The organism is Streptomyces sp. NPDC093065 (genome assembly GCF_044754585.1).
GTDB lineage: Bacteria > Actinomycetota > Actinomycetes > Streptomycetales > Streptomycetaceae > Streptomyces.
This window is the reverse complement of the sequence record NZ_JBIVPJ010000014.1, coordinates 57,672-155,776: the sequence shown is the minus strand read 5'-3', so window position 1 is coordinate 155,776 and position 98,105 is coordinate 57,672. Positions and strand designations below refer to the sequence as shown.

Annotated in this window: 82 protein-coding genes, 1 tRNA gene, 1 pseudogene and 1 riboswitch; of the genes and pseudogenes, 57 read left to right on the top strand and 27 right to left on the bottom strand. The window is 72.2% G+C overall.

Features of this window, described 5'->3' with window-relative positions; genetic code table 11:
* The first annotated feature begins 568 nt into the window (after positions 1–568).
* The 6 genes from rsmA to ACIQFU_RS24100 all read left to right on the top strand — a co-directional run bounded on the left by rsmA (position 569) and on the right by ACIQFU_RS24100 (position 9,121).
* A complete protein-coding gene (rsmA, locus tag ACIQFU_RS24125; RefSeq protein ID WP_402554234.1) occupies positions 569–1,429 on the top strand; it encodes a 16S rRNA (adenine(1518)-N(6)/adenine(1519)-N(6))-dimethyltransferase RsmA in 861 nt (286 codons plus the stop codon).
* A gap of 14 nt (positions 1,430–1,443) precedes the next feature.
* Positions 1,444–2,343, top strand: a complete 900-nt coding sequence (locus ACIQFU_RS24120) for a 4-(cytidine 5'-diphospho)-2-C-methyl-D-erythritol kinase (RefSeq protein ID WP_402554233.1) — start codon at positions 1,444–1,446, stop codon at positions 2,341–2,343.
* Positions 2,344–2,400: 57 nt separating this feature from the next.
* On the top strand, positions 2,401–4,215 hold the full coding sequence (locus ACIQFU_RS24115; protein WP_402554232.1) for an ABC-F family ATP-binding cassette domain-containing protein: 1,815 nt from the start codon (positions 2,401–2,403) through the stop codon (positions 4,213–4,215).
* A 261-nt stretch (positions 4,216–4,476) separates the two neighbouring features.
* Positions 4,477–6,246: a PQQ-binding-like beta-propeller repeat protein gene (locus ACIQFU_RS24110; RefSeq protein ID WP_402554231.1), complete on the top strand. Its 1,770-nt coding sequence runs from the start codon at positions 4,477–4,479 to the stop codon at positions 6,244–6,246.
* Positions 6,247–6,328: 82 nt separating this feature from the next.
* Positions 6,329–8,248, top strand: coding sequence for a PQQ-binding-like beta-propeller repeat protein (locus tag ACIQFU_RS24105; protein WP_402554230.1), 1,920 nt, complete (start codon positions 6,329–6,331; stop codon positions 8,246–8,248).
* A 198-nt stretch (positions 8,249–8,446) separates the two neighbouring features.
* Positions 8,447–9,121 (top strand): LuxR C-terminal-related transcriptional regulator, encoded by a 675-nt coding sequence (locus tag ACIQFU_RS24100; protein WP_402554229.1) that lies wholly within the window; start codon positions 8,447–8,449, stop codon positions 9,119–9,121.
* Positions 9,122–9,370: 249 nt separating this feature from the next.
* Here ACIQFU_RS24100 and ACIQFU_RS24095 read toward each other — a convergent pair whose 3' ends face one another.
* Together ACIQFU_RS24095 and ACIQFU_RS24090 are read right to left on the bottom strand one after the other, a co-directional pair.
* The gene (locus ACIQFU_RS24095; RefSeq protein ID WP_402554228.1) at positions 9,371–9,682 is read right to left on the bottom strand and encodes a hypothetical protein; all 312 of its coding nucleotides are present in this window, start codon (positions 9,680–9,682) and stop codon (positions 9,371–9,373) included.
* A gap of 21 nt (positions 9,683–9,703) precedes the next feature.
* Positions 9,704–11,392: a sodium:solute symporter family protein gene (locus tag ACIQFU_RS24090; protein WP_402554227.1), complete on the bottom strand. Its 1,689-nt coding sequence runs from the start codon at positions 11,390–11,392 to the stop codon at positions 9,704–9,706.
* A 214-nt stretch (positions 11,393–11,606) separates the two neighbouring features.
* Between ACIQFU_RS24090 and galT the strand changes: the two genes are divergently transcribed.
* The 4 genes from galT (at position 11,607) to ACIQFU_RS24070 (ending at position 15,932) form a co-directional block, all read left to right on the top strand.
* The gene (gene galT / locus ACIQFU_RS24085; RefSeq protein WP_402554226.1) at positions 11,607–12,668 is read left to right on the top strand and encodes a galactose-1-phosphate uridylyltransferase; all 1,062 of its coding nucleotides are present in this window, start codon (positions 11,607–11,609) and stop codon (positions 12,666–12,668) included.
* Positions 12,665–13,627 carry a UDP-glucose 4-epimerase GalE gene (gene galE, locus ACIQFU_RS24080; protein ID WP_402554225.1) on the top strand — a complete coding sequence of 321 codons (963 nt, stop codon included), beginning with the start codon at positions 12,665–12,667 and terminating at the stop codon, positions 13,625–13,627. The genes galT and galE overlap by 4 nt, the downstream gene beginning before the upstream one ends.
* 38 nt (positions 13,628–13,665) lie before the next feature.
* Positions 13,666–14,829, top strand: a complete 1,164-nt coding sequence (gene galK, locus ACIQFU_RS24075; protein WP_402554224.1) for a galactokinase — start codon at positions 13,666–13,668, stop codon at positions 14,827–14,829.
* A gap of 194 nt (positions 14,830–15,023) precedes the next feature.
* On the top strand, positions 15,024–15,932 hold the full coding sequence (locus ACIQFU_RS24070; RefSeq protein WP_402554223.1) for an alpha/beta fold hydrolase: 909 nt from the start codon (positions 15,024–15,026) through the stop codon (positions 15,930–15,932).
* A gap of 72 nt (positions 15,933–16,004) precedes the next feature.
* On the opposite strand, the gene ACIQFU_RS24065 is transcribed toward ACIQFU_RS24070, so the two are convergent.
* Complete coding sequence (locus ACIQFU_RS24065) at positions 16,005–16,460, bottom strand: GNAT family N-acetyltransferase (protein WP_402554222.1); 456 nt, start codon at positions 16,458–16,460, stop codon at positions 16,005–16,007.
* Positions 16,461–16,734: 274 nt separating this feature from the next.
* On the opposite strand from ACIQFU_RS24065, the gene ACIQFU_RS24060 reads away from it, so the two are divergent.
* The gene (locus ACIQFU_RS24060) at positions 16,735–17,514 is read left to right on the top strand and encodes a LuxR C-terminal-related transcriptional regulator (RefSeq protein ID WP_402554221.1); all 780 of its coding nucleotides are present in this window, start codon (positions 16,735–16,737) and stop codon (positions 17,512–17,514) included.
* Here ACIQFU_RS24060 and tamR read toward each other — a convergent pair.
* A complete protein-coding gene (gene tamR, locus ACIQFU_RS24055) occupies positions 17,473–17,970 on the bottom strand; it encodes a MarR family transcriptional regulator TamR (RefSeq protein ID WP_007450665.1) in 498 nt (165 codons plus the stop codon). The two genes, ACIQFU_RS24060 and tamR, sit on opposite strands and share 42 nt — an antisense overlap.
* 118 nt (positions 17,971–18,088) lie before the next feature.
* Here tamR and ACIQFU_RS24050 point away from each other — a divergent pair, with 118 nt between their 5' ends.
* Both ACIQFU_RS24050 and ACIQFU_RS24045 read left to right on the top strand, forming a co-directional pair.
* Positions 18,089–18,910, top strand: a complete 822-nt coding sequence (locus ACIQFU_RS24050) for a trans-aconitate 2-methyltransferase (protein ID WP_402554220.1) — start codon at positions 18,089–18,091, stop codon at positions 18,908–18,910.
* Positions 18,907–19,284 (top strand): VOC family protein, encoded by a 378-nt coding sequence (locus tag ACIQFU_RS24045; RefSeq protein WP_402554219.1) that lies wholly within the window; start codon positions 18,907–18,909, stop codon positions 19,282–19,284. The genes ACIQFU_RS24050 and ACIQFU_RS24045 overlap by 4 nt, the downstream gene beginning before the upstream one ends.
* A gap of 13 nt (positions 19,285–19,297) precedes the next feature.
* Here the strand turns inward: ACIQFU_RS24045 and ACIQFU_RS24040 are convergent, their stop codons facing one another.
* Genes ACIQFU_RS24040 through ACIQFU_RS24030 form a run of 3 tightly spaced genes read right to left on the bottom strand, consistent with a single transcriptional unit; the run spans position 19,298 to position 22,168 of the window.
* The gene (locus ACIQFU_RS24040; RefSeq protein ID WP_402554218.1) at positions 19,298–20,473 is read right to left on the bottom strand and encodes a CaiB/BaiF CoA transferase family protein; all 1,176 of its coding nucleotides are present in this window, start codon (positions 20,471–20,473) and stop codon (positions 19,298–19,300) included.
* Between the two features lie 10 nt (positions 20,474–20,483).
* Positions 20,484–21,161: a TetR/AcrR family transcriptional regulator gene (locus tag ACIQFU_RS24035; RefSeq protein ID WP_061444296.1), complete on the bottom strand. Its 678-nt coding sequence runs from the start codon at positions 21,159–21,161 to the stop codon at positions 20,484–20,486.
* Positions 21,158–22,168 carry an acyl-CoA desaturase gene (locus tag ACIQFU_RS24030; RefSeq protein WP_402554217.1) on the bottom strand — a complete coding sequence of 337 codons (1,011 nt, stop codon included), beginning with the start codon at positions 22,166–22,168 and terminating at the stop codon, positions 21,158–21,160. Before ACIQFU_RS24030 ends, ACIQFU_RS24035 begins: the two co-directional genes overlap by 4 nt.
* Positions 22,169–22,523: 355 nt before the next feature.
* On the opposite strand from ACIQFU_RS24030, the gene ppc reads away from it, so the two are divergent.
* Positions 22,524–25,259 carry a phosphoenolpyruvate carboxylase gene (ppc, locus tag ACIQFU_RS24025; RefSeq protein WP_402554216.1) on the top strand — a complete coding sequence of 912 codons (2,736 nt, stop codon included), beginning with the start codon at positions 22,524–22,526 and terminating at the stop codon, positions 25,257–25,259.
* Between the two features lie 243 nt (positions 25,260–25,502).
* Here the strand turns inward: ppc and ACIQFU_RS24020 are convergent, their stop codons facing one another.
* The 5 genes from ACIQFU_RS24020 to glmU form a co-directional block, all read right to left on the bottom strand.
* A complete protein-coding gene (locus ACIQFU_RS24020) occupies positions 25,503–26,021 on the bottom strand; it encodes a hypothetical protein (RefSeq protein WP_402554215.1) in 519 nt (172 codons plus the stop codon).
* A 52-nt stretch (positions 26,022–26,073) separates the two neighbouring features.
* Positions 26,074–26,676, bottom strand: coding sequence for an aminoacyl-tRNA hydrolase (gene pth, locus ACIQFU_RS24015; RefSeq protein ID WP_402554214.1), 603 nt, complete (start codon positions 26,674–26,676; stop codon positions 26,074–26,076).
* Positions 26,677–26,782: 106 nt separating this feature from the next.
* A complete protein-coding gene (locus tag ACIQFU_RS24010) occupies positions 26,783–27,370 on the bottom strand; it encodes a 50S ribosomal protein L25/general stress protein Ctc (RefSeq protein ID WP_402554213.1) in 588 nt (195 codons plus the stop codon).
* A gap of 224 nt (positions 27,371–27,594) precedes the next feature.
* A complete protein-coding gene (locus ACIQFU_RS24005; protein WP_402554212.1) occupies positions 27,595–28,569 on the bottom strand; it encodes a ribose-phosphate diphosphokinase in 975 nt (324 codons plus the stop codon).
* 131 nt (positions 28,570–28,700) lie between these two features.
* Positions 28,701–30,149: a bifunctional UDP-N-acetylglucosamine diphosphorylase/glucosamine-1-phosphate N-acetyltransferase GlmU gene (glmU, locus tag ACIQFU_RS24000; protein WP_402554211.1), complete on the bottom strand. Its 1,449-nt coding sequence runs from the start codon at positions 30,147–30,149 to the stop codon at positions 28,701–28,703.
* 435 nt (positions 30,150–30,584) lie between these two features.
* Here glmU and ACIQFU_RS23995 point away from each other — a divergent pair, with 435 nt between their 5' ends.
* Positions 30,585–31,907: a sensor histidine kinase gene (locus tag ACIQFU_RS23995; protein WP_402554210.1), complete on the top strand. Its 1,323-nt coding sequence runs from the start codon at positions 30,585–30,587 to the stop codon at positions 31,905–31,907.
* Positions 31,908–31,929: 22 nt separating this feature from the next.
* Here the strand turns inward: ACIQFU_RS23995 and ACIQFU_RS23990 are convergent, their stop codons facing one another.
* A complete protein-coding gene (locus tag ACIQFU_RS23990) occupies positions 31,930–32,427 on the bottom strand; it encodes an SUKH-3 domain-containing protein (RefSeq protein ID WP_402554209.1) in 498 nt (165 codons plus the stop codon).
* 47 nt (positions 32,428–32,474) lie between these two features.
* The gene (locus ACIQFU_RS23985) at positions 32,475–33,005 is read right to left on the bottom strand and encodes a YwqJ-related putative deaminase (RefSeq protein WP_402554208.1); all 531 of its coding nucleotides are present in this window, start codon (positions 33,003–33,005) and stop codon (positions 32,475–32,477) included.
* Between the two features lie 291 nt (positions 33,006–33,296).
* Here ACIQFU_RS23985 and ACIQFU_RS23980 point away from each other — a divergent pair, with 291 nt between their 5' ends.
* The 6 genes from ACIQFU_RS23980 (at position 33,297) to mfd (ending at position 46,025) form a co-directional block, all read left to right on the top strand.
* Positions 33,297–34,289, top strand: coding sequence for an SMI1/KNR4 family protein (locus tag ACIQFU_RS23980; RefSeq protein WP_402554207.1), 993 nt, complete (start codon positions 33,297–33,299; stop codon positions 34,287–34,289).
* A gap of 7 nt (positions 34,290–34,296) precedes the next feature.
* Positions 34,297–37,032 carry an SUKH-4 family immunity protein gene (locus ACIQFU_RS23975; RefSeq protein WP_402554206.1) on the top strand — a complete coding sequence of 912 codons (2,736 nt, stop codon included), beginning with the start codon at positions 34,297–34,299 and terminating at the stop codon, positions 37,030–37,032.
* A gap of 188 nt (positions 37,033–37,220) precedes the next feature.
* Complete coding sequence (locus ACIQFU_RS23970; protein WP_402554205.1) at positions 37,221–38,111, top strand: cellulose-binding protein; 891 nt, start codon at positions 37,221–37,223, stop codon at positions 38,109–38,111.
* Positions 38,112–38,494: 383 nt separating this feature from the next.
* Positions 38,495–39,283, top strand: a complete 789-nt coding sequence (locus ACIQFU_RS23965) for an ABC transporter ATP-binding protein (RefSeq protein WP_402554204.1) — start codon at positions 38,495–38,497, stop codon at positions 39,281–39,283.
* Entirely contained in the window at positions 39,280–41,847 is a 2,568-nt protein-coding gene (locus ACIQFU_RS23960; protein WP_402554203.1) for an ABC transporter permease, read from the top strand. The genes ACIQFU_RS23965 and ACIQFU_RS23960 overlap by 4 nt, the downstream gene beginning before the upstream one ends.
* A 623-nt stretch (positions 41,848–42,470) precedes the next feature.
* A complete protein-coding gene (gene mfd / locus ACIQFU_RS23955) occupies positions 42,471–46,025 on the top strand; it encodes a transcription-repair coupling factor (RefSeq protein ID WP_402554202.1) in 3,555 nt (1,184 codons plus the stop codon).
* Positions 46,026–46,120: 95 nt separating this feature from the next.
* On the opposite strand, the gene ACIQFU_RS23950 is transcribed toward mfd, so the two are convergent.
* A complete protein-coding gene (locus ACIQFU_RS23950) occupies positions 46,121–46,318 on the bottom strand; it encodes an antitoxin (protein ID WP_402554201.1) in 198 nt (65 codons plus the stop codon).
* 146 nt (positions 46,319–46,464) lie between these two features.
* Between ACIQFU_RS23950 and ACIQFU_RS23945 the strand changes: the two genes are divergently transcribed.
* Positions 46,465–47,238, top strand: a complete 774-nt coding sequence (locus tag ACIQFU_RS23945; protein ID WP_402554200.1) for an HNH endonuclease family protein — start codon at positions 46,465–46,467, stop codon at positions 47,236–47,238.
* 61 nt (positions 47,239–47,299) lie between these two features.
* Here the strand turns inward: ACIQFU_RS23945 and ACIQFU_RS23940 are convergent, their stop codons facing one another.
* Entirely contained in the window at positions 47,300–47,818 is a 519-nt protein-coding gene (locus tag ACIQFU_RS23940; RefSeq protein ID WP_402554199.1) for a hypothetical protein, read from the bottom strand.
* A gap of 220 nt (positions 47,819–48,038) precedes the next feature.
* On the opposite strand from ACIQFU_RS23940, the gene ACIQFU_RS23935 reads away from it, so the two are divergent.
* The 14 genes from ACIQFU_RS23935 (at position 48,039) to ACIQFU_RS23870 (ending at position 64,978) form a co-directional block, all read left to right on the top strand.
* Positions 48,039–50,105 carry an N-6 DNA methylase gene (locus ACIQFU_RS23935; RefSeq protein ID WP_402554198.1) on the top strand — a complete coding sequence of 689 codons (2,067 nt, stop codon included), beginning with the start codon at positions 48,039–48,041 and terminating at the stop codon, positions 50,103–50,105.
* A 114-nt stretch (positions 50,106–50,219) separates the two neighbouring features.
* Positions 50,220–50,843: a hypothetical protein gene (locus tag ACIQFU_RS23930; RefSeq protein ID WP_402554197.1), complete on the top strand. Its 624-nt coding sequence runs from the start codon at positions 50,220–50,222 to the stop codon at positions 50,841–50,843.
* 38 nt (positions 50,844–50,881) lie between these two features.
* Positions 50,882–52,372 carry a serine/threonine protein kinase PkaE gene (gene pkaE, locus ACIQFU_RS23925; protein ID WP_402554289.1) on the top strand — a complete coding sequence of 497 codons (1,491 nt, stop codon included), beginning with the start codon at positions 50,882–50,884 and terminating at the stop codon, positions 52,370–52,372.
* Between the two features lie 200 nt (positions 52,373–52,572).
* Complete coding sequence (locus tag ACIQFU_RS23920) at positions 52,573–53,223, top strand: SurA N-terminal domain-containing protein (protein WP_402554196.1); 651 nt, start codon at positions 52,573–52,575, stop codon at positions 53,221–53,223.
* Between the two features lie 95 nt (positions 53,224–53,318).
* A complete protein-coding gene (locus tag ACIQFU_RS23915; RefSeq protein WP_402554195.1) occupies positions 53,319–54,296 on the top strand; it encodes a nucleoside triphosphate pyrophosphohydrolase in 978 nt (325 codons plus the stop codon).
* Positions 54,293–55,630 (top strand): cytochrome P450, encoded by a 1,338-nt coding sequence (locus ACIQFU_RS23910; RefSeq protein WP_402554194.1) that lies wholly within the window; start codon positions 54,293–54,295, stop codon positions 55,628–55,630. The genes ACIQFU_RS23915 and ACIQFU_RS23910 overlap by 4 nt, the downstream gene beginning before the upstream one ends.
* Before the next feature lie 143 nt (positions 55,631–55,773).
* The gene (locus tag ACIQFU_RS23905; protein ID WP_402554193.1) at positions 55,774–56,787 is read left to right on the top strand and encodes a transglycosylase family protein; all 1,014 of its coding nucleotides are present in this window, start codon (positions 55,774–55,776) and stop codon (positions 56,785–56,787) included.
* A gap of 183 nt (positions 56,788–56,970) precedes the next feature.
* Positions 56,971–57,137: riboswitch (cyclic di-AMP (ydaO/yuaA leader) on the top strand.
* Positions 57,138–57,140: 3 nt separating this feature from the next.
* Positions 57,141–57,872 carry a resuscitation-promoting factor protein RpfA gene (rpfA, locus tag ACIQFU_RS23900; RefSeq protein WP_402554192.1) on the top strand — a complete coding sequence of 244 codons (732 nt, stop codon included), beginning with the start codon at positions 57,141–57,143 and terminating at the stop codon, positions 57,870–57,872.
* Between the two features lie 230 nt (positions 57,873–58,102).
* Positions 58,103–59,383 (top strand): phosphopyruvate hydratase, encoded by a 1,281-nt coding sequence (gene eno, locus ACIQFU_RS23895; RefSeq protein WP_402554191.1) that lies wholly within the window; start codon positions 58,103–58,105, stop codon positions 59,381–59,383.
* 126 nt (positions 59,384–59,509) lie between these two features.
* The gene (divIC, locus tag ACIQFU_RS23890) at positions 59,510–59,992 is read left to right on the top strand and encodes a cell division protein DivIC (protein ID WP_402554190.1); all 483 of its coding nucleotides are present in this window, start codon (positions 59,510–59,512) and stop codon (positions 59,990–59,992) included.
* A gap of 49 nt (positions 59,993–60,041) precedes the next feature.
* Positions 60,042–60,581 carry a DUF501 domain-containing protein gene (locus ACIQFU_RS23885; RefSeq protein WP_402554189.1) on the top strand — a complete coding sequence of 180 codons (540 nt, stop codon included), beginning with the start codon at positions 60,042–60,044 and terminating at the stop codon, positions 60,579–60,581.
* A complete protein-coding gene (locus ACIQFU_RS23880) occupies positions 60,578–61,519 on the top strand; it encodes an exopolyphosphatase (RefSeq protein ID WP_402554188.1) in 942 nt (313 codons plus the stop codon). The genes ACIQFU_RS23885 and ACIQFU_RS23880 overlap by 4 nt, the downstream gene beginning before the upstream one ends.
* Before the next feature lie 443 nt (positions 61,520–61,962).
* A complete protein-coding gene (locus ACIQFU_RS23875; RefSeq protein ID WP_402554187.1) occupies positions 61,963–63,378 on the top strand; it encodes an NAD(P)/FAD-dependent oxidoreductase in 1,416 nt (471 codons plus the stop codon).
* A 283-nt stretch (positions 63,379–63,661) separates the two neighbouring features.
* The gene (locus ACIQFU_RS23870) at positions 63,662–64,978 is read left to right on the top strand and encodes a class I SAM-dependent methyltransferase (RefSeq protein ID WP_402554186.1); all 1,317 of its coding nucleotides are present in this window, start codon (positions 63,662–63,664) and stop codon (positions 64,976–64,978) included.
* Between the two features lie 71 nt (positions 64,979–65,049).
* Here ACIQFU_RS23870 and ACIQFU_RS23865 read toward each other — a convergent pair whose 3' ends face one another.
* Together ACIQFU_RS23865 and ACIQFU_RS23860 are read right to left on the bottom strand one after the other, a co-directional pair.
* Positions 65,050–67,581 carry an ABC transporter permease gene (locus ACIQFU_RS23865; RefSeq protein WP_402554185.1) on the bottom strand — a complete coding sequence of 844 codons (2,532 nt, stop codon included), beginning with the start codon at positions 67,579–67,581 and terminating at the stop codon, positions 65,050–65,052.
* A gap of 56 nt (positions 67,582–67,637) precedes the next feature.
* Positions 67,638–68,408, bottom strand: a complete 771-nt coding sequence (locus ACIQFU_RS23860) for an ABC transporter ATP-binding protein (protein ID WP_402554184.1) — start codon at positions 68,406–68,408, stop codon at positions 67,638–67,640.
* A 409-nt stretch (positions 68,409–68,817) separates the two neighbouring features.
* Between ACIQFU_RS23860 and ACIQFU_RS23855 the strand changes: the two genes are divergently transcribed.
* Positions 68,818–68,901 (top strand) — tRNA-Leu (locus ACIQFU_RS23855).
* A gap of 517 nt (positions 68,902–69,418) precedes the next feature.
* Here ACIQFU_RS23855 and ACIQFU_RS23850 read toward each other — a convergent pair.
* Both ACIQFU_RS23850 and ACIQFU_RS23845 read right to left on the bottom strand, forming a co-directional pair.
* Positions 69,419–69,793, bottom strand: a complete 375-nt coding sequence (locus ACIQFU_RS23850) for a fluoride efflux transporter FluC (RefSeq protein WP_402554183.1) — start codon at positions 69,791–69,793, stop codon at positions 69,419–69,421.
* Positions 69,793–70,302: a fluoride efflux transporter FluC gene (locus tag ACIQFU_RS23845; protein WP_402554182.1), complete on the bottom strand. Its 510-nt coding sequence runs from the start codon at positions 70,300–70,302 to the stop codon at positions 69,793–69,795. The genes ACIQFU_RS23850 and ACIQFU_RS23845 overlap by 1 nt, the downstream gene beginning before the upstream one ends.
* A 111-nt stretch (positions 70,303–70,413) precedes the next feature.
* Between ACIQFU_RS23845 and ACIQFU_RS23840 the strand changes: the two genes are divergently transcribed.
* The 11 genes from ACIQFU_RS23840 to ACIQFU_RS23790 all read left to right on the top strand — a co-directional run bounded on the left by ACIQFU_RS23840 (position 70,414) and on the right by ACIQFU_RS23790 (position 81,064).
* Complete coding sequence (locus ACIQFU_RS23840) at positions 70,414–71,406, top strand: urea transporter (protein ID WP_402554181.1); 993 nt, start codon at positions 70,414–70,416, stop codon at positions 71,404–71,406.
* A 58-nt stretch (positions 71,407–71,464) separates the two neighbouring features.
* Positions 71,465–71,770 carry an urease subunit gamma gene (locus tag ACIQFU_RS23835; RefSeq protein WP_402554180.1) on the top strand — a complete coding sequence of 102 codons (306 nt, stop codon included), beginning with the start codon at positions 71,465–71,467 and terminating at the stop codon, positions 71,768–71,770.
* A gap of 3 nt (positions 71,771–71,773) precedes the next feature.
* Positions 71,774–72,661 carry a sirohydrochlorin chelatase gene (locus ACIQFU_RS23830; protein WP_402554179.1) on the top strand — a complete coding sequence of 296 codons (888 nt, stop codon included), beginning with the start codon at positions 71,774–71,776 and terminating at the stop codon, positions 72,659–72,661.
* A complete protein-coding gene (locus tag ACIQFU_RS23825; protein ID WP_402554178.1) occupies positions 72,658–73,104 on the top strand; it encodes an urease subunit beta in 447 nt (148 codons plus the stop codon). The genes ACIQFU_RS23830 and ACIQFU_RS23825 overlap by 4 nt, the downstream gene beginning before the upstream one ends.
* 1 nt (position 73,105) lies before the next feature.
* Positions 73,106–74,830, top strand: a complete 1,725-nt coding sequence (gene ureC / locus ACIQFU_RS23820; protein ID WP_402554177.1) for an urease subunit alpha — start codon at positions 73,106–73,108, stop codon at positions 74,828–74,830.
* A 5-nt stretch (positions 74,831–74,835) separates the two neighbouring features.
* The gene (locus ACIQFU_RS23815; RefSeq protein ID WP_402554176.1) at positions 74,836–75,606 is read left to right on the top strand and encodes an urease accessory protein UreF; all 771 of its coding nucleotides are present in this window, start codon (positions 74,836–74,838) and stop codon (positions 75,604–75,606) included.
* A gap of 62 nt (positions 75,607–75,668) precedes the next feature.
* Positions 75,669–76,289 (top strand): urease accessory protein UreG, encoded by a 621-nt coding sequence (gene ureG / locus ACIQFU_RS23810; RefSeq protein WP_402554175.1) that lies wholly within the window; start codon positions 75,669–75,671, stop codon positions 76,287–76,289.
* Between the two features lies 1 nt (position 76,290).
* Complete coding sequence (locus ACIQFU_RS23805; RefSeq protein WP_402554174.1) at positions 76,291–77,232, top strand: urease accessory protein UreD; 942 nt, start codon at positions 76,291–76,293, stop codon at positions 77,230–77,232.
* 50 nt (positions 77,233–77,282) lie between these two features.
* The gene (locus tag ACIQFU_RS23800; protein WP_402554288.1) at positions 77,283–78,608 is read left to right on the top strand and encodes an ammonium transporter; all 1,326 of its coding nucleotides are present in this window, start codon (positions 77,283–77,285) and stop codon (positions 78,606–78,608) included.
* Positions 78,609–78,787: 179 nt separating this feature from the next.
* The gene (locus ACIQFU_RS23795) at positions 78,788–79,972 is read left to right on the top strand and encodes a 4-hydroxybenzoate 3-monooxygenase (RefSeq protein ID WP_402554173.1); all 1,185 of its coding nucleotides are present in this window, start codon (positions 78,788–78,790) and stop codon (positions 79,970–79,972) included.
* A gap of 168 nt (positions 79,973–80,140) precedes the next feature.
* The gene (locus ACIQFU_RS23790) at positions 80,141–81,064 is read left to right on the top strand and encodes a Bax inhibitor-1/YccA family protein (RefSeq protein ID WP_402554172.1); all 924 of its coding nucleotides are present in this window, start codon (positions 80,141–80,143) and stop codon (positions 81,062–81,064) included.
* A gap of 70 nt (positions 81,065–81,134) precedes the next feature.
* Here ACIQFU_RS23790 and ACIQFU_RS23785 read toward each other — a convergent pair.
* Positions 81,135–81,236: pseudogene (locus tag ACIQFU_RS23785) on the bottom strand (DUF4287 domain-containing protein); the annotation flags it as partial.
* Positions 81,237–81,358: 122 nt separating this feature from the next.
* On the opposite strand from ACIQFU_RS23785, the gene ACIQFU_RS23780 reads away from it, so the two are divergent.
* Complete coding sequence (locus tag ACIQFU_RS23780) at positions 81,359–81,670, top strand: hypothetical protein (protein WP_402554171.1); 312 nt, start codon at positions 81,359–81,361, stop codon at positions 81,668–81,670.
* 24 nt (positions 81,671–81,694) lie between these two features.
* On the opposite strand, the gene ACIQFU_RS23775 is transcribed toward ACIQFU_RS23780, so the two are convergent.
* The 3 genes from ACIQFU_RS23775 to ACIQFU_RS23765 form a co-directional block, all read right to left on the bottom strand.
* Positions 81,695–82,504, bottom strand: a complete 810-nt coding sequence (locus tag ACIQFU_RS23775) for a hypothetical protein (protein ID WP_402554170.1) — start codon at positions 82,502–82,504, stop codon at positions 81,695–81,697.
* A 306-nt stretch (positions 82,505–82,810) separates the two neighbouring features.
* Entirely contained in the window at positions 82,811–84,031 is a 1,221-nt protein-coding gene (locus tag ACIQFU_RS23770) for an acetyl-CoA C-acetyltransferase (protein WP_402554169.1), read from the bottom strand.
* Between the two features lie 219 nt (positions 84,032–84,250).
* Positions 84,251–85,273: an SGNH/GDSL hydrolase family protein gene (locus ACIQFU_RS23765; protein ID WP_402554168.1), complete on the bottom strand. Its 1,023-nt coding sequence runs from the start codon at positions 85,271–85,273 to the stop codon at positions 84,251–84,253.
* Positions 85,274–85,440: 167 nt separating this feature from the next.
* On the opposite strand from ACIQFU_RS23765, the gene ACIQFU_RS23760 reads away from it, so the two are divergent.
* Entirely contained in the window at positions 85,441–86,826 is a 1,386-nt protein-coding gene (locus tag ACIQFU_RS23760; protein ID WP_402554167.1) for a cystathionine beta-synthase, read from the top strand.
* Positions 86,827–87,152: 326 nt separating this feature from the next.
* Here the strand turns inward: ACIQFU_RS23760 and ACIQFU_RS23755 are convergent, their stop codons facing one another.
* Positions 87,153–87,578, bottom strand: coding sequence for a hypothetical protein (locus ACIQFU_RS23755; RefSeq protein WP_402554287.1), 426 nt, complete (start codon positions 87,576–87,578; stop codon positions 87,153–87,155).
* Positions 87,579–87,741: 163 nt separating this feature from the next.
* Between ACIQFU_RS23755 and ACIQFU_RS23750 the strand changes: the two genes are divergently transcribed.
* Both ACIQFU_RS23750 and ACIQFU_RS23745 read left to right on the top strand, forming a co-directional pair.
* Complete coding sequence (locus ACIQFU_RS23750; RefSeq protein ID WP_402554166.1) at positions 87,742–88,620, top strand: MurR/RpiR family transcriptional regulator; 879 nt, start codon at positions 87,742–87,744, stop codon at positions 88,618–88,620.
* A 141-nt stretch (positions 88,621–88,761) separates the two neighbouring features.
* The gene (locus ACIQFU_RS23745; RefSeq protein ID WP_402554165.1) at positions 88,762–89,349 is read left to right on the top strand and encodes a hypothetical protein; all 588 of its coding nucleotides are present in this window, start codon (positions 88,762–88,764) and stop codon (positions 89,347–89,349) included.
* A gap of 123 nt (positions 89,350–89,472) precedes the next feature.
* Here ACIQFU_RS23745 and ACIQFU_RS23740 read toward each other — a convergent pair whose 3' ends face one another.
* Positions 89,473–90,876, bottom strand: a complete 1,404-nt coding sequence (locus tag ACIQFU_RS23740; protein WP_402554164.1) for a diaminopimelate decarboxylase — start codon at positions 90,874–90,876, stop codon at positions 89,473–89,475.
* A 149-nt stretch (positions 90,877–91,025) separates the two neighbouring features.
* Here ACIQFU_RS23740 and hutU point away from each other — a divergent pair, with 149 nt between their 5' ends.
* The 5 genes from hutU to ACIQFU_RS23715 all read left to right on the top strand — a co-directional run bounded on the left by hutU (position 91,026) and on the right by ACIQFU_RS23715 (position 96,890).
* Complete coding sequence (gene hutU / locus ACIQFU_RS23735) at positions 91,026–92,735, top strand: urocanate hydratase (RefSeq protein WP_402554163.1); 1,710 nt, start codon at positions 91,026–91,028, stop codon at positions 92,733–92,735.
* A complete protein-coding gene (locus ACIQFU_RS23730) occupies positions 92,732–93,949 on the top strand; it encodes an allantoate amidohydrolase (RefSeq protein WP_402554162.1) in 1,218 nt (405 codons plus the stop codon). Before hutU ends, ACIQFU_RS23730 begins: the two co-directional genes overlap by 4 nt.
* Positions 93,946–95,295 (top strand): formimidoylglutamate deiminase, encoded by a 1,350-nt coding sequence (locus tag ACIQFU_RS23725; protein ID WP_402554161.1) that lies wholly within the window; start codon positions 93,946–93,948, stop codon positions 95,293–95,295. Before ACIQFU_RS23730 ends, ACIQFU_RS23725 begins: the two co-directional genes overlap by 4 nt.
* Before the next feature lie 62 nt (positions 95,296–95,357).
* A complete protein-coding gene (gene hutI, locus ACIQFU_RS23720; protein WP_402554160.1) occupies positions 95,358–96,533 on the top strand; it encodes an imidazolonepropionase in 1,176 nt (391 codons plus the stop codon).
* 33 nt (positions 96,534–96,566) lie between these two features.
* Positions 96,567–96,890: a hypothetical protein gene (locus ACIQFU_RS23715; protein WP_402554159.1), complete on the top strand. Its 324-nt coding sequence runs from the start codon at positions 96,567–96,569 to the stop codon at positions 96,888–96,890.
* An 84-nt stretch (positions 96,891–96,974) separates the two neighbouring features.
* On the opposite strand, the gene ACIQFU_RS23710 is transcribed toward ACIQFU_RS23715, so the two are convergent.
* Positions 96,975–97,901 (bottom strand): RNA polymerase sigma factor SigF, encoded by a 927-nt coding sequence (locus ACIQFU_RS23710; protein ID WP_402554158.1) that lies wholly within the window; start codon positions 97,899–97,901, stop codon positions 96,975–96,977.
* Between the last annotated feature and the right edge of the window lie 204 nt (positions 97,902–98,105).

Sequence of the window (98,105 nt, the reverse complement as noted above, 5' to 3'; positions counted from 1 at the left end):
CCGTCCGTGGCGCTCGGCCGGTGCTCGCGAGGTTGCCCGCAGCGCCTCGTCCGGGGCGGGGCCGTCGTTCCGCTGCGGGCGCGAGGCCATCCGTGGTGCCCGGCGGCGGGGCTGAGGGTTTCGGTGGCGCCCGGCTGCGCGGCTGAGGCCGCCCGCGGTGCCGGCCCGGGGGTGTGAGGCCGTCCGGCCGGGTTGCGGGTATGCGGCTGTCCGCGGTGCCTGGCTGCGGGGCGCAGGGTTTTCGTGGTGCCCGGCCGCGTGGACGACGCCGTCCGTGGCGCTCGGCCGGTGCTCGCGAGGTTGCCCGCAGCGCCTCGTCCGGGGCGGGGCCGTCGTTCCGCTGCGGGCGCGAGGCCATCCGTGGCGCCCGGCGGCGGGGCTGAGGGTTTCGGTGGCGCCCGGCCGCACGGGTGCGGGCGCCCGCTGCGCCCGGCTGCGTGGGTGAGGCCGTCCGCGGCACCCTCCCGTGTGGGTGAGGCCTGTCCGCGCCCGCTGTGGACGCGAGGCGGACGCCCTCGGTGCCCGGCTGCGGGCATGAGGCCCGCGTGGCCCCGGCTACCCTTGCGGGGTGAGCAGCCCCACCCCCGACGCCCTCCTGGGGCCCGCCGACGTCCGCGAACTCGCGGCCGCGCTCGGCGTGCGCCCCACCAAGCAGCGCGGCCAGAACTTCGTCATCGACGCGAACACGGTCCGCCGAATCGTCCGCACCGCCGAGGTACGCCCCGACGACGTGGTGGTCGAGGTGGGACCGGGTCTCGGCTCGCTCACCCTGGCCCTCCTGGAGGCCGCCGACCGGGTCACCGCCGTCGAGATCGACGACGTCCTCGCCGCCGCGCTGCCCGCCACCGTCGCCGCCCGCATGCCGGAGCGCGCCGACCGGTTCGCGCTCGTGCACTCCGACGCGATGCAGGTGACCGAACTGCCGGGACCGGCGCCGACCGCGCTGGTCGCGAACCTGCCGTACAACGTCGCGGTCCCCGTCCTCCTCCACATGCTGGAGACCTTCCCGAGCATCGAGCGGACCCTCGTCATGGTCCAGTCCGAGGTCGCCGACCGGCTCGCCGCCGGACCGGGCTCGAAGGTGTACGGGGTGCCGTCCGTGAAGGCCAACTGGTACGCCGAGATCAAGCGGGCGGGCGCCATCGGCCGCAACGTCTTCTGGCCCGCGCCGAACGTCGACAGCGGGCTGGTGTCCCTCGTCCGGCGTACCGACCCGCTGAAGACCACCGCGTCCCGGCGCGAGGTCTTCGCCGTCGTCGACGCCGCGTTCGCCCAGCGCCGCAAGACCCTGCGGGCCGCGCTCGCCGGGTGGGCGGGGTCGGCCGCCGCCGCCGAGGCCGCCCTCGTCGGCGCGGGCGTGTCGCCGCAGGCGCGCGGAGAGGCGCTGACCGTGGAAGAGTTCGCGCGTATCGCCGAGCACAAGCAGTAGGGAGTGACGAGCACGTGAGCGTGACGGTCCGCGTCCCCGCCAAGGTCAACGTGCAGCTCGCGGTCGGCGCCGCCCGCCCCGACGGCTTCCACGACCTCGCCAACGTCTTCCTCGCCGTCTCCCTGTACGACGAGATCACCGCGACCCCGGCCGCCGACGGGCTCCGCGTCACCTGCGAGGGCCCGGACGCCGGCCAGGTCCCCCTGGACCGCACCAACCTCGCCGCCCGCGCGGCCCTCGCCCTCGCCGACCGGTACGGCCGGGAACCCGACGTCCACCTCCACATCGCCAAGGACATCCCCGTCGCCGGCGGCATGGCGGGCGGCAGCGCCGACGGCGCGGGCGCGCTGCTGGCCTGCGACGCCCTGTGGGGCACCGGCGCCGGCCGCGAGGAGCTGCTGGAGATCTGCGCCGAGCTCGGCAGCGACGTGCCGTTCAGCCTGGTCGGCGGGGCGGCGCTGGGCACCGGGCGGGGGGAACGGCTGACGGAGCTGGAGGTGGGGGGCGACTTCCACTGGGTGTTCGCGCTGGCCGCCCGCGGACTGTCGACGCCGGCCGTCTTCCGCGAGTTCGACCGGCTGGCGGAGGGCCTGGACATCCCCGGGCCGGCCGCCGACCAGGCCGTGCTCGACGCCCTGGCCAAGGGCGACGCCGCCGCGCTAGCCGTCGCCGTCACCAACGACCTGCAGCCCGCCGCGCTCTCCCTCTTCCCCGAGCTGTCCGACACCCTCGCGGCGGGCCGGGCGGCGGGCGCACTGGCCGCCCTGGTCTCGGGCTCGGGGCCGACCACGGCCTTCCTCGCGACCGACGCCGGGTCCGCCTCCGACATCGCGGGGGTACTGCGGGCGTCGGGGACGTGCCGGGACGTGCGTACGGCGGTGGGGGCGGCGGCGGGAGCCACGGTCCTGGACTGAGGCTCACGGCGGCCGGACTACCCTGGAGGGTCGAGCGATCCCCCAGGCAGGAGAGAAATGGCCGTCAATCTGGTCAATGTCGAGAACGTCAGCAAGGTGTACGGCACCCGTGCACTCCTCGACGGCGTGTCCCTCGGCGTCTCCGAAGGGGACCGCATCGGTGTCGTCGGGCGCAACGGCGACGGCAAGACGACCATGATCCGGATGCTGGCCAGACTGGAGGAGCCCGACACCGGGCGGGTCACCCACTCCGGCGGGCTGCGGCTCGGCGTGCTCACCCAGCACGACTCCCTCGACCCCGCCGCCACCGTCCGGCACGAGGTCATCGGCGACATGGCCGACCACGAGTGGGCGGGCAGCGCCAAGATCCGCGACGTGCTGACCGGGCTGTTCGGCGGGCTCGACATGCCGGGGTTCCCGCAGGGGCTCGACACGGTCATCGGGCCGCTCTCCGGCGGTGAGCGGCGCCGGATCGCGCTGGCCAAGCTGCTTATCGAGGAACAGGACCTGATCGTCCTCGACGAGCCCACCAACCACCTGGACGTCGAGGGCATCGCCTGGCTCGCGGGGCACCTTCGGGAGCGGCGCTCGGCCCTCGTGTGCGTCACCCACGACCGGTGGTTCCTCGACCAGGTATGCACCCGCATGTGGGACGTGCAGCGCGGCGACGTGTACGAGTACGAGGGCGGCTACTCCGACTACGTCTTCGCCCGCGCCGAGCGCGAGCGCATCGCCGCCACCGAGGAGACCAAGCGGCAGAACCTGGTCAGGAAGGAGCTGGCCTGGCTCAGGCGCGGCGCCCCCGCCCGCACCTCCAAGCCGCGCTTCCGCGTCGAGGCCGCCAACGAGCTGATCGCCGACGTGCCCCCGCCCCGCGACAGCAGCGAACTGATGAAGTTCGCCTCGTCCCGGCTCGGCAAGACCGTGTTCGACCTGGAGGACGTCACCGTCCAGGCCGGCCCCAAGGTGCTGCTCAAGCACGTCACCTGGCAGCTCGGCCCCGGCGACCGCATCGGCCTGGTCGGTGTCAACGGCGCCGGCAAGACCTCCCTGCTGCGGGCCATGGCGGAGGCCGCGTACAGCGAGGGCGAGCGGCAGCCCGTCGGCGGGCAGGTGCGGGTCGGCAGGACCGTCAAGCTGGCGTACCTGTCGCAGGAGGTCGCCGAGCTGGACCCGGACTGGCGGGTGCTGGAGGCCGTGCAGCGCGTGCGCGAGCGCGTCGACCTCGGCAAGGGCCGGGAGATGACGGCCGGGCAGCTGTGCGAGACCTTCGGCTTCGGCAAGGAGAAGCAGTGGACGCCGGTCGGCGACCTGTCCGGCGGTGAGCGGCGGCGGCTGCAGCTGCTGCGGCTCCTCATGGACGAGCCCAACGTCCTCTTCCTCGACGAGCCCACCAACGACCTCGACATCGAGACCCTGACCCAGCTGGAGGACGTCCTCGACGGCTGGCCCGGCTCGATGATCGTCATCTCCCACGACCGGTTCTTCGTCGAGCGCACCACCGACCGGGTCTTCGCCCTGCTCGGCGACGGCGCGCTGCGCATGCTGCCGCGCGGCATCGACGAGTACCTGGAGCGGCGTCGGCGCATGGAGGAGGCCGCCGCGTCGAGCGCCCCGGCCGTGGCGGCCAAGCCCGCCGCCGCCGTGCCCGAGAAGAGCGCCGCCGACGTGCGCGCCGCCAAGAAGGAGCTCCAGAAGATCGAACGGCAGCTGGACAAGGTCTCCGAGAAGGAGACCAAGCTGCACGCGCGGATCGCCGAGAACGCCACGGACTTCGCGAAGGTGGCCGAACTGGACGCCGAGCTGCGCGAGCTGACGGGGCAGCGCGACGAGCTGGAGATGCGCTGGCTGGAACTGGCGGAGGACGCCTGAGCCCTGCGTGCGGGGGGCGCGTGGGGTGTAAAGGGGGCGTGAAGGCTCGTAACAGTGGCATCACGGGCCGGTCCTCCCTTGGGAACAGGGGCGGACGCGGCCCGGTGGGGGGTTGGCCGCGGGTGATAGAAAGGCCGTCCGAGGACTGTCCCAGCACGGTCCGAGGCAGTTCGAACGATCGCCTTTGACGACTCCGGGGCCAGCGCGTGACCCGGGGCGTGGCTAAAAATCAGTGAGTAAGCAATAAGGGGGAACGCGCTGATGAGCCAGCCGCCGAATCAGCCGCCGCAGCCGGGTGGCTTCGGAGCACCGCAGGACCCGCCTCCGGGAGGCTTCGGGGCACCGACCCCGCCGCCCCCGCAGGGGCCGCCGCCCGGCCCGCCGCCGCAGCAGCCGGGGTACGGCTATCCGCAGCAGCCGGGCCAGCCCGGTCAGCCGGGGCCGTACGCACAGCCGGGACCGTACAACTCCGGCCCGTACGCCCAGCCGCAGCAGCCGGGGCCGTACGGCCAGCAGCCCGGCTACGGCTATCCGCAGCAGCAGTACCCCGGCCCGCCCGGCACCCCGCCGCCCGGCGGCCCCGGGTCCCGCAACCCCTTCAAGGGCAAGCCCGCCCTCGCGATCGGCGCCGCCGTCGCGGCCCTGCTCGTCATCGGCGGCAGCGTGTGGGCGGTCACCGCGAGCGGCGGTGACGACAAGGACAAGAAGCCCGTCGCCTCCAAGAGCGACGACCCCAAGCCCTCCGGCTCCAAGGGCGGCGCCCCGGTCGACCCCGGTGACGGCGGCGGCGACGGCGGCGAGGACCCCGAGAACCTCAACGAGGGCCGCCAGGCGGGCGAGTCCGAGGTGCTCTGGTACAAGGAGGCCCCCGACGCCCCCGGTTCCGGCGCCGATGCCGACGGAATGTGGATCACCGACAAGGCCGCGGTGAAGGCGGCGTACAAGCAGGTCTTCGCCTACAACGTCGGTGACGGCAAGCCCACCTGGGAGCCGGTCACGTTCCCGGAGAAGATCTGCTCGGTCACCCCGGAGAAGACGGCCGCCGACAAGATCGTCGTCGCCTACATGAGCGGCTCCAGCGACCGCGCGAAGTGCAATCAGCTCCAGGAGATCGACCTCGCCACCGGCGCGAAGGGCTGGTCGGAGAAGGTCGCCGAAGGTGACCTCTTCGACTCCACGCTCTCCCTCGAACTCTCGCTCAGCGGCGACGTCATGATGGTCGGCCGCTCCCAGTCCGGCACCGCCTACGACGTCAAGAGCGGCAAGAAGCTCTACGAGAAGAAGAAGTACGGCGACGCCTGCTTCCCCGCCGGGTTCGCGGGCAGCGCGAAGAAGCTCGTCCAGGTCGCCTCCTGCGGCGCCGGCGGCGACAACGCGCACGACGAGCTCCAGGGCCTCGACCCGAAGACCGGCAAGGTCCTGTGGACCTACAAGTACGAGAAGGGCTGGCGGATCGCCCGCGCCTACTCCGTCGACCCGCTCGTGATCTACGCCACCAACGAGGACAAGAAGGTCTGGAACATCTCCAGCTTCACCGCCGGCGGCAAGGTCCAGGAACAGGTCGGCGTCGACGAGGACTTCGCCCCCGAGTGCGGCTGGGCCATCCTCGAACGCGACCTCCAGGGCTGCTCGGGCGTGGCCGTCGCCGGCAGCACCCTCTACCTGCCGACCGAGGCGACCAGCGGCGCCAACGAGATCGTCGCGATCGACATCGTCACCGGCAAGGAGAAGTGGCGCACCAAGTCCCCGGTGGACGAGTCGATGACGCCGATGAAGGTCGAGGGCGACCAGCTCATCGCCTACGTCCAGCCGTCCTACGACGCCGGCGGCCAGGTCGTGTCCATCCCGACCGGCGGCAGCAGCCACAAGCCGGCCAAGCTCCTGCAGAACCCGCAGGGCGTCGCGGACATCGAGAACGGCTTCTACTCCAAGGACATCGACTGGGTCGACGGGCGGTTCTTCATCTCCACCACCCGTCTGAACGGAAACGACGAGTCGAAGGAGAAGTTGATGCTCGCCTACGGCAAGTGACCTCTTCTCCGGCCGCTTCCCCGGGCACGCTCGCGCGGCCCGTTCCGTCCCCGTCGTCTCCGCTCTCCGAGGTGCTCACGTCATGACCCAGCCGCCGCCCCCGCCGCCCAACCAGCCCCCGCAGGGCGGCGGCTTCGGCCCGCCGCAGAACCAGCCGCCGCAGCAGCCGCCCACGCCGCCCTCCGGACCCGACCTGGGCAAGGCTCCCGAGCCGGGCTACGGCTACCCGCAGACGCCGGGGACGGCCCCGCAGACCCCGCCGCAGACCCCCGCGGCTCCGCCGGCCCCGCCCGCCGGACCGCCGCCCCAGCAGCCGGGCTACGGCTACCCGCAGACGCCGCCGCAGCCCCAGCCGGGCTACGGCTACCCCGGCCAGCAGCCGGGGCAGCCCGGAGCGTACGGGCAGCCGACGCCGCCCTACGGCCAGCCGGGGCAGCCCGCCCAGCCGGGGCAGCCCGGCTACGGCTACCAGCCCGGCTACCAGCCTCAGACCATGCCCATGCAGCCCCAGGCCGCGGGCGGCCCGGGCGGTGGCGGCCGGAAGATCAACGCGCAGGTCGCGATCATCGTCGCGGCCGTCGTCGCGATCGCGCTGATCATCGGCGGCGGGGTCTGGTACGCCGGTTCCTCCGGCAAGGACGACGACAAGAAGGACACCGCGGGCTCCAGCGGCGGCAAGGGCGGTGACGGCGGTACGGACCAGAAGGGCGGCGACGGCGGCAAGTCCTCCGGCGCCAAGGAGAAGGCGCCCGCCGACCCCGCCGCCAAGGTGCTCTTCCAGGTCCCCATGCCCGCGGTGCCCAAGGACGACGACAGCGTCGTCGTCTCCGGCTCGTGGCTCACCGACAAGGTGTACGCCAAGAGCGGCATCGCCGAGGTCGTCGGCTACGACCTCGACAAGGGCGGCAAGAAGTGGTCGGTCAAGCTGGACGGCCCCGTCTGCGCCGTCACCCCGCACGTCACCGACGACAACAAGACGGTGATCGTCCACCAGCCCGCCATGCCGACCAAGGCGCAGCCCTCGCACGGCTGCACCCAGGTCGCCGTCCTCGACCTGGACGCCGGGAAGAAGGTGTGGACCAAGACCGCGGGCGAGGGACCGATCTCCTTCGACAACGTCACGATCAGCGGTGACACCGTCGCCGCGGGCAGCAGCGACGGCGGAGTCGCCTTCGACATCGCCAAGGGCGACATCCTCTGGTCCCCGAAGACGACCGACACCTGCTACGACGCGGGCTACGGCGGCGGCGAGAAGCTGGTCGCGGTGCGCAAGTGCGGCTCCTACGACGCCCGGGAGCTGCACATCCAGACCATCGACCCGAAGAGCGGGAAGGTGATCTCGGAGTACAAGATGGCCAAGGGCATCGAGTACGCGGGCATCGCGTCGACGAACCCGCTGGTCGTGGCCGCCGACGTCGGCGACTCCGCCGGTGACGGCAGCGGCATCTCGGACTTCTTCTCCATCGACAACAAGACCGGCAAGCTGCTCACCCGCATCTCGGCGCCCGGCGACCAGTACGCGGCCCGCTGCGACAGCATCACCAAGCCCGAGAGCTGCAAGGGCCTCGCGGCAGGCAACGGCAAGCTCTACATCGCCACCGAGGAGCACGAGGGCAGCGGCGAGTCGTACAGCCGGGCCAACGAGGTCGTCGCCTTCGACCTGACCACCGGCAAGCAGACCGGCCAGCGCGCGGACTCCGGCGACGACTACACGATCACCCCGCTGCGCATGGACGGCGGCAACGTGATCGCCTACAAGCGCCCGCCGTACGACAAGGGCGGCCAGGTCGTGAGCATCGACGGCGCCACGTTCAAGCAGACGACGCTGCTGGAGAACCCGGCGACGGAGGCGGTGCGCGACGTGGAGTCCAGCATGTCGCCGGACTACTCGGAGCTCCTCTACTCGCAGGGGCACCTGTACATGTCGCAGGTGTACGCCAGCAAGCCGTCCAGCGCGGACGACAAGGAGTACCTGGCGATCGGGTTCGGCACCAGCGGCTGACACCGTCGCCCTCGCACGGGTGAGCGTTCCGGCCCCGTCCCCGTTCAGGGGGCGGGGCCGGCCGCGTCGCCGGGGGATTTCGGTTGCTCCGGGGCGGTTCTCGCCGGTAGGGGCAGCGCGCGGGCGGCCCAGCGTGTAGCTTCCGGGGACATGCCGGGGGCATGCCGGGGTGGGACAGGGTGACTGGGGGGTTGCTCCATGGGAGTACGGCTCATGGTGGTCGACGATCACCGATTGCACGCCGAGGCGCTGGCCTCGGCGCTGAAGCTGCGGGGGCACCGGGTGCTGGCCGCGGCGGCACCGGCCGCGGGTGCGGCGGAGCTGGTGATCAGCAGGGCGCCCGAGGTCTGCCTGCTGGGGACCGCGGCACCGGCCGAGCCGGGGATCTTCGATCCGGTGGCGCGGATCAAGCGGGAGCGTCCGCAGGTGGCGGTCCTGGTGCTGGGCCCGGTGCCGAGCCCGCGCGGCATCGCGGCGGCGTTCGCGTCGGGGGCGTCGGGGTACGTACGGCACGACGAGCGCATAGAGGGCGTCGAGCGGGCGATCATGAAGGCGCGGGCCGGGGAGGCGGCGGTGGCGCCGGCGTTGCTGCAGGGGGCCTTCGGCGAGTTGCTGAACCCGGCGGCCCAGCCCGACGACGAGGGACAGCGGCTGCTGCAGATGCTGACCCCGCGGGAGGTGGAGGTGCTGGTACGGGTCGCGGACGGCGAGGACACCCGCCTGATCGCGGCGGGCATGGGCATCGCCCCGTCCACGGCCCGCACGCACGTCCAGCGCGTGCTGATGAAGCTGGGGGTCGGCTCCCGCCTGGAGGCCGCCGCTCTGGCGGCGCGAACGGGGTTGCTGGACCGGGCGGGTGCCTCCGGCGGTTGATCGGGGGGCGGTGCGGATGCCTGCGGCGCCTGTACGGGTTCGGTGGGGGTGCGCGTAGCGCGGTGCGTTGTGGGTGGGTCCCCAGCTGCGGGCAGTCGTGCCTCCCCCAGAGGGGGTGCCCCCCATGGCGGCACGGGTGGGCGCAGCGGCACCCGGCACGCGCCGGCCCCGCGTCACCCACCCCGCGCCCGCACCCGCCCCGGGGCACGGGCAACGCCGGACCATCCGCCCGGCGTCAGAACCGCTCCGTCACTCCTCGCCGGCGGCCTCCTCCAGCGGAGGCGTCGGCGGGGCCGTGGGCCGCAGCTTCAGCCAGGCCAGGAAGAAGACCCCCAGAACCAGCATCCCCACCCCGGTCCACAGGTTGATGTTCACCCCCTGCGCCTTGTCGATGTCGTCGTCGGACGCCACGAACCCCGCGATCGTCACGATGACGCCGTAGATCACGAACAGCCCGCCGATGATCCGCCGGATGTCGAACAGCCGCGCGGCGGTGACGGACTTGGTCTCCAGCTCGGAGACCTCGTCCTGCAGGTTCTTGTCGGAGTAGGAATCAGACATGCTCTCTCAATCCTCCCGCGATCAGAACGAGAACGGGATGTAGCAGGCGGCGGCCAGGACGACCGCCCCCCAGCCCAGCAGCGCCGGCTTGCGGTACCAGGCGTCGTCGCCCTTGGCGGGCGCCTCCGCCATGCCGGGGGAGGTGGTGCCGTAGACCAGGCCCTGGAGTTCGGTGGTGGGCTTGGGGGCCGTGAACAGGGACACGGCGACCATGACCACCGCACCGGCGACGAAGCCCGCGATCGCGGAGACGAAGTTGGCGCCCTGGTCGGAGGGGATGTCGATGATGCCCTGCTTGTAGATGACGAAGTAGTTCACCATCGCGGCGGTCGTGCCCGCGATCAGACCCCAGAAGCCGGACTTCATGGACGCCCGCTTCCAGAACATGCCGATGATGAAGACCACGAACATCGGCACGTTGAAGAAGGAGAAGAGCGTCTGGAGGTAGCTCATGATGTTCGAGAACGACGAGGCCAGGAAGGCCGTGCCGATCGAGGCGAGGACGCCGATCACCGTGATCAGACGGCCGAAGCGGACGTAGTAGTCGTCCGGGCGGTCCTTCTTCACGTACTTCTGCCAGATGTCGGTGGTGAAGACGGTGTTGAAGGAGGAGATGTTGGCCGCCATGCCGGCCATGAAGGCGGCCAGCAGACCGGTCACCGCGATGCCCAGGACACCGTTGGGCAGCAGTTGCTGCATCAGGTACGGGATCGCGTCGTTGTACTGGAGGTCCGAGCCGGGCGTGCCGATCTTCGGGACCAGGACGGCGGCGACCAGGCCCGGGATCATGACGACGAAGACGATGAAGATCTTCGGGAAGGCCGCGATCAGCGGCGTGCGCTGGGCCGCCGAGAGGTTCTTTGCGGACAGGGCGCGCTGCACCTCGGCGAAGTTCGTCGTCCAGTAGCCGAAGGAGAGGACGAAGCCGAGGCCGAGGACGATGGTCAGCCAGTTGGCGCCCAGCGGGTTGTCACTGCCGATGCCCGTGCCGCCCCACGCCGTCATGAAGTCGGAGCCGTGGGACTTGGAGAGCGAGTCGGACAGGCCGTCCCAGCCGCCGACCTTCTTCAGGCCCAGGATGGTGATCGGGATGAGGCCCGCCAGAATCACGAAGAACTGGAGGACCTCGTTGTAGATGGCCGAGGAGAGGCCGCCCAGGGTGATGTACGCCAGGACGAAGAAGCCCGCCACCACGATGGCCACCCACTCCGGCCAGCCGAGCAGCGCCTCGACGACGATCGCGAGGGCGTAGAGGTTCACACCGGCGATCAGGATGGCGGCGACCGCGAACAGGGCCGAACTGAGCAGATGGGAGGCCTTGTCGAAGCGCAGGAGCAGGAACTCCGGGACCGAGCGGACCTTGGAGCCGTAGTAGAACGGCATCATCACCAGGCCGAGGAAGACCATCGCCGGGATGGCGCCGATCCAGTACCAGTGGGTCGTGTAGACGCCGTACTGGGCGCTGTTGGCGGCCATGCCGAGGATCTCGGTGGCGCCCAGGTTGGCCGCGACGAAGGCGAGGCCGGTGACCCAGGCGGGCAGGGAGCGGCCGGACAGGAAGAAGTCCAGGCTGGTCCTGACCGAACGCCGGGCGGCGAAGCCGATGCCCAGGACCACCACGAAGTAGATCCCGAGGATCGTGTAGTCGAGCCAGTTGGTGGGGAGTCGAAGCTCTGCGGCTAGGTAAGTGGAGCTTGTGGGGGTTTGCATTAAGCACTCGCTTCGTTCGCGAACTGATCCGGAGCGGAACCTACGCCTCCGCGTTCAGTAATTGAACACTTCTGGTGATGAACTTTGTTTGATTGTGATGAACGGGGGTCGCGGTGGCGGGGTTGGTGAGTTGTGATGTGTTATGTTTGATTGTGTTCGGTGATTGACGGGTGTCCTTGGTGACCGTCACGGGTGGGTGCAGAGGAGAGCGGCAGTGAAGAAGACCTCGACCCGGCTGGCCGACGGCCGCGAGCTGGTCTACTACGACCTGCGGGACGACACCGTCCGCGACGCCGTGGACCGCCGTCCGCTGGAGCGGACCGTCACCACCTCCGAGATCCGCCGCGACCCGCTGCTCGGCGACTCGGTCGCCGTCGCCTCGCACCGCCAGGGCCGCACCTACCACCCGCCGGCCGACCAGTGCCCGCTGTGCCCGTCCTCGGGCGAGCGGCTGAGCGAGATCCCCGACTCCTCGTACGACGTCGTGGTCTTCGAGAACCGTTTCCCCTCGCTGGCAGGCGACTCCGGCCGCTGCGAGGTCGTCTGCTTCACCTCCGACCACGACGCCTCGTTCGCCGACCTCACCGAGGAGCAGGCCCGGCTCGTGCTCGACGCCTGGACCGACCGCACCTCCGAGCTGTCCCATCTGCCCTCCGTTGAACAGGTGTTCTGCTTCGAGAACCGGGGCGCCGAGATCGGAGTGACGCTGGGTCACCCGCACGGGCAGATCTACGCCTACCCGTTCACCACCCCGCGCACCGCCCTGATGCTCCGTTCACTCGCCGCCCACAAGGACGCGACCGGCGGGGAGAACCTGTTCGACTCCGTCCTGGCGGATGAGCTGGCCGGCGAGCGGGTCGTCCTGGAGGGCGAGCACTGGGCCGCCTTCGTGCCGTACGCCGCGCACTGGCCCTACGAGGTGCACCTCTACCCGAAGCGGCGGGTGCCCGACCTGCTCGGCCTCGACGAGGCGGCGCGCACAGAATTCCCCAAGGTGTATCTGGAACTCTTGAGGCGCTTCGACCGGATCTTCGGCGAGGGGGAGCCCCCGACGCCCTACATCGCGGCCTGGCACCAGGCGCCGTTCGGGCAGCTGGAGGAGTTCGAGGGTGTGACGCGGGACGACTTCGCGCTGCACCTGGAGCTTTTCACCATCCGCCGGACGTCGGGCAAGCTGAAGTTCCTCGCGGGCTCCGAGTCCGGCATGAACGTGTTCATCAACGACGTGCCCCCGGAGCGCGCGGCCGAGCGACTGCGAGAGGTAGCGAGTTCATGAGCGGCAAGTACCTGGTGACGGGCGGGGCCGGCTATGTCGGCAGCGTCGTCGCCCAGCATCTGGTGGAGGCCGGGCACGAGGTCGTCGTGCTCGACAACCTCTCGACGGGTTTCCGCGAGGGCGTTCCGGCGGGCGCCTCGTTCGTCGAGGGCGACATCCGCGACGCCGCCAAGTGGCTGGACGGCTCGTTCGACGGCGTCCTGCACTTCGCCGCCTTCTCCCAGGTCGGCGAGTCGGTCGTCAAGCCCGAGAAGTACTGGGACAACAACGTCGGCGGCACCATGGCCCTGCTGGAGGCCATGCGGGGCGCGGGCGTGCGGCGGCTCGTCTTCTCCTCCACGGCCGCCACGTACGGCGAGCCGGACCAGGTCCCGATCGTGGAGACCGCGCCGACGAAGCCCACGAACCCGTACGGCGCCTCCAAGCTCGCCGTCGACCACATGATCACCGGCGAAGCGGCGGCCCACGGCCTGGGCGCGGTCTCGCTGCGCTACTTCAACGTCGCCGGGGCGTACGGGGAGTACGGCGAGCGCCACGACCCCGAGTCGCACCTCATCCCGCTGGTCCTCCAGGTGGCACAGGGCCGCCGCGAGGCCATCTCCGTCTTCGGCGACGACTACCCGACGCCGGACGGCACCTGCGTACGCGACTACATCCACGTCGCCGACCTGGCCGAGGCGCACCTGCTGGCCGTGGCCGCCGCCGCTCCGGGCGAGCACCTCATCTGCAACCTGGGCAACGGCAACGGCTTCTCCGTCCGCGAGGTCGTCGAGACCGTGCGACGGGTGACGGGCCACCCGGTCCCCGAGGTCGTGGCCCCCCGCCGGGGCGGCGACCCGGCGGTCCTGGTGGCGTCGGCCGACACCGCACGCGAGAAACTGGGCTGGAACCCGTCCCGCGCGGACCTCGCGGGGATCGTGTCGGACGCGTGGGAGTTCGCGCAGCGGCGCGCGGGCTAGTACTTACCGCAGTTACCGGAAGGGCGAGGGGTCAGGGCATGGGCGAGGCTGTCGCGGAGACCGTCGGCGAGCGGTTCCGGGAGCTGTACGGGGCGGAGCCGGAAGGAGTGTGGGCGGCGCCGGGCCGGGTGAACCTCATCGGCGAGCACACCGACTACAACGACGGCTTCGTCATGCCGTTCGCCCTGCCGCACCAGGCCGTCGCGGCGGTCTCCCGGCGCGACGACGGCATCCTGCGCCTGCACTCGGCCGACATCGCGGCCGGCCCCGCCGAACTGCGCGTCGCCGACCTGGCCCCCGGCTCGGACAAGTCCTGGACCGCGTACCCCTCGGGCGTCGTCTGGGCGCTGCGCGAGGCCGGCCACGAGCTGACCGGCGCCGACGTCCACCTGGCCTCGACGGTCCCCTCGGGCGCGGGGCTCTCGTCCTCCGCGGCCCTGGAGGTCGTCGTCGCCCTGGCGCTGAACGACCTCTACTCCCTCGGCCTGCGCGGCCGGCAGCTGGCCCGCCTGTGCCAGCGCGCGGAGAACGTCTACGTCGGCGCCCCTGTCGGCATCATGGACCAGACGGCCTCCGCCTGCTGCGAGGAGGGCCACGCCCTCTTCCTCGACACCCGCGACCTCTCCCAGCGCCAGATCCCCTTCGACCTCGCCGCCGAGGGCATGCGCCTGCTGGTCGTCGACACCCGGGTCAAGCACTCCCACAGCGAGGGCGAGTACGGCAAGCGCCGCGCCGGCTGCGAGAAGGGCGCCGCGCTGCTGGGCGTCGACGCCCTGCGCGACGTGCCCTACGCCGGCCTGGACGCCGCGCTGGAACGCCTCGGCGACGAGGAGGAGGTGCGCCGCCTGGTCCGGCACGTCGTCACGGAGGACGAGCGGGTGGAACGGGTGGTCTCGCTCCTCGAGTCCGGCGACACCCGGGCCATCGGTCCCGTCCTGGTGGAGGGCCACGCCTCGCTGCGCGACGACTTCCGGATCTCCTGCCGCGAGCTGGACCTGGTCGTCGACACGGCCCTGGCCTCCGGCGCGCTCGGCGCCCGCATGACCGGCGGCGGCTTCGGCGGCTCGGCGATCGTCCTGGTGGAGGCCGCCGACGTGGACGCCGTCACCAAGGCGGTCGAGGAGGCCTTCGCGACGGCCGGCCTCAAGGCGCCGCGGGTGTTCGAGGCGGTGCCCTCGGCGGGGGCCCGGCGGGTGGGCTGACGGCTCGGGGCAGCGCGCGGGAGTCCGCGCGCCTGTCCCCCGGGGGAGCTACGGGCAGGTGTCCACCGCAGGGTGACGATCAGGGGCTGCCGGATCCATAGAGTCTTCATCAGTCGCCGGGACGACAACCGGCCGGCCGAGAAAGACCCTTGAGCACCTGACGCGTACCCCACCCCTGCCTGCTGGAGGCCCCCATGTTCCGCACCCTCGCCAAGGCGACCGCCGCGATCGCCGTCGTCTGCACCGTGGCCGGCGCGGGCCTGGTCCTCAACGAGGAGTACGCCAACGCCGGCGCCGATGCCACCGGCCCCGCGGCCTCGGCGGGGTCCTCCTTCACCGGCGAGAAGAAGATCCGCGTCGACGGCCGCACCGTCAACGTCTCCTGCTCCGGCCGCGCCACGCGCCGCCACGACCCCGTGGTGATGCTGATGGCCGGCGGCGGCGAGGGCCTGGACAACATGGCGGCCCTCCAGAAGTCGCTGGGCAAGACCAACCGGGTCTGCTCCTACGACCGCCTCGGCGAGGGCAAGAGCGACAAGCCCGCCCCGGGCACCCTGCAGACCATGGACGACGCCGGCGCGCTGCTCACCAAGGTCCTCGACCGCCTCGCCGGCGACCGCCCCGTCGTCCTGGCCGGCCACTCCCTGGGCGGCTGCATCGCCGCGCGCTACACCCCCGGCCACACCGACCGGGTCAAGGGCCTGGTCCTCCTCGACGCCACCGTCCCCCACCTCACCCGCGACATGAAGCGCACCGTCCCGGCCACCGCCACCGGCCTGGCCGCACAGCTCCGCGACGGCGCCCTCGCCGCCAACGAGGGCCAGAACCCGGAGCAGTTCGTCATCGCCGACGGACCGGTCCGCTCCGCCGGGCGGATTCCCGTGCAGATCCTCAAGCACGAGTCCCAGTACGCCGAGGTCCCCCAGTACGGCCCCGCCCTCGAGGAGATGTGGGCCGCGGGCCAGCGCGAGTGGCGGCAGATCTCCCGCGACAGCCACCTCAGCACCGCCAAGGGCAGCGGCCACTACATCCACATCGACCGCCCCGACCTCGCCGTCGAGGCCGTCCGCCAGGTCACCCGCCGCGCCGCGCACGCCCACTGACCGCACGGCGCCCCACCGGCCGGCCCCGGGCCGTGGCTTCCCCCGCCACGGTCCGGGGCCTTTCCGGCCGGCTCAGCGCCACCGCTTGACCAGCGTGTACTCCGTGATCCCCGGCGGGTAGCCGGGGATCACGCACACGACGTCGTAACCGCGCTTCGTGTAGAAGCCCGGGGCCTGGAAATCCCAGGTCTCCACGCGGGCGGCGGCGCAGCCGCGTTCGGCGCGGGCGGCGCGTTCCGCCTCGTCGAGGAGGGCGGAGCCCAGGCCCGAGCCGCGGTGCCGGCCGTCCACCCACAGGTAGGTCACGTGGAGCCAGGTCGCCCAGGTGTGGCCGACCAGGCCGCCCGCCAGGGCCCCGGTCCCGTCCAGCACCCAGACGTGCAGTGGGAATTCGCGTTCGTGAGGGGTTCCGCGCAGGGAACGCAGCACGGAGGAGGCCGCTGTGTTCGTCTCCCGCAGGCGAGTGCGCAGCAGATCGCGCCGTTCCTTGTCGACTTCTGTCACAAGACGAAACATGCGGCTCACCATAAACGCGCCGGGAAGTCAGTTCTGCAAATAGCCTTCCGCTCCCGGCGCCCGCCCTTACTCTGATGAGCAGCACCGGTGGGGGCCGGTGCCGTTCAGGGGGCGAGCCGGCCGGGTACGACGCCCGGGCGGGGGTAGCAGTTACCGCACGGCACAGCTGAATACGGGGTCTGGATACGGGGGCCTCGGGCGTCGTACCCGTGCCGGTGCCGCCATCCGAGGACGGACAGACGATGGGTATCCCCTGCTCCGCGCGGAGCTCGGGGGAGGGGGTTTCGTGGTTCGTATCCGAGTCCTGGTCGTCGACGACCATCGCATCTTCGCCGAGTCGCTCGCCGCCGCACTGGCCGCCGAGCCCGACGTCGACGTCTCCGCGGCCGGCAGCGGTCCGGCCGCACTGCGCTGCCTGGAGCGGGCCGCGTCCGAGGGGCGGCGGTTCGACGTCCTGCTCGTCGACGCCGATCTGGGCGGCCACGTGCCCGGCAGCCGGCCCGCAGTCCCCGTGCGGGACGGCAACGAGGACGGGCTGGTGGACGGGATCTCCCTGGTCGCCGGGGTGCGGTCGGGGCAGCCGGGCGTCCGGATCGTCGTCCTCGCCGAGAAGGACGACCCCCGGCGGGCGGCCCTGGCGCTCGGGGCCGGAGCTTCCGGCTGGGTGGCCAAGGACTGCTCCCTGTCCCGGCTGCTCAGCGTCATCCGGGGCGTCCTGCGCGACGAGACGCATCTGCCGCCGGCCCTGCTCACCGGCGTCCTGCGCGAGCTGACCGCCGCCCGCAAGCACCGCACCGAGAGCGAACTGCTGGTGGAGTCGCTGACCCCGCGCGAACGCGAGGTGCTGCGCTGCATGGTCGCCGGCCTCGGGCGCAAGGCGGTCGCCGAGCGGCTGTATCTGTCCCCGCACACGGTGCGCACCCACATGCAGAACGTGCTGGGCAAGCTGGGCGTCCACTCCACCCTGGCCGCCGTGGCGCTGGCGCGCCGGGCCGGGGTGGGACCGGCCGACCTGGACCGGCCCTCAGCCGGGGATGTTGTCGAACGGGGCGGTCAGCTGGCGTAGCAGGGCCGCCAGTTCGCTGCGCTGGGCGCGGGAGAGCTCGCCCAGGATCGCCCGCTCCTGCGCCAGCAGGCCCGCCAGCGACTGGTCGGCGCGGTCCCGTCCCTCGTCCGTGAGCCGGACCAGGACACCGCGCCGGTCGCTGGGGTCGGGCAGGCGCTCCACCAGGCCCTTCTTCGCCAGCCGGTCGATACGGTTGGTCATCGTGCCCGACGTCACCAGCGTCTGGGTGAGCAGCTGACCGGGCGAGAGCTGGTACGGGGTGCCCGCCCGGCGCAGCGCCGTCAGCACGTCGAACTCCCACGGCTCCAGCTGGTGTTCGGAGAAGGCCAGCCGACGTGCCCGGTCCAGGTGCCGGGCCAGCCTGCTGACGCGGCTGAGCACCTCGAGCGGTTCCACGTCGAGGTCCGGGCGCTCCCGGCGCCATGCTGCGACCAGCCGATCGACCTCGTCCTCCATGACGATCAGTGTAGTGGTTGTGTCGACGTGAAGTCTCTTGATGTCAACTTTCTTGACATCGAGATAATTTCGGGCGACGCTGGGTACCCGTCCCGCACGGACACCCTCTGGAGGCTCCATGCCCGCCACCGCCCCCACCTGGGACCCCGCCCAGTACCTGCGCCACGCCGGCCACCGCGCCCGCCCCTTCACCGACCTCCTCGCCCGGATACCCGACCTCCCCGCCGACCCGCCCCGCATCGCCGACCTGGGCTGCGGCCCCGGCAACGCCACCGCCCTGCTCGCCGACCGCTGGCCCACCGCCCGCATCACCGGCTACGACAACTCGCCCCGGATGCTCGAACGCGCCCGCGAGTACGCCGGCCCCACCCCCGGCGGCGGCCACCTCGACTTCGCCTCCGCCGACGCCCGCACCTGGACGCCCGACGAGCCGCACGACCTCCTCGTCAGCAACGCCACCCTCCAGTGGGTCCCCGGCCACGCCGACCGCTTCCCCGACTGGATCGACCGCCTCGCCCCCGGCGGCACCCTCGCCCTCCAGGTGCCCGGCAACTTCGACGCCCCCAGCCACCGCCTGATGCGCGAACTCGCCGACTCCCGGCGCTGGCGGGAGCGCCTGGCCGGCGTCCTGCGCCACGACGACGCCGTCCTCGCCCCCGAGACCTACCTCGCCCGCCTCACCGCCGCCGGCTGCACCGCCGACGTGTGGGAGACGACGTACGTCCACCTGCTGCCCGGCGACGACGCCGTCCTCGACTGGGTGAAGGGAACGGGACTGCGGCCCGTGCTGGACGCCCTCGACGACGACCCGGCGGCCCGCGACGCGTTCGTCGAGGAGTACCGGGCCGTCCTGCGCGCCGCCTACCCCGCCGAGGCGCACGGCACCCCCTTCCCCTTCCGCCGCGTCTTCGCCGTGGCACGCAAGGAGGGGAACAGGTGATCACCGGCCTCGACCACGTGCAGCTCGCCGCGCCGCCCGGCTCCGAGCAGCCGCTGCGCGCCTTCTACACCGGCGTCCTCGGCATGACCGAGACCTCCAAACCGCCCGCGCTGGCCGCCCGCGGCGGCTGCTGGTTCCAGGCCGGCACCGTCCGGCTCCACCTGGGCGTGGAGACGACCGGCTTCCGCCCCGCCCGCAAGGCCCACCCCGGGCTGCGGGTCACCGGCATCGACGCGTACGCCGCCCGACTGGAGGCCCACGGCACCCCCGTCACCTGGGACGACGCCCTGCCCGGCCACCGGCGCTTCTACTGCGCCGACCCGGTCGGCAACCGTCTGGAGTTCCTGGAACCGGACGGACCCGCCCGGCCCTGACCCCCGGCCGCCCTCACACCACGCCCTGCGCCACCAGCGCGTCGATGTCCTCCTCCGACAGCCCGAGACCGCCCAGTACGGCGCGGGTGTGCTCGCCCAGCGCCGGCACCGCCTCCATGCGGGGCGCCGCACCGGTCGGGCCGGGCGGTGCCAGCGCCGGAACGGGACCGGCCGGCGTGGGCACCTCGTGCAGGCGCCCCCGCGCGGCCAGCTGAGGGTGGTCCCACACCTCGGCGAGCGTGTTCACCCGGGCGTTGGCGACCGGCACCGCGTCGAGCAGCTCGACCGCCTCGGCGGCGGTCAGCTCCGCGAACCGGGCCGCGATCAGCTCCTCCAGCGCCTCCCGGTGGGCGTCGCGGTCCGCGTTGGTGGCGTAGTCCGGATGTTCGGCCAGCTCCGGACGGCCCAGGAAGCCCGCACAGAAGCCGCGCCACTCGCGCTCGTTCTGCACCGCCGTCATCACGACCTTCCCGTCGCGGGCCGTGAACGGGCCGTACGGGCAGATCGTCGCGTGCGCCGCACCCGCCCGCGGCGGCGGTCCGGCCCCGTCGAAGGAGTAGTACAGCGGGAAACCCAGCCACTCCACGGTGGCCTCCAGCATCGACACGTCCAGATGCGCGCCCCGGCCCGTCCGGCCGCGTTCGAGCAGCGCGCCGAGGATCGAGCTGTACGCGTACATCCCGGCGGCGATGTCCGACACCGGGATGCCCGCCTTCGCCATGTCCTCCGGCGTGCCCGTGACCGACAGCAGCCCCGCCTCGGCCTGCACCAGCAGGTCGTACGCCTTGCGGTCCGCGTAGGGGCCCGGCGTGCCGTAGCCCGAGATGTCGCAGACCACCAGCCCCGGATGCGCCGCCCGCAGCTCCCGCGCCCCCAGGCCGGCCCGGGCCGCGGCGCCCGGCGCCAGGTTCTGCAGGAAGACGTCGGCGCCCGCGATCAGCCGGCGCAGCAGCTCCAGGCCCCGCGGATCCTTGAAGTCCAGGGTGAGGGACTCCTTGTTGCGGTTGACCCACACGAAGTGCGAACTCAGACCCCGCACCCGGGAGTCGTACGCCCGGGCGAAGTCCCCCGTCCCCGGGCGCTCCACCTTGATCACCCGCGCGCCCAGGTCGGCGAGCTGACGGCTCGCGTAGGGAGCGGCAACGGCCTGCTCCAACGAGACGACGGTGACCCCGCGCAGCGGCTGCATGCCCCGGCCCTCAGCTCTTCCGGTGCCCTATGAGCCGCGGCTTCGGCTCCAGGCCGTCCAGGCCGTGCCACGCCAGGTTCACCAGGTGCGCCGCCACCTCCGCCTTCTTCGGGCGGCGCACGTCCAGCCACCACTGGCCGGTCAGCGCCACCATGCCCACCAGCGCCTGCGCGTACAGCGGCGCCAGCTTCGCGTCGAAACCGCGGCTCTTGAACTCGCGGCCCAGGATGTCCTCCACCTGGGTGGCGATGTCCGAGATGAGGGAGGCGAAGGTACCCGTCGACTGCGGGATGGGGGAGTCACGGACCAGGATGCGGAAACCGTCCGTGTACTCCTCGATGTAGTCCAGGAGCGCGAAGGCCGCCTGCTCGCACAGCTCCCGCGGATGACCGGCGGTCAGCGAGCCCGTCACCATGTCGAGCAGCCGCCGCATCTCACGGTCCACGACCACCGCGTACAGGCCCTCCTTGCCGCCGAAGTGCTCGTACACCACCGGCTTGGACACCCCGGCCTTCGCCGCGATCTCCTCCACCGACGTGCCCTCGAAACCCTTCGCCGCGAAGAGGGTGCGGCCGATCTCCAGCAGCTGCTGGCGGCGCTCGGCACCGGTCATCCGGGTGCGACGTGCGCGCCGCGGCTTCTCGTTGCTTGGGGTGCTGCTGGAGTCGGTCGCCACGGCGTCAATCATGCCGCCTTCGCCGTCTCCTTCCGGCGGCGGGCACCGTCCTCATCCGTGTTGCGGCGCGAATCGATACGCGAGCGTGACGGCCAGCGCACGTCGTACGCCCACCCCAGCCGCTCGAACCAGCGGATCAGCCGGGCGGAGGAGTCCAGCTGCCCGCGCATCACCCCGTGCCGCGCCGAGGTCGGGTCCGCGTGGTGCAGGTTGTGCCAGGACTCACCGCAGGACAGGACCGCCAGCCACCACACGTTGCCCGAACGGTCCCGGGACTTGAACGGGCGCTTGCCCACCGCGTGGCAGATCGAGTTGATCGACCACGTGACGTGATGCAGCAACGCCACCCGGACGAGTGAACCCCAGAAGAAGCCGGTGAACGCACCCCACCAGGACATCGTCGCCAGCCCGCCGATCAGCGGCGGCAGCGCCAGGGACAGCGCCGTCCACAGGATGAACTGCCGCGAGATCGCCCGCAGCGCCGGGTCCTTGATCAGGTCCGGGGCGTACTTGTCCTGCGGCGTCCGCTCCTCGTCGAACATCCAGGCGATGTGCGCCCACCACAGGCCCTTCATCAGGGCGGGCACCGTCTCGCCGTACCGCCACGGCGAGTGGGGGTCGCCCTCGTCGTCGGAGAACTTGTGGTGCTTGCGGTGATCGGCCACCCAGCGCACCAGCGGCCCCTCGACCGCCATCGACCCGAAGATCGCCAACGCGATCTTCAACGGCCGCTTCGCCTTGAAGGAACCATGGGTGAAATGGCGGTGGAAGCCGATCGTGATGCCGTGACAGCCCAGGAAGTAGAAGAAGACCAGCAACCCCAGGTCCAGCCAGCTCACGCCCCACCCCCACGCCAGCGGCACCGCCGCCACCAGCGCGAGGAACGGAACGGTGATGAACAGCAGCAGCGTGATCTGTTCGAGCGAACGCTTCTGCTCACCGCCCAGCGTGGCGGAGGACGCCGCGCCGGAGTCGGCCGGCTGCGGAGCGTCTGGGATCACATCGGAACTCGTGGTCATGCGCGTCCCCTGTGGGGTCGAGGGTGGGGTCGGGGTGTGTCGCTGGTGCCGGCTCCGGGAACCATGCACGGGATTCCTACGGTTCCGTAACCTACGGCGACGTAAGTATGGCAGTGCGTGGCCGCGCGGCAAGAGCCCCAGAGCCTGCGCGTCCCGGCCGACACCTATCCTGGAGGCCGGTCGGACAGCGCGGTCCGCTCTGATTACTTCCCGGACGTCCGGCCCGGTAAGCGGCGCCCGCCGCGCGAGACGGCCGTCCGGGTTCCCTCCAGACGATCCCACCCGTCGCCCACCACCGCCCCTTCAAGGAGTCGCTGGCGCGACGCACCTACGATCACTGCAAGGAGCCGCACCTGTGAGCAGTGCCGACGACCAGACCACCACGACGACCAGCAGCGAGCTGCGCGCCGACATCCGCCGACTGGGTGATCTCCTCGGAGAGACCCTGGTCCGGCAGGAGGGCCCCGAGCTGCTGGAACTCGTCGAGAAGGTACGCCGACTCACCCGAGAGGACGGCGAGGCCGCCGCCGAGCTGCTGCGCGGCACCGAACTGGAGACCGCCGCCAAGCTCGTCCGCGCCTTCTCCACCTACTTCCACCTCGCCAACGTCACCGAACAGGTCCACCGCGGCCGCGAACTGGGCGCCAAGCGCGCCGCCGAGGGCGGACTGCTCGCCCGTACCGCCGACCGCCTGAAGGACGCCGACCCCGAGCACCTGCGCGAGACGGTCCGCAACCTCAACGTGCGCCCCGTCTTCACCGCCCACCCCACCGAGGCCGCCCGCCGCTCCGTCCTCAACAAGCTGCGCCGCATCGCCGCCCTCCTGGACACCCCGGTCAACGAGTCCGACCGGCGCCGCCTCGACACCCGCCTCGCCGAGAACATCGACCTCGTGTGGCAGACCGACGAGCTGCGCGTCGTACGCCCCGAGCCCGCCGACGAGGCCCGCAACGCGATCTACTACCTCGACGAACTGCACCTCGGCGCCGTCGGCGACGTCCTGGAGGACCTCACCGCGGAACTGGCGCGCGCCGGAGTCGAGCTCCCCGACGACACCCGCCCCCTCACCTTCGGCACCTGGATCGGCGGCGACCGCGACGGCAATCCCAACGTCACCCCCCAGGTGACCTGGGACGTCCTCATCCTCCAGCACGAACACGGCATCAACGACGCCCTGGAGATGATCGACGAACTGCGCGGCTTCCTCTCCAACTCCATCCGCTACGCCGGGGCGACCGAGGAGCTGCTGACCTCCCTCCACACCGACCTGGAGCAGCTTCCGGAGATCAGCCCCCGCTACAAGCGGCTGAACGCCGAGGAGCCCTACCGGCTCAAGGCCACCTGCATCCGCCAGAAGCTGGAGAACACCAAGCAGCGCCTCGCCAAGGGCACCGCCCACGAAGAGGGCCGCGACTACCTCGGCACCGCCCAGCTCATCGACGACCTGCGCATCGTCCAGACCTCGCTGCGCGAGCACCGCGGCGGCCTCTTCGCCGACGGGCGCCTGGCCCGCACCATCCGCACCCTGGCCGCCTTCGGCCTCCAGCTCGCCACCATGGACGTCCGGGAACACGCCGACGCCCACCACCACGCCCTCGGCCAGCTCTTCGACCGGCTCGGCGAGGAGTCCTGGCGCTACGCCGACATGCCCCGCGAGTACCGCACCAAGCTCCTCGCCAAGGAGCTGCGCTCCCGCAGGCCCCTGGCCCCCACCCCGGCCCCCGTGGACGCACCCGGCGAGAAGACCCTCGGCGTCTTCCAGACCGTCCGCCGCGCCCTGGAGGTCTTCGGCCCCGAGGTCATCGAGTCGTACATCATCTCCATGTGCCAGGGCGCCGACGACGTCTTCGCCGCCGCCGTCCTCGCCCGCGAGGCCGGCCTCATCGACCTGCACGCCGGCTGGGCCAGGATCGGCATCGTGCCGCTCCTGGAGACCACCGACGAGCTCAAGGCCGCCGACACCATCCTCGAAGACCTCCTCGCCGACCCGTCCTACCGGCGCCTGGTCGCCCTGCGCGGCGACGTCCAGGAGGTCATGCTCGGCTACTCCGACTCCTCCAAGTTCGGCGGCATCACCACCAGCCAGTGGGAGATCCACCGCGCCCAGCGCCGGCTGCGCGACGTCGCCCACCGCTACGGCGTACGGCTGCGCCTTTTCCACGGCCGCGGCGGCACCGTCGGCCGCGGCGGCGGCCCCACCCACGACGCGATCCTCGCCCAGCCCTGGGGCACCCTGGAGGGCGAGATCAAGGTCACCGAACAGGGCGAGGTCATCTCCGACAAGTACCTCATCCCGGCCCTCGCCCGGGAGAACCTGGAGCTGACCGTCGCGGCCACCCTCCAGGCCTCCGCCCTGCACACCGCGCCCCGCCAGTCCGACGAGGCGCTGGCCCGCTGGGACGCCGCGATGGACGTCGTCTCCGACGCCGCCCACACCGCCTACCGGGCGCTGGTCGAGGACCCCGACCTGCCGACCTACTTCCTGGCCTCCACGCCCGTCGACCAGCTCGCCGACCTGCACCTGGGCTCGCGGCCCTCCCGCCGCCCCGGCTCCGGCGTCTCGCTCGACGGACTGCGCGCCATCCCGTGGGTCTTCGGCTGGACCCAGTCCCGCCAGATCGTCCCCGGCTGGTACGGCGTCGGCTCCGGCCTCAAGGCCCTGCGCGAAGCCGGCCTGGACACCGTCCTGGACGAGATGCACCAGCAGTGGCACTTCTTCCGGAACTTCATCTCCAACGTCGAGATGACCCTCGCCAAGACCGACCTGCGCATCGCCCAGCACTACGTCGACACCCTCGTCCCGGACGAGCTCAAGCACGTCTTCGACGCCATCAAGGCCGAGCACGAGCTCACGGTCCGCGAGGTTCTCCGCGTCACCGGCGAGGCGGAACTCCTCGACGCCGACCCGGTCCTCAAGCAGACCTTCACCATCCGCGACGCCTACCTCGACCCGATCTCCTACCTCCAGGTCGCCCTCCTGGGCCGCCAGCGCGAGGCCGCCGCCGCGAACGAGGACCCGGACCCCCTCCTCGCCCGAGCCCTCCTCCTCACCGTCAACGGCGTAGCAGCGGGCCTTCGCAACACAGGCTGACAGCAGCTGCGGGCAGTCGTGCCGCCCACCCGGCCCCCCACCTGCGGGCATTCGTGCCGCCTGGGGCGGCACGGGTGGGCGCTGGGGGTACCTCCCAGGCCGTTCAGGCACTGGGGGAGGCACCCCGCCTGCGCCGGGCAGCGCACCCACCCCCGCGCCCACCCCGACGCAGACGCACGTGAAACACCGGTGCCCCCGAGCTCGTACAGAGCCCGGGGGCACCTCACGTCGTACGCACCGACCTCACACCGCGAAGAACGCCGCCGTCAGCAGCGCAACCCCCACCCCCGCCATCCCCCAGGCCACCCGAGTCCGCCGCAACCCACCCGCCACCACCACCGACGCCAACAACAACGCCCCACCCAACGGCACCCACGCGTACAACACCCCCGCCGGCCCCGACCGCACCACCTCGTCCCCGCCCGGCTTCACCACCACCGAGTACGTCCGCCCCTTCGCCACGGCGACCGAGTCCTCGATGACGACCCGCTCCCGCGCCTGCGACCCCGCCGACACCGGCGAGTACGGACCGCTGCACGAACCGTCGGCGCAACTCGTCACCTCGACCGTGCCCTGCTCCCGCCCCTTGGTCAGCAGCACGTGCTGCGCCGTCCCCCAGGACGCCCACACACCCGCGATCAGGATCAGCGCCGCGACCGTCCCCATCGCCGCGACCCGGCCGAACCGCAGCAGAGCGGACGACGCGGAGGAGGCCTGACGGGCACGAGCGGCGGCGGCAGAGGCAGGCATGGCCGGGATCATTGGCCATACCTGCACGCCCGGTCAACTCACCCGCGCACCATCGACGGACAAGTCACGAGTTGTACGTGCTCTGCGCCCGCTCAAGACCCTCGATCACCAGAGCCTCCACCGCGTCCGCCGCCCGGTCGACGAAGTAGTCCAGCTCCTTGCGCTCCGAGGACGAGAAGTCCCGCAGCACGAAGTCCGCCACCGGCATCCGCCCCGGCGGCCGTCCGATCCCGAACCGCACCCGGTGGTAGTCCGCACCCAGCGACTTCGTGATCGACTTCAGTCCGTTGTGCCCGTTGTCCCCGCCGCCCAGCTTCAGCCGCAGCACGCCGTAGTCGATGTCCAGCTCGTCGTGCACCGCCACGATGTTGCCGACCGGCACCTTGTAGAAGTCCCGCAGCGCCGTCACCGGACCGCCCGACACGTTCATGTACGACATCGGCTTCGCCAGGATCACCCGCCGGTTCTCCGGTCCCGGCGGACCGATCCGCCCCTCGACCACCTGCGCCTGGGCCTTGCCGTGCCGCTTGAACCGCGCCCCCATCCGCTCCGCCAGCAGGTCCGCCACCATGAAACCGACGTTGTGCCGGTTCGCGGCGTACTCGGGGCCCGGATTGCCGAGTCCGGCCACCAGCCAGGGAGCGCCCGCGTCCGTCGTCACGTCCATGTCTCCTTCGAATCCCTCGTACCCGTCCGTACCCGTCCACACATACGCGTCGGCCGCTGCCCCGCACGGGAACAGCGGCCGACCACACGATGACCGAGAGGAGGGATCAGGCCTCCGCGGCCTCGTCCTCACCCTCGGCCGGGGCCTCCTCGGCCTGCGCCGACAGAACCTGCAGCACCACGGTCTCGGGCTCGACGGCCAGCTTCACGCCGGACGGCAGCTCGATGTCCTTGGCGAGGACCGAGGCCGGCGCCTCCAGGCCCGCCACCGACACGGTGACCTGCTGCGGGATGTGCGTCGCCTCGGCCTCGACCGGCAGCGCGTCCAGGACGTACTCCAGCAGGAAGCCGCCCGGGGCCAGCTCGCCCTCGGCCTGCACCGGGATGTCGACGGTCACGGTCTCGCCGCTCTTGACCATCAGCAGGTCCACGTGCTCGAGGAAACCCTTGATCGGGTCGCGCTGCACCGACTTCGGGATCACCAGCTGGGTGCCCTTGCCGTCGATGAGCAGGTTGATCAGGACGTTCGGCGTACGCAGCGCCATCAGCAGGTCGTGACCCGGCAGCGTCACGTGCAGCGGCTCGAGACCGTGCTCGTACACCACACCGGGAACCTTGTTGTCACGGCGGATACGGCGCGCGGCGCCCTTGCCGAACTCGGTACGCGTCTCGACTGCGATCTTGACCTCAGGCATGGTCACTCCTCGTGGAAAACAGGAACGGACGTGGTCACCCGGCCACGAACGGCCTGCTACGAAGAGCGCGTCGATAACGGAGAACCACACCCGCGAACACGGGTACGGCCTCCCTCGCCGAGCAACTCGGACAGTCTACTCGGAGAGGAAGGCCGTACCCAAAACGATCAACAGGCGGGACCCGGGCCGGGACCGGAGCCTGCAGAACGGTTACTGCACGAGGCTCACTGCTCGTCGAACAGGCTCGTCACCGAACCGTCCTCGAACACCTCACGCACCGCACGCGCGATCGTCGGCGCGATCGACAGCACCGTGATCTTGTCCAGCTCCAGCTCGTTCGGCGTCGGCAGCGTGTCCGTGAACACGAACTCACTCACCTTCGAGTTCTTCAGCCGGTCCGCCGCCGGACCCGACAGCACACCGTGCGTCGCCGTCACGATGACATCCTCCGCACCGTGCGCGAACAGCGCGTCCGCCGCGGCACAGATCGTGCCCCCCGTGTCGATCATGTCGTCGACCAGGACGCAGATGCGCCCCTCCACATCGCCCACGACCTCGTGCACCGTGACCTGGTTCGCCACGTCCTTGTCGCGCCGCTTGTGCACGATCGCCAGAGGCGCACCCAGACGGTCGCACCAGCGGTCCGCCACCCGCACCCGGCCCGCGTCCGGAGAGACCACCGTCAGCTTCGAACGGTCCACCTTCGCGCCCACGTAGTCCGCGAGCAGCGGCAGGGCGAACAGGTGGTCCACCGGACCGTCGAAGAAGCCCTGGATCTGATCCGTGTGCAGGTCCACCGTCAGAATCCGGTCCGCACCCGCCGTCTTCATCAGATCCGCGACCAGACGCGCCGAGATCGGTTCACGCCCACGGTGCTTCTTGTCCTGCCGGGCGTAACCGTAGAACGGCACGATCACCGTGATGGAACGGGCCGACGCACGCTTCAACGCGTCGATCATGATCAACTGCTCCATGATCCACTTGTTGATCGGAGCCGTGTGGCTCTGGATCAGGAAGCAGTCCGCACCACGCGCCGACTCCTGATAGCGCACGTAGATCTCACCGTTGGCGAAGTCGAAGGCCTTCGTCGGGACAACCCCGACACCCAGCTGCCGGGCAACCTCCTCGGCAAGCTCGGGGTGTGCGCGGCCGGAGAAGAGCATCATCTTCTTCTCGCCGGTCGTCTTGATCCCGGTCACAGCACTTTCTCCTCAGAGGTTCGCAGCTGAGCTCATGGGCGCTCTCCCGACTGGCCGCGGGGGCGTCTCAGCTGGTGGGGTGCGGATGTGCACTTATCACGGTACGCCGTGTTCGACGCGCCGGTTTCCGGTCAGTCTTCGCCGCCCGCCTCGCGGGACACCGCCTCGGCAGCCTTCGCCGCCGCGCTCCCCGGACGCTTCCGGGCCACCCAACCCTCGATATTCCGCTGCTGGCCACGGGCCACGGCCAGCGAACCGGGCGGCACGTCCTTCGTGATCACCGAGCCGGCGGCGGTGTAGGCACCGTCCCCGACCGTGACAGGAGCCACAAACATGTTGTCCGAACCCGTACGGCAGTGCGAGCCGATCGTCGTGTGGTGCTTGTCCTGACCGTCGTAGTTCACGAACACGCTCGCGGCACCGATGTTCGTGTACTCGCCGATCGTCGCGTCACCCATGTAGGACAGGTGCGGCACCTTGGTCCCCTCACCGATCGACGCGTTCTTCGCCTCGACGAACGTACCGATCTTCGACCTGAGGCCGAGCCGCGTACCCGGCCGCAGATACGCGTACGGACCGACGGAGGCCTGCGGACCGATGTGGGAGCTGACGGAGACGGTGTTGTCCACACGCGCCCCCGCGTCCACCCGGGTGTCCGTGAGACGCGAGTTCGGCCCGACCTCGCAGCCCTCCGCGAGATGCGTGGCACCGTGCAGCTGCGTCCCCGGATGCAGGACCACGTCCTGTTCGAACGTCACCGTCACGTCCACCCACGTCGTCGCCGGGTCCACCACCGTCACGCCGGCCAGCATGGCCGCGGTCAGCAACCGCTCATTCAGGATCCGGCGCGCCTCGGACAACTGCACACGGTTGTTGATCCCCGCGATCTCCCGGTGGTCACCGGCCACCGACGCGCCGACCCGGTGCCCCGCCTCGCGCAGGATCCCCAGCACGTCCGTGAGGTACTCCTCACCCTGGCTGTTGTCCGTGCGCACCTTGCCCAGCGCGTCCGCGAGCAGCTGCCCGTCGAAGGCGAACACACCCGAGTTGATCTCCCGGATCGCCCGCTGCGACTCCGAGGCGTCCTTGTGCTCCACGATCGCCGTGACGGCACCCGAGGCCCCGTCCCGCACGATCCGCCCGTACCCCGTCGCATCCGGCACCTCGGCCGTCAGCACGGTCACGGCGTTCCCGTCGGCGGTGTGCGTGGCCGCCAGCGCCCGCAGCGTCTCGCCGGTGAGCAGGGGAGTGTCGCCGCAGACCACGACCACGGTCCCGTCCACGGCACCGCCCAGCACCTCCAGACCGATCCGCACGGCGTGCCCGGTGCCGTTCTGCTGCTCCTGGACGGCGGTGCGTACGTCGGGGGCGACCTCGGCGAGGTGCGCGGTGACCTTCTCGCGGGCATGCCCGACGACGGCGACCAGGTTCTCGGGGTCCAGCTCTCCGGCGGCGGCGAGCACATGCCCGACGAGGGACCGGCCGCACAGCTCGTGCAGGACCTTGGGAGTGGCCGACTTCATACGGGTGCCCTCACCCGCTGCGAGAACGACGACGGCTGCCGGGCGAATGGCGCTCACGGGATGCCCTTCGGCTTTGAGGGGGTGGGGGTGGACATCCGCAGGATACCGGGGTGGTTTGTGGGGGACATGAGTGCGGGCCCCGACAGTGATGTCAGGGCCCAGAAGCGACAGCTCCCCCATCAGGATTTGAACCTGAACTTAAGGGACCAAAACCCTCAGTGCTGCCTGATTACACCATGGGGGATGAAACTCGACTGAACCGGGCAACTGGCCAGCTCGCCGAGTCGGCACCCCACACTATGCCGTACCGGGAGCCTTCGATGCGACGGTGCGAGTTCGCGCTCTGTGAACGCGCCACGGGCGTACCGTCCGACCGGAATTCTCGCCTCCGGGGACGAACGGCGCGGGGCTCACCGGTTCGAGGGATATCGCGTCGTATCGTTTGTCGAAAGTCGCCGGAAAAGGGGCGGTCGGCGCCCGTAGGCTGGAGGCATGACCACGACGGGGGAAGACCACGTACCGGCCCGGGGTGGGCCTTGGTGGTGGGACAGGCGGCGCGGTGCGGTGCTCGATGTGAGCCTCGGTGCCGTGTCCGCGCTGGAGTGCGCGGCGGAGGGGGTTCCGTTCGCGCGGGACGCCGGGATTCCGACGGCGACGGGGGTGTTGTTCGGGCTGCTGGCCGGTTCGGTGCTGGTGGTGCGGCGGAAGTGGCCGATCGCGGTGGTGCTGGTGGCCCTGGCCATCACGCCGGCCGAGATGGGCTTTCTGATGGGCGTGGTCGGCCTGTACACGCTGGCGGCGTCGGAGCTGCCGCGGCGGATCATCGGGGCCCTGGCCGGAATGACGTTCCTGGGGACCCTGGTCGTGACGTTCGTGCGGCTGGGGCAGGACATGGCGCGGGACGGCCTGGAGCTGGGGGACTGGTTTCTTCCGTTCGCGTCGATCGCGACCTCGCTGGGGATGACCGCGCCGCCCCTGCTGCTCGGTCTGTACGTGGGCCAGCGGCGTCGGCTGATGGAGAGTCTGCGGGAGCGGGCGGACAGTCTCGAGCGCGAGCTGCAGTTGCTCGCCGAGCGGGCGGAGGAGCGTGCGGAGTGGGCGCGAGGTGAGGAGCGGACTCGGATCGCGCGGGAGATGCACGACGTGGTCGCGCACCGGGTGAGCCTGATGGTGGTGCATGCCGCCGCGTTGCAGGCGGTGGCCCGGAAGGACCCGGAGAAGGCGGTGAAGAACGCGGCCCTGGTGGGGGACATGGGCCGGCAGGCGCTGACGGAGTTGCGGGAGATGCTCGGGGTGCTGCGCAGTGGTGGGGACGGTGCGCGTGCGGAGCGGGCGTCGGTGCCGTTGGCGGCGGTGGGGGTGGCTGCCGCGGCGGCGGCGTCGCGGGCGGCAGAGGACGGGGAGTCGTCGTCGGACGGGCCGTGTCTGTCGGAGCTGGACGAGCTGATCGGGCAGTCGGAGGCGGCCGGGATGGTCGTGGACCTGTCCGTGGAGGGGGAGGGGCGGCTGTACGCGGCGGAGGTGGAGTCGACGGCGTTCCGGGTGGTGCAGGAGGCGCTGACGAACGTGCACAAGCACGCGGCGGGTGCGAAGACGTATGTGCGGTTGGCGCACCGGGTCTCGGAGATCGCGATGCAGGTGGAGAACGAGCCGCCGCCGGAGCTGTCGGGGGAGGCGTCGGCGCGGTTGCCGTCGGGGGGCAATGGGCTGGTGGGGATGAAGGAGCGGGTGGCCGCTCTGGGGGGTGTGTTCGTGTCGGGGCCGACGGATGCGGGGGGTTTCCGGGTGTCGGCGGTGATTCCGGCGGCGTCGTAGGCGTCGTGGTCGCGCCCGGGTGTCAGCCGGTGGTGGTGAGCCGGGTGGGCTGGGTGCCGGCGACGAGGGTGGCGAGGGCGGTGTCGATGTCGGGGCCCAGGTACCAGTCGCCGGTGTGGTCGAGGGCGTAGACGCGGCCTTCGGCGTCGATGGCGACGAGGGCCCGGCTGTCGGTCTCGGTGCCGAGGGGGCAGGTCCGGGTGTCGAGGGCGCGGCCGAGGTCGCCGAGGGTGCGGGCCATGTGGAGGCCGTGCAGGGGGTCGACGTGGAGGGTGGCGGGGGCGATCTGGCGGCCGGGCCCGGTGGGGGCGATGTGGAGTCCGCCGAATTCGGCCCAGGCCTCCACCGCGGCGGGGAAGACGGTGTGGCGGTGTCCTGCGGGTGAGGTGTGTTCGCGCAGGGTGTCGGCCCAGATCTCGGCCTGCTTGATGTCCCAGCGTCCGGGCTGCCAGCCGGCGTCGCGCAGTGCGGCGTCGACGGGGACGGGGAAGCGGGTGGTGGAGGTGCGGTCGGCTTGCATCGGCCCTTGGTTCGTCTCGGTCGGCTGGTTCGGCTCGGTGTGCCCTGTCAGTCCTGGTCCGTCGTGGGGTCGACGACGCGGACGCCGAAGTGGGCGGTGAGGGCGGTGCAGGCGCGGCAGGGTGCGGCGAAGGCGCCGTGGAGGGGGTCGCCGTCCTCGCGGATGCGGCGGGTGGTGAGTTTGGCGTGTTTGAGTGCTTTGCGGGCTTCGCCGTTGGTCATGGGTTTTCGTGCGGCGCGTTTGCTGCGTGCGGCGTCTGCGGTGGCGAGGTGCCGTGAGATGAGGACGGTCTCGGCGCAGCGTCCGGTGTAACGGTCTCGTTGGCCGCTGGTGAGGGTGTCGAGGAAGTCCTGGACGAGGTGGTGCAGGGCGGGTGGCGCGTCGGCGCGGGTCGCGGTGCCGGTGAGGGTCGTGCCGCGTACGGAGAGGGCGGCGGCGACGGTGGGGAGTATGCCGTCGCGGCGGTGCCGGAGGGTGGGGACCTGGGCGGCGTCGGTGCTGCTCCAGCCGATGCGGGGGTCGCCGCCGCGGGGGTCGTCGGACCGCCCGGTGTCGGGTCCCGTCTGTGTCGCACTCATGATCGTTTCCCCTCCTGAGCATCCCCCCGAAGGTCACAGAGTGCCAAATCACGTGGCTGCTGTGGAAGCTGGGGCGTGGCGACACGCCCGGGTATGGGCGGTGTGTCACGGGAGGGTGACGGCTGGTCACGGATGTGGGGGTGGCGGCTGCCGGGTGCGGGGTCCGGCGCCGGTGACCCCTCTGGCGGTACCGCATAGGCTGTCGGCACCGCGATCGGACGCGGTGAACCAGACAGTGCAGGCAGATCAGACGGATCTGGCAGCAGACAGACGCCGCAGGGGGCAACCGCCATGACGACAGGTCGGCTCGGGCAAGCAGCCGCGCCGCCGAACGCGGCCTATGCCGGGCAGGTCGTGCATTTCCCGGATCCGGTGCGGGCGGCCCGTCACCCGAGAGGGGTACGGGTGGACGCGGGTGGTTACCCCGTTTTCTCGCCGTACGCGCGCGCGGTCGCGGAGATCGCGGATCCGCCGGAGGGTTTCGGGGTCGACGAGCTGCGGCTGACGGACTACGTGTCGGCGAACGCGGCCCTGTCGGCGTCGGGGCACGAGCTGTGGGACACGGTGCCGGCGGTGGCGACGCCGCACGGCTGGACGTGGCACCACGTTGCGGGTTCGCGGCGGATGGAGCTGGTTCCGGTCGAGGTGAAGGCGTTGCTGCGCCACCACGGCGGGATCGCGACGGCGGCGGTGGACCAGGCCAAGCGCGGCACGCGGCCGTTGCAGGAGACGCGTCCGGCGCACTTCGGTCTGCCGAAGTCGGGTGTGGCGGTCACGGAGCAGCAGGTGCAGGGGGTCGAGGAGGACCTCGGGTACCGGCTGCCGGGTGCGTACCGGTCGTTCCTGAAGGCGGCGGGCGGTTGCGCGCCGGTGGGTACGGCGCTCGACGCGGAGCTGGGGCTGCTGGTGGACCAGCCGTTCTTCACGGTGCGTGAGGAGGCGGCGGTCAACGACCTGGTCTATGTGAACAAGTGTCTGCGGGACCATCTGACGAAGGACTACCTGGGTGTCGCGTTCGTCCAGGGCGGTCTGCTCGCGGTGAAGGTGAAGGGCGAGCGGATCGGTTCGGTGTGGTTCTGCGCGTACGACGACGTGCGGGACGTGGATCCCTCGTGGCCGCCGGCGGACCGTGTGGAGCGGCTGCTGCTGCCGTGCGGTGAGGACTTCGACGCGTTCCTGTCGCGCCTGGCGGGTTCTCCGCCGGAGTTGGAGACGGTGGCGAACCTGATGGTGGACGGCGGGTTCGCGCATGCGGTGCCCGTGTCGGCGTCGGTAGGGGAGTGAGCTGACGATGGTGACGTTCGCGCAGGCGCAGGAGCGCGCGGAGGAGTGGGTCAACGGCGAGCTGCCGGCGTACCAGCACCGCGAGGTGCGGGTGCGGGAGTTCGACCTGGGGTTCGTGGTGTGGGCCGAGGACCGTGCGGACGGCCCCCGTTCGGACGGGGGTGCGCAGCGGCTGGTGATCGCGCGGGACAGCGGCGAGGCGACGCTGTGGCCCTCGCTGCCGGTGGGTGAGGTGATCCGCCGGTACGAGGAGGAGTACGGCCGTCCCGACGAGGCGGAGGCGTCGGCTCCGGCGCCTGCGGCGCGGGTGGATCTGAATCAGACGTCGTTCTTGCTGAGTCCGCCGGAGTGGTTGCAGGAGGCGGCGGACCGGATCGGCATTCCGGATCGCCGGCGTGGGGATCAGGAGGACGGTGGCACCGGGGGGTCCGGGTCTGTCGCCGGTGCCGGTGCCGGCACCGGCACCGGTTCGGGCGCGGATGCGGGTGTCGGGTCCGGTGCGGGTGGTGCGCTGCCCGAGACGCAGGCCGGGGTGCCGTCGGCTCCGGCGGCTTCGGCGGACGCCTCGTCCGGGAGCGGTGCGGGGTGGCCGGCCGCGGGTGGATCCGGGGCGGGCGAGGCCGGCTCGGGCGCGGGTGCGTCCGGTGCGCCGAGTGCGCCTGCGGGGGCGACCCCATGGGCGGGGACGGACACGAACGCGGACGCCGGTGAGGACCGTTCCGTACCGCTGCCCCAGACCGTGTTCGCGCCGCCGTTGAGCGGTGCCGACGACGACACGCCGCCGCCCTCCGCGACGTCGGACGCCAAGACGGCGCTGATGTCGGGCGGCAGCCGGCTTCCGCCGACGGCGCTCGCGCCGGCGATCGACGACCCGAACGCGCCGGGCGGCCCGAACGCGCCGGGCGCGCCCGCCGGGGCGGACACGCCGCCGCCCGTGCCGCCGGCGCCGCCGTCCGCCGGTCCGGGGGCGCCCGCCACACCGCCCCGGCCGCTCGCGTCGAACGCCGGGGACATCGCCGACGCCGCGACCAGCAAGGCGGCGCCTCCGCCGCGCCGTGGCGGTGGCGCGTCGACGCCGCCTCCGCCGAGCGCCCCGGGTGTGCCGGGCGCGCGTCCGGGGACCACGCCCGCGCCGTCGGGTACTCCGGCGCCGGGTACGCCGGCGGGCGGCTACGTGCCGACGCAGCTGGTGTCGTCGCTCGGTCCCGAGGCCCCGGGTGGTCCGGGTGGTCCGGGTACGCCGCCTCCGCCCAACGCCCCCGGCACCCCGCCGCCGCCCAACGCCCCGCAGCCTCCGGCCGGTCCGGGTGCGCCGGGGACGCCGCCTCCGCCGAGTGCGCCGAACGCGCCGGGTGGGACGCCGCCGGGCGGTATGCACCACGCCGCCACGATGCTGGCCGACCCGGGCCGGACGGGCGGCGGCGCCCCGCAGCCGCCCGGTCCTCCGGGGCCGCCCGGGGCTCCTGGTGCTCCCGCCGCTCCGGGGGTGCCCGGCGCTCCTTCCGGCCCGGGTACTCCGCCGCCTCCCCCGTCCGCACCCGGTGCTCCCGGCGCCGTGTCGCAGCCGCCCGGTTCCGCGGGGGGCACGGGCGGCGGCGTGCACCACGCGCAGACCGTGCTGGCGGCGCCCTCCGTGGGCGGCCCCGGCGGCATCGGCGCGCCTCCGCCGCCCCCCGGTGCTCCGGGTGTTCCCGGCGCCGTGCCGCCGCCCGGACAGCCGGTGCCGGGGCAGCCCCCGGCGTACGGCTACCCGCCGCAGCCCACCGGTCAGCCGATCGTCGGACCGGGCTACCAGGCCGTGCTGCGCTACCGCGCGCAGGACGGTTCCGAGCAGCAGCTGATCCGGCGTTCGGCGCCGGGTACGCCGCACCCCGAGTGGCAGATGTTCCACGAGCTGCGCTCGATGAACGTGCCGCCGGACCAGGTGCTCGAACTGCACACCGAGCTGGAGTCGTGCGAGCTGCCGGGCGCGTACTGCGCGCGGATGATCCGGGAGCAGTGGCCGCAGGCGCGGATCACCTCGATCGCGCCGTACGGTCTGGACCACGCGAGCCGGCAGCAGGGCATGCAGCAACTGCTCGCGCACCAGGGCGAGCTGCATCAGGTGGCCGACGGGCCGGCGCGTCCGGCGCCGGTGCGCGCGCCGCTGCCGCAGGTGCAGCCGGCGCCGCCGGTTCCGCCGGAGGTCATCGGGCAGGAGCTGGGCGGCGCGTTCGGGCCGGGAGTGTTCCGGTTCGAGCAGGCCGCGGTGTCCCGGCAGGGTGTGCCGCCGGTGGTGGCGCACACGCTGGTGGCCGCGGGCCTGCCGATGGACATGGGTCCGTTCTTCTGGGCGCAGGCCCAGCCGGGGCGCCCGGTGCCGACGCTGGCGGAGCTGGCGGCGGAGCGCGGTGTGCAGCCGGCCTCGGACGCGGGGTCGTACCTCGTCGTGGGCAGCGACTTCGGCCGGGCGATCTGTGTGCAGTACGGGACGGCTGCCATCGTGGCGGTGCCCGTGGAGGCGGGTCCGGGCGGTGCGCCCGTGCCGCCGCAGTTCGTGAACACGGGGCTGCCGGAGTTCGCCCGCTGCCTGGCGCTGCTGGGCCGGATGTGGCGGCTCAGGTTCGGTCTGAACCAGGAGCAGGCGGGCCGTTGGACCGTCGACTTCCAGGCGCAGTTGGCCGCGCTGGACCCGGCGGCGCTCGGGTCGCCGGAGAGCTGGTGGTCGGTGCTGCTGGAGCAGATGTGGGACGGGCTGCTGTGAGGCGTTCGCGTCGCTGACGTGCCCGGCGGGCGGGGCCCGGTCGACCTGTGGGTCGGCCGGGCCCCGCCCGTTTGCATGCGGTGTGTCGGATTATGTGGGCTTACGTCCGATCCATAGAGTCGGTCGGGTCCATGTGATGCGGCAGGTTCACCGCGAGGTGAGCACAGGGTGATGCAGGGGTGATGGGCATGAGCGGTGCATCGGCGTCTCCCCACGGCTTCGTGACCGTACGCGGGCGCGGGCGCGGCTACCGTCCCGAGCAGGTGGAGGCGTACGCCGCCGCCCTCTCCGAGGAGCGTGACGCGGCCTGGGAGCGGGCCGCCCGGCTCACCGTGCTGGCCAGGGAGATGGAGGCGGACCTGGGGGACCTGGAGGAGGTGGTCGCGCAGCTCACCTCGCAGGACTACGAGGAGCTGGGGGAGCGGGCACGGGACCTGTTCCGGCTCGTCGAGGTGGAGGCCGAAGCGGTGCGCGAGCGGGCGCGCGGTGCCGCCGAGGGGCTGATGGAGGACGCGCGGGCGCACGCGGCCGGAGTGCGGGAGGCGGCCCGGGCGCGCGCCGACGCCGTACGCGCGGAGGCCGACGAACGGGCCCGTCACCTGCTGCTCGCGGCGCGCGCGGAGGCCGACGAGGCCAGGATCGCGGCGCGGCGCGAGGTGAAGGCGGGGCGCGCGGAGGCACTGGCCGCACTGCGCGAGACGCGCAGCTGGGCCGCCGGGGCGGCGGCCGAGCAGAGCAGGGAGCTGGCCGAGCGGTGGGCCGCCGCCGAGCGGGCCGAGGAGGAGCGGGCGCGGGCCCTGGACGACCGTCACGCGGAGCTGGTGGCGCGGGCCGAGCAGGGGGTGCTCGAGGCGGAGCGGGAGCTGGCGGCCGCCCGGGAGGCGGCCGCGCGGCGGCAGGAGGAGGCCCGGGCCCGCGCGGCCGAGGTGGTCGCCGAGGCCCGGGTGCGTCAGGAGCGCATTGCCCGCGACACGGAACGGGTGCTGCGCGAGCACGGCGAGCGGTGGGACGAACTGCAGGCCCAGATGGACTCCGTGCGCAGCAACCTCAGTTCGCTGACGGGCCGCGCGGCGGAGTGACGCCCGGCGGGCTTGCCCCTGACGTCGCGTCAGGGTGGACGCTGGTTACGTCCCGGGGTGGAGGGCGACCCCGAGGCCGGCTCCACCGAAGGGTGGACTGCCCCTAGGGGTACCTCCGTACTACGGGTCGGGGAGGGTTCGTACCGACGGAGGACGAGAGGCGCCCGGTGGCGTCCTTAGTCTGGCTTTACGCCGCTGGGGGGCGGTGAACCGGAACCGCGGGGGTGGGGTTTTCCTCAGTAGAAGACTGCGCTGAACACCAGCGCGGTCGACCCCCGGTTCCGGCCAGACTCTTCGAGACAGCAGCAAGGCGCATGCGCGGCGGCAGGCACGCCGTGCCGGGCACCGGCGGCTCACTCGATGACCGACATAGGAGACTTGACATGACATCGGCCGTAAGTATTCCCACGCACGGGAGCACGGGAGGGCGTACGGCCGTTGCCGCGCGAGCGCGGCAGGTCGTGAAGGCGTACGGATCGGGGGAGACCCGGGTGGTCGCCCTCGACCACGTGGACGTGGACATCGCCCGCGGGCAGTTCACCGCGATCATGGGTCCCTCGGGGTCCGGCAAGTCCACGCTGATGCACTGCCTGGCCGGTCTGGACACGGTCACCAGCGGGCAGATCCACCTCGCCGAGACCGAGATAACCGGTCTGAAGGACAAGAAGCTCACGCAGCTGCGCCGGGACCGGATCGGCTTCATCTTCCAGGCGTTCAACCTGCTCCCGACGCTCAACGCGATCGAGAACATCACGCTGCCCATGGACATCGCCGGCCGCAAGTACGACCGCGCGTGGCTGGAGAGGGTCGTGGAGACCGTCGGGCTCGCCGGGCGGCTCAAGCACCGGCCCACCCAGCTCTCCGGCGGCCAGCAGCAGCGCGTCGCCGTGGCGCGGGCCCTGGCCGCCCAGCCCGAGATCATCTTCGGTGACGAGCCGACCGGAAACCTCGACTCGCGCGCCGGCGCCGAGGTCCTCGACTTCCTGCGCCGCTCGGTCACCGAACTGGGCCAGACCATCGTCATGGTCACCCACGACCCGGTGGCCGCCAGCTACGCCGACCGGGTGCTGTACCTCGCCGACGGCCGGATCGTGGACGAGATGTTCCAGCCCACCGCCGAAGCCGTGCTCGACCGCATGAAGGACTTCGACGCCCGGGGGCGCACGTCATGACCGTCGTGAAGACCTCGATGCGCAACTTCTTCGCGCACAAGGGCCGCATGGCGCTCTCGGCGGTGGCGGTGCTGCTGTCGGTGGCGTTCGTGTGCGGCACCCTGGTGTTCACCGACACGATGAACACCACCTTCGACAAGCTCTTCGCGGTCACCTCGTCGGACGTGACCGTCTCCCCGAAGGACGCCAAGGCCGAGGACACCCCGCAGAACGGGGTGCCCGAGTCCCTGCCGGCCTCCACGCTGGAGAAGATCCGTTCGGCCGACGGCGTGAAGTCGGTCGTGGGCGCGGTCGCCTCCATGAACGTGACCGTCGTCAACGCCGACAACGACAACGTGGGCGCCACCAGCGGCGCCCCGACCATCGCCGGGAACTGGACCGGGAACGACCTGCGGTCCATGGAGATCACCTCGGGCCACGCGCCGCGCGGTCCCACCGAGACGATGGTCGACTCCGACACCGCCGACAAGCACGACCTGAAGATCGGCGACGAGCTGCGCACCATCGCGCAGACCGGCGACTTCAAGGCGAAGATCGTCGGCATCGCCTCCTTCACCGTCACCAACCCCGGTGCCGCGGTCGTCTACTTCGACACCCCCACCGCCCAGCGTGAACTCCTCGGCGGCGCCGACCGGTTCAGCCAGTTCAACGTCACCGCCGCCTCCGGTGTCACCGACGCGCAGCTCAAGCAGAACGTCTCCGGCGCCCTGGGCGACGGCGCGTTCAAGATCCAGACGGCGAAGGAGGCGTCCGACGAGGGCCGCGCGGACGTCGGCGAGTTCATGGACGTCATCAAGTACGCCATGCTCGGCTTCGCCGGGATCGCGTTCCTGGTCGGCATCTTCCTGATCATCAACACCTTCTCCATGCTGGTCGCCCAGCGCACCCGCGAGATCGGCCTGATGCGGGCCATCGGCTCCTCCCGCCGGCAGGTCAACCGCTCGGTGCTGGTCGAGGCGCTCCTTCTCGGCATCGTCGGTTCGGTCCTCGGCGTCGCGGCCGGCGTCGGGATCGCCATCGGCCTGATGAAGCTGATGTCCGCGGCGGGCATGAACCTGTCCACCGACGACCTGACCATCAAGACGGCCACCCCCGTGACCGGCCTGATCCTCGGTGTCGTGGTCACCGTCCTGGCCGCCTACCTGCCGGCCCGCCGGGCCGGCAAGATCTCCCCGATGGCCGCCCTGCGCGACGCGGGCACCCCTGCCGACGCCAAGGCCGGCTGGATACGCGGCCTGATCGGCCTGGTGCTCACCGGCGCCGGCGCCGCCGCCCTGCTCACGGCCGCCTCCGCCGACAAGGCGAGTGACGGTTCCCTGATGCTCGGCGCGGGCATCGTGCTCTCGCTCATCGGCTTCGTCGTCATCGGCCCGCTGCTGGCCGGGTTCGTGGTGCGGGTGATCAGCGCGGTGCTGCTGCGGGCCTTCGGCCCCGTGGGCCGGCTGGCCGAGCGCAACGCCCTGCGCAATCCGCGCCGCACCGGCGCCACCGGTGCCGCCCTGATGATCGGCCTCGCGCTGGTCGCCTGCCTGTCCGTCGTCGGCTCCTCCATGGTCGCCTCGGCCACCAGCGAGCTGGACAAGACGGTCGGCGCGGACTTCATCGTCCAGGGCAACCAGCGGATCGTGCCGCAGGCCGAGAAGGCCATGACCAGTACGCCCGGCCTGGAGCACGTCACCCGCTACAAGGTGCTCGACGCCACGCTGACCTCGCCCGACGGCAAGACGGACGACGACGGCGTCACCGCCGCCGACCCCACCTACGCCGAGGACGTGCGCCGCGCGACGACGGAGGGCAAGCTCTCCGCCGCCTACGGCACCGACGCCATGTCGGTCGGCTCGGACTACGCCGAGAAGCACGGCGTGCACGTCGGTGACACCGTCTCCGTCGCCTTCAAGGGCGGCAGGACCGCGAAGCTCAAGGTCGCCGCGATCACCAGCGACGACGTGGCCATCGACCAGGGCGCCCGGTACATCGGCATCGAGACGATGGAGAAGTACCTGCCGGCCGAGAACGTCCCGCCGAACATGATCATGTTCGCCAAGGCGAAGGACGGTCAGGCCGACCAGGCCTACGCCGCGCTGAAGAAGTCCCTGGACGCCTACCCGCAGTACCAGGTGGCCGACCAGACCGACTACAAGCAGGAGCTCAAGGACCAGATCGGCCAGCTGCTGAACATGGTCTACGGCCTGCTCGCCCTGGCGATCATCGTCGCCGTCCTCGGCGTGGTGAACACCCTGGCACTGTCGGTGGTCGAGCGGACCCGGGAGATCGGCCTGATGCGGGCCATCGGCCTCTCCCGCCGCCAGCTGCGCCGCATGATCCGCATGGAGTCCGTGGTCATCGCCCTCTTCGGTGCCCTGCTCGGCCTCGGCCTGGGCATGGGCTGGGGCGCCACGGCGCAGAAGCTGCTCGCCCTGGAGGGGCTGAACGTCCTGGACATCCCCTGGCCGACGATCATCGGCGTCTTCATCGGCTCGGCCTTCGTGGGCCTGTTCGCCGCCCTGGTCCCGGCCTTCCGGGCGGGCCGCATGAACGTCCTGAACGCCATCGCGACGGAGTAGCACCCGTCCTGACAGCCACCGCACACGGGGGTTGCGGGGGAACCCGGCGCCGGAGGCCTCACCGCCTCCGGCGCCGGGCCTTTTTCCAACAGCAACCGTGCCCCCGCCGCTCCCTCTCCCCCCGAGCCGCCCGTCACCGCGCGTGTGCGCTTTTCAGTCCCTGAGCCGCTTGTTGCCGCGTGTGTGCGCTTTTCAGCCCCCGAGCTGTCCGTCACCGCGCGTGTGCGCCTTTCGGCCCCCGAGTCTCACGTCACCGCGCGCGTGCGCGGCTTTCAGCCCCCGAGTCGCCTGTCACCGCGCGTGTGCGCCTTTCGGCCCCCGAGTCGCCTGTCACCGCGCGCGTTCGCCTTTCAGCCCCCGAGTCGTCCGTCACCCCGGGCGTTCACTTTTCAGCCCACCGAGTCGGGTGGTGGGTGGGCACAGGTCCGGGGGTCCAGGGGGCGGAGCCCCCTGGTACGGCCACCGCGGCGCCGGCCACCACGCACCCGGCGTCCCACACCCGCACCCGGCGTCGTCCACAGCCCCCGACGCCGTCGAGCAGACCGACGTAACCTGGACACCCCCGACCCTCACCGAGTCGGGCTACTCGTGTTGCCCCACCCCAGGACGGAAGCGCCCCCTCCATGAGCCTGCACGGTCTGCTCGACGCCGTCGTCAAGGACACCGCCCTCGCGGAAGCGATCTCGGCGGCCGCAGACGGCAACCGCATGCACGTCGACCTGGTCGGCCCACCCGCGGCCCGCCCCTTCGCGATCGCCGCCCTGGCCCGCGAGACGGGCCGCCCGGTGCTGGCCGTGACGGCGACGGGACGCGAGGCGGAGGACCTGGCGGCGGCCCTGCGCTCCCTGCTGCCGCCCGAGGGCGTCGCGGAGTACCCGTCCTGGGAGACCCTCCCGCACGAGCGGCTCAGCCCCCGCAGCGACACCGTCGGCCGCCGTCTCGCCGTCCTGCGGCGCCTGGCGCACCCCCGCCCGGACGACCCCGAGACCGGCCCGGTCTCCGTCGTCGTCGCGCCCGTGCGCTCCGTGCTCCAGCCGCAGGTCAAGGGTCTGGGCGACCTGGAGCCCGTGGCCCTGCGCACCGGGCAGAGCGCCGACCTGGAGGAGATCGTCCAGGCGCTGGCGGCAGCGGCGTACGCGCGCGTCGAGCTGGTCGAGAAGCGCGGTGAGTTCGCCGTGCGCGGCGGCATCCTGGACGTGTTCCCGCCGACCGAGGAGCACCCGCTCCGCGTCGAGTTCTGGGGCGACGACGTCGAGGAGATCCGTTACTTCAAGGTCGCCGACCAGCGCTCCCTGGAGGTCGCCGAGCACGGCCTGTGGGCGCCGCCCTGTCGCGAGCTGCTGCTCACCCGGGACGTGCGCGAGCGGGCCGCCGCCCTCGCCGAGGACCACCCGGAGCTGGGCGAGCTGCTCGGCAAGATCGCCGAGGGCATCGCGGTGGAGGGCATGGAGTCCCTGGCCCCCGTCCTCGTCGACGACATGGAGCTGCTCCTCGACGTGCTGCCCAAGGGGTCGATGTCCGTGGTGTGCGACCCGGAGCGGGTGCGCACGCGGGCCGCCGACCTGGTGGCGACCTCGCAGGAGTTCCTCCAGGCGTCCTGGGCGGCCACGGCGGGCGGCGGCGAGGCACCGATCGACGTGAACGCGGCCTCCCTGTGGTCCATCGCGGACGTCCGGGAGCGGGCCCGCGAGCTGGACATGATGTGGTGGTCGGTCTCGCCGTTCGCCGCCGACGAGACGCTGACGTCGGCCGTGGACGCGGAGGGCGACTCAGACACCCTCAAGCTCGGCATGCACGCCCCCGAGACCTACCGGGGCGACACCGCCAGGGCGCTGGCCGACACCAAGGGCTGGCTCGCCGGCGGCTGGCGCGCGGTCTACCTCACCGAGGGCCACGGCCCCGCCTCCCGCACCGTCGAGGTCCTCGGCGGCGAGGGCATCGCCGCCCGTCTCGACCAGGACCTCGCCGCGCTCAGCCCCTCCGTCGTGCACGTCTCCTGCGGCTCGATCGACCACGGCTTCGTCGACCCGGCCCTCAAGCTCGCCGTGCTCACCGAGACCGACCTGACCGGGCAGAAGGCCGCCGGCCGCGAGGGCGCCCGGATGCCCGCCCGGCGCCGCAAGACCATCGACCCGCTCACCCTGGAGGCGGGCGACTACATCGTCCACGAGCAGCACGGCGTCGGCCGCTACATCGAGATGGTGCAGCGCACCGTCCAGGGTGCCACCCGCGAGTACCTGGTCGTGGAGTACGCCCCCGCCAAGCGCGGTCAGCCCGGCGACCGGCTCTACATCCCCACCGACCAGCTGGAGCAGATCACCAAGTACGTCGGCGGCGAGGCCCCCACCCTGCACCGGCTCGGCGGTGCCGACTGGACCAAGACCAAGGCGCGCGCCAAGAAGGCGGTCAAGGAGATCGCCGCCGACCTGATCAAGCTCTACAGCGCGCGGATGGCGGCGCCGGGCCACGCGTTCGGCGCGGACACCCCCTGGCAGCGCGAGCTGGAGGACGCCTTCCCCTACGCGGAGACGCCGGATCAGCTCACCACCATCGCCGAGGTCAAGGACGACATGGAGAAGACGGTCCCCATGGACCGCCTGATCTGCGGCGACGTCGGCTACGGCAAGACCGAGATCGCGGTCCGCGCCGCCTTCAAGGCCGTCCAGGACGGCAAGCAGGTTGCCGTACTCGTCCCCACCACGCTGCTGGTGCAGCAACACTTCGGCACGTTCAGCGAGCGCTACGCCCAGTTCCCGGTGAACGTGCGGGCGCTCTCCCGCTTCCAGACCGACACCGAGTCGAAGGCGACCCTGGAGGGCCTGCGCGAGGGCTCGGTGGACATCGTCATCGGCACCCACCGCCTGTTCTCCTCCGAGACGAAGTTCAAGGACCTGGGCCTGGTCGTCGTCGACGAGGAGCAGCGCTTCGGCGTCGAGCACAAGGAGCAGCTGAAGAAGCTCCGTGCCAACGTCGACGTGCTGACCATGTCCGCCACCCCCATCCCGCGCACCCTGGAGATGGCGGTCACCGGCATCCGCGAGATGTCCACGATCACCACCCCGCCGGAGGAGCGCCACCCGGTGCTGACCTTCGTCGGCCCCTACGAGCACAAGCAGATCGGTGCCGCGATCCGCCGCGAGCTGCTGCGCGAGGGGCAGGTCTTCTACATCCACAACCGAGTCGAGTCCATCGACCGCGCGGCGGCCAGGCTGCGCGAGATCGTCCCCGAGGCGCGCATCGCCACCGCCCACGGCCAGATGTCGGAGCAGGCACTGGAGCAGGTCGTCGTCGACTTCTGGGAGAAGAAGTTCGACGTGCTGGTCTCGACCACGATCGTCGAGTCCGGCATCGACATCTCCAACGCCAACACCCTCATCGTCGAGCGCGGCGACAACTTCGGCCTCAGCCAGCTCCACCAGCTGCGCGGCCGCGTCGGCCGGGGCCGGGAGCGCGGGTACGCGTACTTCCTCTACCCGCCGGAGAAGCCCCTGACGGAGACCGCGCACGAGCGGCTCGCCACCATCGCCCAGCACACCGAGATGGGCGCGGGCATGTACGTGGCGATGAAGGACCTGGAGATCCGCGGCGCGGGCAACCTCCTCGGCGGCGAGCAGTCCGGCCACATCGCGGGCGTCGGCTTCGACCTGTACGTGCGGATGGTGGGCGAGGCCGTCGCCGACTACCGGGCCTCCCTGGAGGGCGGTGTCGAGGAGGAGCCGCCGCTGGAGGTCAAGATCGAGCTGCCCGTCGACGCGCACGTCCCGCACGACTACGCCCCCGGCGAGCGGCTGCGCCTGCAGGCGTACCGGTCCATCGCCTCCGCGAACAGCGAGGAGGACGTCAAGGCCGTACGGGAGGAACTCGTCGACCGCTACGGCAAGCTGCCGGAGCCGGTGGAGAACCTGCTGCTGGTCGCGGGCCTGCGCATGCTCGCGCGGGCGTGCGCCGTCGGCGAGATCGTGCTCCAGGGCAACAACATCCGTTTCGCGCCCGTGGACTTGCGCGAGTCGCAGGAGCTGAGGCTCAAGCGGCTCTACCCCGGCAGCGTCATCAAGGCGGGCACGCACCAGGTGCTCGTGCCGCGCCCGAAGACCGCGAAGGTGGGTGGAAAGCCGCTGGTCGGGCGGGAACTGCTGGGCTGGGTGGGCGAGTTCCTGGCCTCGATCCTCGGGTCGTAGCACCCGCTCGGGCAGGCGTCGGGTCCGACGCGGAAGCCGTCCACGGGGACAGTTCCGTGGACGGCTTCGACGTGTCCGGGTACGGGGAGCGGCCGCTAGTGCTGCTCCCGGCCGCCGCCCTGCTCGCGGCCGAAGCCGAGCTTGTCCTCGGCCTGCTGCTGCGCGGCGTCGACCTGCTTCTCGTACTTGCCGCCGGTCCTCTGGTTGACCTGGCGTTCGGCGGCGTCGGACATCTTCCTTGACTTGTCCTTGTCCTTGCCGGCCATGCTCTTCATCTTGTCGAGGATGCCCATGCAGAGCTCCTTCCGAGACGTGACTCACTGTCGACCGTACGACAGATATGTCACGTGTGCCCATTAACGACCGTCTAAGGCCCACTATGGCCCGGACCTCTGTCTCGCTACGGTGGTGGTCGCGAACGGCAAGGGGAGGGGCGCGCATGAGGCGGCACAGCAGGATCCGTACCGGATGGGCCGCCGGGGCGGCCCTCGCCCTGGCCCTGGTGACCGGCTGCGAGGGCCTGGAGGCCGAGGGCGGCACGCCGGCCTCGGGCGGCGGTGCCGAGGCCCCCGCCGCGGGCCATGGCGTCAGCCCGCTGAAGAACCCGGACGGGACCGGACCGGGCCTCGCCCCGGTCGCGGGCGACAGTCCGCGGGCCGAGGCCCGCAAGCTGATCGACGGCCTGACGACCAAGGGGCGCGGTCCGAAGACGGGGTACGACCGCGACGAGTTCGGCTACGCGTGGATGGACACCGCCGACGGCGTCCCGCTCGCCCGCAACGGCTGCGACACGCGGAACGACCTGCTGAAGCGCGACGGTCAGAAGGTGCGCTTCCGGTCCGGCTCCGACTGCGTGGTCGTCGAGATGACGCTGGACGACCCGTACACCGGGACGAGCATCGAGTGGCGCAAGCAGAAGGCGGGCGAGGTCCAGATCGATCACGTGGTGCCGCTGTCGTACAGCTGGCAGATGGGCTCCTCGCGGTGGCCGGAGAACAAGCGCGAGCAGCTGGCCAACGACCCGCTCAACCTGCTCCCCGTCGAGGGGCGTGCCAACTCCGCCAAGCGCGACTCCGGCCCGGCCTCCTGGCTGCCGCCCAGCAAGGCGGTCCGCTGCGCGTACGCGGTGCGTTTCGCCCAGGTCGCCGTCAAGTACGAGCTGGCGGTGACGAAGGCGGACAAGGCGATGATGTCCGAGCAGTGCCAGGGCTGACCTCGCCCCAGGGTGCGGGGGCGCCCCGGCCCGGGGGCCCCTGCGCGGGGCCGGCCGGGTGTCAGAACTGGCCGTTGCCGAGCAGCTCGCCGTCGGCGTCGTAGATGGTGACGAGGCCGTTCTCGCTGTCCTTCCAGTCGGCGAACGCGGAGGCGATGAGCTTGGCCGGGCCCGTGCCCTCGCCCATGATGCCGCCGGTGAAGTCGGTGTAGACGTCGGCGGCGTCGAGGATGTCGTTCTGCTCGTCGGCGCCCTGCACCTTGGTGACGTGGGAGACGGCGTCCTTCTCGTTGGGTGAGCCGTTCTTCCCCACGAACGCCTTGAACTGCTCGGCCTGGGACGCCTTCTCGACGGCCTTGTCCTCGGCGGGCTTCGCGTCGGACGCGCCGTCCGGCTTCGCTCCGTCCTTCTCGGCGGCGCCGTCGGCCTTGGCGCCGCCGTCCGCGTTCTCGCCCGCGCTCGCGGAGGTCCGGCTGCCGCTCTTGCCGTCGCCGTCCCCGTCGCCCGAGTTCGCCGACATCGCGCCGATGACGGCGATCCCCACCACGGCACCCAGCGCGACCTTGGTCTTCATCCCCATGACGTCAGTCCTCTCCCCAGAGACAGATCGGTTGCCGACCGTGAACCGGGGCCGTCGGTTCGTCAGGCCGGTTCGCGGTTCGCTGTGTCAATAAGAGCAGAGCCTGTGAACCGAGTCAACATGGTTCACAGGGTGGCGTTAGTACACGACGTGAATCGAGGTGCGTCCGTGTTCATCGGTAGGATCGGGCGTCACCCGACCAGGACGAGGGGGCCCGAGCGTGCAGGACAACGGGACAGAGGTGACCGCCGCCGGTATCGCGCGGCTCGCCGGTGTGGGCCGCGCGGCCGTCAGCAACTGGCGCCGCCGGCACGCGGACTTCCCCAAGCCCGTCGGCGGCACCGAGACCAGCCCGTCCTTCGCCCTCGCCGACGTCGAGGCGTGGCTGCGCGCCCAGGGCAAGCTCGCCGAGGTCCCCCCACGCGAACGCGTCTGGCAGCAACTCGTCGGCCACCCCGAGGGACCGTCCGCCGCCCTGGTGCACGCCGGCTGCGTCCTCCTGCTCATCCACGACCGCCCGACCCTCTGGCTGGAGGCGAGCGCCGGCTCCGACGAACGCCTCGCCGCCCTGCTGCCCACCGCCCTCGACCAGGTACTCGACACCCGCTTCGGCCCGGACCCCGAACGCGCCGTCACCACCCCGGCCGGCCCGCGGCTGCTCCCCTGCGCACCGCTCCTGCGCGGTGCCGCCGAACTCGCCGCCGGACCGGGCGCCCGCAAGGCGTACGAGTTCCTGTTCGGCCGGCATCTCGACGCCAACCCGCGGCAGTACACGCTCACCCCGGAGCCCCTGGCCGAGCTGATGGCCGAACTGGCCGGCCCCGCCCGCACGGTCCTCGACCCGGCCTGCGGCACCGGCACCCTGCTGCGTGCCGCCGCCGGCACCGCCGCCGCCCGTCCCGGACAGGAGCTGTACGGCCAGGACAGCGACCCCGCACTGGCCGCCCTGACCGCACTGCGGCTCGCCCTGAGCACGGACGCCACCGTGCGGATCGCCACCGGTGACAGCCTGCGCGCCGACGCCCGCACCGGCCTGCGCGCCGACGCCGCGCTGTGCCACCCGCCGTTCAACGAGCGCAACTGGGGCCACGACGAACTCGCCTACGACCCCCGCTGGGAGTACGGCTTCCCGGCCCGCACCGAGTCCGAACTGGCCTGGGTGCAGCACGCCCTGGCCCGCGTCAGGGACGGCGGCACCGTCGTCGTCCTCATGCCGCCCGCCGCCGCCTCCCGCCGCTCCGGCCGCCGTGTCCGCGCCGACCTGCTGCGCCGCGGCGCCCTGCGCGCCGTGCTCGCCCTGCCGGCCGGCGCGGCACCCCCGTACAACATCCCCCTGCACCTGTGGGTGCTGCGCCGGCCCGAGAAGGCGCCCGCGCAGCCCGAGGTGCTGCTCGCCGACGCGGGGCAGTTCGCCGGGGAGGGACGCGGCGGACCGGACTGGCGGTCCGTGCGGGAGGCCGTGCTCGACGCCTGGGGCGCCTTCGACCGCACCGGCCGGTTCGAGGACCGCCCGGGCCTCGCCCGCCGCCTGCCCGTCATCGAACTCCTCGACGACGACGTCGACCTGGCCCCCGCCCGCCACCTGCCGCCCCCCACCGCCACCGGCGACACCGGACGGCTCACGGACGTGCGCGAGCGCCTGGACGAGACCCTGCGCCTGACCGCGGAGCTGACCCCCGCGGTCCCCGGCGCCGGCCGCGCCGCGCCGCGCCGGCCGCTCACCACCGTCGGCGAACTCGCCCGCGCGGGCGCCCTGACCCTGCGCACCGGCACCAACGGCGGCCACGCGCGCGTGCCCGTGCTCACCGACCACGACGTCCTCACCGGCACCGGCCCCTCCGGCACCCTCCCCGAGAGTGACGAGGAACCCGTACTGACCGAACCCGGCGACGTCGTCGTGCCCGTCCTCGGCGGCGGCACCGTCACGCGCGTGATCGACGACGCGGCCGCGGGCGCCGCCCTGGGACGCAGCCTCGTGCTCCTGCGCCCCGACCCCGCCGCCCTCGACCCCTGGTTCCTCGCCGGGTTCCTGCGCGGCACCGCCAACCACCGGCAGGCCAGCAGCTACGCCTCCACCGCCACCCGCCTCGACGTGCGGCGCCTCCAACTGCCCCGGCTCCCCCTCGACGCCCAGCGCGGCTACGGCGACCGCTTCCGCGCCCTCGACGAGTTCGAGCGCGCGCTGCGCCTCGCGGGCCGCCTGGGGGAGCAGCTGGTGCGAGGCATGTACGACGGGCTGACCGACGGCACGGTGGATCCGGGCAGACAACCGCCGCGACCGGAGTGACAACGGTTCGACACAACCGGTGACCCGTTGTCCGCGCGGGCCTATACGCTCTGACTCCCACTCCGAACGGTCCCCTCCGTTCGGTACGTCGGCATCACCGGTCCAGGAGCAGTCATGTACGGCAACAGCGCCGGGCCGCCGCCCTCCCGCGGCGCGGCCACTGTCATCACCCTGCGCGTGCTGTACGCCGCCGCCGGCTTCCTGACCTGCGGCCTGCTGGCCTGCATACCGCTGTTCCGGGTCGCCGTGCTGCGCGGCCGCTGGTACGACTGGACGGCCGCGTGGGTGAGCCTGCCGCTGTCCATCGCCTGCCTGGCCGTGGTCGGTTCGCTGCCCGAGTCCGACCACCGGACGGACGCCGCGATGGCCGGGCTGCTGCTGATCGGAGCGGCGGCCACCGCGTACTTCCTCGTGATCGACATACGCCTGCACTCCGCCCCGCGCCCCTTCGCCGGCTACCCGCCGCACCACACCCCCGCCCCCGGCCCGCACTACGGCCCGGCGCACCCGGCGGGACCGTACGCGACCCCCGTCCCCGCCCCTGTCCAGCACCCCGTCGCCCCGCCGCCGCAGCACCAGCCGCCCCAGCACCAGCCGCCGCAGCACCACCCCGCCCCCGCCCGTATCGACCAGGTCCGCGCCGAACTCGACGAGCTCAGCGACTACCTGCGCAGCCACGACGCACGCGACCGCGACGGCGGCCACCCCGACGGCGGCCACCACCAGGGCGGAAGGTGACCGTGGCGACGGGACGCGTCGTCGCCGGCCGGTACGAGCTGTCCACGCTCATCGGCCAGGGCGGCATGGGACAGGTCTGGACGGCCTACGACCGGCGCCTGGACCGGCGCGTGGCCGTGAAGCTGCTGCGCCCCGACAAGGTGGCCGGGCAGGAGGCCGACGAACTGCGCCGCCGGTTCGTGCGCGAGTGCCGGATCACCGCACAGGTCGACCACCCCGGCCTGGTCACGGTGCACGACGCGGGCAGCGAGGGCGAGGAGCTGTTCCTCGTCATGCAGTACGTCGACGGCGCCGACCTCTCCGACCACCTCGCCGAGCACGAGCCGTACCCCTGGCAGTGGGCCGTCGCGGTCGCCGCCCAGCTCTGCGCCGTACTGAGCGCCGTGCACGCCGTGCCGATCGTCCACCGCGACCTGAAACCGCGCAACGTGATGGTCCGGCAGGACGGCACGGTCACCGTCCTGGACCTCGGTGTCGCCTCCGTCATGGACGCCGACACCACCCGCCTCACCCACACCGGCACCCCCATCGGCTCGCCCGCCTACATGGCGCCCGAGCAGGCCATGGGCGGCGCCGTCGGCCCGTACACCGACCTGTACGCGCTCGGCGTGCTCCTGCACGAACTGCTCAGCGGCGACGTCCCGTTCGCGGGCTCGACGGCGCTCGGCGTGCTGCACCGGCACCTGTACGAGCCCCCGCTGCCCGTGCGCCGCATCCGCCCCGAGGTGCCGGAGGCGCTCGAAGCCCTGGTGCTGCGCCTGCTCGCCAAGGACCCGCAGCACCGCCCCGACTCCGCCCAGGAGGTCTACGAACACCTCGCGCTGCTGCTGCCCGCGCGCGGCGTGCCCACCGGCGGCCCCCTGGACCCCACCCGCCCCTTCGTGCGCCCGCACGCCCCCTGGCCCGACCGCGCCCGCACCCCCGCGCCGCAGCCGGCCCCCGCCCCGCCCGTGGCCGAGGCGGGCAAGCCCGACGTCGCCCGTGCCGTCGACGACGTCAAGCGCCTCCTCGGCGAGGGACGCATCACCCAGGCCGTCGACGTCCTCGGCGCGATCCTGCCCGCCGCCGCCGAACAGCACGGCGAACGCTCCCCGGTCGTGCGCACCCTGCGCAAGCAGTACGCGGCGACCCTCATGGACGACGGCCAGTACCGGCGCGCCCTGCCCGAACTGCGCCGCCTCGCCGACGAACGCGCCGCCGAGGCCGGCCAGGCCGACCCGCAGTCCCTGCGCCACCGCTACGACGCCGCCCAGTGCCTGGAGCAGCTCGGCGAACCGGCCGCCGCCCTCGCCGAGTACCGCGCGCTGCTGCCGTACTACGAGAACCAGTACGTCGCGGGCGACCCCGACCTCGCCCACGACGTGCGCCGCCGCATCGGCCACCTGCTGCTCGCCCTCGGCGACCGCGCCGGCGCCCACGACACGCTGGTCCGGCTGCTGCACGACGTGGAGCGGATCCACGGGCCCGGTCACCCGCTGGCCGCCGACATCCGGCGCACGCTCGAATGGCTCGGCCGGATGCGCGGCTGACGGCCGCGGACGCGGGTGGGCGCGAGGCGGTGCCCGAAGTCCTGATGAATCGTTGGTCCAATGGGTTGGCCAGAGCCGGGCCACTGCCTAACATCGATCATCGCAAGACTTTGTGCGCCCGCCCGTCGCCCGACCACCACCCCTGGTCGAGACGCTTCGCGCCGCACCTGTCCCTTGCAATCTCCAAACGGGAGGTTCCCTTGCACCGCCGCAGCCGCCGTCGCTCCGCGCTTCTCCTCACCGCCGCGATCGCCGCCGCGGCACCCCTGCTCACCGCCTGCGGCAGCGACGCGCATCCGGGCGCCGCGGCCGTCGTCGGCGACCAGCGGATCACCGTCTCCCAGCTGGAGAACCGCGTCGACGAGGTACGCACGGCCCAGCGCGCCGCCGTCCCGGACGACACCCAGTACCAGCAGGTCGTCGCGAGGACCGGCACCCTCACCCGCGACACCCTGCACGGCATGGTCCTCGACCGGGTCCTGCACCGCGCCGCCCAGGACGCCGGGGTGACCGTCAGCCGCAAGGAGGTGCAGCAGATGCGCGGCGGCTTGGAGGAGCAGGCCGGCGGCCCCGAGCAGCTGGAGACGGTCTGGCTCCAGCAGTACGGTGTCGCCCCCGAGCGCCTCGACGACAACCTCGTCGTCCAACTGGAGGCCCAGAAGCTCGCCCAGAGCCTCGGCACCGACACCAGCCGGCCCGAGTTCTGGCAGGCCCTGTCCGAGGCCTCCAAGAAGCTCGACGTCGACCTCAACCCGCGCTACGGCACCTGGGACGTCCAGAAGAGCAGCCGCGTCGACACCCGGACGCCGTGGGTGCGGGAGATCGCCGAGGGGACCGAGCAGCCGGCCTGACCGGTCTGCCCCTTCCGGCGGTTCAGCACATGATCGTACGGCCCCCTGTGGACAACTCGGGGGGGGCCGTCGGGGGCGTGCGTTAGGTTCGGAGAGTGAACGCAACCACCGCCCACGCGACCGCCCCCGACCAGGGCCGCATCGTCCTGCTCACCACCAGCCACCGGGTCGCCCCCGGCCTGCTGTCCTGGCCCGCGTGGCAGGCCCTGCGCACCGCCGACCGCGTCCTGTGCGCCGACGGCGCCCACCCGCAGCTGCCCTACCTGCGCGAGGCGGGCATACGGGTCGACGAGGCGGCCCCGACCGCCGAGGAACTGGTGGACGCCTGCGCCGGCGGACGCACCGCGGTGGTCGTCGCCACCGGAGAGGGCGACCCCGCCCTCACCGACGGCCTGGCCCGCCTCGCCGGCTCCGGCCGCGTCCACATGCCCGAGCTCGAACTGCTCCCCGCCTCCTACGACCTCCCGGGCGCCCGCCTCCTCGACCTCGTCCAGGTCATGGACCGCATCCGCGTCGAATGCCCCTGGTCGTCCCGGCGCACCCACAAGGGCCTGGCCAAGTACGCCATCGAGGAGGCGTACGAACTCGTCGAGGCCATCGAGGACGGCGACCGCGACGAACTGCGCGAGGAGCTGGGCGACGTGCTCCTCCAGGTCGTCTTCCACGCCCGCATCGCCGAGGAGGACCCCGACGCCCCGTTCTCCGTCGACGACGTGGCCGGCACCATCGTCGACAAGCTCGTCCACCGCCACCCGCACGTCTTCGGCGACGAGACGGCCGAGACGCCCGAGGAGGTCCGGGAGCACTGGCTGCGCACCAAGGCCGCCGAGAAGCAGCGCACCTCCGTCACCGAGGGCGTCCCCCTCGGCCAGCCCGGCCTCGCCCTCGCCGTCAAGCTCGCCTCCCGCGTCCGCACCGCCGGCCTGCCCGTCCCCCTGCCCTCCGGCGAGGGCATCGGCTACGAACTCCTCGCCCTGGCCGCCCGCGCCGAATCCGAGGGCACCGACCCCGAGGCCGCCCTCAGGGCAGCGGCCCGCACCTACCGCGACGCGATCAGGGCGGTCGAGGGATGACCGGCCGCCCACCCGCGTCAGGCCCCACGCCCGACGCGGACCCCGGTACCGGTCCCGTCCCCGAGCTGTTCAGCTGGGAGTTCGCGAGCGACCCCTACCCCGCGTACGCCTGGCTGCGCGAACACGCCCCCGTGCACCGCACCCGGCTGCCCAGCGGGGTGGAGGCCTGGCTGGTCACCCGGTACGCCGACGCGAAGCAGGCCCTCGCCGACCCGCGGCTGTCCAAGGACCCGGCGCACCACGACGAGCCCGCGCACGCCAAGGGCAAGACCGGCATTCCGGGGGAGCGCAAGGCCGAGCTGATGACCCATCTGCTGAACATCGACCCGCCGGACCACACCCGGCTGCGCCGACTGGTCAGCAAGGCGTTCACACCCCGCCGGGTGGCCGAGTTCGCGCCCCGGGTGCAGGAGCTGGCCGACGGCCTCATCGGCCGGTTCGCCGCCACCGGCTCCGCCGACCTCATCCACGAGTTCGCCTTTCCGCTGCCCATCTACGCCATCTGCGACCTGCTCGGCGTCCCCCGCGAGGACCAGGACGACTTCCGGGACTGGGCGGGCATGATGATCCGTCACGGCGGAGGCCCGAGGGGCGGGGTGGCGCGGTCGGTGAAGAAGATGCGCGGCTATCTCGCCGAGCTCATCCACCGCAAGCGCGCCGCGCTGTCGCCCGAGCCCGCCCCCGGCGAGGACCTCATCTCCGGCCTGATCCGCGCCTCCGACCACGGCGAGCACCTCACCGAGAACGAGGCCGCCGCGATGGCCTTCATCCTGCTCTTCGCAGGTTTCGAGACCACGGTCAACCTCGTGGGCAACGGCGCCTACGCCCTGCTCACCCACCCCGAGCAGCGGGACCGGCTCCAGTCGTCGCTGGCCGCCGGGGAGCGCGGGCTGCTGGAGACCGGCGTCGAGGAACTCCTGCGCTACGACGGACCGGTGGAACTGGCCACCTGGCGCTTCGCCACCCGGCCGCTGACCATCGGGGGGCAGGAGGTCGCGGCCGGCGATCCCGTCCTCGTCGTCCTGGCCGCCGCCGACCGCGACCCGGAGCGGTTCACCGACCCGGACACCCTGGACCTCGCCCGCCGGGACAGCCAGCACCTCGGGTACGGACACGGCATCCACTACTGCCTCGGCGCCCCGCTCGCCCGGCTGGAGGGACAGACCGCGCTGGCCACACTGCTCACCCGGCTGCCGGACCTCCGCCTCGCCGCGGACCCGGCCGAACTCCGGTGGCGCGGCGGGCTCATCATGCGAGGTCTGCGCACCTTGCCCGTCTCGTTCACGCCGTTCGCGTCACCGGCCGGCAACGGTGCGTCGCCGACGCAAAAGTGACACGCGCTCAACTCTGTGATCTTCACGTGATCTGTGCGGCATGAACTTGTGACAAGCGATGATCTCCCTATACGTTCACGGATCAACGTGGTGTCGAGCGTCATCCGCCGCGTGGTCCCCGTCGTCTTGTGAAAGGTCGTCGCATGCTCTCCGGGAACGGTCGTCACCGCCGCCCCCGCCAGGCACCCGCTCTGGTCGTCGCCGCCGGAGTGACCGGCTCCGCCATCGCGATCCCGCTGCTCGGGGCCACCGGCGCCCACGCGGCCGGCTCCGCGAACTGGGACCAGGTCGCCGAGTGCGAGACCGGCGGCGCCTGGAGCCAGAACAGCGGCAACGGGTACTACGGCGGCCTGCAACTGTCCCAGGAGGCCTGGGAGCGGTACGGCGGCCTCGACTACGCGCCCAGCGCAGACCAGGCCAGCCGCTCCCAGCAGATAAGGATCGCCGAGAAGATACACGCGGACCAGGGCATCGCCGCCTGGCCGACCTGCGGTCTGCTCGCCGGCCTGGGCAACGACTCGGGGGGCACGAGCGGCGGCTCGGGCGCGACCGGTGACGGTGCGTCGGAGGGTTCGGACACCTCGGGCAAGACGGACACCCCCAAGTCGTCCGAATCACCCGACTCGTCCCAGTCGGCCGACTCTGGTGACTCGTCCGGCGCGACCGAGACGCCGGAGGCGACGTCCGGAGAGCCCTCTTCGTCCCCTTCGTCCTCCTCTTCCCCCTCCGCCTCGCCGTCGTCTGACGCTTCCTCCGATGCCTCCGGCGACTCGCGCGGCGGCGCGGACCAATCCGTCAAGCCGGACGCATCGGCCGAATCCGGCTCCTCCGGCAGTGCCGAACCGCAGGGCGTCGAGGGCTCGTCCGGCTCGGGCAAGCACCGTGGCGGCAGCGCGGAGGAGGGTGCGACGGAGGAGGGCCGTACGGACGCGACGACGGGGCGGCACGCCTCGCGCGACGGTGACGAGGGAGAGGCCGAAGTCGGTCGTTACGTCGTCCGCACCGGCGACAGTCTCTGGGCCATCGCCGACACCCTTGAGGTCACCGGCGGATGGCACACGCTGTACGCCGACAACACGACGGTCGTCGGCGCCGACCCGGACCACATCCTGCCCGGTCAGACGCTCACGGTCACGGGCGAATCGGGCGAAAAGTAGGGGGAGTTCGCGTCACGGTTAGAGGCTGTATGTCCCTTTTGGATCTCGTGAGAGATAGGTCTCAGAAGCCGTGATCGTCTTTGAAAATCCGCGGAGCGCGTGTCTACGGTCATGACCGCTCGCCATCGCGGGCCCCGACAGCCGCAACGCCGAATCCTGCCAGCGGCCGTACGGGAACAGTCGTCGCGTCAAGCGCCGCAGGCAGGAGCGGGGGACCCAAGGTAAGTGCCGCACCGGGCAGTTGAGCCGGAGCGGCTAGGGGTGAAGCCGAGTTCCGCGAGGAACCCGGCCGGGCAACTCAACCGGCCCGAACCCGACAGCTCACCTCGCAGGCGTCGGTGAGGGGATCAACCATGCTGTTTTCCGGCAAGGGCAAGCACCGTCGTCCGTCCAAGGCCACCCGTGTCATCGCCGTCGCCGGCGTCACCGGTGCCGCCGTCGCCGCCCCGCTGATGGCGGCCGGCAACGCCTCCGCCGCCACCGCGTCCGAGTGGGACGCCGTCGCCCAGTGCGAGTCCGGCGGCAACTGGTCCATCAACACCGGCAACGGTTACTACGGCGGTCTGCAGTTCTCCGCCTCCACCTGGGCCGCCTACGGCGGTACGCAGTACGCCTCCAGCGCCGACCAGGCGAGCAAGGACCAGCAGATACAGGTCGCCGAGAAGGTGCTCGCCGGCCAGGGCAAGGGTGCCTGGCCGGTCTGCGGCACCGGCCTGTCGGGCGCCGCGTACACCGGTGGCGGCTCGGGCAGCGGTTCCGGCAGCTCCGAGAGCTCGCAGAGCCAGAGCAGCGGCTCCACCGCCGAGCGCTCCACCGAGCAGAAGGCCTCCCGCTCCTCCGAGCGTCCGGCCGCCGAGCCGAAGGCCGAGAAGCCCGCCGAGAAGAAGAAGACCGTCACCACCCCGACCGGCAAGAAGGTCGAGAAGGGCGACGGCGAGTACAAGGTCGTCAAGGGCGACACCCTCAGCTCGATCGCCGAGGAGCACGACGTCAAGGGCGGCTGGGCGAAGCTGTTCAAGCTGAACGGCGACATCGTCGACGACGCCGACCTGATCTACCCGGGCCAGCAGCTGCACCTGAAGTAAGCGGCGGCGGCTCCCGCCCCGGTGCGTGTTCCCCCGTACGCACCGGGGCGGGACTTTTCATGTTCCGCCTTTGTTCCGTTCGGAAACAATTTACTCTCGGTTCTGTCCAGCGGGTGGGCGATCGGCTGGCCGATCGCCCGGAGCCGGTTAGGCTCGGTCCCGCAGAGCCGCCGCGGTCCTGCGGGACCCGCGCGTCACACCGAAGCGTCACATTGAAGAAGGAGATGCTCGTGCCGTCCATCGACGTCGTCGTAGCCCGGGAAATCCTGGACTCCCGAGGCAACCCCACGGTCGAGGTCGAGGTCGGCCTCGACGACGGCAGCACGGGGCGTGCCGCCGTTCCGTCCGGCGCCTCCACCGGTGCCTTCGAGGCCATCGAACTCCGTGACGGCGACCAGAGCCGTTACCTCGGCAAGGGCGTCGAGAAGGCCGTGCTGGCCGTCATCGAGCAGATCGGCCCGGAGCTCGTCGGCTACGACGCCACCGAGCAGCGTCTGATCGACCAGGCCATGTTCGACCTGGACGCCACCGACAACAAGGGCTCGCTCGGCGCCAACGCCATCCTCGGCGTCTCCCTCGCCGTCGCCCACGCCGCCTCCGAGGCCAGCGACCTGCCGCTCTTCCGCTACCTGGGCGGTCCGAACGCGCACCTGCTGCCGGTGCCGATGATGAACATCCTGAACGGCGGCTCGCACGCCGACTCCAACGTGGACATCCAGGAGTTCATGATCGCCCCGATCGGCGCGGAGTCCTTCTCCGAGGCCCTGCGCTGGGGCGCCGAGGTCTACCACACCCTCAAGAAGGTCCTGAAGAACAAGGGTCTGGCCACCGGCCTCGGCGACGAGGGCGGCTTCGCCCCGAACCTCGGCTCCAACCGCGAGGCCCTCGACCTCATCCTGGAGGCGATCAAGGAGGCCGGCTACACCCCCGGCGAGCAGATCGCCCTCGCGCTCGACGTCGCCGCGTCCGAGTTCTACAAGGACGGCTCCTACGCCTTCGAGGGCAAGAACCGCACCGCCGCCGAGATGACCGAGTACTACGCCGAGCTGGTCGAGGCGTACCCGCTGGTCTCCATCGAGGACCCGCTGTTCGAGGACGACTGGGACGGCTGGAACACCATCACCGCCCAGCTCGGCGAGAAGGTGCAGCTCGTCGGCGACGACCTGTTCGTCACCAACCCCGAGCGCCTGGCCCGCGGCATCGAGGAGAACTCGGCCAACGCCCTGCTGGTCAAGGTCAACCAGATCGGTTCGCTGACCGAGACCCTGGACGCCGTCGAGCTGGCCCAGCGCAACGGCTTCAAGTGCATGATGTCCCACCGTTCCGGCGAGACCGAGGACGTCACCATCGCCGACCTCGCCGTCGCCACCAACTGCGGCCAGATCAAGACCGGCGCCCCGGCCCGCTCCGAGCGCGTCGCCAAGTACAACCAGCTGCTGCGCATCGAGGAGATCCTCGACGACGCCGCGGTGTACGCCGGCCGCAGCGCGTTCCCCCGCTTCAAGGGCTGAGCACCACGCCGTAGGCCCTCGTAAGAGGCAGCGTCGTACGTACGTCCCCGTACTCGGTCCCGTACCGTGTGCGGGGACGTACGCACGTATGACGGACGACGCACACGAAGGCTGAGGCGGGGCGACATGGCGGTGAAGGACCGGGACCGTTTCTCCACCGCGACCAGGATCCGGATCATCGGGGAGCAGACCGCGGCCCGGGTCTACCGCTCGCAGACCAAGCGCCAGGCGCGGCGCTCCCGGCTGACCGGCCGGGCCGCGCTGCTCGCGATGGTGCTCTGCTCGCTCGTCGTGGCCCTCGCCTACCCGATACGGCAGTACGTCGCCCAGCGCGCCGAGATCGCCGGTCTGAGGCAGGAGCAGCGGGAGACCCGGCAGCGGGTCGAGGACCTGCGGGACCTCAAGGCGCGCTGGCAGGACGACGCCTACGCCGAGCAGCAGGTCCGGCTGCGGCTGCACTACGTGATGCCGGGGGAGACGGGCTTCGTCGTCGTCGACCCGGACGCGGCCGAGCAGACCCGCGCCGAGGCCGGCGCCGCCGACCGACCCTGGTACCGGAACGTGTGGGACGGGGTCGACAAGGCCGACGCCGCCGCCCGCCTGCGGTGAACCGACCGCGCCGGCAGTGACTCAACAGGAAGACCAGCAGAAGACAGTCATGCAGACTCCCCCGCCGACCACCCCGCGCACCGAGCCGACCGACGCGGACGTGGCGGCCTTCAAGCAGCAGCTCGGACGCCCCCCGCGCGGCCTGCGCGCCATCGCGCACCGCTGCCCGTGCGGACAGCCGGACGTCGTGGAGACGGCCCCGCGCCTGCCCGACGGCACGCCCTTCCCCACGCTGTACTACCTGACGTGCCCGAAGGCGGCCTCCGCCATCGGCACGCTGGAGGCGAACGGCGTGATGAAGGAGATGACCGAGCGTCTCGCCACCGACCCCGAGCTGGCCGCCGCCTACCGCGCCGCGCACGAGGACTACATCCGGCGCCGTGACGAGATCGAGGAGCTGACCGGCTTCCCGAGCGCGGGCGGCATGCCGGACCGCGTGAAGTGCCTGCACGTGCTGGTCGCCCACTCGCTGGCGGCCGGTCCCGGCGTCAACCCGCTGGGCGACGAGGCGATCGCGATGCTGCCCGAGTGGTGGCGCAAGGGGCCGTGCGTGAGCGTCTCCGAGACCCACGGGGAGGACGCCCAGTGACCCGGGTCGCCGCCGTCGACTGCGGTACCAACTCCATCCGGCTGCTGGTCGCCGACGCCGCCCCGGCCACGGGCGAGCTGACGGACCTGGACCGGCGCATGACCATCGTGCGGCTGGGCCAGGGCGTCGACCGCACCGGGCGGCTGGCACCCGAGGCGCTGGAGCGGACCTTCGCCGCCTGCCGGGAGTACGCCGAGGTCGTCAAGGCGCACGGCGCCGAGCGGCTGCGCTTCGTGGCCACCTCGGCCTCCCGCGACGCGGAGAACCGGGAGGACTTCGTGCGCGGGGTGCTGGACATCCTGGGCGTGGAGCCGGAGGTCATCTCGGGCGGCCAGGAGGCCGAGTTCTCCTTCACCGGCGCGACGAAGGAGCTGACCGGCCGCACGGACCTCGACAAGCCCTACCTGGTCGTCGACATCGGCGGCGGCTCCACCGAGTTCGTCGTCGGCGACGACCACGTGCGCGCCGCCCGTTCCGTGGACGTTGGCTGCGTCCGGATGACCGAGCGGCACCTGGTGCACGACGGCGCGGTCACCGACCCGCCCACCGGGGCGCAGGTCGCGGCGATGCGGGCCGACATCGTGGCCGCCCTCGACCTCGCCGAGGAGACGGTGCCGCTGCGCGAGGCGCGCACGCTGGTGGGTCTCGCCGGGTCCGTGACGACGGTGTCCGCGATCGCGCAGGAGCTGCCGGAGTACGACTCGGCCGCCATCCACCACTCCCGCGTCTCCCGCGACCGGGTCCGGGAGATCACCGACTGGCTGCTGCGCTCCACCCACGCCGAGCGCGCGGCGGTCCCCTCCATGCACCCGGGCCGGGTCGACGTGATCGCGGCCGGGGCCCTGGTGCTCCTGACGATCATGGAGCGGACGGGCGCGGAGGAGGTCGTCGTGAGTGAGCACGACATCCTCGACGGCATCGCGTGGTCGGTGGCGTAGGGCCCCTTTCTGGGGCGCTCGCCGCGGCCGTGCGGTAGCGGTCTGAGCAGGACGGACATCGATTGAGCGGGCATCGGGGGGTCTTTCGGGGCCCCTCGGTGACGTCCCGTCGGGAAAGTTCGTGAAGTTCTTCACAAGGAATTGGGTCCCGTCGGACGACGGAAGCGCGCTCGTTGACCCTTTTGGGGTTTCAACTGCCCTTTGAACGTGTTCAGGACGGTGTCGCGAGGAGGTCCCGCAGAAGCCTCGCGGGCGGCCGGCCCACCGCCTCGGCGGTGCGGAGGTGCAGCTCACGCGGCATTGACAACGGGACGCCCTACACGCTGGTTCCTTCGCCCGCCATGATCTCCGTCACTTCGGCGGCGGATGGTAGCACAGCCTCCACCGAACCTTGTGAAGGGGCGCACGAACCACCCCCCTCGGTCGGGTGGATACTCGATGGCATGAGCACCACGGAGCGTCCCAGGATCCTCGTAGTAGGCGGTGGGTACGTAGGCCTGTACGCAGCTCGACGCATCCAGAAGAAGATGCGTTACGGCGAGGCGACCGTCACCGTCGTCGACCCGCGGTCGTACATGACCTACCAGCCCTTCCTCCCCGAAGCCGCCGCCGGCAGCATCTCCCCGCGGCACGTCGTCGTCCCCCTGCGGCGCGTGCTTCCGAAGGCGGAGGTCCTCACCGGCCGGGTCACCACCATCGACCAGGAGCGCAAGGTCGCCACCGTCGCCCCGCTGGTCGGCGAGGCGTACGAGCTGCCCTTCGACTACCTGGTCATCGCGATGGGCGCGGTCTCCCGCACCTTCCCGATCCCCGGCCTCGCCGAGCAGGGCATCGGCATGAAGGGCATCGAGGAGTCCATCGGCCTGCGCAACCACGTCCTGGAGCAGCTCGACAAGGCCGACTCCACCACCGACGAGGAGATCCGCCGCAAGGCGCTCACCTTCGTCTTCGTCGGCGGCGGCTTCGCCGGCGCGGAGACCATCGGTGAGGTCGAGGACATGGCCCGGGACGCGGCCAAGTACTACAACAACGTCTCCCGCGAGGACATGCGCTTCGTCCTCGTGGACGCCGCCGACAAGATCCTCCCCGAGGTCGGCCCCAAGCTCGGCCAGTACGGCAAGGAGCACCTCGAGGGCCGCGGCGTCGAGGTCTACCTGTCCACCTCCATGGACTCCTGCGTCGACGGCCACGTGGTGCTGAAGAACGGGCTGGAGGTCGACTCCAACACGATCGTGTGGACGGCCGGCGTCAAGCCCAACCCGGCACTGGCCCGCTTCGGCCTGCCGCTGGGCCCGCGCGGTCACGTCGACTGCGCGCCGACCCTCCAGGTCCAGGGCACCGACTACATCTGGGCCGCGGGCGACAACGCCCAGGTGCCGGACCTGGTCGGCCGCAAGGCGGGCAACGAGAACGCCTGGTGCCCGCCCAACGCCCAGCACGCGCTGCGCCAGGCCAAGGTCCTCGGCGACAACGTGATCTCCGGCATGCGGGGCTTCCCGCAGAAGGAGTACAGCCACGCCAACAAGGGCGCGGTGGCGGGCCTCGGCCTGCACAAGGGCGTCGCGATGATCGTCATGGGCAAGATGAAGATCAAGCTCAAGGGCCGGCTCGCCTGGTACATGCACCGCGGCTACCACGGCCTCGCGATGCCGACCTTCAACCGCAAGATCCGCGTCTTCGCGGACTGGACGCTCGGCATGTTCCTCAAGCGCGAGGTCGTCTCCCTCGGCGCGATGGAGACGCCGCGCGAGGAGTTCTACGAGGCCGCCAAGCCGGCTCCGAAGCCCGCCGCGGCGAAGGCCGCCGACCAGGGCGAGAAGGCCGGCAAGCAGGAGAAGACCGAGGCCAAGGCCTCCTGACCTCCGGCTGCCCCGAGCAGTAGCAGTCCCTCGAAGGGGCCGTCCGCCATCCGTGGTGCGGGCGGTCCCTTCGCGCTGTGCCCGTGCCGCGACCCCGTGCCGCGACCCCGCGCCGCGTCCGTGCGCACCCCGCCGCGCTCGCGCTGCGCCGTTGGGGCGACAAGTCCGTTGGTGTGTACAGCTATTTTGCCGAGTCGTAACGCGCGCCGGGGACTGTACGGCGGGCTCCCAGGTGTTTACGTGGTGTTGGACATTCCGGGATCGCTCGTCACGGAGGTACGCCATGGCTGACGCCGCGCTGCGGCTCCAGAACCTCTTCGAACAGTTGCTGGGAGCACCACTCCCGGTGCGCATCCGCGCCTGGGACGGTTCGCAGGCGGGCCCGCCGGGCGCACCGACCCTCGTCGTCCGCAACCGCAGGGCACTGCGGCGTCTGCTGTTCAAACCCGGTGAACTGGGCCTGGCCCGCGCCTGGGTGGCCGGCGACCTCGGCATCGAAGGCGACCTCTACACCGCCCTCGGTCTGATGGCCGGCCTGATCTGGGAGCGGGGCGAGGACGCCCGCGGCCTGGGCGAGGCGCTGCGCGACCCGGAGGCCCGGGCCGCCGTACGCGGGCTGGTGAAGCTCGCCGGGACGCCGCTGCCCCCGGCGCCGCCGCCGGAGGAGATCCGCCGGGCCCGCGGCCACCTGCACACCAAGCGCACCGACAAGCGGGCCATCAGCCACCACTACGACGTCGGCAACGACTTCTACGAGATCGTCCTCGGCCCCTCCATGGTGTACTCCTGCGCCTACTGGCCCGCCCCGCCCGCCGACGGCGGCACCCTGGAGGACGCCCAGCGCGACAAGCTCGAACTGGTCAGCCGCAAGCTGGGCCTGAGTGCCGGTCAGCGCCTCCTCGACGTCGGCTGCGGCTGGGGCTCCATGGCGATCCACGCGGCCCGCGAGCACGGCGTGAGCGTCGTCGGTGTCACCCTCTCCCAGGAGCAGGCCGCGTACGCCCGCAAGCGCGTCGCCGACGAAGGGCTCACCGACCGGGTGGAGATCCGGGTCCAGGACTACCGGGACGTCGCCGACGGGCCCTACGACGCCATCTCCTCCATCGGCATGGCCGAACACGTCGGCGCCGAGCGCTACCTGGAGTACGCCACCGACCTGCACAAGCTGCTGCGGCCCGGCGGACGGCTGCTGAACCACCAGATCGCCCGCCGCCCCCAGCGGGACGAGACCGCGTACCACGTCGACGAGTTCATCGACGCCTACGTCTTCCCCGACGGCGAACTGGCCCCGGTCGGCACCACCGTCACCCAGCTGGAGCGCGCCGGGTTCGAGGTCCGCGACGTGGAGTCGATCCGCGAGCACTACGCGCTCACCCTGCGCCGCTGGGTCGCCAACCTGGAGTCCGGCTGGGCGAGTGCCACCCGGCTCGTCAGCCCCGGCCGCGCCCGGGTCTGGCAGCTGTACATGGCCGCCTCGGCGCTCTCCTTCGAGCGCAACCGCATCGGTGTCAACCAGGTACTCGCCGTGAAGACGCCCGACTCGGGAGCCTCCGGGATGCCGCTGCGGGCCCGCGTGTGGGGCGCGCCGGGCCGCGCCTGATCCGCGCACGACCCGAGGGCCGGGCCCCCGTGCGGGGAGCCCGGCCCTCGGTGTTCCGCGTCGTGGCGGGGTCACTCGGCCTTGATCGCGTTCAGCATGTTCAGCCGGGCGGCGTTGCGGGCCGGCCACAGCGCGGCCAGGACGCCCACCAGGCCGGCCAGCACCACGAAGATCCCGATCCGGTCCCAGGGCAGGACCAGCGCGTACCCCGGGATGCTGTCCGCGACGGTCTCGCCGATCGCCCAGCCGAGGAACGTGCCGAGACCGATGCCGACCACCGCGCCGAACACCGAGATGACGACGGCCTCCAGCCGCACCATCCGCTTCACCCGGCGCCGGTCCAGACCGATCGCGCGCAGCATGCCGATCTCCTGCTGCCGTTCGAAGACGGACATCGCGAGGGTGTTGACGACGCCGAGCACCGCGATGATCAGGGCCATCGCCAGCAGGCCGTACATGACGTTCAGCAGGGTGCTGATGGCGCCGCCGAACTCGTCGCGGATGTCCTGCCGGTCCATCACGGTGATCGCGGGGTTGTCGCCGAGCGCGTCGACGAGGACCTTCTCGTTCGCCGCGGTCTGGCCGCCCTCGGTCTTCACGAAGATCTGCCGGATGGACGGCTTCGCCTCGTGCCGGTCCACGACCTCGCGGTCGACGAGGACGGGGGAGAGGAACTCGCTGTCCTTGTAGACGGCGCCGACCGTCAGCGTGGCCTTCTCGTCGTCGTCGAAGGTGACGGGGACGGTGTCGCCGGGCTTCCAGCCCCTGTTCTCGGCCGTCTTCTCGGCGACCGCGATCCGTCCCCGGGCCAGCGAACCCGCGTCGCCGCTGACGACGTCGACGGTCAGGACCTTCTCGATGTCCCCCGGGGTGACGGCGGAGGCCGACACGTAGTCGCCGTCGACCCGGAAGTAGGCGTCCTGCTGCGGCGACACCGCGGACACGCCGTCGGCCTTCTCCAGGGCCGTCAGCGCGGACCGGTCGAGGTCGCCTCCGTTGGCCATCGTGACCATGTAGTCGGCCCTGATGTTGTCCGTGGTCATCTTGTCGATGGCCGCGCCGACCGTGACGCCGAGCACCGACAGGCCGGTCACCAGCGTCAGTCCGATCGCCAGCGCCGAGGCGGTGGCGCCGGTGCGGCGCGGGTTGCGGACCGCGTTCTGGCCGGCGAGCTTGCCCGCCACGCCGAAGGGGCCGACGAGCAGCGGACGGACGAGCGCGATCACGGGCCGGGACAGCAGCGGGATCAGGACGATCACGCCGATCAGCGCGAAGAACGCGCCGGCGCCGATGTACAGCCGGCCGTCGTCGCCGCCGGCCGAGGCGCCCGCCACGATCCCCGCCGCACCGAGGGCGGTGACGGCCGCGCCGATGGAGTTGCGCACCACCAGCGACTTGGTGGTGGCCACCGCGTGGACGCTGTTCATGGCCGCCACCGGCGGAATCTTCGCGGCCCGGCGGCCGGGCAGCCAGGCGGCGAACACCGTGATCAGCACGCCCACCGCGAACGCCGCGATGACCGGCGTGGCGGACAGGACCAGCGGGCCGGCCGGCATCTTCATGTCGAACGCGGCCATGCCGGAGCGCAGCGCGACGGCCAGACCGACGCCGAGGGCGAAGCCGACGGCCGAGGCCACCAGGCCCACCAGCGCGGCCTCGGCGAGCACCGAGCGGGTGATCTGCCTGCGGGACGCGCCGACGGCGCGCATCAGGGCGATCTCCTTGGTGCGCTGCGCGACCAGCATCGTGAAGGTGTTGGAGATCAGGAAGATGCCGACGAAGAGCGCGATGCCCGCGAAGCCGAGCAGCACCTGCTTGAGGTTGCCCAGGCCCTGTTCGATCTGATCGGCCTGCTCGTCGGCGAGCGCTTGCCCGGTCTGGGCCTCGGCGGTGTCCGGCAGGAGCGGCCCGACCGCATCGAGGATGCGGGCGTCGTCGGCGCCGGGGGCGGCGGCGACGGTGGCGCTCTCGAAGTAGCCGGGCCGGAGGTACTGCTTCTGGGCGACGGCGGTGTCGAAGAGGACGAGGCTGCCGCCCGCGTTGACGGCGCCGTCCTCGGTGGTGAACACACCGCTGAGGGTGTACTCCTTCACCGGGCCGTTGGTCGCGACGCGCACCCGGTCGCCGACCTCGTACTCGCCCTTGCCGGCCGACTCCTCGTCCAGGGCGATCTGGTCGTCCTTCACCGGGCCGGTGCCGTCGGTGAACGTGTACGCGGTGTCCTCGCCGTCCTTGCCGGGCGCGAAGTTGGAGCCCTTGTTGGACCAGCCGACGCCGATGAGCTTCCCGTCGGGGTCGGCGACACCGGCGAAGCCCTCGACGCGGCCGTACACCCCGGCGACGCCGTCCACGGCGGAGATCCGGTCGAGGACCTTGCCGGAGAGGCCGGGCTCCTCCTTGGGGTTGTCCGGGTCGGCGTGCGAGGTGACGGCGACGGCGACGTCGTCGTAGCTCTTCGCCGACTGGTTGCGGAAGGCGTTGGAGAGGGTGTCGGCGAAGACCAGGGTGCCCGACACGAACGCCACGCCGAGCATCACGGCGAGCACGGTCATCAACAGCCTGGCCTTGTGCGCGAAGACGTTGCGCAAGGCGGTACGGAACATGGGGGTCTTCTCTGTCCAGACGGTACGGGGAGCGGCGAGCGGGGGGACGGCGGGTGTCAGCTGGTGCGGCCCTTGGCGTCGAACCGCTTCATGCGGTCGAGCACCGAGTCGGCCGTCGGTCCGTACAGCTCGTCGACGATGCGTCCGTCCGCGAGGAAGACCACCCGGTCCGCGTAGGCGGCGGCCACCGGGTCGTGGGTCACCATCACCACGGTCTGGCCCAGCTCCCGCACCGAGTTGCGCAGGAAGCCCAGCACCTCGGCGCCGGAGCGGGAGTCGAGGTTTCCGGTCGGCTCGTCCCCGAAGATGATCTCCGGCCGGGAGGCCAGCGCCCGCGCCACGGCGACCCGCTGCTGCTGACCGCCGGAGAGCTGGGAGGGCCGGTGCCCGAGCCGCCCGGACAGCCCGACCATCTGGATCACGGAGTCCAGCCACTGCTTGTCCGGCTTGCGGCCCGCGATGTCCATCGGAAGGGTGATGTTCTCCATCGCGGTCAGCGTCGGCAGCAGGTTGAACGCCTGGAAGATGAAGCCGATCTTGTCCCGGCGCAACTTGGTGAGCTGCTTGTCCTTGAGTGAGCCCAGCTCGGTCTCGCCGATGCGCACCGAACCGGACGAGAAGGTGTCCAGGCCCGCGACGCAGTGCATCAGCGTGGACTTGCCGGAGCCGGAGGGCCCCATGATCGCGGTGAGCTCGGCCTGCCGGAAGTCGATGGAGACCCGGTCCAGGGCGACCACCTGGGTCTCGCCCTGGCCGTAGATCTTGGAAAGCTCCGTGGCGCGCGCGGCCACGACGGTGGACCGGTCGGCGATGGGTGCGGTGGTCACGGGAAGGGCGCTCCTGTCGGTACGGTGCGTGCGGCCGGCACGGTGTGTGCTCGGTGATGTCATCCATCGTCCCGGCCGTACGGCGCCCTGTAGTCAGCCGCTGTTCCGGTTCAGGGGGGCGACTTCGGTCGGACGGGCCGGGCCGGTGTCATACCTGCGGATGACGGGCGACCCCGACGGCGGGGCGGGCGAGAACGGGGCGGGCGCCCTTGTCGAGGCGGTGAAATCCCGTCATTCCGCATACAGCGCGGACGGTCGCACGCAAGGCTGTTGGCATGTGCTGTCGGCCTGCCCTGGTAACTGATGCTCCCTCAGGCGCCAATAAAATAAGACAACATCGGCCGTCCCGCCCGAGGCCGGGAGGTGCGTCCCGATAGGCTCAAGGCACGCGACGCGGAGCCCATGGCCTGCCCGGATGGTGGAATGCAGACACGGCGAGCTTAAACCTCGCTGCCCCTTCGAGGGCGTGCCGGTTCAAGTCCGGCTCCGGGCACTTTCCCTGCTTTCGTCCACTTGCGGCCCGCCGGTGCGGCGTGGGCCGGATCGACCAGTCTCCGGTGGAGCCCGGGAGGGTGTGCGGACTCCGGCGCCCCGGGGCGGTCCCTCCGCCGGAGGGCGGGTGGGCCGGGCCGGCCGGCGTGGGCCGCACCAATCAGTGCCTCGTTCTGCCTGCACCGTGTCGAACAGGGCCTCGACCCAGGTCATCAGGGCGTACAGCGTCATCCGCCGGGGTGGCGCGGACTCGGGTGCGCTCTTCTCGACGTGCCCTTCACGGGCGTCGTTCAGCGCCGCCACGCACGGTGCACGGCCGCGTAGGCGTCCCGCCCGACGGCGGAGGGACCGGCCCCGCGCTTCCGACGCCCCGCCACCGGCCCCGTTCCCGGCTCCGACCCGGTCCCGGCTCCGGCCCGGTCCCGCCACCGGCCCCGGTCCCGGCCCCGGCCCCGGTCCCGGTCCCGGTCCCGGAGCCTCCCGCCCGCCACCGGCGCGCCGGCCGGGGTCGGCCGCCGTCACCACAGGGTCTGTGCGACCGCCATGCCCGCGAACGACAGCCCGAGACCGAGGGCGACCGTCACGAACACGTAGCCGGCGGCCCCGGCCGTGCGCCGGGCGCTCGCCATGGAGTGGACCTCGTTGGAGAACGTCGACCAGGTGGACAGCGCACCGCAGAAACCGGTGGACAACAGGGCCTGGCCGGACTCGTCGAGCGCTCCCTCGGTGCCCGCCCGGACGAGGAAGCCCAGCAGCAGGGCCGCGGCCATGTTGGCGAGGAACGTGCCCCAGTGGAAGGAGGACCGCAGGTGCTCCCGCGTCGCCGTACCGATCAGATAGCGGGCGGGGGCGCCGACCGCTCCACCCGCCAGGACCAGCACCCACTCACCCATCACGAACCACCGCCCCGTCCGGTCCGCGCGCCCCGGGGCCGCCCCAGGAGCAGGCGTGCCACGACCACGCCCAGGACCACCGCCAACAGGGCCCCCGCCACGGTCAGCAGGAGGTTGGCCACGGCGTAGCCCGGCTGGTCGTTCTCGAACAGCCGGCGGGTGTCGTCGGTGTAGGACGAGAAAGTGGTGAAGCCGCCGAGGACACCGGTGCCGAGGAAGGGGTTCAGCAGGCGCGGGGCGCCGGTGAACCGTTCCTTGAGCGCGACGGTCAGCACGCCCATCAGGAAGCAGCCCACCACGTTGATCAGCAAGCTCGTCACCGGGAAGGCGGCCTCACCCGTCCGCCACAGCAGCGCCGCGTCGCTGCCGTTGCGCCACAGGCGGGAGGCTACGTAGCGCAGGAGTGCGCCGGCCGCACCGCCGGCCGCCACCGCCGCGACCACGGGCAGCCGTGAGCCGGCCGTGGCGTCCGGGTGCGGATGAAGGTGCGTATCGCCAATAAGGTGCATATCGTCACACTAGCTGGCGATCGATCATGCGGCCGCGCGTGCACGGACGACGGCTTCCCCGCCTCTCGACGGACCGTCGGGGGCCCTCAAGTCCCGCACTAAGGAGCACGCGTGGCCTCGCAGTCGTCCGAACACGGCCCCGGGGCGCCGCCACCGCCGCGGACGGCCGCGCACCCGTGGAAGGGGACCGCCCTCGGAGCGCTGCGCGGCGTGGGACAGGTGGACTTCCAGCCCAGCGTGTGGTGTTCGCTCGTCATCCTCGTCGCCCTCTGGGTTGCGGGCTGGGAGATCGGTCTGTTCGCCACGATCGGAGCGGTGGTCTCCACGCTGACGGCGCGGCTGCTGGCGGTCTCGCACGACTCCGTGACCCAGGGGCTGATGACCTACTGCGGTGTGCTGGGCGGCATCGCCATGGTGGTGTATCTCGGCCACCACCCCTCGACCTACGTCATGGCCGTGTGCGCGGCCGTGATGTGCACGCTGGTCACCGCGGCCCTCGGCACCCTGCTGCGCCCCTTCGGCCTCAGGGCGTTCACCGGGCCGTTCTGCCTGGTCTCCCTGGTGATGGTGCTCGGCGCCCCCTCCTTCGAGCGGGTCTGGCACGGGACACCCGAGTCCGCCGTCACCCCGGCCACCCCCAGGAGCCCCTACGTCAGCTGGACGGACCTGTGGCAGGGCTTCTTCTCCAACGTCTCCCAGATCTTCTTCGTCGAGACCTGGTACGTCGGCCTGATCATGCTGGCCGGCCTCTTCCTGGCCGGGTGGAAGGTGGGGCTGTACGCCGTGCTGGGCAGCGTCGTCGGGATCCTCACCGCGTGGGCGCTCGGCGCCCCGGCCGCGCTGATCGGCGAGGGGATCTACGGCTACAACGCGATCCTGACGAGCCTCGCGTTCGGCGTCGTCCTGCTGCGCCCCACCGGCTGGAACCTCGCCTACACGGTGCTGGCCGCCGCCGCCACCACCGCCCTGACGGCCTCCCTGTCGGTGCTCTTCGAATCCTTCGGCAGCCACACCTTCACCTGGCCGTTCAACATCGCCACCTGGGCCCTGCTGGCGGCCGTGCCCGTCCTGTCCCGCATCACCCTGCGCGCCGACGACTCCTGACCACCCGGCCCGCCCACGACCGCGTCACGCACCCCGCGTCACGGAGGAAGGCAGTCCCATGAACCTGGCCCCCCGCGAGATCGACAAGCTGCTGGTGTACGTCGTGGCCGACCTGGCCCGCAAACGCCGGGAGCGCGGCCTGAAGCTCAACTACAGCGAGTCGGTGGCGCTCATCACCGAGGCCATCCTGGAAGCCGCCCGGGACGGCAGGACCGTCGCCGACTGCATGGAACTGGGCCGGCAGGTGGTCGGCGAGCAGCAGACGATGCCGGGCGTGCGGGAGATGCTGCCGCTGCTCCAGGTCGAGGCCACCTTCGACGACGGCAACAAGCTCGTCTCCTGCCACGACCCGGTCGGCGGCTGACCCGTGCGCGCCGGCACGGTGGTCGCCGTCTGCGGCCACGAGAGCGACGGCGGCCACGCCCTGCGGGACCTCGTGGGTCCCCGCGTCCCCTGCGTGTCCGGCGGGCGTGAGCTGTTCCGCCGCGTCCGCGCGGCGCGCTCCCGCGGCGAGGACGTCTGCGTGGTGCCGATGACGCTGGGCCGCGACCCTGAACTGGTCGCCGACACCGCCCGCACCCTGCTGGGCCTGACCCCCGAGGAGCGCGCCGGGACCGTGCTGGCCGAGCCGTTCGGGACCGCGGAGCACCTGGTCGGCTGGCTCAGGGCGGCGGCCACGCGGGCGCCGCGGGACCGGGCGCTGCTGGTCACCGCGCCCTCCGGCGACCCGTTCGCCGACGCGGACCTGTTCCGCATCGCGCGCCTGGTGCGGCAGTACGGCCGGCACCGCACGGTCGAGGTGGCCCTCGTCGGCGGCGACCCGGACCCGGCCGAGGGCGTACGGCGCTGCCGGGCCCTGGGCGCGGAGCGTGTCGTGCTGCTCGCCGCCGCCTGGGTGACGCCCCGCGTGCCCGGCCCCGCGCACTGCGAGAGCGGCGGGCCGCTCCTGACGGCGTCCGCGACGGCGGGCGTCCTCGACGCGCGCGTCCGCGACGCCTGGCACCGGAGAGACCGGCACGGCGACGACGGCCTGCCCCGCGCCCTCACCGCGACCCACGGCCACGGGCACTCCCACAGCCACGGTCCGGACGGTCACGAGCACGGCCACGGTCCGGACGGGCATGCCCACCACCGTGCCGGGGACGGCGGCTCCGCCCGCCAGGCGGTCGGTGCTCCGGCCTGCGCACCCGCCGCCCCGGCCCCGGCGGCCTCATCCGACCCCCACGCCCTCCCATCCAGCAGGAGCCTTCGATGAAACTCCCTCCCCGATACCAGTACGGCGACGGCCCGATCGAGATCAACGCCGGCCGGCGGAGCCTCAAGGTGACGGTCCGCAACACCGGCGACCGGGCCGTCCAGGTCGGTTCGGACTACCACTTCTTCGAGGCGAACTCCGCCCTCGAGTTCGACCGCGACGCCACGCTCGGCATGCACCTCAACATCGCCGCAGGCACATCCGTCCGTTTCGAGCCCGGCGGCACTCGCGAGGTCGAGCTGTGCGCCTACGCCGGCACCGGCCGCCTCACCGGCTTCAGCGGCCTCCTCAACGGCAGCGTCAAGTCGCACCCCGCCAGGGTCGAGGCCGTGAGCCGGGCACTCCAGCGCGGATTCCGGGGGACGGGCGGCACCGGCGGCCCGCAGAAGGCGGAGCCGGAAAAGGGCGGCGCCAAGAAGTCCAAGAAGAAGGGATCCAACTGACATGCCGACCCTGACCCGCAAGCAGTACGCCGACCTGTTCGGCCCCACGGTGGGCGACCGGTTCCGGCTGGCCGACACCAACCTCGTGGTGGAGGTCGAGAAGGACGTCCGCGAGGGGTCGTACGGCGACGAGGTGGTCTACGGCGGCGGCAAGACCATGCGCGACGGCATGGCCTCGGACCCGCAGGCCACCGCCGCGCAGGGCGCCCTGGACCTGGTCATCACCAACGTGGTGGTCATGGACCCCGTGATCGGCGTGGTCAAGTGCGACATCGGCGTCAAGGACGGGTTCATCGCGGGGATCGGCAAGTCCGGCAACCCGCAGACCCAGGACGCCGTCGACCCGCGGCTCGTGGTCGGCACCGGCACCGAGGTCATCGCCGGCGAGCACCTGATCGCCACCGCCGGGGCGCTGGACTCGCACGTGCACTTCATCTCGCCCCAGCAGTGCGAACAGGCGCTCAGCAACGGCATCACCACCCTCTTCGGCGGCGGCACCGGGCCGACGGACGGGACCAACGGCACCACCTGCACCCCCGGCCCCTACAACATCGCCCGCATGCTGGAGGCGGCCGAGGACCTGCCGGTCAACATCGGGATCATGGGCAAGGGCAACGGCAGCCTCCCCGCGGCGCTGGACGAGCAGATCGAGGCGGGCGCAGCCGCGCTCAAGGTCCACGAGGACTGGGGCTCGACCCCCGCCGTCATCGACAACGCGCTGGCCGTCGCCGACCGGCACGACGTCCAGGTCGCCATCCACACCGACACCCTCAACGAGGGCGGCTTCTTCGAGGACACCCGGTCCGCGATCGACGGACGGACGATCCACACCTTCCACAGCGAGGGCGCCGGCGGCGGCCACGCCCCCGACATCCTGCGGGTCACCGGCGAGCCCAACATCCTGCCGTCGTCGACCAACCCGACGCTGCCGTACACCAAGAACTCCGTGGACGAGCTGCTGGACATGGTGATGGTGTGCCACCACCTCAGCCACGACATCCCCGAGGACGTGGCGTTCGCCGACAGCCGGGTGCGGGCGGAGACCATCGCGGCCGAGACGGTCCTGCACGACCGGGGCATCATCAGCATGATCTCGTCCGACTCGCAGGCCATGGGCCGCGTCGGCGAGTCCGTCACCCGCGCCTTCCAGATCGCGCACGTGTGCAAGGAGGCCTTCGGCCCGCTGCCCGAGGACTCCGCGCGCAACGACAACCAGCGCGTGCTGCGCTACCTCGCCAAGGCCACCGTCAACCCGGCCATCGCCAGCGGGGTGGCCGACTACGTGGGGACGCTGGAGGCGGGCAAGCTCGCGGACATCGTGCTGTGGCCCATGCACTCCTTCGGCGCCAAGCCCAAGATGGTCATCAAGGGCGGCATCGTCTCCTGGGCGCAGATGGGCGACCCGAACGCCTCACTGCCCACCCCCCAGCCCGTGTACTACCGGCCGTCCTTCGGCCAGTTCGGGCGCGCCCTGCAGTCGACGCACGTCACCTTCATGTCCCAGGCCGGCATCGCGGCCGGGGTGCCGGAGAGGCTCGGCCTCCGGCGCAGGGTCCTGCCGGTGCTCAAGACCCGCACGATCGGCAAGCACAACATGGTCCGCAACGACGTGCTGCCCGACATCGAGGTGGACCCGGAGACGTACAAGGTCACGGTGGACGGCGAGGTCGCGACCATCGAACCGGCCCGGAAACTCCCCCTCAACCAGCTCTTCTTCCTCGCCTGAGCCCGATGTACCGCGACGAGAGCACCATGACGGCCGAGGCGGCCGAGGACGACGGGACGGGCGGCGCGGACGCGGCGGCGGATCCCGGCCCCGACCTGGACCACCTCCTCGTCGGCCTGCAACTGACCGATTCGGCGTTTCCCAGCGGCTTCTACACCCTGTCCCACGGCCTGGAGGGCTTCGCGCAGCAGGGGGCGGTCGACCGCGACAACCTGGCCGCGCTGCTGCACGACGTGCTCAGGCACGGCGTCGGCCCGGCCGACGCCACCGCGCTCGCCCTGGCCCACCGTGCCGCCGCGGCCGGCGACTGGGAGGCGGTGGCCGCGACGGACCGCCGCCTGTACGCCACGAAGCTGGGCCGCGAGATGCGGCAGGCGGCGACGCGGACCGGACGTCAGCTGCTGGACCTCGCGGCCGAGGTCTTCGGCGCGCCCGGCGTCGCCCACTACCACCGCGTGGTGACGGAGCGCCGGGCGCCGGGCACCCAGGCCGTCGCCGCGGGCGTCGTGTACGCGGCGACCGGGGTGTCCGTCCGGCAGGCCGTCGCCGCCGACCTGTTCGCGTTCTGCGCCAGCTTCGCCGGGGCGGCGCTGCGGCTGCGGCTGACCGACCACCGGCTGGCCCAGAGCCTGCTGCGGCAGGCCGCCCCGGTGATCGAGGAGACCACCCGGGCCGCGGTGGACCGCGGGATCGACGACCTCGGTGCGACCACGTACGCGGTGGACGTCATGTCGGCCCGTCACGAGCGGGCCCCGGCACGGCTGTTCGCGAGCTGACCACCCGACCCGCCCGCCGGCCGCGAGGGCCGGCGGGCACGACCAGGAGAAGAGGAAGGCAAGTGCGGGACAACGTGCTGCGTGTGGGAATCGGCGGACCCGTCGGATCGGGCAAGACCGCCCTCATCGAGGCCCTCGTGCCGATTCTGATCGAACGGGGCCACCGGCCCGCCGTGATCACCAACGACATCTACACCCAGGAGGACGCCCAGCACATCCGCCGCACCCTCGACGGGGTGCTGGAGGGCGACCGGGTGGTGGGCGTCGAGACGGGCGCCTGCCCGCACACCGCCGTCCGCGACGACCCCACGATGAACCTGGCGGCGGGCGCGGAGATGCTGGAACGCTTCCCCGACGTCGACGTCCTGCTCTTCGAGAGCGGCGGCGACAACCTGACGCTCACCTTCAGCCCGGCCCTGGTCGACGTGTTCGTCTTCGTCCTGGACACCGCCGAGGGCGAGAAGATGCCGCGCAAGCGGGGACCGGGCATCACCGACTCCGACCTGCTCGTCATCAACAAGATCGACATCGCCCGGTACGTGCGGACCGACCTCGGCGTCATGGAGTCCGACGCCCACACGGTGCGCGGCGAGGGACCGGTGGTGCTCACCGACTGCCTCACCGGGAAGGGCGTCGACGAGGTCCTCGCCTTCCTCGAGTCCCGGCGCGAGGTCCTGGCCTGACATGCCGGCCGTCCGCGACCGGCTCGCGCCGGAGCACTACGAGCCGAGCCGGCTCCCCCCGGAGCTGTCGGCGCTCTCCGCCGCGCCGGAGACCCTGGGCCCGGGCTCGCCGGCCAAGGTCGGCATCCTCGACCTCGGCTTCGTCCGCCGGGGCGAGCGCACCGAACTCGTCGAGCGGTACCAGAAGACGCCGCTGGAGATCATGCGCCCGCTCTACGTGGACCCGGCACTGCCCGGCATGGCGTGCACCTACGTGATGGCCACGGGCGGCGGCGTCGCCCAGGCCGACCGCTACCGCCAGGACCTCCGGTGCGGCCCGGGCACCCAGGCGCTGTTCACCACGCAGGCGGCCACGAAGGTCTACCGGATGGAGCAGGACTACGCGACCCAGCTCGTGCGGCTGAGCGCGGACGAGGGCGCCTACGTCGAGTACCTGCCCGATCCGCTCATCCCCTTCCGGGGGGCGCGCTTCCACCAGGACGTGGTGCTCACCGTCGACGAGGACGCCACGGTCGTCTACGCGGAGGCCGTCACGGCCGGCCGGCTCGCCCGCGGCGAACGGCACGCGTACACCGTCCTCACCGGCGACCTGGAGATCCGCCGGCCCGACGGCACCCTGCTGGCGGTGGACACGCTGCGGCTCACCCCGCAGCGGCCGGGCGGGGTGGACGGCCCGGGCGTCTTCGCCGGGCACGACCACGTCGCCTCCCTGTTCGTGGTGAGCGGCCGGCGCCCCGCGGCCGAGATCGCCGACGCCCTGCACGCGGCCCTGGAGGGGCGTGAGGTCCTGCACGGAGCGAGTGTGCTCCCGGACGACTGCGGGGCGTGGGTGCGGATCCTCGGCCACGAGGAGCCCCGGGTCACCGGGGCCGTCCGGGCCGCGTGGGACGCCGTACGCCGCCTGCTCACCGGCCACCCCGCACCCGACCTGCGTAAACCGTAGTCGCCCCCCGCCCCCCAGGAGACCACGCAGTGATCACCGCGCCCGCTCCCATGCCGCCCGCCTACGACTCCGGCGACACCGCCTGGATGCTGGCCGCGGCGGCCATGGTGCTGCTGATGACCCCCGCCCTGGCCTTCTTCTACGGCGGCATGGTCCGCACCAAGCACATCCTGGTCATGCTCAAGATGAGCTTCGCCTCGCTGTGCTTCGTCACCATCCTCTGGTTCGTCATCGGATACTCGCTCGCCTTCGGTCCGGACGTGGGCGGGGTCGGCCTCATCGGCAACCTCGACCACGTGTTCCTGCGCGGCATCGAGCCGAACACCCTGACCGGGTCCATCCCGACGTATGTGTACGCCACCTTCCAGATGGGCTTCGCCATCGTCACGGTGGCGCTGATCAGCGGCTCGATCGCCGGGCGGGCCACGATGCGGGGCTGGCTGGTCTTCTCCGTGCTGTGGCTGCTGATCGTGTACGTGCCGGTCGCGCACTGGGTCTTCGACCTGGAGCACGGCTGGATCACCAAGCACCTGGGCGCGCTGGACTTCGCCGGGGGCCTGCCGGTGGAGCTGAACTCCGGCATCGCGGGGCTGGCCGCCGCGCTGGTCATCAGGGGCCCGGCGGACTTCCGGCGCAGGGAGCCGACGCCCAACAACATCCCCCTGGTCATGATCGGCGTCGCGCTGCTCTGGTTCGGCTGGCTGGCCTTCAACGCGGGGTCGGCCGTCCGCGACACCGGTACCGCCGCCACGGCCTTCATCAACACCCAGCTGGGCGCGGCCGGCGCGATGGTGACCTGGCCGCTGGTGGAGTACTGGCGTCTGCGGCGGGTCACCATGATGGGCGTGGGCTCGTCGGCCGTGGCCGGCATGGTGGCCATCACCCCCGCCTGCGGGGAGATCGACCCCGGCGGCGCGCTGGTGACCGGACTCGTCGCGGGCCTTGTCTGCGCGTTCGCCGTCACCCTCAAGTACCGGCTGAACGTCGACGACACCCTGGACGTGGTCGGCGTGCACGGCGCGGGCGGCCTGGTCGGACTGCTCATGGTCGGCTTCTTCGCCACCTCCGCGGTCAGCGGCAAGGAAGGCGTCTTCTACGGGGGCGGCGGCTCGCTGCTCTGGAAGCAGATCGTCGCCGTCCTCGCCGTGGCCGCCTTCTCCTTCGTCCTGACCTGGATCCTCGCCAAGGCCGTGGACGTCGTCGTCGGCTTCGCCCAGAAGGAGACGTACGCCGCCGTACCGGGGCAGGACGAGGAGCGCGCCTACGACTTCCGCACCGCCGAGCGCCTGGACGCCCTCGCGGGCGCCGGCCGGGGCACCGACCGGGAGACGCTGGCCGAGATCCAGCGACTGCTGCGGGAGAACCGGGACGGCTGAGGCGCCCGGGAGGGGCCGGGCGGACCGGGGCGGCGCTCTCCGGGAGGATGTCCGGTTCGCCCGTTGACAGTGGCGCGCGGGAAGCCGAGACTCGGCGCAGTCGATGGTGAAGGAAATTTCACCATGCGAACAACGGCTGACTCGACCATGGCAACGACGCCGATCGAAGGGAACGACCGATGCGCACCACCGTCGGCATCATCGGGGCAGGCCCCGCCGGGCTCCTGCTCGCCCGGCTGCTGCACAACGCCGGGATCGACTCGGTCGTCCTGGAGAGCCGCGACCGTGCCTACGTCGAGCACAGGCAGCGCGCCGGGATCCTGGAGCAGGGCACGGTGGACGTGCTGCGCGAGGCCGGGGCCGGGGAGCGGATGGACCGCGAGGGTCTGCGCCACGACGGTATCGAGCTGCGGTTCGACCGCCGCCGTCACCGCGTCGACTTCCCCGCGCTCACCGGCGGCAGGTCCGTCATGGTCTACGCCCAGACCGAGGTCTGCAAGGACCTCATCGCCCTCCAGCTCAAGGACGGCGGCCCGCTGCTGTTCGAGACCGAGGCGCTGGCCGTGGAGGGCGCCGGGACCGACCGGCCGCGCATCCGCTTCCGGCACGGCGGCGCGGAGGGCGCCGGCGCCGAGGACGTACTGGAGTGCGACTACGTCGTCGGCTGCGACGGCTTCTGGGGCGTGGCCCGGGCGGCCGTGCCCGACGGGCGCACCTTCGAGCGGACGTACCCCTTCGGCTGGCTCGGCATCCTCGCCGACGTCGCCCCCTCGCACGACGAGCTGGTCTACGCCCGCCACGACCGGGGCTTCGCCCTGCTGTCCATGCGCTCGCCGTCCGTCTCCCGCCTCTACCTCCAGGTCCCCGCGGACACGGACGCCGGCGACTGGAGCGACGAGGAGATCTGGGACGAGCTGGAGCGCCGCTTGGAGACCGACGACGACTGGACCCTGCGGCGGGGCCCCGTCACGCAGAAGTCCGTCACGCCGATGCGCTCCTACGTGCACGAGCCCATGCGGCACGGCCGCCTCTTCCTGGCCGGCGACGCCGCGCACATCGTGCCGCCCACCGGAGCCAAGGGCCTCAACCTCGCCGTCGGCGACGTGGTCACCCTCGCCCGGGCGCTGGCCCACCGCACCGCGACCGGCTCCGACGAGCTGCTCGACGCCTACTCCGCGACCTGTCTGCGCCGCGTCTGGCAGGCCGAGCGCTTCTCGTACGACATGACGACCATGCTGCACGCCGCTCCCGGCGCCACCCCCTTCGAGGACCGGCTCCAGCTGGCCCGCCTGGACCGGATCACCTCCTCCCGCGCCGCCGAGACCGACCTCGCCGGGGCCTACACCGGGTTCCCGATCGGATGAGCGGTGCCCGGCGGCCCGGGCGACCCCGGTCGTGAGGGGAATCACTGATCGGCGTAGCGTGTTGAGCCGCAAGTCGAGGGAAAGATCCTTCCCAAGCAGTAGGGTCATTCCTTTGCCGTTCTATTACTCTTGAGCCAAGGCTGCGCCGTGTGGCCATGGAGGAGTGAAATGAGGAGCAGAAACCCGGTCTTCTCGCGTCGGGGGTTCAGCCGCGACAACGGCTATGCGGGCTTCAACGCCGCGCCGCAGGCCGGGGGACCCGCCGTCGCCACGCAGGCCAACCCGTACGCGCAGGGTGCCCAGGGCAACCCGTACGCCCAGCCGTCCGCCGGCAACCCGTACGCGGGGAACCCGTACGCCCAGCCGGACCAGCAGTTCGGCGTGCCGCCGCAGGCGCCCGCCACCACCGGCCGGATGACGATGGACGACGTCGTCATCCGCACGGCGAGCACGCTCGGCGTGCTCGTGGTGACGGCCGCGCTCGCGTGGGCGCTGCTGCCGGTGGACGACGCCAACATCGGCCGCTCGTACGGCATCGGCATCGGTGCCGCGCTGATCGGCATGGTCCTGGCGCTCGTCCAGTCCTTCAAGCGCAAGCCCACGCCGGCGCTGATCCTGTCGTACGCGGCGTTCGAGGGTGTCTTCCTCGGCGTCGTCTCCAGCGTCGTCGACAACCGCATCGCGGACGGCGCGGCCATGCAGGCCGTGATCGGCACGATGGCGGTCTTCGCCGGTGTGCTGATCGCCTACAAGGCGGGCTGGATCCGGGTCAACCGGCGCTTCTACGGCTTCGTGATGGCCGCCGCGCTCGGCTTCGTCCTCCTGATGATGGTGAACCTGCTGTTCGCCGTCTTCGGCGGCGGCGACGGCCTCGGCTTCCGCAGCGGTGCGCTCGGTGTCGTCTTCGGCGTCATCGGCATCATCCTCGGCGCCTGCTTCCTCGCCCTCGACTTCAAGCAGGTCGAGGACGGGCTCGCCTACGGCGCCCCGCGCGAGGAGGCCTGGTTCGCCGCCTTCGGCCTCACCCTGACGCTGGTCTGGATCTACCTGGAGTTCCTGCGCCTCATCGCGATCCTCAACAGCAGCGACTAGCAGCACCACGCAGACGAAGGGCCCCGGGCTTCGTGCCCGGGGCCCTTCGTCGTCGTGGGGCCGACGCCGCTCACAGCAGCTTGCGTGCGGCCCTTCTCAGGTCGTACTCGTGGACGATCGCCTTCGCGTGACCGTATGCGAGGTCGTGTTCGTGGCGGAGCCAGCTGACCTTCGGAGAAGACTTGGGACATCGGCGCCTCCGGGCGAAAGGGGATGTGAGCCGGTCCTTCGGGGCACCGTGCCTGAGCGTTCGCCCGTTGGCAACAGTCCCGGACGGCCGCGTACGCTCACGCCGTGGTTGATACGACGCCTTTGACCCGTGCCGTGGACGACTTCGCCGACCGGCTGCGGGCCGCCCCGCAGAGCAGGCTGCAGCGCGGCGCCGCCGCCGAGGCGCTGGAGCTGGCCAGGGAGTTGGCCCGGCGTGCCCAGCTGGTGGAGGAACCCGGGACCGAGCTGCGTGAGATGCCGGACGCGGGCATGTTCGCCGCCGCCGACCAGATCGCCGTCGCCGCACACGACTTGGCCCTCGTACTGGAGGACGAGGGCCAGGTGGAAGAGGCGGCGGCGCTGGTGGAGGAGGCCCGCAAGAGGGCCGGGGTGTGAGGCGGCCGGCCGGGTGCGGCGTGACTACAGGGACGCGATGACGCGGTCCGCCAGGATGTAGACGTTCTCCTCGCCGCACGCGAAGGTCAGCGTGTAGGCGCCGGAGATGCCGGAGCCGCCGAGGAGGTACGGCGTCTGGCCCGCGCCCAGCGCGGCGGCCAGGCGCTCCGCGGTCTCGCGGTGGCCCGGGGTCATGCACAGGGTGGTGCCGTCGGCGAAGACGTACACGTCGAGGGTGCCCAGCGGACCCGGGCGGACGTCGGCCAGCGCGACGCTCGACTCGGCCAGCTCCTCCAGGGTCGCCACGGTGCGGTCGTGGTCGTTGACGGCCGGGGACGGGTTCGGCACGAAGTCGGGGTGCGAGGGGTGCCGGCGGCGGGCGGCGGCCAGCTCGGCGGACTCCCTGGGGCCGGCGTGGCCCGCGTCCGGTGAGGACGGCTCGTCGGTGTCCGCGACCGGCTCGATCACGGGCTCCAGGCCCACGAGATCGGCCTGGCGGGGCAGGAACAGCTCACTGTCGGACAGGCCCAGCAGCAGGGGCGCGTCGGAGGCGTCCCGGGTCTCCTGGGCGGCCCAGAAGGCGCGCGCCTCGGCGAGTTCCCGCTCGCGCTCCTCGGCGAGCGCCTCGGCGACGGCGGCGCGTATCTCCTCGGCGTCGGCGGTGGTGCGGGCGGCGGGCACCCGGCCCCGCGCGGCGGTGGCCCGGCTCTCGGCCAGCTCGGCGCGCAGGGCGGTCACCTGGCGGCGCAGCACCAGGATGCTGCGCAGGACGGCGACGCCCACGGCGCCGGCGGCGGCCGTGGTGAGCAGCAGGGCGATCGGCATGGCGCTCACTGACGTACTCCCGGTTCAAAGTCGACCCCCGACTTCCTACATCAGCTTGAAGGGAGGACTAACCGTCTGTCAGTGCGTAACGTCACGAAACGGACAGGACTTTGGGCCCGGAAGATGGGGGTGGTGCTGGTCTGACCTGCGTAAATCAAGGGTACGGGAGAGGTAGGTCACATCCTGGGGGAGTTTGGGTCACAAAACGGCCCAGAACCCTGGGGCGAACAGGGTTCCGGGCCGCCTCGTCACACAGGGTCCGCGAGGTGCTACTGACGGTCCCTCAGCAGGCCTCGGCAGTGGCCTCGGCGGGTGTCAGCTCAGGCGCTCGATGACCATGGCCATGCCCTGGCCGCCGCCGACGCACATGGTCTCCAGGCCGAACTGCTTGTCGTGCGTCCGGAGGGAGTTGATCAGCGTGCCGGTGATGCGGGCGCCGGTCATGCCGAAGGGGTGGCCGACGGCGATGGCGCCGCCGTTGACGTTCAGCTTCTCCAGCGGGATGCCGAGGTCGCGGTAGGAGGGGATGACCTGTGCGGCGAACGCCTCGTTGATCTCGACCAGGTCGATGTCGCCGATGCCCAGCCCGGCGCGGGACAGGGCCTGCTTGCTGGCCTCGACCGGGCCGAGGCCCATGATCTCGGGGGAGAGGCCGGAGACGCCGGTGGAGACGATGCGGGCCAGCGGGGTCAGGCTCAGCTCGCGGGCCTTGGTGTCGCTCATGATCACGAGGGCGGCGGCGCCGTCGTTGAGCGGGCAGCAGTTGCCCGCGGTGACCAGTCCGTCGGGGCGGAAGACGGGCTTGAGGCCCTGCACGCCCTCCAGGGTGACGCCGGCGCGCGGGCCGTCGTCCTTGGACACGACCGTGCCGTCGGGCAGCGTGACCGGGGTGATCTCGCGCTCCCAGAAGCCGTTCTTGATGGCCTCCTCGGCGAGGTTCTGCGACCGGACGCCGAACTCGTCCATGTCCTGCCGGGTGATGCCCTTGGCGCGGGCGAGGTTCTCGGCGGTCTGGCCCATCGCGATGTACGGGTCGGGGACGAGGCCGTCCTCGCGCGGGTCGTGCCAGGTGGTGCCCTCCTGCTGGGCCACCTCGGCGGTGCGGGCCTCGGCCTCGGCGAACAGCGGGTTGTGGGTGTCCGGGAGGCTGTCGGAGTTGCCCTTGGCGAACCGGGAGACCATCTCGACACCGGCCGAGACGAAGACGTCGCCCTCGCCGGCCTTGATGGCGTGCAGGGCCATGCGGGAGGTCTGCAGGGACGAGGAGCAGTACCGGGTGACGGTGCAGCCCGGCAGGTGGTCCATGCCCATCTCGACGGCGACGATCCGGCCGAGGTTGTTGCCCTGCTCGCCGCCGGGCAGACCGCAGCCGAGCATCAGGTCGTCGATGTCCCGCGGGTCCAGCTCGGGGACCTTCGCGAGGGCCGCCTGGATGATCGTGGCGGCCAGGTCGTCGGGGCGCAGGTCCTTCAGGGAGCCCTTGAAGGCGCGGCCGATGGGGGAACGGGCGGCAGAGACGATCACGGCTTCGGGCATCACGGCTCCAGTGGCGAGGCGGTACGCGGGCAGGGCTGTTTGGGAAGTTACCCGGCCGTATGGCCCGGGTCACGGCTATGGCCGTGTGACATGGACCGCAACTGTCTAAGCGCTTGCTTTGGTCTCCGGCGGTGGGGCGGTGTTCCCGTTGCCGGGCGCTGTGGCGGGCGTACCTGGGGGCTGCGCCCCCAGCCCCCTTCGGCCTGGACGGCCTCGTCCTCAAACGCCGGACGGGCTGGAAGGTTCCGCCTCCGGCACCCTCCGCCTCCGTCGGCGCTTGAGCAGTGCCCAGGGCCCCCGCGACCCCGTGGGCATCGCGGCGGCGACCTCCGTGCCCGCCTCGGACGCCGCCTCCGCCGCCGCCCGGGCCACCGGCAGGAACCCCTCGCGCCGCAGCGCGTCCGGGTGCTCCTCCTCGGCCGGCCACAGGCCGAGCGCGGCGCACACCGACGGCAGCACCGCCATCGCGGCCGTGGCATACCCCTCCGCGGACGGGTGGTAGTTGTCCGGCCCGAACAGCTCCCGCGGATTCTCCGCGAACTCCGGGCCCAGCAGGTCGCCCAGGGACACCGTGCGCCCGCCCTGCCCGACGACGCCGATGGTCTGCGCCGCCGCCAGCTGCCGCGAGGCCCGCCGGGCCAGCCAGCGCAACGGCTGCCGCACCCGCTCGATCGTGCCCAGGTCCGGACAGGTGCCGACCACCACCTCCGCACCGGCCGTGCGCAGCCGCCGTACCGCCCCGGACAGGTGCCGTACCGAGCGGGTCGCCGGCATCCGGTGGGTGACGTCGTTGGCGCCGACCATGATCACGCAGATGTCGGGCACCCGGTCCGGATCCGCGAGCGCCAGCGTCACCTGCCGGTCCAGGTCGTCGGAGCACGCCCCCGGCAACGCGACCGACCCCAGCCGCACCGGCCGCTCCGCCACCGCCGCGAGCCCCGACGCCAGCAGCGCGCCCGGCGTCTGACCGGCCCGGTGGACGCCCTGCCCGGCGGCCGTGGAGTCGCCCAGCATCATCAGCCGCAGCGGCGGCTCGCCGGCCGTGGGCAGGGTGCCGCCGTACAGCCCCTGCGCGTTCGGCACCCGCGTCGGCGTGCCCACGCCCACCCGGCGCCTGGCCAGCTGCACCTCCGCCACCACCAGGCCGACCGCCGCCGCACCGGCCAGCCCGATGCCGCCGCCGCCGTACGCCGCGCCGGCCGCGATCCGCCGGGCCACCCTCGCCCTCGACATGCTCGTCATACGTAGCCGCCACCTCCCGAAACCCGTACACCCACTCCTTGCCCCGTACGGACGGTCGCCCAATCTCAACGCAGGGTGAACGACCGTCACGGGGCATGCCCGGGTGGACAGGCCATAGGCTGGCCGGACCGATATCGACCCCTCATTTGCGGCATCCGGAGACCACGGTGCAATTCCACGACTCGATGATCAGCCTCGTCGGCAACACCCCGCTGGTGCGGCTCAACAGCGTCACCAAGGGCATCAGGGCGACCGTCCTGGCCAAGGTGGAGTACTTCAACCCGGGCGGTTCGGTGAAGGACCGCATCGCCCTGCGCATGATCGAGGCCGCGGAGAAGAGCGGAGAGCTGCAGCCGGGCGGCACGATCGTCGAGCCGACCAGCGGCAACACGGGCGTGGGCCTCGCCATCGTGGCCCAGCAGAAGGGCTACAAGTGCATCTTCGTCTGCCCCGACAAGGTGTCCACCGACAAGATCAACGTGCTGCGTGCGTACGGCGCCGAGGTCGTCGTCTGCCCGACCGCGGTCGACCCCGAGCACCCCGACTCGTACTACAACGTCTCCGACCGGCTGGTCCGCGAGACGCCGGGCGCCTGGAAGCCGGACCAGTACTCCAACCCGAACAACCCCCTCTCCCACTACCACTCCACGGGCCCCGAGCTGTGGGAGCAGACCGAGGGGAGGATCACCCACTTCGTGGCCGGCGTCGGCACCGGCGGCACCATCTCCGGCACCGGCCGGTACCTGAAGGACGCCAGTGACGGCGCGGTGAAGGTGATCGGCGCCGACCCCGAGGGCTCCGTCTACTCCGGCGGATCCGGGCGCCCGTACCTGGTCGAGGGCGTCGGCGAGGACTTCTGGCCGACGGCGTACGACCGCGAGGTGGCGGACGGGATCGTCGCCGTCTCCGACAAGGACTCCTTCCAGATGACCCGCCGCCTCGCCAAGGAGGAGGGCCTGCTGGTGGGCGGCTCCTGCGGCATGGCGGTCGTCGCGGCCCTGGAGGTGGCCTCCCGGCTCGGCGAGGACGACGTGGTGGTCGTCCTGCTGCCGGACAGCGGACGCGGCTACCTCAGCAAGATCTTCAACGACGAGTGGATGGCCGACTACGGCTTCCTGGAGGACGCCGGTCCCAGCGCCCGCGTCGCCGAGGTCCTGAACCACAAGGAGGGCGGCCACATCCCCTCCCTCGTCCACATGCACCCGGACGAGACCGTCGGCGAGGCCATCGAGGTGCTGCGCGAGTACGGCGTCTCGCAGATGCCGATCGTCAAGCCCGGCGCCGGCCACCCGGACGTGATGGCCGCCGAGGTCGTCGGCTCGGTCGTGGAGCGCGAGCTGCTGGACGCGCTGTTCGCCAAGCGCGCCTCGCTGGAGGACCCGCTGGAGAAGCACATGTCCGCCCCGCTGCCCCAGGTCGGCTCGGGCGAGCCGGTCGCGGACCTGATGACGGTGCTCGGCGGCGCCGACGCGGCGATCGTCCTCGTCGAGGGCAAGCCGACCGGCGTGGTGAGCCGGCAGGACCTGCTGTCCTTCCTCGCCAAGGGCAAGTAGGACCGGCGGGACCGGTGCCCGGCCCGGTGGTCTTCGCGGTCTTCGCGGAAGTGGTACGCGCACGTCACGTGCCCGCAGCAGTCGCTTAACACGGAAGCGGCAGAGTACGGGGTGTCGGCAGGGAAGGGAGCGGCTCCCCGGCCCCGCCGGCGCCGAACGGCGTCACGGACCTTCCGGAGCGGCTCCCGGACCTCCAAGGACGCCACGGACGCGCCGCTCCGGCCGTGAGGCCCGGCACCGCGCGCGTCCCCCGCGGGGACCGCCGTCGTCCCGCCCCCCAGTGATGGGGGTGCGGCGGTCCCCGCGCAGTCCTCTCCTGCCGGGCCTCACTCCTCCCAGGCGTCGCCCTTGCCCCCGTGGCGGCGGCGTCCGAACAGGTCGGGGTTGGTGCGGGCGACCTGGACGACGTTGACCCCGACGATGCCGACCCAGGCGACCAGCATTCCGGGCAGGTTCGCCACACCGCCGCCGATCGCGGACAGCGGGATCGCCAGCACCAGCGAGACGATGCCGAAACCGAACCGCTCGCCGAAGGAGTCCGTGGGCCTCGGCGACCGGCTCTCCCGGGCCGCCGTCATCTGCTGCTCGGCCAGCTGCCGGCGCACCCGGCGCTCCACCGCCCCGTCGATGCGCTGGTCGACCTTCTCCAGGAACGAGTCGACCAGCGCGGACTCGTACTCCTCGCCGAGCTCCCTGCGGGTGCGCAGGGTGGCGTCGAGGTCCTTCTTGAGGTCGGCGTCGCGTGCGTCCATTCCCGTCATGGGGCCCACGGTAGACAGCCCCGGCCGCTTCGGCACTGGGGACAACCCCCGAGTTCCACGGGGGACGGCCCGTACGGGTCGGCGGGAGCCCCCGACCCCGCTGTATAACGGTATGCAGAACCCGGGGCATCTGAATAGGTCGAGGGGGCCACATATGAACGGGACGGGCGGCACCGGCGAAGCGGGCCGGGCCGGCGGGTCCGACAGCCCGGCCGCGCGGCTGCAGGCGTTGTTCGAGGGACACCGGCTGACACCGACCCAGCGGCGCATCGCGCACAGCATGGTGCGCCGCGCCCCGGACGTGCCCTTCCTCTCGAGCGTGGAGCTGGCCGAGCTGGCGGGGGTCAGCCAGCCGTCCGTGACCCGCTTCGCCGTCGCCCTCGGCTTCGACGGCTACCCGGCGCTGCGCCGCCACCTGCGCGAGGTCGCCCCCGCGGAACCTGTCGCGGACACCGGCGCCGTCAACGAGTACCAGCAGGCCGTGGCGGCCGAGATCGAGAACCTCCGGCACCTCGCGGAGGTGCTGGCCGACCCGGGGCCGGTGCGGGAGGCGGGACGGCTGCTCGCCGGAAGCCGGCCGCTGCCGGTGCTCGGACTGCGGGCCGCCGCCGCCCAGGCGCACGGCTTCGCCTACTTCGCCGCCAAGGTCCACCCGGACGTCCGGCTCCTCGGCGAGGGCGGCACCATGCTCCACGACCGCATCGACGCCGCGGTCCGGGCCGGGGCCGGGACCCTGCTCTGCTTCGCCCTGCCCCGGCACCCGCGCGAGGTCGTCGAGGCGCTCGCCCACGCCAAGGAGGCGGGGCTCACGGTGGTGACCGTCGCCGACTCCGCCTTCGCGCCGGTCGCCAAGGTGTCCGACCTGCTGCTGCCCGCCGCCGTCGGAACCGGCCTCGCCTTCGACACCGCCTGCGCGCCGATGCTGCTCGGCCGGGTACTCCTTGAGGCGATGTGCGACGACCTGCCGGACGCGCAGGCCCGGCTGGAGGAGTTCGACGCCAAGGCCGCGGCGCGCGGGCTCTTCGTGGACTGACCTCGCGCGGAGCGACCCGTACGGCGGACGGGTTCTCAGATTCGTCTCAGCTTGCCCCGTTACAGTGCGGTCCCTGACACACCCTTCAGACGCAACGCACAGGACGCGTCGCACGGGCTGGAACGGAACGGGAGGCAGGACGTGGCGCGCGGAGGACAGGTGGGGCTGGCTCGGGTCGCCGTGGTCGTACGGGCCGGCGCCGCACCACTGTGGTGGCTGGGCGTTTTCGCGGCGGGCATCGGCGTGCTGGTGCCGGGACTCACCGGTCGCCGGATCGGGGTGCTGGCCGGTGCCGCGCTCTTCATCGTCGCCACGGCCGCCGTGGCGTGGGTACGCCGACGGCGCTACACCGCCCTGGCCGGATCGGCCGCCCGCGCCGGCAAGCACGACGTGCTCCAGGACCGCGGGGTCACCGTACGCAACTGGCGCCGGGGACACCGCTGGTGGCTGGCCCTCGCCTTCCTCGCCGCCCTCGGCAGCGCCTTCGCCGTCCCCGCCGCGGGCGGGCTGCTGCTGGCCGGCTGCGGGGCCGGGCTGTGGCTCAAGTCCGGCTGGATCGGCCGCCTCGAACACGCCCGCGACACCCTGCTGTGGGTCCGCGTGGACTGGCTCGCGAGCAACGCCGGACGCCCGGCGGGCAAGGCCGTCAAGGGCTACCGCGGCACGGGCATCGCGGCGGGCGACGCGGCACCGGGCGGCGCGAGGCGGAAGACGGCGGCGGCGGTCTGACGGGCGGCGTCCGGCGGGGGCGTGGGGCGGAGGCGCGCGGTGCCCCGCCCCACGAGAGGCACGGGGCCGTGGCCTCGTGCGGCTCCGCCGTGCCGGCGTGATCAGCGACGACGCACGCGCGGCCTACGAACGGCCCGCACCCCCGCGGCGCAACGCGACGGTCAGCGCGTCGACGTGCTCCCCTCCCGCCTCGGCCACGATCTCCTCCACCGTCTGTGCCCTGCGCACCGGGGCGAAGGCGACGTCCTCGTCCTCGTCCCCGGCGAACCCGAACACCGCGGGCCGCGTCAGCGAGTTGTACGCGTAGTGGTGCGCGAAGTAGTACGCCCCCGTGTCCAGCGCCGCCGCGTAGTCCCCCTGTTCGAGCAGCGGCATCGCGCGGCCCACGGCCAGCAGGTCGCCCGCGAAGCACGCCGGGCCCGCCACGTCCTGCACCACGTCGGGCCCCGCCTTGGGCAGGCCCTTGGCGTCGTACGCGGCGATCCGCAGCGGCCACGCCCCCGGCGCGTACACCGTCCGCGTCGCGACCTGCACGCCCGCGTGCGTCACCGCGACCGGCCGGCCCCCGGCGCTCTTGGCGTACTCCACGCGCGCCACGACCGTGCCGTGCTTGGCCAGCAGCGACCGCCCGAACTCGGTGACCAGCCCGTACCTCCCGTCGAACAGTCCGGGCACCGTCTCGCTCAGCACGCGCGCGTACTCGGCGTACGTCGGTGTCGTCTCCTCCGACGCGAAGTTCACCGGGAGACCGCCGCCGATGTCGAGCGTGTCGACCTGTCTGCGGCCCGCCCGCCCGTTGATCTCCTCGGCGAGCGCGTACGTCTCCCGCACGCCCTCTGCCATCAGGGCCAGCGGGATGCCCTGGGAGCCGGAGTGCGCGTGCAGCCGGGTCAGCCACGGCCGGTCCAGATACGCCCGCACCACCCACTCGCGCGCCCCCTCGTCGCGCAGGGCCACCCCGAACTTCGAGGTCGCCGTCGCGGTCGACAGCGCCTCGATGGAGCCCCCGCCGACCTGCGGATTGACCCGGATACCGAGGGGGGAGGCGCTGGTCCCCCGGGCCACCAGGCCGTCGAGGCGCTCCAGCTCCTGCGGGTTGTCCGCGTTGAGGGCGATGCCCAGTGACAGCGCCTCGCGCAGCTCGTCCGGTGTCTTGGCGGGCGAGTCCAGCACCGTCCGCTCCGCCGGCACCCCCGCCGCACGCGCCAGGGCCAGCTCGCCCGGGCTGGCGACCTCGGCTCCGATGCCCGCTTCGTGCAGCAGCCGCAGGACCGGGACCAGCGGGGACGCCTTCACCGCGAAGGCGTGCAGCACGGGTGTGCCCGGCGCCGTCACCGCCTCGAACGCCGACCGCAGGGCCGCGGCCGACTCGCGTATCCCGGTGACGTCCAGCAGTCCGACGATCGGTGTGCCGGGCCCCAGCAGTCCCTGCTCCACCGCCGCCCGCACCGCCCGGTCCCGCCGCACCGCCCGCTCCGTGCCGGTGTCGCCGCTCATGCCCCTGCCCTCGCTCACGCCGTCCTCCATACCGTCGCTGCCTGCCCCGACACGTCCCTCCCCACCCTCGCACGCGCGCCGCGCGGGGGCACGACCCTGTTGACTAGTTCTATTCACGAGGCGAGGATGTGAATATCCGTAGCAACATCCGCCGGGAGCAAGCCACCAGGAGGCAGACCATGTCCGGACCTCGTCCTGTCCGAGCGCCACGCGGTACCGAGCCGAGCGCCCTGGGCTGGCAGCAGGAGGCCGCCCTGCGGATGCTGCAGAACAACCTCGACCCCGAGGTCGCCGAGCACCCCGACAAGCTCGTCGTCTACGGCGGCACCGGCAAGGCCGCCCGCGACTGGCGCTCCTTCGACGCCATGGTCCGTACCCTGCGCACCCTCAAGCAGGACGAGACGATGCTCGTCCAGTCCGGCCGCCCGGTCGGCGTCATGCAGACCCACGAGTGGGCCCCGCGCGTCCTCATCGCCAACTCCAACCTGGTCGGCGACTGGGCCAACTGGGAGGAGTTCCGCCGCCTGGAAGCCCTCGGCCTGACCATGTACGGGCAGATGACGGCCGGCTCCTGGATCTACATCGGCACCCAGGGCATCCTCCAGGGCACCTACGAGACCTTCGCCGCCGTGGCCGCCAAGAAGTTCGGCGGCACGCTGGCCGGGACCATCACCCTCACCGCCGGCCTCGGCGGCATGGGCGGCGCCCAGCCCCTCGCGGTCACCATGAACGACGGCGTCGTCATCTGCGTCGACTGCGACCCGCGCGCCATCGACCGACGCATCGAGCACCGTTACCTCGACGTGAAGGCCGACTCCCTCGACCACGCCCTCCAGCTGGCCACCGAGGCCCGCGACCGGCGCAAGCCGCTGTCCATCGGCGTCCTCGGCAACGCCGCCGAGCTGGTCCCGCAGCTCCTCGCCATGGGCGCCCCGATCGACATCGTCACCGACCAGACCTCGGCCCACGACCCGCTGGCCTACCTGCCCACCGGCATCGCCTTCGAGGACATGGCCGACGCGGCCGCCAAGGACCCGGCCGGCTTCACCACCCGGGCCCGCGAGTCCATGGCCCGGCACGTCGAGGCCATGGTCGGCTTCCAGGACGCCGGCGCCGAGGTCTTCGACTACGGCAACTCCATCCGCGGCGAGGCCCAGCTTGCCGGATACGACCGGGCGTTCGCCTTCCCCGGCTTCGTACCGGCGTACATCCGCCCGCTGTTCTGCGAGGGCAAGGGCCCCTTCCGCTGGGCCGCCCTGTCCGGCGAGGCCTCCGACATCGCCAAGACCGACAAGGCGATCCTCGACCTCTTCCCGGAGAACGAGTCCCTGGCCCGCTGGATCAAGATGGCGGGGGAGCGGGTCCACTTCCAGGGCCTGCCCGCCCGCATCTGCTGGCTCGGCTACGGCGAGCGCGACAAGGCCGGCGAGCGGTTCAACGACATGGTCGCGAGCGGCGAGCTGGCCGCCCCGGTCGTCATCGGCCGCGACCACCTCGACTGCGGCTCCGTCGCCTCCCCGTACCGCGAGACCGAGGCCATGCTCGACGGCTCCGACGCCATCGCCGACTGGCCGCTGCTCAACGCCATGGTCAACGTGGCCTCCGGCGCCTCCTGGGTCTCCCTCCACCACGGCGGCGGCGTCGGCATGGGCCGCTCCATCCACGCCGGACAGGTCACCGTCGCCGACGGCACCCCGCTCGCCGGGGAGAAGATCCGCCGGGTGCTCACCAACGACCCCGGCATGGGCGTCATCCGGCACGTCGACGCCGGGTACGACATCGCCGAGTCGGTGGCGGCCGAGCGCGACGTGCGGGTGCCGATGCGCGAAGGCCGCGAGGGCGGAGAGGCGCACGGCGGCGGTGCGACGCGCGAGGGTGACGGCGCGTGAGCTTCCACAGCATGTGGGCGGAGCTGCTGCCGGTCGGCCGCAGCTCCGCCTCCGGCGGCTACCGCCGCTACGCCTGGACCGGCGCCGACGCCGACTGCCGGACCTGGTTCCAGGAGCAGGCCGAGGCACGCGGGCTCACCCACGAGACCGACCGCAACGGCAACCAGTGGGCCTGGCTCGGCGACCCGGCCGCCGGGAACGCCGTCGTCACCGGCTCCCACCTGGACTCCGTGCCCGACGGCGGCGCCTTCGACGGCCCCCTCGGCGTGGTCTCCGCCTTCGCCGCCCTGGACGAACTGCGCGGCAGGGGAGCGCGGTTCACCAGGCCGCTCGGCATCGTCAACTTCGGCGACGAGGAGGGCGCCCGCTTCGGCCTCGCCTGCGTCGGCTCCCGGCTCACCGCCGGTGCGCTCACCGTGGAGCAGGCCCACCGCCTCACCGACGGCGACGGCATCACCCTCCCGCAGGCCATGGAAGCCGCGGGACACGACCCGGGCACCCTCGGCCCCGATCCCGAACGGCTCGCCCGCATCGGCGCCTTCGTCGAACTCCACGTCGAGCAGGGCCGCGCCCTCGACCTGACCGGCGACCGCATCGGCATCGCCTCCGCCATCTGGCCGCACGGACGCTGGCGGTTCGACTTCCGGGGCGAGGCCAACCATGCCGGCACCACCCGCCTCGCCGACCGGCACGACCCGATGCTGTCCTACGCCGAGACCGTCCTCGCCGCCCGCCGCGAGGCCGAACTCGCCGGTGCCGTCGCCACCTTCGGCAAGATCGGAGCGGAGCCCAACGGCGTCAACGCCATCCCCTCCCTGGTGCGCGGCTGGCTCGACTCCCGCGCCGCCGACCAGGCGAGCCTGGACACCGTGGTCACCGGCATCGAGAAGGCCGCCCGCGAGTACGCCGCCGCCCACGGCGTGGACCTCGACGTCGTGCGCGAGTCCTTCACGCCCGTCGTCGAGTTCGACCACGCCCTGCGCGACGAGCTCGGGCGCATCCTGGGCACGGAGACGGAACTGAGGGTCCCCGTCCTCGGGACCGGCGCCGGACACGACGCCGGAATCCTCTCCGACCGCATCCCGACCGCCATGCTGTTCGTGCGCAACCCCACCGGCGTCTCGCACTCCCCGGCCGAGTACGCCGCCGAGGACGACTGCGTGGCCGGGGTGAGCGCACTCGCCGACGTACTGGAAGGGCTGGCCTGCACGTGACCTCCTCCGAGCGGACCCGGACGTACTGGCTGGAGCACGCGTGGCTCGGCACCCACGTCGAGCCGGACGTCGCCGTGGACGTGGTGGACGGCCGCATCACCGCCGTCCACCAGGGCGTCGCCACCCCGCCGCCCGGCGCCGAGACCCTGCGCGGACTGACCCTGCCGGGACTGGCGAACGCCCACTCGCACGCCTTCCACCGCGCCCTGCGCGGCACCGTCCAGGTCGGCTCCGGCACCTTCTGGACCTGGCGCGAGGTGATGTACTCCGTCGCCGACCGGCTGACCCCGGACACCTACCACGCCCTCGCCCGCGCCGTGTACGCCGAGATGGCACTGGCCGGCATCACCGCCGTCGGCGAGTTCCACTACGTCCACCACGCGCCCGGCGGCACCCCCTACGCCGACCCCAACGCGATGGGCGAGGCGCTGATCGAGGCCGCCGCCGAAGCCGGTGTGCGCATCACCCTCCTCGACGCCTGCTACCTGTCCTCCGGCTTCGGGGAACCCCCGAACACCCACCAGCTCCGGTTCTCCGACGGCACGGCTCAGGCCTGGGCCGAACGCTGTTCAGTTCTCAAGGAACGGGATCACGCACGGATCGGGGCCGCGATCCACTCCGTACGGGCCGTGCCCGCGGACCAGTTGGCGACCGTGGCGCAGTGGGCCGAGGCGCGGCGGGCCCCGCTGCACGTGCACCTGTCCGAGCAGACCGCCGAGAACGACGCCTGCCTGCAGGCCCACGGCCGCACACCCACCCGGCTCCTCGCCGACCACGGGGTGCTGGGCGCCCGCACCACCGGTGTGCACAACACCCACCTCACCGACGAGGACGTCGCGTTGCTCGGCGGCAGCCGCACCGGCACCTGCATGTGCCCCACCACGGAACGGGACCTGGCCGACGGCATCGGTCCCGCCGCCGCGCTCCAGCGGGCCGGCTCCCCGCTCTCCCTCGGCTCGGACAGCCACGCCGTCGTCGACCTGCTGGAAGAGGCGCGCGCGATGGAGCTGAACGAGCGCCTGCGCACCCGCACCCGCGGCCACTGGACCGCCGCCGCCCTGCTGCGCGCAGCGACCGCCGACGGCCACGCCGCCCTCGGCTGGGACGACACCGGCCGGATCGAGGCCGGAGCCCGCGCCGACCTCGCGACCATCGCGCTGGACTCGGTCAGAACAGCGGGACCACTGCCCAGGCTCGGCGCCGAGACGGCCGTATTCGCCGCGACCGCGGCGGACGTACGGCACACGGTCGTGGGCGGGCGGCACGTCGTACGCGACGGGGCGCACGCCCTCGTGCCGGACGCTCCGCAGGCCCTCGCGCGGGCCGTCGAAGCCCTGCGCGCCTGACCACCGGCCCCCGCCCGCGGACCGGCCCACGCCCCAGCCCCCACGAGGACATCAGGGACCCCATGAGCAGCAGCACCGTCATCACCAACATCGCCGCACTCGTCACCAACGACCCCTCCCTCGGCGACCACTCCCCGCTCGGTCTGGTCCGGGACGCGGCCGTCGTCATCGAGGGCGACCGCGTCGCGTGGACCGGTGAATCAAGCAAAGCACCCGCCACTGACAATCGGGTCGACGCCGCCGGGCGGGCGGTCCTCCCGGGCTTCGTGGACTCCCACTCCCACCTCCTCTTCGCGGGCGACCGCACCGAGGAGTTCAACGCCCGCATGTCCGGCCGCCCCTACAGCGCGGGCGGCATCCGCACCACCGTCGCCGCCACCCGCGCCGCGAGCGACGCGGAACTGGAGGCCGGTCTCACCCGCTACCTCGCCGAGGCGCTCCGGCAGGGCACCACCACCTTCGAGACCAAGTCCGGCTACGGCCTGACCACCGCCGACGAGTCCCGTGCCCTGCGCGTCGCCGCCCGCCACACCGACGAGGTCACCTTCCTCGGCGCCCACATCGTCGCCCCCGAACTCGCCGAGGACCCCGCCGCCTACGTCGGCCTCGTCACCGGCGAGATGCTCGACGCCTGCGCCCCGCACGCCCGCTGGATCGACGTGTTCTGCGAGAAGGGCGCCTTCGACGGCGACCAGGCCCGCGCGATCCTCACCGCGGGCAGGGCCAAGGGCCTGCACCCCCGCATCCACGCCAACCAGCTCTCCTACGGCCCCGGCGTCCAGCTCGCCGTCGAACTCGACGCCGCCAGCGCCGACCACTGCACCCACCTCACCGACGCCGACGTGGACGCCCTCGCGGGCAGCCGTACGGTCGCGACCCTGCTGCCCGGCGCCGAGTTCTCCACCCGCGCCCAGTGGCCCGACGCCCGGCGGCTGATCGACGCGGGCGCCACGGTGGCCCTGTCCACCGACTGCAACCCGGGCTCGTCCTTCACGTCCTCCGTGCCCTTCTGCATCGCCCTGGCGGTGCGGGACATGGGGATGACGCCGGACGAGGCGGTCTGGTCGGCCACCGCGGGCGGCGCCGCCGCCCTGCGCCGCGATGACGTCGGCCGGCTCGTCCCGGGCGCGTACGCCGACCTGACGCTCCTGGACGCCCCGAGCCACGTCCACCTGGCCTACCGGCCGGGCGTCCCCCTGGTCGCGGGGGTGTGGCGGCGGGGCGTGCGTAAAGTGTGAGCAGCGCGTGAACCGGGGGAGGGCGGGGGACCGATGGCCAAGTACTGGTGGACGCCGTTCCTGGTGAACGTGCTGCTCGGGATTCCGGGCGTCGTGCCGTTCTGGCTCGTGTGGTACCTGATGGTCAACTGGCCGCTGGCGGAGCTGGGCTGGACCGTGCGCGAGCCGACCGAGAACGACGGCATGGCGCTCTGGCTCGTGATCGTCGTCCCCGTGGTGGCGCTCTTCGCGATGGTCTGGTGGCTGGTCAACGCGCCGTTGCGGCGCCGGACCTCCCTCGCGCCGCGCACGTTCTGGCTGCTGAGCGGGCTGGCTCCGCTGCTGCCGATGACGGCGCTGATCGTCAACTCGCCGTGAGGTGGGTGCGGCAACCCGAAGGGGGGCGGCCCGGCTTCGGACCACCCCCCTGGAGGGCAAGCGTCACCCGGTCGGGGCGGAGGACTACTCCTCGACCGTGAGCCCCTTGCGCAGCCGTACGAGCGTCCGCGACAGCAGCCGCGAGACGTGCATCTGCGAGATGCCCAGTTCCTCGCCGATCTCCGACTGGGTCATGCCCGCGACGAATCGGAGGGAGAGGATCTTCCGGTCACGGGAGGGCAGCTCGGCGATCAGCGGCTTCAGCGACTCGACGTACTCGATGCCCTCGAGCCCGTGGTCCTCGTAGCCGATGCGGTCGGCGAGCGCGCCCTCCGCGTCGTCCTCCTCCGGCTGGGCGTCCAGCGAGGAGGCGGTGTAGGCGTTGGAGGCCGCCATGCCCTCGACGACCTCGTCCTTGGACAGGCCGAGGTGCTCGGCCAGCTCGGTCACCGTGGGCGCGCGGTCGAGGCGCTGGGCCAGCTCGTCGCCGGCCTTCGCCAGGTCGAGCCGCAGCTCCTGGAGGCGGCGCGGGACGCGCACGGACCACGAGGTGTCGCGGAAGAAGCGCTTGATCTCGCCGATGATGGTCGGCATCGCGAACGTGGGGAACTCCACACCGCGCGACACCTCGAAGCGGTCGATCGCCTTGATCAGGCCGATGGTGCCGACCTGGATGATGTCCTCCATCGGCTCGCTGCGCGAGCGGAAGCGGGAGGCGGCGAACTTGACCAGCGCGAGGTTCAGCTCGACGAGCGTGTTGCGTACGTACGCGTACTCGTGGGTGCCTTCCTCCAGCGACTCCAGCCGCTCGAAGAGGGTCTTGGACAGGGCCCTGGCGTCCGCCGGAGCGACCTCGTCGTACGCGGGGATGTCCGGAAGCCCGGCGAGTGCGTCGTCGTGGTCGACGACCGCTTCGTGGTGCTCGATGGGATCCAGATGTTCCGGAGGGAGTGTCGACGTCGCTTGGTGGGTACGCGATCCGTCGAGCCGGGGTGACATGATGTCCTCCATCGTTCTCGGCATACGGCTGCCGAAGCCAAATACGTGCACTGCGGTGTGCGGCGCCTCCAAAGCCGGCCGTGTCGGTTTACGTGTCCTACTAGCGATACCGGGTTTACCGAGCTGACCGCAAGTGTGTTCTGTGCGGGTATGTCCGTTTCTGTGCGGTTGTTCGGGTGTCGGAGTGCGGTGGGAAGGCGTAGTGTTCGAGGGCGT

Coding starts and splice junctions, on each gene's coding strand:
- ACIQFU_RS24115 (WP_402554232.1), top strand. CDS start 2,401: ATGGCCGTCAATCTGGTCAATGTCGAGAACGTCAGCAAGGTGTACGGC.
- ACIQFU_RS24110 (WP_402554231.1), top strand. CDS start 4,477: ATGAGCCAGCCGCCGAATCAGCCGCCGCAGCCGGGTGGCTTCGGAGCA.
- ACIQFU_RS24105 (WP_402554230.1), top strand. CDS start 6,329: ATGACCCAGCCGCCGCCCCCGCCGCCCAACCAGCCCCCGCAGGGCGGC.
- ACIQFU_RS24100 (WP_402554229.1), top strand. CDS start 8,447: ATGGGAGTACGGCTCATGGTGGTCGACGATCACCGATTGCACGCCGAG.
- ACIQFU_RS24095 (WP_402554228.1), bottom strand. CDS start 9,682: ATGTCTGATTCCTACTCCGACAAGAACCTGCAGGACGAGGTCTCCGAG.
- ACIQFU_RS24090 (WP_402554227.1), bottom strand. CDS start 11,392: ATGCAAACCCCCACAAGCTCCACTTACCTAGCCGCAGAGCTTCGACTC.
- galE (WP_402554225.1), top strand. CDS start 12,665: ATGAGCGGCAAGTACCTGGTGACGGGCGGGGCCGGCTATGTCGGCAGC.
- galK (WP_402554224.1), top strand. CDS start 13,666: ATGGGCGAGGCTGTCGCGGAGACCGTCGGCGAGCGGTTCCGGGAGCTG.
- ACIQFU_RS24070 (WP_402554223.1), top strand. CDS start 15,024: ATGTTCCGCACCCTCGCCAAGGCGACCGCCGCGATCGCCGTCGTCTGC.
- ACIQFU_RS24065 (WP_402554222.1), bottom strand. CDS start 16,460: ATGGTGAGCCGCATGTTTCGTCTTGTGACAGAAGTCGACAAGGAACGG.
- tamR (WP_007450665.1), bottom strand. CDS start 17,970: ATGGAGGACGAGGTCGATCGGCTGGTCGCAGCATGGCGCCGGGAGCGC.
- ACIQFU_RS24050 (WP_402554220.1), top strand. CDS start 18,089: ATGCCCGCCACCGCCCCCACCTGGGACCCCGCCCAGTACCTGCGCCAC.
- ACIQFU_RS24040 (WP_402554218.1), bottom strand. CDS start 20,473: ATGCAGCCGCTGCGCGGGGTCACCGTCGTCTCGTTGGAGCAGGCCGTT.
- ACIQFU_RS24035 (WP_061444296.1), bottom strand. CDS start 21,161: ATGATTGACGCCGTGGCGACCGACTCCAGCAGCACCCCAAGCAACGAG.
- ACIQFU_RS24030 (WP_402554217.1), bottom strand. CDS start 22,168: ATGACCACGAGTTCCGATGTGATCCCAGACGCTCCGCAGCCGGCCGAC.
- ACIQFU_RS24020 (WP_402554215.1), bottom strand. CDS start 26,021: ATGATCCCGGCCATGCCTGCCTCTGCCGCCGCCGCTCGTGCCCGTCAG.
- pth (WP_402554214.1), bottom strand. CDS start 26,676: ATGGACGTGACGACGGACGCGGGCGCTCCCTGGCTGGTGGCCGGACTC.
- ACIQFU_RS24010 (WP_402554213.1), bottom strand. CDS start 27,370: ATGCCTGAGGTCAAGATCGCAGTCGAGACGCGTACCGAGTTCGGCAAG.
- ACIQFU_RS23995 (WP_402554210.1), top strand. CDS start 30,585: ATGACCACGACGGGGGAAGACCACGTACCGGCCCGGGGTGGGCCTTGG.
- ACIQFU_RS23990 (WP_402554209.1), bottom strand. CDS start 32,427: ATGCAAGCCGACCGCACCTCCACCACCCGCTTCCCCGTCCCCGTCGAC.
- ACIQFU_RS23985 (WP_402554208.1), bottom strand. CDS start 33,005: ATGAGTGCGACACAGACGGGACCCGACACCGGGCGGTCCGACGACCCC.
- ACIQFU_RS23980 (WP_402554207.1), top strand. CDS start 33,297: ATGACGACAGGTCGGCTCGGGCAAGCAGCCGCGCCGCCGAACGCGGCC.
- ACIQFU_RS23975 (WP_402554206.1), top strand. CDS start 34,297: ATGGTGACGTTCGCGCAGGCGCAGGAGCGCGCGGAGGAGTGGGTCAAC.
- ACIQFU_RS23970 (WP_402554205.1), top strand. CDS start 37,221: ATGAGCGGTGCATCGGCGTCTCCCCACGGCTTCGTGACCGTACGCGGG.
- ACIQFU_RS23965 (WP_402554204.1), top strand. CDS start 38,495: ATGACATCGGCCGTAAGTATTCCCACGCACGGGAGCACGGGAGGGCGT.
- ACIQFU_RS23960 (WP_402554203.1), top strand. CDS start 39,280: ATGACCGTCGTGAAGACCTCGATGCGCAACTTCTTCGCGCACAAGGGC.
- mfd (WP_402554202.1), top strand. CDS start 42,471: ATGAGCCTGCACGGTCTGCTCGACGCCGTCGTCAAGGACACCGCCCTC.
- ACIQFU_RS23950 (WP_402554201.1), bottom strand. CDS start 46,318: ATGGGCATCCTCGACAAGATGAAGAGCATGGCCGGCAAGGACAAGGAC.
- ACIQFU_RS23945 (WP_402554200.1), top strand. CDS start 46,465: ATGAGGCGGCACAGCAGGATCCGTACCGGATGGGCCGCCGGGGCGGCC.
- ACIQFU_RS23940 (WP_402554199.1), bottom strand. CDS start 47,818: ATGGGGATGAAGACCAAGGTCGCGCTGGGTGCCGTGGTGGGGATCGCC.
- ACIQFU_RS23930 (WP_402554197.1), top strand. CDS start 50,220: ATGTACGGCAACAGCGCCGGGCCGCCGCCCTCCCGCGGCGCGGCCACT.
- ACIQFU_RS23910 (WP_402554194.1), top strand. CDS start 54,293: ATGACCGGCCGCCCACCCGCGTCAGGCCCCACGCCCGACGCGGACCCC.
- ACIQFU_RS23905 (WP_402554193.1), top strand. CDS start 55,774: ATGCTCTCCGGGAACGGTCGTCACCGCCGCCCCCGCCAGGCACCCGCT.
- rpfA (WP_402554192.1), top strand. CDS start 57,141: ATGCTGTTTTCCGGCAAGGGCAAGCACCGTCGTCCGTCCAAGGCCACC.
- divIC (WP_402554190.1), top strand. CDS start 59,510: ATGGCGGTGAAGGACCGGGACCGTTTCTCCACCGCGACCAGGATCCGG.
- ACIQFU_RS23885 (WP_402554189.1), top strand. CDS start 60,042: ATGCAGACTCCCCCGCCGACCACCCCGCGCACCGAGCCGACCGACGCG.
- ACIQFU_RS23875 (WP_402554187.1), top strand. CDS start 61,963: ATGAGCACCACGGAGCGTCCCAGGATCCTCGTAGTAGGCGGTGGGTAC.
- ACIQFU_RS23870 (WP_402554186.1), top strand. CDS start 63,662: ATGGCTGACGCCGCGCTGCGGCTCCAGAACCTCTTCGAACAGTTGCTG.
- ACIQFU_RS23865 (WP_402554185.1), bottom strand. CDS start 67,581: ATGTTCCGTACCGCCTTGCGCAACGTCTTCGCGCACAAGGCCAGGCTG.
- ACIQFU_RS23850 (WP_402554183.1), bottom strand. CDS start 69,793: ATGGGTGAGTGGGTGCTGGTCCTGGCGGGTGGAGCGGTCGGCGCCCCC.
- ACIQFU_RS23845 (WP_402554182.1), bottom strand. CDS start 70,302: ATGCACCTTATTGGCGATACGCACCTTCATCCGCACCCGGACGCCACG.
- ACIQFU_RS23835 (WP_402554180.1), top strand. CDS start 71,465: ATGAACCTGGCCCCCCGCGAGATCGACAAGCTGCTGGTGTACGTCGTG.
- ACIQFU_RS23825 (WP_402554178.1), top strand. CDS start 72,658: ATGAAACTCCCTCCCCGATACCAGTACGGCGACGGCCCGATCGAGATC.
- ureC (WP_402554177.1), top strand. CDS start 73,106: ATGCCGACCCTGACCCGCAAGCAGTACGCCGACCTGTTCGGCCCCACG.
- ACIQFU_RS23815 (WP_402554176.1), top strand. CDS start 74,836: ATGTACCGCGACGAGAGCACCATGACGGCCGAGGCGGCCGAGGACGAC.
- ACIQFU_RS23805 (WP_402554174.1), top strand. CDS start 76,291: ATGCCGGCCGTCCGCGACCGGCTCGCGCCGGAGCACTACGAGCCGAGC.
- ACIQFU_RS23800 (WP_402554288.1), top strand. CDS start 77,283: ATGCCGCCCGCCTACGACTCCGGCGACACCGCCTGGATGCTGGCCGCG.
- ACIQFU_RS23795 (WP_402554173.1), top strand. CDS start 78,788: ATGCGCACCACCGTCGGCATCATCGGGGCAGGCCCCGCCGGGCTCCTG.
- ACIQFU_RS23790 (WP_402554172.1), top strand. CDS start 80,141: ATGAGGAGCAGAAACCCGGTCTTCTCGCGTCGGGGGTTCAGCCGCGAC.
- ACIQFU_RS23770 (WP_402554169.1), bottom strand. CDS start 84,031: ATGCCCGAAGCCGTGATCGTCTCTGCCGCCCGTTCCCCCATCGGCCGC.
- ACIQFU_RS23765 (WP_402554168.1), bottom strand. CDS start 85,273: ATGACGAGCATGTCGAGGGCGAGGGTGGCCCGGCGGATCGCGGCCGGC.
- ACIQFU_RS23755 (WP_402554287.1), bottom strand. CDS start 87,578: ATGGACGCACGCGACGCCGACCTCAAGAAGGACCTCGACGCCACCCTG.
- ACIQFU_RS23750 (WP_402554166.1), top strand. CDS start 87,742: ATGAACGGGACGGGCGGCACCGGCGAAGCGGGCCGGGCCGGCGGGTCC.
- ACIQFU_RS23740 (WP_402554164.1), bottom strand. CDS start 90,876: ATGGAGGACGGCGTGAGCGAGGGCAGGGGCATGAGCGGCGACACCGGC.
- hutU (WP_402554163.1), top strand. CDS start 91,026: ATGTCCGGACCTCGTCCTGTCCGAGCGCCACGCGGTACCGAGCCGAGC.
- hutI (WP_402554160.1), top strand. CDS start 95,358: ATGAGCAGCAGCACCGTCATCACCAACATCGCCGCACTCGTCACCAAC.
- ACIQFU_RS23715 (WP_402554159.1), top strand. CDS start 96,567: ATGGCCAAGTACTGGTGGACGCCGTTCCTGGTGAACGTGCTGCTCGGG.
- ACIQFU_RS23710 (WP_402554158.1), bottom strand. CDS start 97,901: ATGGAGGACATCATGTCACCCCGGCTCGACGGATCGCGTACCCACCAA.